This is a genomic window from Glycomyces tritici (genome assembly GCF_030403505.1).
This window is the reverse complement of sequence record NZ_JAUEMJ010000009.1, coordinates 54833-166792: the sequence shown is the minus strand read 5'-3', so window position 1 is coordinate 166792 and position 111960 is coordinate 54833. Positions and strand designations below refer to the sequence as shown.

At 71.1% G+C, this 111960-nt stretch carries 108 protein-coding genes and 1 pseudogene (1 of these 109 running past the window's edge); 48 read left to right on the top strand and 61 right to left on the bottom strand.

The features are described 5' to 3' along the window. Nucleotides 1-49 precede the first annotated feature (49 nt). The 5 genes from QWI33_RS23670 (at nucleotide 50) to QWI33_RS23650 (ending at nucleotide 6152) form a co-directional block, all read left to right on the top strand. Nucleotides 50-1525 carry a glycoside hydrolase family 16 protein gene (locus QWI33_RS23670; RefSeq protein ID WP_289959427.1) on the top strand — a complete coding sequence of 492 codons (1476 nt, stop codon included), beginning with the start codon at nucleotides 50-52 and terminating at the stop codon, nucleotides 1523-1525. A 338-nt stretch (nucleotides 1526-1863) separates the two neighbouring features. Further along, complete coding sequence (locus QWI33_RS23665) at nucleotides 1864-3129, top strand: ABC transporter substrate-binding protein (protein WP_289959426.1); 1266 nt, start codon at nucleotides 1864-1866, stop codon at nucleotides 3127-3129. Nucleotides 3130-3199: 70 nt separating this feature from the next. Continuing rightward, entirely contained in the window at nucleotides 3200-4195 is a 996-nt protein-coding gene (locus QWI33_RS23660) for a carbohydrate ABC transporter permease (protein WP_289959425.1), read from the top strand. Next, nucleotides 4192-5127: a carbohydrate ABC transporter permease gene (locus QWI33_RS23655; protein ID WP_289959424.1), complete on the top strand. Its 936-nt coding sequence runs from the start codon at nucleotides 4192-4194 to the stop codon at nucleotides 5125-5127. Before QWI33_RS23660 ends, QWI33_RS23655 begins: the two co-directional genes overlap by 4 nt. Continuing rightward, nucleotides 5124-6152: a LacI family DNA-binding transcriptional regulator gene (locus tag QWI33_RS23650; protein WP_353895550.1), complete on the top strand. Its 1029-nt coding sequence runs from the start codon at nucleotides 5124-5126 to the stop codon at nucleotides 6150-6152. The genes QWI33_RS23655 and QWI33_RS23650 overlap by 4 nt, the downstream gene beginning before the upstream one ends. A gap of 118 nt (nucleotides 6153-6270) precedes the next feature. Here the strand turns inward: QWI33_RS23650 and QWI33_RS23645 are convergent, their stop codons facing one another. Further along, complete coding sequence (locus QWI33_RS23645; protein ID WP_270118733.1) at nucleotides 6271-6414, bottom strand: GPGG-motif small membrane protein; 144 nt, start codon at nucleotides 6412-6414, stop codon at nucleotides 6271-6273. 279 nt (nucleotides 6415-6693) lie between these two features. On the opposite strand from QWI33_RS23645, the gene QWI33_RS23640 reads away from it, so the two are divergent. The 5 genes from QWI33_RS23640 to QWI33_RS23620 all read left to right on the top strand — a co-directional run bounded on the left by QWI33_RS23640 (nucleotide 6694) and on the right by QWI33_RS23620 (nucleotide 12356). Beyond that, complete coding sequence (locus QWI33_RS23640; protein WP_289959422.1) at nucleotides 6694-8481, top strand: bifunctional 3'-5' exonuclease/DNA polymerase; 1788 nt, start codon at nucleotides 6694-6696, stop codon at nucleotides 8479-8481. 243 nt (nucleotides 8482-8724) lie between these two features. After that, nucleotides 8725-9645: an ABC transporter ATP-binding protein gene (locus tag QWI33_RS23635; protein ID WP_289959421.1), complete on the top strand. Its 921-nt coding sequence runs from the start codon at nucleotides 8725-8727 to the stop codon at nucleotides 9643-9645. Next, nucleotides 9642-10463, top strand: coding sequence for an ABC-2 transporter permease (locus tag QWI33_RS23630; protein ID WP_289959420.1), 822 nt, complete (start codon nucleotides 9642-9644; stop codon nucleotides 10461-10463). Before QWI33_RS23635 ends, QWI33_RS23630 begins: the two co-directional genes overlap by 4 nt. A gap of 10 nt (nucleotides 10464-10473) precedes the next feature. Continuing rightward, entirely contained in the window at nucleotides 10474-11685 is a 1212-nt protein-coding gene (locus QWI33_RS23625; RefSeq protein ID WP_289959419.1) for a sensor histidine kinase, read from the top strand. Further along, nucleotides 11682-12356: a response regulator gene (locus QWI33_RS23620; RefSeq protein ID WP_289959418.1), complete on the top strand. Its 675-nt coding sequence runs from the start codon at nucleotides 11682-11684 to the stop codon at nucleotides 12354-12356. The genes QWI33_RS23625 and QWI33_RS23620 overlap by 4 nt, the downstream gene beginning before the upstream one ends. Before the next feature lie 185 nt (nucleotides 12357-12541). Here the strand turns inward: QWI33_RS23620 and QWI33_RS23615 are convergent, their stop codons facing one another. Further along, complete coding sequence (locus QWI33_RS23615; RefSeq protein WP_289959417.1) at nucleotides 12542-13309, bottom strand: class I SAM-dependent methyltransferase; 768 nt, start codon at nucleotides 13307-13309, stop codon at nucleotides 12542-12544. A gap of 31 nt (nucleotides 13310-13340) precedes the next feature. Continuing rightward, the gene (locus tag QWI33_RS23610) at nucleotides 13341-13874 is read right to left on the bottom strand and encodes a GNAT family N-acetyltransferase (protein ID WP_289959416.1); all 534 of its coding nucleotides are present in this window, start codon (nucleotides 13872-13874) and stop codon (nucleotides 13341-13343) included. Nucleotides 13875-14030: 156 nt separating this feature from the next. Here QWI33_RS23610 and QWI33_RS23605 point away from each other — a divergent pair, with 156 nt between their 5' ends. Further along, nucleotides 14031-14681 (top strand): HAD-IA family hydrolase, encoded by a 651-nt coding sequence (locus tag QWI33_RS23605; protein ID WP_289959415.1) that lies wholly within the window; start codon nucleotides 14031-14033, stop codon nucleotides 14679-14681. 129 nt (nucleotides 14682-14810) lie between these two features. Further along, nucleotides 14811-15674: an RpnC/YadD family protein gene (locus tag QWI33_RS23600; RefSeq protein WP_289959414.1), complete on the top strand. Its 864-nt coding sequence runs from the start codon at nucleotides 14811-14813 to the stop codon at nucleotides 15672-15674. A gap of 64 nt (nucleotides 15675-15738) precedes the next feature. On the opposite strand, the gene QWI33_RS23595 is transcribed toward QWI33_RS23600, so the two are convergent. From QWI33_RS23595 to QWI33_RS23585, 3 genes are all read right to left on the bottom strand, one after another. After that, on the bottom strand, nucleotides 15739-16311 hold the full coding sequence (locus QWI33_RS23595; protein WP_289959413.1) for an SWIM zinc finger family protein: 573 nt from the start codon (nucleotides 16309-16311) through the stop codon (nucleotides 15739-15741). After that, nucleotides 16308-18215, bottom strand: a complete 1908-nt coding sequence (locus tag QWI33_RS23590; protein ID WP_289959412.1) for a DEAD/DEAH box helicase — start codon at nucleotides 18213-18215, stop codon at nucleotides 16308-16310. The genes QWI33_RS23595 and QWI33_RS23590 overlap by 4 nt, the downstream gene beginning before the upstream one ends. 457 nt (nucleotides 18216-18672) lie before the next feature. Continuing rightward, a complete protein-coding gene (locus QWI33_RS23585) occupies nucleotides 18673-19083 on the bottom strand; it encodes a hypothetical protein (protein ID WP_289959411.1) in 411 nt (136 codons plus the stop codon). Nucleotides 19084-19275: 192 nt separating this feature from the next. Here QWI33_RS23585 and QWI33_RS23580 point away from each other — a divergent pair, with 192 nt between their 5' ends. Next, on the top strand, nucleotides 19276-20190 hold the full coding sequence (locus tag QWI33_RS23580; RefSeq protein WP_289959410.1) for a sugar kinase: 915 nt from the start codon (nucleotides 19276-19278) through the stop codon (nucleotides 20188-20190). Beyond that, nucleotides 20187-20786, top strand: coding sequence for a bifunctional 4-hydroxy-2-oxoglutarate aldolase/2-dehydro-3-deoxy-phosphogluconate aldolase (locus tag QWI33_RS23575; protein ID WP_289959409.1), 600 nt, complete (start codon nucleotides 20187-20189; stop codon nucleotides 20784-20786). The genes QWI33_RS23580 and QWI33_RS23575 overlap by 4 nt, the downstream gene beginning before the upstream one ends. A 360-nt stretch (nucleotides 20787-21146) precedes the next feature. On the opposite strand, the gene QWI33_RS23570 is transcribed toward QWI33_RS23575, so the two are convergent. The 12 genes from QWI33_RS23570 to QWI33_RS23515 all read right to left on the bottom strand — a co-directional run bounded on the left by QWI33_RS23570 (nucleotide 21147) and on the right by QWI33_RS23515 (nucleotide 32983). Beyond that, nucleotides 21147-21662, bottom strand: a complete 516-nt coding sequence (locus tag QWI33_RS23570; RefSeq protein ID WP_289959408.1) for an adenine phosphoribosyltransferase — start codon at nucleotides 21660-21662, stop codon at nucleotides 21147-21149. Between the two features lie 141 nt (nucleotides 21663-21803). After that, on the bottom strand, nucleotides 21804-22190 hold the full coding sequence (locus QWI33_RS23565; RefSeq protein WP_289959407.1) for a DUF4234 domain-containing protein: 387 nt from the start codon (nucleotides 22188-22190) through the stop codon (nucleotides 21804-21806). A gap of 153 nt (nucleotides 22191-22343) precedes the next feature. After that, on the bottom strand, nucleotides 22344-23219 hold the full coding sequence (locus QWI33_RS23560; RefSeq protein ID WP_289959406.1) for a carbohydrate ABC transporter permease: 876 nt from the start codon (nucleotides 23217-23219) through the stop codon (nucleotides 22344-22346). 5 nt (nucleotides 23220-23224) lie between these two features. Then, nucleotides 23225-24202 (bottom strand): carbohydrate ABC transporter permease, encoded by a 978-nt coding sequence (locus tag QWI33_RS23555; protein ID WP_289959405.1) that lies wholly within the window; start codon nucleotides 24200-24202, stop codon nucleotides 23225-23227. A gap of 9 nt (nucleotides 24203-24211) precedes the next feature. Continuing rightward, entirely contained in the window at nucleotides 24212-25501 is a 1290-nt protein-coding gene (locus tag QWI33_RS23550) for an ABC transporter substrate-binding protein (protein ID WP_289959404.1), read from the bottom strand. 327 nt (nucleotides 25502-25828) lie between these two features. Next, complete coding sequence (locus QWI33_RS23545) at nucleotides 25829-27034, bottom strand: ROK family transcriptional regulator (protein ID WP_289959403.1); 1206 nt, start codon at nucleotides 27032-27034, stop codon at nucleotides 25829-25831. A gap of 260 nt (nucleotides 27035-27294) precedes the next feature. Beyond that, nucleotides 27295-28938, bottom strand: coding sequence for a phosphoenolpyruvate--protein phosphotransferase (ptsP, locus tag QWI33_RS23540; RefSeq protein ID WP_353895549.1), 1644 nt, complete (start codon nucleotides 28936-28938; stop codon nucleotides 27295-27297). Between the two features lie 24 nt (nucleotides 28939-28962). Further along, nucleotides 28963-29229 carry an HPr family phosphocarrier protein gene (locus QWI33_RS23535; protein ID WP_289959401.1) on the bottom strand — a complete coding sequence of 89 codons (267 nt, stop codon included), beginning with the start codon at nucleotides 29227-29229 and terminating at the stop codon, nucleotides 28963-28965. A gap of 23 nt (nucleotides 29230-29252) precedes the next feature. Then, nucleotides 29253-30725 carry a PTS fructose transporter subunit IIC gene (locus QWI33_RS23530; protein WP_289959400.1) on the bottom strand — a complete coding sequence of 491 codons (1473 nt, stop codon included), beginning with the start codon at nucleotides 30723-30725 and terminating at the stop codon, nucleotides 29253-29255. A 46-nt stretch (nucleotides 30726-30771) separates the two neighbouring features. Next, nucleotides 30772-31221 carry a PTS sugar transporter subunit IIA gene (locus QWI33_RS23525; protein WP_289959399.1) on the bottom strand — a complete coding sequence of 150 codons (450 nt, stop codon included), beginning with the start codon at nucleotides 31219-31221 and terminating at the stop codon, nucleotides 30772-30774. A gap of 17 nt (nucleotides 31222-31238) precedes the next feature. After that, a complete protein-coding gene (locus QWI33_RS23520) occupies nucleotides 31239-32225 on the bottom strand; it encodes a 1-phosphofructokinase family hexose kinase (protein ID WP_289959398.1) in 987 nt (328 codons plus the stop codon). Then, nucleotides 32222-32983 (bottom strand): DeoR/GlpR family DNA-binding transcription regulator, encoded by a 762-nt coding sequence (locus QWI33_RS23515; protein WP_289959397.1) that lies wholly within the window; start codon nucleotides 32981-32983, stop codon nucleotides 32222-32224. The genes QWI33_RS23520 and QWI33_RS23515 overlap by 4 nt, the downstream gene beginning before the upstream one ends. Before the next feature lie 198 nt (nucleotides 32984-33181). Here QWI33_RS23515 and QWI33_RS23510 point away from each other — a divergent pair, with 198 nt between their 5' ends. Further along, nucleotides 33182-33688 (top strand): O-acetyl-ADP-ribose deacetylase, encoded by a 507-nt coding sequence (locus tag QWI33_RS23510; RefSeq protein ID WP_289959396.1) that lies wholly within the window; start codon nucleotides 33182-33184, stop codon nucleotides 33686-33688. Nucleotides 33689-33752: 64 nt separating this feature from the next. Continuing rightward, nucleotides 33753-34628 (top strand): hypothetical protein, encoded by an 876-nt coding sequence (locus QWI33_RS23505; protein WP_289959395.1) that lies wholly within the window; start codon nucleotides 33753-33755, stop codon nucleotides 34626-34628. A gap of 4 nt (nucleotides 34629-34632) precedes the next feature. Here QWI33_RS23505 and QWI33_RS23500 read toward each other — a convergent pair whose 3' ends face one another. The 6 genes from QWI33_RS23500 to QWI33_RS23475 form a co-directional block, all read right to left on the bottom strand. Further along, complete coding sequence (locus tag QWI33_RS23500) at nucleotides 34633-35196, bottom strand: 3'-5' exonuclease (RefSeq protein WP_289959394.1); 564 nt, start codon at nucleotides 35194-35196, stop codon at nucleotides 34633-34635. Between the two features lie 32 nt (nucleotides 35197-35228). After that, nucleotides 35229-36392, bottom strand: a complete 1164-nt coding sequence (locus QWI33_RS23495; protein WP_289959393.1) for a methyltransferase — start codon at nucleotides 36390-36392, stop codon at nucleotides 35229-35231. Nucleotides 36393-36666: 274 nt separating this feature from the next. Then, complete coding sequence (locus tag QWI33_RS23490) at nucleotides 36667-37305, bottom strand: class I SAM-dependent methyltransferase (RefSeq protein WP_289959392.1); 639 nt, start codon at nucleotides 37303-37305, stop codon at nucleotides 36667-36669. A gap of 96 nt (nucleotides 37306-37401) precedes the next feature. Then, nucleotides 37402-37590: a hypothetical protein gene (locus tag QWI33_RS23485; RefSeq protein ID WP_289959391.1), complete on the bottom strand. Its 189-nt coding sequence runs from the start codon at nucleotides 37588-37590 to the stop codon at nucleotides 37402-37404. A gap of 61 nt (nucleotides 37591-37651) precedes the next feature. Further along, nucleotides 37652-39541: a hypothetical protein gene (locus QWI33_RS23480; protein ID WP_289959390.1), complete on the bottom strand. Its 1890-nt coding sequence runs from the start codon at nucleotides 39539-39541 to the stop codon at nucleotides 37652-37654. 158 nt (nucleotides 39542-39699) lie between these two features. Further along, entirely contained in the window at nucleotides 39700-40668 is a 969-nt protein-coding gene (locus QWI33_RS23475) for a sulfite exporter TauE/SafE family protein (RefSeq protein ID WP_289959389.1), read from the bottom strand. 233 nt (nucleotides 40669-40901) lie between these two features. Here QWI33_RS23475 and QWI33_RS23470 point away from each other — a divergent pair, with 233 nt between their 5' ends. From QWI33_RS23470 to QWI33_RS23460, 3 genes are all read left to right on the top strand, one after another. Beyond that, nucleotides 40902-41402, top strand: coding sequence for a DUF1269 domain-containing protein (locus tag QWI33_RS23470; RefSeq protein ID WP_289959388.1), 501 nt, complete (start codon nucleotides 40902-40904; stop codon nucleotides 41400-41402). A 109-nt stretch (nucleotides 41403-41511) separates the two neighbouring features. After that, a complete protein-coding gene (locus QWI33_RS23465; RefSeq protein WP_289959387.1) occupies nucleotides 41512-42684 on the top strand; it encodes a PP2C family protein-serine/threonine phosphatase in 1173 nt (390 codons plus the stop codon). Between the two features lie 48 nt (nucleotides 42685-42732). Beyond that, on the top strand, nucleotides 42733-43680 hold the full coding sequence (locus QWI33_RS23460) for a DUF4232 domain-containing protein (protein ID WP_289959386.1): 948 nt from the start codon (nucleotides 42733-42735) through the stop codon (nucleotides 43678-43680). A gap of 120 nt (nucleotides 43681-43800) precedes the next feature. On the opposite strand, the gene QWI33_RS23455 is transcribed toward QWI33_RS23460, so the two are convergent. Beyond that, the gene (locus tag QWI33_RS23455; RefSeq protein WP_289959385.1) at nucleotides 43801-44475 is read right to left on the bottom strand and encodes a copper chaperone PCu(A)C domain-containing protein; all 675 of its coding nucleotides are present in this window, start codon (nucleotides 44473-44475) and stop codon (nucleotides 43801-43803) included. A gap of 253 nt (nucleotides 44476-44728) precedes the next feature. Next, entirely contained in the window at nucleotides 44729-46318 is a 1590-nt protein-coding gene (locus QWI33_RS23450; RefSeq protein WP_289959384.1) for a cation:proton antiporter, read from the bottom strand. Between the two features lie 111 nt (nucleotides 46319-46429). On the opposite strand from QWI33_RS23450, the gene QWI33_RS23445 reads away from it, so the two are divergent. From QWI33_RS23445 to QWI33_RS23430, 4 genes are all read left to right on the top strand, one after another. After that, nucleotides 46430-48478, top strand: a complete 2049-nt coding sequence (locus QWI33_RS23445; RefSeq protein ID WP_289959383.1) for an MDR family MFS transporter — start codon at nucleotides 46430-46432, stop codon at nucleotides 48476-48478. A gap of 305 nt (nucleotides 48479-48783) precedes the next feature. Next, the gene (locus tag QWI33_RS23440) at nucleotides 48784-49680 is read left to right on the top strand and encodes a dihydrodipicolinate synthase family protein (protein WP_289959382.1); all 897 of its coding nucleotides are present in this window, start codon (nucleotides 48784-48786) and stop codon (nucleotides 49678-49680) included. 11 nt (nucleotides 49681-49691) lie between these two features. Then, the gene (locus tag QWI33_RS23435; RefSeq protein ID WP_289959381.1) at nucleotides 49692-50693 is read left to right on the top strand and encodes a proline racemase family protein; all 1002 of its coding nucleotides are present in this window, start codon (nucleotides 49692-49694) and stop codon (nucleotides 50691-50693) included. Nucleotides 50694-50747: 54 nt separating this feature from the next. Continuing rightward, complete coding sequence (locus QWI33_RS23430; RefSeq protein ID WP_289959380.1) at nucleotides 50748-51440, top strand: GntR family transcriptional regulator; 693 nt, start codon at nucleotides 50748-50750, stop codon at nucleotides 51438-51440. A 66-nt stretch (nucleotides 51441-51506) separates the two neighbouring features. On the opposite strand, the gene QWI33_RS23425 is transcribed toward QWI33_RS23430, so the two are convergent. The 5 genes from QWI33_RS23425 to QWI33_RS23405 form a co-directional block, all read right to left on the bottom strand. Next, nucleotides 51507-51800, bottom strand: a complete 294-nt coding sequence (locus QWI33_RS23425) for a hypothetical protein (RefSeq protein ID WP_289959379.1) — start codon at nucleotides 51798-51800, stop codon at nucleotides 51507-51509. A 126-nt stretch (nucleotides 51801-51926) separates the two neighbouring features. Next, nucleotides 51927-53837, bottom strand: a complete 1911-nt coding sequence (locus QWI33_RS23420) for a glycoside hydrolase family 15 protein (protein ID WP_289959378.1) — start codon at nucleotides 53835-53837, stop codon at nucleotides 51927-51929. Between the two features lie 462 nt (nucleotides 53838-54299). Beyond that, complete coding sequence (locus tag QWI33_RS23415; protein WP_289959376.1) at nucleotides 54300-55394, bottom strand: NADH:flavin oxidoreductase/NADH oxidase; 1095 nt, start codon at nucleotides 55392-55394, stop codon at nucleotides 54300-54302. A gap of 30 nt (nucleotides 55395-55424) precedes the next feature. After that, nucleotides 55425-56117 carry a type 1 glutamine amidotransferase domain-containing protein gene (locus QWI33_RS23410; protein ID WP_289959375.1) on the bottom strand — a complete coding sequence of 231 codons (693 nt, stop codon included), beginning with the start codon at nucleotides 56115-56117 and terminating at the stop codon, nucleotides 55425-55427. 33 nt (nucleotides 56118-56150) lie between these two features. Continuing rightward, nucleotides 56151-57026: an NAD(P)-dependent oxidoreductase gene (locus QWI33_RS23405; protein WP_289959373.1), complete on the bottom strand. Its 876-nt coding sequence runs from the start codon at nucleotides 57024-57026 to the stop codon at nucleotides 56151-56153. Between the two features lie 162 nt (nucleotides 57027-57188). On the opposite strand from QWI33_RS23405, the gene QWI33_RS23400 reads away from it, so the two are divergent. Beyond that, entirely contained in the window at nucleotides 57189-57638 is a 450-nt protein-coding gene (locus tag QWI33_RS23400; RefSeq protein ID WP_289959371.1) for a MarR family winged helix-turn-helix transcriptional regulator, read from the top strand. Between the two features lie 82 nt (nucleotides 57639-57720). Here the strand turns inward: QWI33_RS23400 and QWI33_RS23395 are convergent, their stop codons facing one another. Further along, complete coding sequence (locus QWI33_RS23395) at nucleotides 57721-58023, bottom strand: hypothetical protein (RefSeq protein WP_289959369.1); 303 nt, start codon at nucleotides 58021-58023, stop codon at nucleotides 57721-57723. Nucleotides 58024-58253: 230 nt separating this feature from the next. Between QWI33_RS23395 and QWI33_RS23390 the strand changes: the two genes are divergently transcribed. Further along, nucleotides 58254-58502 (top strand): SCO4848 family membrane protein, encoded by a 249-nt coding sequence (locus tag QWI33_RS23390; RefSeq protein ID WP_289959367.1) that lies wholly within the window; start codon nucleotides 58254-58256, stop codon nucleotides 58500-58502. Between the two features lie 116 nt (nucleotides 58503-58618). Here QWI33_RS23390 and QWI33_RS23385 read toward each other — a convergent pair whose 3' ends face one another. Then, complete coding sequence (locus QWI33_RS23385; protein ID WP_289959365.1) at nucleotides 58619-59545, bottom strand: aminoglycoside phosphotransferase family protein; 927 nt, start codon at nucleotides 59543-59545, stop codon at nucleotides 58619-58621. 72 nt (nucleotides 59546-59617) lie between these two features. After that, a complete protein-coding gene (locus QWI33_RS23380) occupies nucleotides 59618-60298 on the bottom strand; it encodes an SDR family oxidoreductase (RefSeq protein WP_289959363.1) in 681 nt (226 codons plus the stop codon). A 143-nt stretch (nucleotides 60299-60441) separates the two neighbouring features. On the opposite strand from QWI33_RS23380, the gene QWI33_RS23375 reads away from it, so the two are divergent. Beyond that, nucleotides 60442-62907, top strand: coding sequence for an autotransporter-associated beta strand repeat-containing protein (locus QWI33_RS23375; RefSeq protein ID WP_289959362.1), 2466 nt, complete (start codon nucleotides 60442-60444; stop codon nucleotides 62905-62907). A 249-nt stretch (nucleotides 62908-63156) separates the two neighbouring features. Here QWI33_RS23375 and QWI33_RS23370 read toward each other — a convergent pair whose 3' ends face one another. The 5 genes from QWI33_RS23370 to QWI33_RS23350 all read right to left on the bottom strand — a co-directional run bounded on the left by QWI33_RS23370 (nucleotide 63157) and on the right by QWI33_RS23350 (nucleotide 68909). After that, on the bottom strand, nucleotides 63157-63972 hold the full coding sequence (locus QWI33_RS23370) for an HAD family hydrolase (RefSeq protein WP_289959361.1): 816 nt from the start codon (nucleotides 63970-63972) through the stop codon (nucleotides 63157-63159). Between the two features lie 88 nt (nucleotides 63973-64060). Beyond that, nucleotides 64061-64300 (bottom strand): LapA family protein, encoded by a 240-nt coding sequence (locus QWI33_RS23365; protein WP_289959359.1) that lies wholly within the window; start codon nucleotides 64298-64300, stop codon nucleotides 64061-64063. 133 nt (nucleotides 64301-64433) lie between these two features. Beyond that, a complete protein-coding gene (locus QWI33_RS23360; RefSeq protein ID WP_289959357.1) occupies nucleotides 64434-65759 on the bottom strand; it encodes a M14 family zinc carboxypeptidase in 1326 nt (441 codons plus the stop codon). Nucleotides 65760-65915: 156 nt separating this feature from the next. Next, nucleotides 65916-67925: an elongation factor G gene (locus tag QWI33_RS23355; protein WP_289959356.1), complete on the bottom strand. Its 2010-nt coding sequence runs from the start codon at nucleotides 67923-67925 to the stop codon at nucleotides 65916-65918. Between the two features lie 165 nt (nucleotides 67926-68090). Further along, nucleotides 68091-68909 (bottom strand): HAD family hydrolase, encoded by an 819-nt coding sequence (locus QWI33_RS23350; RefSeq protein WP_289959355.1) that lies wholly within the window; start codon nucleotides 68907-68909, stop codon nucleotides 68091-68093. Between the two features lie 160 nt (nucleotides 68910-69069). On the opposite strand from QWI33_RS23350, the gene QWI33_RS23345 reads away from it, so the two are divergent. Further along, nucleotides 69070-69645 (top strand): TetR/AcrR family transcriptional regulator, encoded by a 576-nt coding sequence (locus tag QWI33_RS23345; RefSeq protein WP_289959354.1) that lies wholly within the window; start codon nucleotides 69070-69072, stop codon nucleotides 69643-69645. A 91-nt stretch (nucleotides 69646-69736) separates the two neighbouring features. Beyond that, entirely contained in the window at nucleotides 69737-70525 is a 789-nt protein-coding gene (locus QWI33_RS23340) for an oxidoreductase (protein ID WP_289959353.1), read from the top strand. Nucleotides 70526-70790: 265 nt separating this feature from the next. Here QWI33_RS23340 and QWI33_RS23335 read toward each other — a convergent pair whose 3' ends face one another. The 4 genes from QWI33_RS23335 to QWI33_RS23320 all read right to left on the bottom strand — a co-directional run bounded on the left by QWI33_RS23335 (nucleotide 70791) and on the right by QWI33_RS23320 (nucleotide 73791). Beyond that, complete coding sequence (locus QWI33_RS23335; protein ID WP_289959352.1) at nucleotides 70791-71174, bottom strand: hypothetical protein; 384 nt, start codon at nucleotides 71172-71174, stop codon at nucleotides 70791-70793. Nucleotides 71175-71330: 156 nt separating this feature from the next. After that, on the bottom strand, nucleotides 71331-72500 hold the full coding sequence (locus QWI33_RS23330; RefSeq protein WP_289959351.1) for an NUDIX hydrolase: 1170 nt from the start codon (nucleotides 72498-72500) through the stop codon (nucleotides 71331-71333). Between the two features lie 30 nt (nucleotides 72501-72530). Further along, on the bottom strand, nucleotides 72531-73067 hold the full coding sequence (locus tag QWI33_RS23325; protein ID WP_289959349.1) for a tetratricopeptide repeat protein: 537 nt from the start codon (nucleotides 73065-73067) through the stop codon (nucleotides 72531-72533). 106 nt (nucleotides 73068-73173) lie between these two features. Continuing rightward, on the bottom strand, nucleotides 73174-73791 hold the full coding sequence (locus QWI33_RS23320; RefSeq protein WP_289959348.1) for a class I SAM-dependent methyltransferase: 618 nt from the start codon (nucleotides 73789-73791) through the stop codon (nucleotides 73174-73176). Between the two features lie 93 nt (nucleotides 73792-73884). On the opposite strand from QWI33_RS23320, the gene QWI33_RS23315 reads away from it, so the two are divergent. After that, entirely contained in the window at nucleotides 73885-74325 is a 441-nt protein-coding gene (locus QWI33_RS23315) for a hypothetical protein (protein ID WP_289959347.1), read from the top strand. Here QWI33_RS23315 and def read toward each other — a convergent pair. Continuing rightward, a complete protein-coding gene (gene def, locus QWI33_RS23310; RefSeq protein ID WP_289959346.1) occupies nucleotides 74322-74852 on the bottom strand; it encodes a peptide deformylase in 531 nt (176 codons plus the stop codon). The genes QWI33_RS23315 and def overlap by 4 nt on opposite strands. Before the next feature lie 351 nt (nucleotides 74853-75203). Between def and QWI33_RS23305 the strand changes: the two genes are divergently transcribed. After that, nucleotides 75204-76130: a DUF4349 domain-containing protein gene (locus QWI33_RS23305; protein WP_289959345.1), complete on the top strand. Its 927-nt coding sequence runs from the start codon at nucleotides 75204-75206 to the stop codon at nucleotides 76128-76130. 61 nt (nucleotides 76131-76191) lie between these two features. On the opposite strand, the gene QWI33_RS23300 is transcribed toward QWI33_RS23305, so the two are convergent. Further along, the gene (locus QWI33_RS23300; RefSeq protein ID WP_289959344.1) at nucleotides 76192-78717 is read right to left on the bottom strand and encodes an Hsp70 family protein; all 2526 of its coding nucleotides are present in this window, start codon (nucleotides 78715-78717) and stop codon (nucleotides 76192-76194) included. A 98-nt stretch (nucleotides 78718-78815) separates the two neighbouring features. On the opposite strand from QWI33_RS23300, the gene macS reads away from it, so the two are divergent. The 5 genes from macS (at nucleotide 78816) to QWI33_RS23275 (ending at nucleotide 83904) form a co-directional block, all read left to right on the top strand. Continuing rightward, nucleotides 78816-79955 (top strand): MacS family sensor histidine kinase, encoded by a 1140-nt coding sequence (macS, locus tag QWI33_RS23295; RefSeq protein ID WP_289959343.1) that lies wholly within the window; start codon nucleotides 78816-78818, stop codon nucleotides 79953-79955. Then, nucleotides 79930-80565 carry a response regulator gene (locus tag QWI33_RS23290; protein ID WP_289959341.1) on the top strand — a complete coding sequence of 212 codons (636 nt, stop codon included), beginning with the start codon at nucleotides 79930-79932 and terminating at the stop codon, nucleotides 80563-80565. Before macS ends, QWI33_RS23290 begins: the two co-directional genes overlap by 26 nt. Before the next feature lie 71 nt (nucleotides 80566-80636). Beyond that, a complete protein-coding gene (locus QWI33_RS23285; protein ID WP_289959339.1) occupies nucleotides 80637-82481 on the top strand; it encodes a 3-oxoacyl-[acyl-carrier-protein] synthase III C-terminal domain-containing protein in 1845 nt (614 codons plus the stop codon). Next, complete coding sequence (locus QWI33_RS23280) at nucleotides 82474-83379, top strand: DUF6999 family protein (protein ID WP_289959337.1); 906 nt, start codon at nucleotides 82474-82476, stop codon at nucleotides 83377-83379. Before QWI33_RS23285 ends, QWI33_RS23280 begins: the two co-directional genes overlap by 8 nt. Nucleotides 83380-83439: 60 nt before the next feature. Beyond that, entirely contained in the window at nucleotides 83440-83904 is a 465-nt protein-coding gene (locus QWI33_RS23275) for a hypothetical protein (protein ID WP_289959336.1), read from the top strand. Between the two features lie 155 nt (nucleotides 83905-84059). On the opposite strand, the gene QWI33_RS23270 is transcribed toward QWI33_RS23275, so the two are convergent. The 5 genes from QWI33_RS23270 to QWI33_RS23250 all read right to left on the bottom strand — a co-directional run bounded on the left by QWI33_RS23270 (nucleotide 84060) and on the right by QWI33_RS23250 (nucleotide 89994). After that, nucleotides 84060-85061 (bottom strand): LacI family DNA-binding transcriptional regulator, encoded by a 1002-nt coding sequence (locus QWI33_RS23270; RefSeq protein ID WP_289959335.1) that lies wholly within the window; start codon nucleotides 85059-85061, stop codon nucleotides 84060-84062. A 174-nt stretch (nucleotides 85062-85235) separates the two neighbouring features. Further along, nucleotides 85236-86357: a glycoside hydrolase family 53 protein gene (locus QWI33_RS23265; RefSeq protein WP_289959333.1), complete on the bottom strand. Its 1122-nt coding sequence runs from the start codon at nucleotides 86355-86357 to the stop codon at nucleotides 85236-85238. A gap of 4 nt (nucleotides 86358-86361) precedes the next feature. After that, entirely contained in the window at nucleotides 86362-87258 is an 897-nt protein-coding gene (locus tag QWI33_RS23260) for a sugar ABC transporter permease (RefSeq protein WP_289959332.1), read from the bottom strand. 2 nt (nucleotides 87259-87260) lie between these two features. Continuing rightward, nucleotides 87261-88631 (bottom strand): carbohydrate ABC transporter permease, encoded by a 1371-nt coding sequence (locus tag QWI33_RS23255; RefSeq protein ID WP_289959331.1) that lies wholly within the window; start codon nucleotides 88629-88631, stop codon nucleotides 87261-87263. Nucleotides 88632-88644: 13 nt separating this feature from the next. Beyond that, entirely contained in the window at nucleotides 88645-89994 is a 1350-nt protein-coding gene (locus QWI33_RS23250) for an extracellular solute-binding protein (RefSeq protein WP_289959329.1), read from the bottom strand. Nucleotides 89995-90267: 273 nt separating this feature from the next. On the opposite strand from QWI33_RS23250, the gene QWI33_RS23245 reads away from it, so the two are divergent. From QWI33_RS23245 to QWI33_RS23225, 5 genes are all read left to right on the top strand, one after another. Further along, nucleotides 90268-92232, top strand: coding sequence for a beta-galactosidase (locus QWI33_RS23245; protein WP_289959328.1), 1965 nt, complete (start codon nucleotides 90268-90270; stop codon nucleotides 92230-92232). 59 nt (nucleotides 92233-92291) lie between these two features. Continuing rightward, nucleotides 92292-93407: a glycoside hydrolase family 53 protein gene (locus QWI33_RS23240; RefSeq protein WP_289959327.1), complete on the top strand. Its 1116-nt coding sequence runs from the start codon at nucleotides 92292-92294 to the stop codon at nucleotides 93405-93407. A 61-nt stretch (nucleotides 93408-93468) separates the two neighbouring features. After that, nucleotides 93469-94599: a glycoside hydrolase family 53 protein gene (locus QWI33_RS23235; RefSeq protein ID WP_289959325.1), complete on the top strand. Its 1131-nt coding sequence runs from the start codon at nucleotides 93469-93471 to the stop codon at nucleotides 94597-94599. A gap of 176 nt (nucleotides 94600-94775) precedes the next feature. Further along, nucleotides 94776-95387, top strand: coding sequence for a cysteine hydrolase family protein (locus QWI33_RS23230; RefSeq protein ID WP_289959324.1), 612 nt, complete (start codon nucleotides 94776-94778; stop codon nucleotides 95385-95387). A 16-nt stretch (nucleotides 95388-95403) separates the two neighbouring features. Further along, nucleotides 95404-96333, top strand: coding sequence for a GlxA family transcriptional regulator (locus tag QWI33_RS23225; protein WP_289959323.1), 930 nt, complete (start codon nucleotides 95404-95406; stop codon nucleotides 96331-96333). Between the two features lie 19 nt (nucleotides 96334-96352). On the opposite strand, the gene QWI33_RS23220 is transcribed toward QWI33_RS23225, so the two are convergent. Beyond that, nucleotides 96353-96724, bottom strand: a complete 372-nt coding sequence (locus QWI33_RS23220; protein ID WP_289959322.1) for a DoxX family protein — start codon at nucleotides 96722-96724, stop codon at nucleotides 96353-96355. A gap of 128 nt (nucleotides 96725-96852) precedes the next feature. Here QWI33_RS23220 and QWI33_RS23215 point away from each other — a divergent pair, with 128 nt between their 5' ends. Both QWI33_RS23215 and leuE read left to right on the top strand, forming a co-directional pair. Continuing rightward, nucleotides 96853-97527 (top strand): TetR/AcrR family transcriptional regulator, encoded by a 675-nt coding sequence (locus QWI33_RS23215; protein WP_289959320.1) that lies wholly within the window; start codon nucleotides 96853-96855, stop codon nucleotides 97525-97527. Between the two features lie 351 nt (nucleotides 97528-97878). Then, nucleotides 97879-98529 (top strand): leucine efflux protein LeuE, encoded by a 651-nt coding sequence (leuE, locus tag QWI33_RS23210; RefSeq protein ID WP_289959319.1) that lies wholly within the window; start codon nucleotides 97879-97881, stop codon nucleotides 98527-98529. A gap of 292 nt (nucleotides 98530-98821) precedes the next feature. Here leuE and QWI33_RS23205 read toward each other — a convergent pair whose 3' ends face one another. From QWI33_RS23205 to QWI33_RS23195, 3 genes are all read right to left on the bottom strand, one after another. Next, on the bottom strand, nucleotides 98822-99265 hold the full coding sequence (locus QWI33_RS23205) for a group II truncated hemoglobin (RefSeq protein ID WP_289959318.1): 444 nt from the start codon (nucleotides 99263-99265) through the stop codon (nucleotides 98822-98824). Between the two features lie 287 nt (nucleotides 99266-99552). Beyond that, on the bottom strand, nucleotides 99553-100611 hold the full coding sequence (locus tag QWI33_RS23200; protein ID WP_289959317.1) for an AI-2E family transporter: 1059 nt from the start codon (nucleotides 100609-100611) through the stop codon (nucleotides 99553-99555). 128 nt (nucleotides 100612-100739) lie between these two features. Further along, nucleotides 100740-101186, bottom strand: coding sequence for a DoxX family protein (locus QWI33_RS23195; protein ID WP_289959315.1), 447 nt, complete (start codon nucleotides 101184-101186; stop codon nucleotides 100740-100742). Nucleotides 101187-101324: 138 nt separating this feature from the next. Between QWI33_RS23195 and QWI33_RS23190 the strand changes: the two genes are divergently transcribed. Then, complete coding sequence (locus QWI33_RS23190; RefSeq protein WP_289959314.1) at nucleotides 101325-102446, top strand: DNA glycosylase AlkZ-like family protein; 1122 nt, start codon at nucleotides 101325-101327, stop codon at nucleotides 102444-102446. A gap of 4 nt (nucleotides 102447-102450) precedes the next feature. Here the strand turns inward: QWI33_RS23190 and QWI33_RS23185 are convergent, their stop codons facing one another. Next, nucleotides 102451-103671 (bottom strand): sulfotransferase family protein, encoded by a 1221-nt coding sequence (locus QWI33_RS23185; RefSeq protein ID WP_289959313.1) that lies wholly within the window; start codon nucleotides 103669-103671, stop codon nucleotides 102451-102453. Nucleotides 103672-103830: 159 nt separating this feature from the next. Beyond that, nucleotides 103831-104370: a DinB family protein gene (locus QWI33_RS23180; protein ID WP_289959312.1), complete on the bottom strand. Its 540-nt coding sequence runs from the start codon at nucleotides 104368-104370 to the stop codon at nucleotides 103831-103833. A 314-nt stretch (nucleotides 104371-104684) separates the two neighbouring features. Here QWI33_RS23180 and QWI33_RS23175 point away from each other — a divergent pair. Further along, nucleotides 104685-105638: pseudogene (locus QWI33_RS23175) on the top strand (glycoside hydrolase family 62 protein); the annotation flags it as partial. After that, entirely contained in the window at nucleotides 105615-105995 is a 381-nt protein-coding gene (locus QWI33_RS29470; protein WP_353895548.1) for a cellulose binding domain-containing protein, read from the top strand. The pseudogene QWI33_RS23175 and the gene QWI33_RS29470, both read left to right, overlap by 24 nt. A gap of 158 nt (nucleotides 105996-106153) precedes the next feature. Here the strand turns inward: QWI33_RS29470 and QWI33_RS23170 are convergent, their stop codons facing one another. From QWI33_RS23170 to QWI33_RS23160, 3 genes are read right to left on the bottom strand one after another with little or no spacing between them, the layout of a single operon-like run. Continuing rightward, the gene (locus QWI33_RS23170; protein WP_289959310.1) at nucleotides 106154-106402 is read right to left on the bottom strand and encodes a hypothetical protein; all 249 of its coding nucleotides are present in this window, start codon (nucleotides 106400-106402) and stop codon (nucleotides 106154-106156) included. A gap of 16 nt (nucleotides 106403-106418) precedes the next feature. After that, nucleotides 106419-107147 (bottom strand): ABC transporter permease, encoded by a 729-nt coding sequence (locus tag QWI33_RS23165; protein ID WP_289959308.1) that lies wholly within the window; start codon nucleotides 107145-107147, stop codon nucleotides 106419-106421. Between the two features lie 23 nt (nucleotides 107148-107170). Next, complete coding sequence (locus QWI33_RS23160) at nucleotides 107171-108088, bottom strand: ABC transporter ATP-binding protein (RefSeq protein ID WP_289959306.1); 918 nt, start codon at nucleotides 108086-108088, stop codon at nucleotides 107171-107173. Between the two features lie 122 nt (nucleotides 108089-108210). On the opposite strand from QWI33_RS23160, the gene QWI33_RS23155 reads away from it, so the two are divergent. Both QWI33_RS23155 and QWI33_RS23150 read left to right on the top strand, forming a co-directional pair. Continuing rightward, entirely contained in the window at nucleotides 108211-109443 is a 1233-nt protein-coding gene (locus QWI33_RS23155) for a sensor histidine kinase (protein ID WP_289959305.1), read from the top strand. Next, a complete protein-coding gene (locus QWI33_RS23150; protein ID WP_289959304.1) occupies nucleotides 109440-110045 on the top strand; it encodes a response regulator transcription factor in 606 nt (201 codons plus the stop codon). The genes QWI33_RS23155 and QWI33_RS23150 overlap by 4 nt, the downstream gene beginning before the upstream one ends. A 7-nt stretch (nucleotides 110046-110052) precedes the next feature. Here the strand turns inward: QWI33_RS23150 and QWI33_RS23145 are convergent, their stop codons facing one another. After that, nucleotides 110053-110886 (bottom strand): MBL fold metallo-hydrolase, encoded by an 834-nt coding sequence (locus QWI33_RS23145; protein WP_289959303.1) that lies wholly within the window; start codon nucleotides 110884-110886, stop codon nucleotides 110053-110055. Next, nucleotides 110876-111838 (bottom strand): MBL fold metallo-hydrolase, encoded by a 963-nt coding sequence (locus QWI33_RS23140; RefSeq protein ID WP_289959302.1) that lies wholly within the window; start codon nucleotides 111836-111838, stop codon nucleotides 110876-110878. The genes QWI33_RS23145 and QWI33_RS23140 overlap by 11 nt, the downstream gene beginning before the upstream one ends. A gap of 92 nt (nucleotides 111839-111930) precedes the next feature. Between QWI33_RS23140 and QWI33_RS23135 the strand changes: the two genes are divergently transcribed. Continuing rightward, a protein-coding gene (locus QWI33_RS23135; protein ID WP_289959505.1) for a LysR family transcriptional regulator crosses the window boundary here: on the top strand, nucleotides 111931-111960 show its 5' end (the start). The gene runs 270 nt beyond the window's last position; 30 of the gene's 300 nt are visible here — the first part of the coding sequence; it begins with the start codon at nucleotides 111931-111933; its stop codon lies beyond the right edge, outside the window.

The window sequence follows — 111960 nt, the reverse complement described above, 5'->3', positions numbered from 1 at the left end:
GATCAGCCCTGAGAGAGCGGTCTCTCGAACCCTCGGCAAAGGAGCCGTCATGGCACGAGTGCAGACCTCCGAACGACAGCATCCATCCCAGCGCCCCGCTTCGCGGCACCGGCTTTCAAGGCGCGGCCTCGCCCGGGTCGTCGCCGCCCTCACCGCGGGCGCCGCGGTGATCGCCGCGGCGGGCCTCACCGTCGTGAACGCCGGCGCCCAAGAGGCCCCCGCGGCCGCCCAGGCCTGGGACATGGTCTGGTCCGACGAGTTCAACGGCGCGAACGGATCGCAGCCTTCGACCGCCGACTGGATCTACGACATCGGGCACGGCTACCCCGGCGGGCCCGGGAACTGGGGCACCGGCGAGATCGCCGCCCACACGAACAATCCCGCGAACGTCTCCATGGACGGCAACGGGAACCTCGAGATCACCGCCCTGCGCGACTCGGCCGGGCAGTGGACCTCGGCGCGGATCGAGACCGTCCGGGCCGACTTCAAGCCGCCGTCGGGCGGGACGCTCAAGGTCGAGGGCCGTCTCCAGCTGCCGCAGGTCACCGGCGAGGCGGCGCTCGGGTACTGGCCCGCGTTCTGGTCCATGGGGGCGCCGTTCCGCGGCAACCACTGGAACTGGCCGGGCATCGGCGAGATCGACTTCATGGAGAACGTGAACGGTCTGGACTGGACGTTCGGGACGCTCCACTGCGGCGTGGCCCCCGGCGGGCCGTGCAACGAGTTCAACGGCCTCGCCGGGCAGACCTACTGCGGCGGTTCGTGCCACACCGGCTTCCACACCTACGGGATGGAGTGGGACGAGTCGGGCCCGGCCGGCCAGCTGCGCTGGTACGTGGACGGGACGCTGTTCCACACCATCGACGAGGGCGACCTGCCCGCGGACACGTGGGCGCAGATGACCGACCACGCCGGGTACTTCCTGCTGCTGAACCTGGCGATCGGCGGGGCCTTCCCCGACGGCGTGTCCGGGCGGACCACGCCCACCGCGGCGACGGTGCCGGGGCACTCGATGCTCGTCGACTACGTGCGGGTGTACACCAGCGGCGGCGGCACGGGCAATCCGACCGACCCGCCCACCACCGACGACCCGACCGACCCGCCCGGTGACGGCATCGACGCCTACAGCCCGATCCAGGCCGAGGCGTTCGTCGATCAGAGCGGCACCGGCACGGAGGGCACCGCCGACAGCGGCGGCGGCCAGAACGTGGCCTGGGTCGGGAACGGCGACTGGCTGCGCTTCGACGACGTCGACTTCGGCGCACAGCAGCCGCTCGACTTCGTGGCCCGGGTGGCCTCCGGGGCCGGCGGCGGCGTCAGCGGCCTGGTGGAGGTGCGCATCGACAGCCGCACGTCCACGCCGATCGGGTCGTTCGCGATCGCGAACACCGGAGGCTGGCAGCAGTGGCGGACGGTCCCCGCGAACGTCACCGCGGTCACCGGCGTCCACGACGTCTACCTGACCTTCACCAGCGGGCAGCCGAACGACTTCGTCAACGTCAACTGGTTCCACTTCCGGCATTGATCCGGGGGCGCGGCCGGGCCCTCCTTCCGCTCGGCCGCGCTCTTCCGCCACCGCCCTCGAGCAGTGGCATATGACATGTCACGCGTGACGCACCGGCGCACGCGCGACCCAACGACTTCGCAAGGCCCCGTAGCGCCAAGCGCTGCCGGGGCCTGCGATCCGGGGCAGAGAGCGCTCTCTCAGTGGCGATTCGCCAATGGCGCCTGCTCGCAAGTGCTCTCAGCCCCGGTGCAAGCCCGGTCGGTCGCCCCGATGGCGGCCGGGCCGCCGCCCGCACCCGCGACCGACGCGGGCCGCGGACCCCTCACCCATCCAGCGAACACAGTGGAGAACCACCGATGAACACCAGACCGATCCGGGCCGCCATGGCGGGGGCCGCCGCGGCGGCGCTCGCGCTGACCGCCGCATGCTCCGGCGGCGGGGACGACGACGGCACGATCACCCTCAGCGTCGGCCTCTTCGGCGACTTCGGATTCGGGCCCCTCTACGAGGAGTACTCGAAGATGCACCCCGAGATCCGGTTCGAGGAGCGCATCGCCGAGTTCGCCGACCACCACACCAACCTGACCACCCACCTCGCCACCGGCTCCGGCACCGCCGACATCGAAGCCGTCGAGGTCGGCTACATCTCCCAGTACACCGCCCAGCCCGATCGCTTCCACAACCTCCTCGACCTCGGCGCGGCCGATCTCGAGGGCCAATGGCTGGACTGGAAGTGGCAGCAGGCGCTCGCCAAGGACGGCGAGTCCCTCATCGGGCTCGGCACCGACGTCGGCGGCATGGCCATGTGCTACCGCCGCGACCTCTTCGAGCAGGCCGGCCTCCCGGTCGAACGCGACGAGGTCTCGGCGCTGTGGGCCGAGTCCTGGGAGGACTACGTGAACGTGGGCCGCCAGTACTCGGAGGCCACCGGCGGCGACTACTTCTTCGAGTCCTCGGGGAACATGTTCCGCGCCATGGTCGAGCAGGCCGACGAGGGCGTGTACGACCGCGAGGACAACCTCGTCGTCGAGTCCAACCCCGCCATCGGCGACGCGTGGGACCTCACCGTCGAGGCCATCGAGGCGGGCATGTCGAACCGCCTGCAGGCGTGGACGCCCGAATGGAACGCCGGGTTCAACGAGGGCACCTTCGCGACCATCATCTGCCCCGCGTGGATGACCTCCTACATCGAGACGAACGCGCCCGACTCGGTCGGCCTGTGGGACATCGCCACGGTGCCGGGCGGCGCCGGGAACATGGGCGGCTCGCACCTCGTGCTGCCCGCGCAGGGCGAGCACCCCGAGGAGGCCTACGCGTTCATCGAGTGGCTCACCGCCCCCGAGCAGCAGCTCAAGGTCTTCGAGTCGACGGGCAACTTCCCGTCCACACCGGACCTGTACGAGGACGAGGCGCTGACCGGCATGACGAAGGCGTACTTCAACGACGCGCCGGTCGGCCAGATCTTCACCGCCGCCGCCCAGGCCGTCGAACCGCAGTACCAGGGCCCGCTCCAGGGCGACGTGCTCGCGACGATCGGCCAGGGCCTCGGCCGCATCGAGGACGGCAGCCAGACCCCTGAAGAGGCCTGGAGCCAGGTCCTCAGCGACCTCGAATCGTTCTAGCCCCCGAAGGAAGCGGGGCCGCAGGCACGGCAGTGCCCGGCCCCGCTCCCTGCGACCCGAAAGCGACCCGATGACCATCGCCGCCAAGCCCGCCGCCGACCCGACCGGCCGCTCCTCCCCCGCCGCAGGCCGCCCGAGTCCGGAGCGGCGGCGCTTCACGCACCTGCGCTACCGCCTCGACCTCAAGGCCTCGCCGTACCTGTACATCGCCCCGTTCTTCGCGCTGTTCGCCGTGTTCGGGCTCTTCCCGCTCGGCTACACCGCCTGGGTGTCCGCACACGACTGGAGCCTCCTGTCGGACGAGCACACCTTCCTGGGGCTCGGCAACTACCAGGCCCTCCTGAGCGACCCGTACTTCTGGAACGCCCTGGGCAACACCTTGTCCATCCTGCTGCTCGCCACCGTCCCGCAGCTGCTGGCGGCGCTGCTCCTGGCGCACCTGCTGACGCTGCGGCTGCGCGGGCAGACGTTCTGGCGCATGGGGATGCTGCTGCCGAACGTCGCCTCCGTGGTGGCCGTGGCCGTGATCTTCAGCCAGCTGTTCGGCCGCGACTTCGGGCTGGTCAACTGGGTCCTCGAGTCGCTCGGTGCCGGGCGCGTCGACTGGCAGGCCGGCAGTGCCACGTCGCATGTCGCCATCGCGGTGATGGTGGCGTGGAAGTGGACCGGCTACAACGCGCTCATCTACCTCGCCGCGATGCAGGCCGTCCCGCGCGAGGTCTACGAGGCCGCGCACCTGGACGGCGCGTCGCGGATGCAGCAGCTGTTCCACGTCACGGTGCCGATGATCCGGCCCACCATCGTGTTCACGGTGATCGTCTCGACCATCTACGGGCTGCAGATCTTCGCCGAACCGCAGCTGTTCGGCGGCGGCGGGCCCAACGGGGTCACCGGCGGCGCCTCCCGCCAGTTCCAGACCCTCACGCTCTACCTGTACGAGCACGGCTTCAACCGCGGCTTCGAGTTCGGCTACGCCTCCGCGGTCGCGTGGACGATGTTCCTCGTCATCATCCTCATCGCCCTCCTCAACTACCTGTTCATCCGCCGCATCAGGAGCGCTTCATGACCCGCCCCGACCTCGCCGACGCGCCCGCGCCGGACACCGACTCCCGATGGGCCGGCCGCACAGCCTTGCCGGGCCGGCCGACCCATCGGGCCCGGGCCCGCATGCGCGCCCTGCGCGAGCAGCCGGGCCGCCTCACCTACCTCACCCTGGTGGCGGTGCTGTTCTTCTCGGGTTTTCCGCTGTACTACAGCTTCGTCGTCGCCTCCCGCGACAACTCGGCGCTCGCGCAGGTCCCGCCGCCGGTGCTGCCGGGGTCGAACCTCGTGTCGAACGTCGAGCGGGTCTTCGCGACGGTGCCGTTCGGCACGGCGCTGTGGAACTCGGCGGTCGTGAGCGTCTCGGTGACCGCGTCCGTGGTGTTCTTCTCCACGCTCGCGGGGTTCGCGTTCGCGAAGCTCGAGTTCAAGGGCGCCAAGGTACTGCTCCTGGCGGTGGTCGCGACGATGATGGTGCCGGTGCAGCTGGGCGTGATCCCGCTGTTCATGCTCATGATCGAACTGGAGTGGACGGACACGCTGTGGGCGGTCATCGCGCCGGGCCTGGTGAGCGCGTTCGGGGTCTTCTTCATGACCCAGTACCTGCGCGGCGCCCTGCCGGGGTCGCTCATCGAGTCGGCCAGGATGGACGGCGCCTCGACGTTCCGGATCTTCTGGCAGATCGTCATGCCCGCCGCGCGGCCCGCGGCGGTGGTGCTCGGCGTGCTCACGTTCCTGACCTCCTGGAACGACTACTTCTGGCCGCTCATCGTGCTCTCCAGCCCCGAGCAGCAGACGGTGCAGGTGGCGCTGTCGACCCTCAGCGGCGGGTACGTGACCGACCAGGCGTTGGTGCTGACCGGGACCATGCTGGCTACGCTTCCTCTGCTGGCGGTGTTCGCGCTCTTGGGCAAGTACATGATCAGCGGGATCATGCAGGGTGCGGTCAAGGGCTGAGACGGAGGCGGAGGCATGCGGCGAGCGGAGGCGGTGGCCGGCCCACGTTGGAGGAGGTCGCCGAGCGGGCGGGGGTGTCGCGTGCGACGGTCTCGCGGGTCGTCAACGGGCAGACCACGGTCGCCGAGGACCTGCGGCAGGCCGTGGAGGCCGCGGCGGCCGAGCTCGGGTACGTGCCGCACGCCGCGGCGCGGTCGCTGGTGACCCACCGGACCGATTCGGTGGCGCTCATCCTGCCGGAGTCGCCGAACCGGGTCTTCTCGGACGACCAGTTCTTCCCCAGCGTCATCCGGGGCGTCGCCGGGGAGCTCGACGCGGCCGGGAAACTGCTGGTGCTGTTGACGACCGGTTCGGCGGAGGCGCGGTCGCGAGCGGAGCGGTACGCGGTGGGCGGGCACGTCGACGGGGTCATGTTCGCCTCGCTGCACGACGCCGACCTGCTGCCCGAGCTGATGCTGCGGCGCGGGGTGCCGGTGGTGTGCAACGGGCTGCCGCATCTGGCCGCGCCGTGCATCGACGTCGACCACCTCGGGGGCGTGAAGGCCGCGGTGGAGTTCCTGCTCGCCAAGGGCCGGCGGCGGATCGCGACGGTGGCGGGGCCGCAGGACATGGTGGCCGGAAGGGCGCGCCTGGACGGCTACCGGCAGGCGCTGGCGGCCGCGGACCGGCGCGCGATCGTCGCGGTCGGGGACTTCACGGCCGAGTCGGGGCACGCGGCGATGCGGCAGCTCCTCGCTGACGAACCGGACCTGGACGCGGTGTTCGTGGCCTCGGACCTCATGGCGCACGGGGCGCTCCAGGCGCTGCGGGAGGCGGGCCGGAGCGTGCCCGGGGACGTGGCGGTGATCGGGTTCGACGACATCGCGCTGGCGACGTACTGCGACCCGCCGTTGACGACGGTGCGGCAGCCGATCGCGGAAATAGGCCGCAGCATGGCCCGGACCATGCTGCGGCTCTTGGAAGGTCGTGAAGTCGAATCGCTTCAGATCCTTCCGACGGAACTGGTGGTGCGCGACTCCGCTTAGCGGTGGTGCTTGCGCATCATCGCTCAGCGGCGTCGGGCTCGGTCGGATTGTTCGGGCGATGCCGAGCGGCGGCCGCCGCATGCCGGGTGCGGCCGCCGAGCTCGGCGCGGCAGCGCGGCTAAGTGAAGAGGCTCACGCCGCCGGGGCCGACCAGAAGGCCGACGATGATGACCACGATCCCCAGGAGCACCTGGCCCCGGAAGATCATGAAGATGCCGTAAATCACGAGAAGGACCGCGAGGATCCAAAGAATCAATGCCATGAGGACCGGTTACCCGGAACGACGCGAAAGTATGTCTACAGTCTTCTCCCGCATTGCATGAGCCTTCTACCTGCGATGCCATGTGACATGTCACGTACCACCCGCCCGATGGGCCCCCGGTAATACCCTGACATGCGGGTACGACGGTATTCGCCGCCCTTGTGGCATGAGTCGGATTCGCCCCGATTGCGACCAGCGGCAGCTGTCGAGCCGGTACGGCCGGCGCGGAGCGGGCTCGGGATCGGGCGGAATGTCGGTGGCGCATGGTCCACTTGGACCATGGAGGTCGCACTCGTGCACGGTCGCGGCGGGGAGGGGTGGACGATGCCCCTGCCCGGCGGCGCGGTCGCGTACCACCCCGACCTGGCGGCCGCGGTGACGGCGATCGAGGCGGATGCGCGGCAGTCGTCGAACCCGAGCGGTGGTGCACGGGAAGTCGGCGAGCGGGCCGGGACCGCGAGCGGTGCTGACGGAGCCGGTGCCGGTGTCGCCGAGAAGGAACGCGTCGAAGATCGCCACGCCGATCCCGACCCGGGCGGGCCAGGCCGCCCTGACTTCGGGCACGGGCACCCGGATTCGCCGCGGTGGGTCCTGGCCGACGCCGCGCACGACTACCCGCCGCTCCTGCAGGCCGGCGCCCGCCTCGACCGCTGCCGCGACCTGCGGCTCGCCGAGCGCATCCTCTCCCGCGTCGAGGGCCGCGAGCCGCCGGCCGTCACCGCCGAGTCCGACCCGGACGCCGGGACGCTCTTCGAGCGCGAGCCCGAACCGGTCGACGGCCCCGCGATCCTCGTCCGGCTCCAGGCCACCTGGCTCGACCAGCGCCGCCGCACCGCCGCGGCCGACCTCCCGGGCCTGGGCACGCTGCTGGCGGCCGAGTCCGCCGGTGCGCTGGTGGCCGCCGAGATGAGCCGCACGGGCGTGCCCTTCGACCGGGGCGTGCACGACCGCCTCCTGCGCGACCTGCTCGGGCCGCGCCCCACCAAGGGCATGCGTCCCAGGAAGCTCCAGGCGCTGGCGGACAAGGTGATCGACGCGTTCGGGCACCAGCTCAACCCCGATTCGACGAAGCAGGTCCTCGCGGCATTCCACGCGGCCGGGCTCGATGTCAAGAACACGCACTCCTGGGAGCTCGCCTCGGTCGACCATCCGGCGGTCGAGGCGCTCAAGGTGTACCGCGAGCACGCGCGGGTGTGGTCGGCGTTCGGCTGGAACTGGGCGGACGCGTGGGTCTCGGAGACGGGAGCGCCCGGGGCCGGTGCCGACCCGGCGCCCGCGGACCGGGGCCGGTTCCGGCCCGTGTACATGGTGGGCGGGGCCGACACCGGCAGGTGGGGCACCGACGGCGGCGGAGCGCTGCAGCTCCCCCACGCGGTCCGGGAGGCGATCCGGGCCGAGCCGGGCTGGAAGCTCGTCGCCGCCGACGCCGCGCAGCTGGAGCCGCGGCTCCTCGCGGCCATCAGCGGCGACCGGGCGATGATCGCGGCCACGGCCGCCGACGACCTGTACACCGAGTTGGCGCCGCGTTTGGGCGGCGAGCGGTCGAAGGCGAAGATCGCGCTCATCTCGGCGATGTACGGCGGGACCGCCGGGGACGCGGCGCAGCTGGTGCAGCTCATGAAGGACCGCTTCCCCGCCGCGTTCCACCGGGTCGAGTCGGCCGCGCGCACCGGCGAGAAGGGCGGGCTGGTCCGCACCTGGCTGGGGCGGACCGTGCCGGCCCCGGGCGAGCGCTGGTGGCAGACCCTGAACTCGGAGGACGGCATTCGGGCCGCGACCGGCCGCGGCCGCTTCACCCGGAACTTCATCGTGCAGGGCACCGCCGCCGAGTGGGCCCTGGTCCTGCTGGCGCTGCTGCGGCGCGAGCTGCACGAGCGCGGTCTCGGGGAGCTCGTGTTCTTCCTGCACGACGAGGTCGTGGTCCACTGCCCGGCCACGCACGCCGACACGGTCGGCGCGGTCATCGAACAGGCCGCCGAGGCCGCCACGAGAACGCTCTTCGGTGACATGCCGGTGCGCATCCCGCTGCGACCCAAGGTGGTCGACAGCTACTCCGAAGCGAAGTGAACGACCGGCCCGACCGGCCGAGCCCGGATTCGGCGCGCCGTCACCGTCGTACCCGTGTGTCAGGGTATTTCCGGGGGTGCTCCCTACGGGTAATATGTGACATGTGACGCGCCATTCGCCTGTTTCATGTGCGTTCGGCGCAGCCGCCGACTCGAAGTCGTAGTACTTGGGTACCACTCGCGCCCCTGAAGTTCGCTCTGGAAACGGATGAACCGCCGCGCGGCGGACCGTAGCGTTCTGGGCATGATCGAGATCGAGCACTTGACGAAGCGCTACGGCAAGAAGACGGCCGTGGACGACTTGACGTTCGCCGTCAAACCCGGCGTCGTCACCGGCTTCCTCGGCCCCAACGGCGCCGGGAAGTCCACCACGATGCGCGCCATCGTGGGCCTGGACGCCCCGACCAGCGGCCTCGCCCGGGTCAACGGGAAGCACTACTCCGAGTTCCGCTCGCCGCTCACCGAGGTCGGCGCGCTGCTCGAGGCCAAGTCCGTCCACGCCGGGCGCAGCGCCTACAAGCACATGCTCGCCCTCGCCCGCACCCATGGCATCCCCAAGCGCCGCGTCAACGAGGTCATCGACCTCGTCGGCCTCCACGAGGTCGCCGGCAAGCGCGTGGGCGGCTTCAGCCTCGGCATGGGCCAGCGCCTGGGCATCGCCGTGGCGCTCCTGGGCGATCCGGCGGTCTTGATCCTGGACGAGCCGGTGAACGGCCTCGACCCGGACGGTGTGAAGTGGATCCGGTTGCTGCTCAAGGGCCTCGCGGCCGAGGGCCGGACCGTGTTCCTGTCCTCGCACCTGATGAGCGAGCTGGCCCAGACCGCCGAGCATCTGATCGTGATCGGGCAGGGCAGGCTCCTGGCGGACACGACGGTGGACGCGTTCGTGTCCGGCAACGGGAAGTCGCGCGTGCGGGTGGTCTCGCCCGATGCGGCGCGGCTGGCCGAGCACCTGGCAGGGCCCGGGATCACCGTGTCGAGCCCGGAGCGCGGCGTGCTGGAGGTGACCGGGACCGAGGCGTCCGTGGTCGGCCAGACCGCGGCCGCGCACAGCCTGGTGCTGCACGAGCTGCGCACCGACCGCGGGTCCCTTGAGGACGCGTTCATGCAGTTGACCGCCGACGCGGTCGAGTACCGCCAGACCACTGAAGGGGCGAACCGATGACCGCCGCTGTGATGACCGACCGCCCCGCGGCCTACACGCCGCCGGCGAACTACAAGCTCTCCGCGGCGGGACTGCTGCGTTCGGAGTGGACGAAGCTGTGGTCGCTGCGCTCGACCTGGATCGTGCTGCTGTGCGCGGCCGTGTTCAGCGCCGGCCTGGGTGCTTTGATCGCGGCGAGCATTCCGACGGAAGAGGCGGTCGGCGGGGCGGAGACGGCGATCGGCGTTTCCATGTCCGGTGTCGCGCTCGCCTCGGTGTTCGTGGCGGTGCTCGGCATCCTCACGGTGACCGGCGAGTACTCGACCGGCTCGATCCGCTCCACGATGTCGGCCGCGCCGAAGCGCCTGTCGGTGCTGTGGGCGAAGGCCGCTGTGTTCGGTGCCGTGGTCGCGGTCATGTTCACCGTCATGGTGTTCCTGACGTTCTTCCTGACGCAGGCGCTGTTCGGCGACTCCGAGTTGGGCGGGGTGTCGCTTTCGGACGACGGGGTGCTCCGGGCGCTGTTCGGGTATGCGGCGATGATCGTGTACCTGTCGCTGCTGGCGCTCGGGATCGGTTCGATCCTGCGCAACTCGGCCGGTTCGATCGGGTTCTACATCGGCGTGATCATGATCCTGCCGCAGCTGGCGACCCTGCTGCCGTGGAACTGGGTCAGTGACGTGACGCCGTACGCGCCGGGCAACGTGGCCAACACGATCACGATGGTGGACCCGGCCGGGGCGGACCTGTCGCTGGGCGAGTCCTGGCTGTGGATGGGCATCTGGCTGGTCGTCACTTACGGGCTGGCGGGCGTGCTGCTCAAGCGTCGCGACGTGTGAGCATGTGCTCGTGGCCGAGGCCGTGACCGTTCCCCGCAAGCGCGGGATGTGGCAGCGGATGCTGGAGTTCGACTCCCGGCATCCGCTGCTTTGGAATCTGTTCCCGATCTTCCTGTTCTCGTTCCCCGCCGGCCTGGCGCTGCTGCTGGTGCTGGTGGGCGAGATCGACGCGGTGGACCCGCTGGTGCAGATGCTGCTGGTGGCGATGTTCCTGGTGCCGACGATCTGGCGGCGCCGGTACCCGTTCGCGGTGCTGCTGAGCCAGTGCGTGCCGCTGGCGATCACGATCCCGATGGGGTACACGAGCGACGACAGTGCGGGGTTCGTGAACTCCGCTGCGGCGCTGGCGTTCACGTTCGTGCTCTACAACCTGGTGGTGCGGCGCCCGCTGAAGCTGCTGTGGTGGGCGGGGATGGTCTCGCTGGTGCCGTCGCTGATCGACTGGCTGGTGAACCAGGACCTGTCGGTGCTCGGCTTCCTCGGGTTCTTCGCGCCGACGGCGATCTACTTCGGGTTCGTCGTGGCGATCGGCATGCTGATGCGTACGCGCCGGGAGTTCCAGCATGCGGAGCGGGACCAGGCGGCGCATCAGGCGGTGACGGAGGAGCGCAACCGAATCGCGCGGGAGATGCACGACATCATCGGGCACAACCTGGCGGTGATCAATGCGCTGGCGGACGGCGGCGCGTACGCCGCGACCGCGGCGCCGGAGAAGGCGAAGGAGGCGCTGGAGGCGATCGGCCGGACGAGCCGGGAGGCGCTGTCGGAGCTGCGGCGGGTGCTGTCGGTGCTCAAGGCCGAGGAGGGCGAGGACCTGGAGTTGGCGCCGCAGCCGGGCCTGGGCGAGTTGGACGCGCTCATCGAGCGGGTCCGTGAGGCGGGTCTGCCGGTGACGGTGTCGGTGTCGGGCGATCCTCTGGTGTTGTCGGAGAACCAGCAGTTGGCGGTGTACCGGACGGTGCAGGAGTCGCTGACGAACGTGTTCAAGCATGCGAAGGGCGTGCGGCGGGCCGAGGTGGCGATGGAGTACCGGGATTCGGGGTTGTCGGTCACGGTGCGCAACACGGGGAACCGGGTGGAAGAGGCCGGTACGGCGCGTGGTCTGGCAGGCTTGTCGGAGCGGGCGGCGGCGTTCGGCGGCACGATGGTGGCCGGGCCCGAGGCGCTCGGCGGTTGGCGGGTCGCGTTGTGGCTTCCCCAGGACGGAGAGGAGCGTCGGTGACGACGTTGCTGATCGTGGATGATCATCCTTTGCAGCGCATGGGGTTTCGGATGCTGGTGGAGAGCCAGCCGGATCTGGTGGTGCTCGGGGAGGCCGACAACGGGGCCGATGCGGTGCGTCGGGCGACGGAGTTGGGGCCGGACGTGGTGCTCATGGACGTGCGCATGCCGGGTGTGGACGGGATCGAGGCGACGCGGCGGATCATCGCGGCGGGTGGTCGCAGCCGGGTGCTGGTGCTGACCACGTTCGATCTCGACGAGTACGCGTATGCGGCGCTGCGGGCGGGGGCGAGCGGGTTCCTGGTCAAGGACGCGCAGCCGGAGGAGCTGCTCGCGGGCATCCGGGTGGTGGCCGCGGGCGACGCGGTGGTCGCGCCGAAGCTGACGCGGCGGCTGCTCGACCGGTTCGCCGACCAGTTCCCGGTCGAGGGCGAGGAGGACACGTCGGCGGCGGCCGAGCGGCTCGGGGTCCTGACCGAGCGGGAGAAGGAGGTGCTGACGGCGATCGGGCGGGGCTGGAACAACTCCGAGATCGCCGAGCGGTTCCATCTGGCCGAGTCGACGGTGAAGACCCATGTGGGCCGGATCCTCGCCAAGATCGGCGCCCGGGACCGGGTGCAGGCGGTCATCTTCGCCTACAACACCGGTCTCGTCAGCCCCGACGGCAACTAGGCACCGCCCGGGCCCGCACCTGTTTCCGCAGGTAGCGGGCCTTTGTCGTACCCGTGTGGGAGGGTGTCCTTTTCATTGGTAGTGGTGAAGGTGGGATCGGGCGGGTACCCGGGGCCTCCCGTGCCGGCGGCATCCCGCCGAACCGGTGCCATGCCATGCGCCGTTGCAGGAGCCGCTCTGCCCGTTCACTGTCGCGTGAACGCGAGCAGGTCGCATTCGGATTCGACCGGGCGCGGCGCGGTCTCGGCGAGTGCGTCGGCTTCGAGCGCGGCGAGGCCCTCCCGGTACTCGTAGTCGTGGAGGTGCTCGTAGACCGAGAGCGCCCGCATGCGCTGCCGCCCGGCGTACTCGGCGAGGCTGTCGGCCGAGCGGTGGTGGACCTCGGTGAGGGCCGCGTGCGCGAACCCGGCGTCGGCGAACACGCGCACGGTCTCCTCCAGCGTCGGGAACACCTCGGCGTCGATCTCGCGCGTCCGCGGGAAGTACCGGTACAGCAGCAGGTCCTTGAGGCGGTCCGCGAGCGTGGTCGCCATGAGCAGCCGCGCGCCGGGCGCGAGGACCCGCGCCAGCTCCTGTGCGGCCGCGGGCCGGTCGGGCACGTGGTGCCAGACGAGGAACATCAGCGCCAGGTCGGCGCTCGCGTCCTCGAGCGGCAGGTCCGCGGCGTGGCCCGGCACGTACGACACGAGCGGATGCGAGGACTCGACATGGGCGACCTCCCGCATCCGCGTCGAGGGCTCGACGCCGATCACGTCGGCCCCGAACTCGTCGGCCAGCGCGGGGGTGAACCGCCCGGTGCCGGAGCCGACGTCGAGGACGGTGCCGATGCGGCGGTTCCCGGCGTGTTCGCGGAAGGCCCGGAGCCAGGTGCGGCGGCTCGCGGGTAGGAGCCTGCGTCCCTTCGCGTATCCGGCGTGCTGTGTGCGGTCGTAGTCGACGCGTTTGAGTGCCACCTTGTCCCCCAACCTGTGTGCGCTTGCGTTGCTATGGCGCGGTGGGCACCCGGAACCGGAGTTTGCCGCCGCGTTCGTCTTCGAGTACCCCGCCGTTGGCTTCGATGACCTTGCGGGAGGCGGTGTTCTCGGCGTCGCAGGTGATGAGTGCCTTGTCGATGCCGAGTGCGGCGGCGTGGGGCAGGACCGCGGCGAGCATGGCGGTGGCGTGGCCTTGCCGGCGGGCGGTGGGGCGGACGTCGTAGCCGATGTGGCCGCCGATTTCGCGGAGCTGCTCGTTGAGGTGGGCGCGGAGGTTGATGCGGCCGAGGTAGGTGTCGTCCTCGGTCCACCAGTAGGTGGTGGAGGGGACGAAGTGGGCGGGCGGGTGGGTGGTGAGGCGGCGTTCGAAGTCGAGGGCGCGTTCGAGCCATGCGGGGGTGTCGTCGGGGTGTCCGGCTTCGCGGATGAGGTTGCCGAAGAGGGAGCGGTCGTCGGGTCCGCCGCGGCCTTCGGCGAGGAATTCGCGGACGCCTGCGAGGTAGGAGTGTCCGACGCGTGCGGTGGGGAGGATCAGTGCTGGCACGGTGTCGACGCTAGGTGGTGGTCGGGGTTCGCGCAACCGTTATCCGGTGTTGCGGAGGGCTCACGGTGGGTGGGTGCGAATCCTTCGTGAGAGTTAGCGTGGTCGTCATGTTCCGTTGGTACCGTCCAGGTCCCGGTGATTCGAGGAGGGGTTTGTATGGGTGATTCGGTGCTGACGGCTTCGGTGCTGCTGTTCGACATGGACGGGACGCTGGTGGATTCGACGGCGTCGGTGGAGCGGGCGTGGGGGCGGTTCGCGGGCCGGCATGGTCTGGAGGCTTCGGCGATTCTGGCGGTGGCGCACGGGCGGCCGACGATCGAGGTGGTGGCGGAGTTCGCGCCGCATGGTGTGGACGTGGTGGCGGAGACCGACCGGATCGAGGCGGAGGAGATCGATCGGACGGACGGGATCAGTGAGATTCCAGGTTCGGCGGCGCTGCTGAGCGGCCTGGATCGGGAGCGATGGGCGGTGGTGACGTCGGCGACGCGGGCGTTGACGTTGCGTCGGCTTGCGGCCGTGGGGATCCCGCTGCCGAAGATCTTGGTGGCCGCTGACGATGTGACGCGGGGGAAGCCGCATCCGCAGCCGTACATGCTGGCGGCGAAGGCGCTCGGGTTCGATGCGTCGGAGGCGGTGGTGTTCGAGGATGCGCCTGCGGGTCTGGCTTCGGCGAGGGCGGCGGGTGCGTCCGCGGTGGTGGTGGGTGATTACAAGGGTGAGGCGTCGGAGGGTCTGCCGCGGGTGCCGGACATGTTGTCGGTGTCCGTGTCCGTCAATGGGTCCGGGATGTCGGTGACGCTGGCCTGAGGCGGGGCCCGGGTGCGGCGGGTCGCAGTCTCCTTGCCGCGCATGCTGTCGGCTTTGCGACAGTGCCGTGTCCGTCCGGTTCGTTCCTCGTTCTTTCGGGTGCATGCCCCGATTTGGAAAGAGGAGTCAATGCCAGGAGAGTTCCACGAGATCCTCGTGAAGCTGATCCGGGACGAGCCGGCGTCGGTGCCGTGGATGCTGGCGCTGGCCGGCGGGCCGCGCGGCGCGAAGTGGGTCAGAGCGGAGGCCGGCTCGGGTGCGGCGGGCTCGTCGGGTCCTGCCGGGTGCGGGGCGGACGGCGTGGTCCGGCTCGGTTTCGCGGACGGTGCGGAGCTGGTCGTCGTCTGCGTGGTCCAGCACGAGTGGAGTGAGGACCGGTACCACCGGTTGCCCGGCTACCTGTCCCGCGCTTTCGAGGACTGCCGCGTTCCGGTGGTGCTGCTGATGCTGTGTCGCACCGATGCGCTCGCGCGGCGGTTCCGCCGCGGGATCACCGTGGGCCCGGGCAGCACGGTGGCGGTGGCGACGGTGGGCCCGCGGGAGATGCCGGACCTGGGTTCGGACGACGCCCCTCCGAATGCGGCCGCGGCCGTCGCGGCGGCGGTCATGCGCCGGCAGCCGAAGACCATTCCGGTCGAACTGTTCGTCTCGACGCTCGACCGCTGGCTCGGTGCCGTCGAGCCGCGCCGAGGGGCCGTGTACGCGAGATTCCTGCTCACCACGTTGGCCAAGGAGCCTGCGACCCTGCTGGAGGCACTGATGAAGACCGGAGCCCGTCTCTACCACTCGGAGTACACCGAGGCGCTGCTCTCGAGGGGCCGCGAGCAGGGCCTTGAGGAAGGCGCCGTCCGCCATGCCAGGGCGATGCTGCTGCGTTTGCTCGAAGCGGAGGGCGGGGTGAGCGCCGAGCGGCGCGCGGCAATCGAGTCCTCCACCGATCTCGCTCAGCTCGACGCCTGGATCGCCGAGCGCCTCCCGCCCGCCGAGGGGTGATCCGGGCTTGCACGAAAGCCGGGCCGCGAAACGCGGCCCGGCTTCGGCGTTTTCGGGGAGGTCCTCAGGCGGGTTGGGCGGCGTCCATGCTCGCGACCCGGGCCGCGCGCAGGCGTCCGGCGAGGTCGCGGGTGGGGCCGCCGCGCAGGAGCAGGACCAGCCACGGGTCGTCGTCCATCTTCGCGGCGCTGACCAGGGCGAGCGCCATGATGTGGGCGCAGACCTCGCGGCTGTCGGCGCAGGGGCAGGTCGCGGTGATGCGGTTGTGGTCCTCGGTGACGAATTTCTTGGGCAGCAGGCGCATCCCGGTTTCGGCGAGGACGTCGTCGATGCGTTTGGGCAGGCGTCCGGCGAGCAGCCCGGCCACGCACGAGGGCGAGAGGGAGAGCGCGGTCATCCCGGCGGCCCAGGCGGAGGCGTTGTAGACGGGGATGCGGATCTCGGTCTCGTAGGTGCGGCCGTTGTCGGTGACGCTGCCCGAGACCGTGCCGGGGTCGATGGACATGCCGGTGACGGCGCCGTGCCCGGCGAGGGCGCGGCCTTTGACAATGCGCTGGTCGGGGTAGTTGAGGCCGATGGTCTCCAGGGCCCGCCACCATTTGCGGCCCCACCAGGTCCGTCCGTAGGGGTCGCTCACAGGTGGCCTCCGGCGTCGTCGAGTTCGATGAGTTTGCGCAGCTGGGAGTCGTCGAGGTCGCCCAGCCAGTCTTCGCCGTTGCCGACCACGGCGTCGGCGATGGCCCGCTTGCGTGCGAGGAGTTCGTCGACGCGCTCTTCGAGCGAGCCGGCGGTGACGAGCTTGTGGACGTGCACGGTGCGGGTCTGGCCGATGCGGTGCGCCCGGTCGGTGGCCTGGTCCTCGACGGCCGGGTTCCACCAGCGGTCGTAGTGGACGACGTGCGAGGCGCCGGTGAGGTTGAGGCCGGTGCCGCCCGCGCGCAGGGAGACGAGGAGGATCGCGGGGCCTTCGCCGGTCTGGAACTCGTCGACGAGCCGGTCGCGGGCGGGCTGGTCGAGCCCGCCGTGCAGGAACGGCGCGGCGACGCCGAGTTCGGCGTGGAGGTGGCGCGAGAGCAGCTCCCCCATCTGCCGGTACTGGGTGAAGATGAGGGTCTTGTCGCCTTCCTCGACGACTTCGGTGAGCATCTCGGTGACGCGGTCGAGCTTCCCGGAGCGTTCGGCGAGGCCGGCGCTGTCGCCGACTCCTACGTACTGGGCGGGGTGGTTGCAGATCTGCTTGAGGCGCGTCAGGAGTTTGAGGACGCGGCCGCGGCGGGTGATGCCGTCGCCCAGGCCCTCGTCGAAGGCCTCGCGGATGGCCTCCTTGTACAGGCCCGCCTGCTCGTCGGTCATGGTGCAGGCGACGACCGCCTCGATCTTCGGCGGCAGGTCGGCGGCGACGTCCTCTTTCATGCGGCGCAGCACGACCGGGTCGATGCGGGCCCGGAGGGTGGCGGCCGAGACGGGGTCGCGGCCGATCTCGATCGGGTCGGCGAAGCGGCGCTTGAAGTCGGTCTGGCCGCCGAGGAGGCCGGGGTTGACGAACTCGGAGATCGACCACAGCTCGGAGAGGTGGTTCTCCACGGGCGTGCCGGTGAGGGCGACCCGGACGCGGCCGGTGAGGTCGCGGACGGCGCCGGCGGTGCGCGAGCGGTGGTTCTTGATGGCCTGGGCCTCGTCGATGACGATCGTGTCGAACGCGATCTGCCGCAGCAACTTGATGTCGCGCAGCGCGATCGAGTACGAGGTGACGACCACGTCCGCCTCGGTCAGAGGCCGGCGCTCCTTGGTGCGGGCCGGGCCGTGGTGCAGGTGCACGGAAAGCTGGGAGGCGAAGCGGGCGATCTCCCGCTGCCAGTTGCCGACCAGCGAGGTCGGGCAGACCACGAGGTGCGGGGCGTTCCCGGCGCGGCGCACGAGCAGCCCGATCGACTGGAGGGTCTTGCCCAGGCCCATGTCGTCGGCGAGGATGACGCCCGCGCCGCCGTCGGCCGCGGCCTCCAGCCAGGCGATGCCGTGGGCCTGGTATTTGCGCAGGTCGGCGTTGACGCGGACCTCGCCGGGGTCGGAGTGCTGGGCGGTGATGAGCCGCAGATTGAGCCCGGAGTCGGAGCGCAGCAGCTCCGTGAAGGACTCGACGAACGCGCCCACGAGGGCCTTCGCGGTCCACACGTGGCCTTCGGAGTGGGGCACGCAGTGCCCTTCGGCGGGCAGTTCGCCCGCGATGCGGTCGAGGTCGTCGAACTTGTCGTCGTCCACGGCGTTCGCGATGCGCGCCCAGATCGCGACCGACTCGGTGATGTCCGGGCGCGAGGCGATCCTGGTGAGCGCGGGCAGGACCGGGCGCACCGGCATGGCCACGCCTTCGACCTCGACGAGTTCGCCCTCCAGGTACAGCTCGGCGTCCACCGGGTCCCCAGGGGGGAGCCCGAGCTCGGCCACTGCGGCCCAGGGGTGCGCGCCGCCGAAGAAGAGCAGCCGCCCGTCGGCCGGGGAGGCGTGGTCGGGCAGGAAGGTGGCGTGCAATTCGCTGGGTGGCAACGAGGCTCCTACGGGTCAACGGCAGACGTGCCATTTTGCCACAAGCGCGGCCCCGAACCCAAACGCGCGGTCCGCGCGCGACGCCTGGGAACGTGTGAAACCGCAGCTCGTCGCACATCTGTCAACTCGCGGGTGTGCGCATGCAGACGAACGCTTGCACTGGCGCGGACCGGCCTATCGGGCCGCGCCCCGGAAGGTAGGGCGCCGACGGGAACGGGGCGGGACCGCCCGTCGCCGCACGGACCCGCGATCACGCGGCCCGGGCGCCTTCGGGCGGTCCCGCCCCGTCAACCCCAGAGCAAAGTCCGCGCGGAGGCGCAGGGCGCTCGCGCGCCGTGCCGCGTTCCTCCGCATTGAGGTGCACTGAAAACCCTTCGCGCAGAAGGGTGTTCGAACGTGTCGAAGTTAGCGATAATTTCGAACACTGTCAATACCTGTGTCCAGGTTTCGGACCGGTTCACCGCAGCGGGCAGCGCATCGCCAGATCCAGCGAGGCCTCGTCCCGGAACGCCGCCTGGGCCTCCTCGAGCGCCTCCGCGTCCCCTTCGGGCACGTTCGCGACCATGTCCTGGACCTGCAGCGCGTAGTCCGCCGTGAGCGCCTTGAGGTTCGGGTCGGCGATGCCGGTGCCGATGGCGTCGAGCTGGTCGAGCACGCCGTCGAGGTTGCCGCTGTCGGCATCGGCGGCCAGGTCGAAGGCCTGCCAGGCGTGCTCGCAGTCGGCGACGATCTGCTCGGTGTCGCGCTCGAGGTCCTGGTATCCGGGGTCGGTCTCGTCCGCGCCGCCGAGGCACTCGGCGAGCATCCACAGCAGGATGAGCACCCCGATCGTCCACGCGAAGAGCTTCACCAGACGCAGGTCGGTCATGTCCGGCTCCAAGGTGAGAGGCCTGTGTCACAGAGTCTACGCGGAAGCGGACCTCGAGCTGGGAACCCGGCACGGGATGGCGGGCGGGCGGCGTCCGCTCCTGCGCCCGCCCCTGTGTGTATGCGTTTTCCAGTCGGTAGGCTGAAGCCACCGCTTGCCAACCCCTGCACGCGCGGACACGAACGGAGCCACATGGACGTCCTGTGCCTGGGCGAGTCGATGATCGTCCTCGCCCCCGCCGCCGCCGAGCCCCTGCGCGGCGCCGTCGACCTCCACATGGGCGTCGCCGGCGCCGAATCCAACGTCGCCGTCGCCCTCGCACGCCTGGGCGCCCGCGCCGCATGGTGCGGCAAGACCGGCGACGACCCCCTCGGCCGGCGCATCCGCGACGTCCTCGACGACGCCGGCGTCGACTGCGCGCTCGTCCAGACCGACCCCGACCGGCCCACCGGCGTCTACTTCAAAGACCCCGGGCCCGGCGGCACCCGCGTCCACTACTACCGGCGCGGCTCGGCCGCCTCCACCATGCGGCCCGGCCACCTCGCCGGCATCGACGCGCCGCGCCTCCTCCACCTCTCGGGCATCACCCCGGTCCTCTCCGACACGTGCGCCGCGCTCGTCGACGAACTCCTCATCGACCGGGCCCTGGACCCGGCGCTGGTGAGCTTCGACGTCAACTACCGGCCCGCGCTGTGGCCGGTGAGCGAGGCCGGACCGGCCCTGCGGCGGCTCGCCGACGCGGCCGACATCGCGTTCGTCGGGCTCGACGAGGCCCAGGTCCTCTGGGGCACCGCGACCGCCGAGGACGTCCGCGAGCTCCTGCCCGGGGCCGGCGTGCTCGTCGTCAAGGACGGCGGCAACGGCGTCACCGCGTTCGAAGGCGGCAAGGCCGTCTTCGCCCCCGCCGAGCCGGTCGACGTGGTCGAACCGGTCGGCGCCGGCGACGCGTTCGCCGCCGGATTCCTGTACGGCCGCTTGCGAGAAGCCTCGCTCGAGGCGTCGATGCGGCTGGGCCACCGGCTCGCCGCGGGCGCCCTGCAGACCGTCGGGGACCTCGCTCCCCCGCCGCCACCCGAGACCGTCCGAGCCATCCTGGAGGACCAGTGACCATTGACCAAGGCGCATTCTTCGACCGCCTCTTCGCCGGCCAGCGCGTCATGGCGATCTGGCGGGGCCTGCCCGCCGAAGAGACCGTCGAGCTGTCCGAGCGCGTGTGGGACGCCGGGTTCGACCTGGTCGAGGTCCCGATCGGCAAGCCCGGCCAGGAGGCGGCGCTGGCCGCCGCGGTGAAGGCCGCCGAGCCGGGCGGGCGCTCGGTGGGCGCGGGCACCGTGGTGTCCGCCGGGCACGTCGAGCGCGCCGCCGCGGCGGGCGCGGCCTACACGATCGCGCCGGGTCTGAACCCGGCGGTGCTGGAGGCCTCGCATGCGGCCGGGCTGCCGCACCTGCCGGGTGTGGCGACGGCCAGCGAGGTCGGGCTCGCGCGGGACCTGGGGTGCACCTGGGTGAAGGTCTTCCCGGCCTCGACGCTCGGGCCGGAATGGTTCAAGGCGATGCACGGGCCGTTCCCGGAGATGAAGTTCGTGGCCACGGGCGGTGTCGGCCCGGACGAGATCGACACCTACATCAAGGCGGGGGCCTCGGTCATCGGCATGGGTTCGGCCCTGGCCGATCCGGCGAACCTGGCGAAGCTCGTCGGCTGAGCGGCGCTTCTGCAAAGGCGATGGCGCGTGACATGTCACCGGTCACGCGCCATATGCTTGTCTTGGTGCCGCCGGGGCCGGCGCGGTCGAGGCGAGCCGGAGTACTGCTCCGGCGAGCGCGACGAGGCGGTCGGCGCGGCCGGGCTCGCGACGGCCGAGGCGTGCGAGCGGGCCGGGTGCCGCTGAAGTTCGCCCGCTCCTAGGTCAAGCGCGGCGGCGAGGGGTCGGTGCGGTCACTCCGGTCGGTCGCGGCATGTGACATGTCACGTACTACCGGTATTGCGGGCCCCCCGGTACCACCCTGGCAGGTGGGTGCGACAGCCCTTGCTCGTGAAGGCGACTCGGGTTCGCTCGGCGGACTCAGAGCTTGCCGAGGAGGGAGACCACCGGGTAGCCGTCGAGGCGGTCGCGGCCTGAGAGGGCGGCGATCTCCAGGAGTGCGGCGCAGGCGGCGACGGTGCCGCCGAGGCTCTCGACCAGGCGCACTCCGGCGGCCATGGACTCGCCGGTGGCGATGACGTCGTCGACCAGGAGCACCCGGTCGCCCTTGCGGACGGCGTCCTTGTGCATCTCGACGCGCACTTCGGCGTACTCGCCGCGGTAGGTCTCGACCGCGGCCTCGCGCGGGAGCTTCCCGGCCTTGCGGATCGGGATGAGCGGGGTGCCGGTGCGGTCGGCGAGCGGGGCGGCCCAGAGGAAGCCGCGGGCGTCGAACGCGGCGATCGCGTCGTACGGGTGGGCCTCGCAGGCCTCGAGGAGCCGGTCGACCGAGGCGCGGAAGGCGTCAGGGGCGGCGAGCAGCGGCGTAATGTCGCGGAAGCCGACCCCCGGCTCGGGGAAGTCGGGGACGACGGGCACGTATTCGGTCAGATCCACAGCGGCAAGGTTAACCGGTCGCGCGCCGCCCGGGCACCGCTGCGGCGGTCCAGTGGCATATCACGCGTCACGTACCGCGAAGCCCCCGGCCGATGCATCGGCCGGGGGCTTCGCCTCCGCGTGGGCTATGGCAGGGGGGTCCTAGACGTGGACGGGCTGGCGGGCCTGCACGGCGTTGACGACCAGGTTCTGCTGGGCCTGGATGTAGCAGAGGTTCGTGCCGGCGAGGAAGCACAGCAGGGTGGCCACGCCGGTGTTGAACGTCGGGGTCAGGCCGGCGGCCTCCTGCTCGGCCTTGATGGAGGCGCACAGCTTGAACCAGTTGATGATCGGCACGATGAACAGGGTGATGAAGCCGAACAGGATCCACACCACGAGGCTGGAGCCGCTGACGTTCTTCGGGTTGTCCGGGTTGACGGCCTTGATCTGGGTCGCGGTCTTGGCGTACCAGAACAGGCCGTAGATGCCGAAGCTGACGAGGGTGAGGCCCCACACGCCGAAGGGGGACCGGATCTTCAGTTCTTCCATTGGGGATGGCTCCTTGCAAAAGGGATTTTCGGGCGAGGTCAAAGCGCACGGCCGCGGGTGGGGACCCGCGGCCGGTTGGGCACACTGTGACCTAAGTGGCGCTCACATTATCATTCTCGTTCGTCGCCTATGGAGCGAGGCGACTCGTCGGCGTCACCCCTTGAGGCCGGTCTGCGCCACGCCCTGCACCAGGAAGCGCTGCAGGAACAGGAACACGAACACCAGCGGGAGGATCGCCACGGCGGCGGCCATGAACAGCTGCGGCAGGTTCACCGTCTGCGAGGTCAGGAACGTCGAGAGTGCGACCTGCACGGTCCACGAATCGGACGAGCGGCCGATGACCAGCGGCCACAGGAACGAGTTCCAGGACGTCACGAACGTGATCACCGCGATCGCGGCGAGGAAGCCCTTCGAGTTGGGGATGACGATGCGCCAGAACGAGCCCCAGTACCCCAGCCCGTCCACCCGCGCGGCCTCCTCGAGCTCCTTGGGGAAGCTCAGGAAGTACTGCCGGCACAGGAACGCGACGAACCCGTTGAACAGCGTCGGGATGATCAGGCCCCTGAGGTCCGAGACCCAGCCGAGGCTGGAGACCATCACGAAGCTCGGCAGGAACGTGATCGCGCTGGGCACCATGAGCGTCGCCAGGATCGCGTAGAACACCTTGTCGGCGTGCCGGTACGGGATGCGGGCGAGGCCGTAGCCGGCCGTCGTGCACAGGAACAGCGTGCCGGCCGTGGTGAGCACGGAGACCATGGCGGAGTTGAGGAGGCTCCGCGCCATCGGCACCTTCTCATCCTTGAACAGCTCGGTGAAGTTGCCCCACTGGACGTCCGTGGGGAACCACATCCACCCCGGCGCGGTGATGTCCTCTGTGGTGGACAGGGCGTTGCGCACGATCAGGTAGAACGGGATCAGGAAGAGCACTGCGATCAGGCACAGCCCGATGAAGTTGAGGGCGCGCGAGGCCCGCGAGCCGACGCCGGGCCTGTATCCGACCGGTTTGCGCCGGTTCTCTGTGGACACCATGCCGGTCACCGTCCTTCCGGTTTGCCGAAGCCGAGGAGCTTGCCCTGGAAGAGGGTCACGATCGCGATCAGGAGCGCCAGGATGAGCGCTCCCGCCGAGCCGCGGCCGAGGTCCTGGCTCGTCCCCAGCGAAGTGTGGAACAGGTAGATCAGCGGGGTCCGGGCGTACGGGACGTTCCCGGAGTTGGGCAGCAGGTTCCAGAACTCGTCGAAGGCCTGGTAGGCCGCGATGAGCACGAGCATCAGCACCGCCACCGAGGAGGCCCGCAGGTGCGGCAGCGTGATGTGCCAGAAGGTCTGCCAGCCGGCCTTCGCACCGTCCATGTAGGCGGCCTCGTAGAGGTGCTCGGGGATCTGCTGCAGCGCCGCGATGAACAGGATCATGTAGAAGCCGCACTGGATCCACAGGCGGAGCGAGGCGATGACCAGCCAGAACCACGGCGGGTCGTTCCCGAACAGCCAGGGGATGTTCTCGACCCCGAACCCGCCGAGCACGACGTTGGCCATGCCGTAGCGCACCCCGGCGAAGATCGACATCTTCCACACCAGCGACGCGACCACGTACGAGCACGCGAAGGGCAGGAAGAACACCGAGCGGAAGAACGCCCGCATGATGCGGACCTTGTTGACCGACAGAGCGAGTCCGAGCGACGAGGCGAACGTGATCGGCACGATGATCGCCGCGAAGACGGAGAAGGTGATGAGGCTCCGCCGGAAGTCGGCGTTGGTGAGCATGGCGACGTAGTTGTCGAACCCGACGAAGTCCTCGGACGCGGGGGTGACGGTGTTGCGCGCGTCGAAGAGCGACAGGTACGCGGACCAGCCGACGGGAATGTACGTGAAGATGATCAGGCCGAGCAGGAACGGCCCGACGAAGTACCAGAAGGCGAGGTTGCGGCCGCCGAACGTCCGGCGGCGGCGGGGGCGTCGTGACGTCCCCGCTGCCGCCGGAGCCGGATCGGCCGTCGTGTCGGTGACGGCCATATCGGTCCCCTACCCGAAGATGCCGTCGAGCTCGGTGTTGACCGTCTCGATGGCCTTCGCCAGCTCGGCCTCCGGGTCGTTGCCCTCGATGGCGATGTTGCTGAGCATGTCGTTGACGGCGGTGTTCATCGCCGGCGTCCAGTCGGGGTTCTCGGCCCAGCCGTACTCCTCCGAGATGGCGACGGCCTCGGCGGCCGGTCCGGTGCTCAACTGGTCGGCCTCCGCCCGCAGCGAGAGCCGCGAGGGAATGTGGAAGCCGTAGCTCAGGCACCAGTCCAGGATGGCCTCCTTGTTGTCGACCCACAGCCACTTGGTGAAGGCCTTGGCCGCGTCGACGTTCTTGCCGTTGGCGTTGACGAACGTGGCCCAGCCGCCGTTGAAGACGGTCGGCGTGCCGCCGACGAAGCCGGGGCACGGGAAGATGCCGATGTCGTCGCCGAGGTTCTCGATGAGCGCGGGCATGGTCCACAGCCCGGTCCAGGACATGGCGCAGAGCCCCTGGATCATCGACGAGGGGTCCCACCAGTCGGTGGGCGCGCCGAGCAGGAGCGAGCCGGAGTCGTTGAGCTGCTTGACCTGGAGGGCGCCTTCGGCCATCCGCGGGTCGTTGAATCCGGCCTGCATGTCGGCGCCGATGAACGACAGGCCGAGGCTGTTGATCATGTGCTGCCCCAGCCGGTCGGTGCCGCCGGCCGCGCCGAAGTCGATGCCCTTGACGTCGCCGGTGGTCAGCTCCGCGGCGATCGCGATCAGCTCTTCGAAGGTGGTCGGCGGCGCGGTGATGCCCACGGCCTCGAACATGCTGGGGCGGTACACGATGTACTGCGGGTCGTCGATCATGTTGATGCCGTAGACGGTGCCGTCGATCGTGTTCCGCAGGAGGTCGCCCTCGGGAATGTCGTCGATGACGTCCGCGATGATGTCGTCGAGCGGCACGACCTGGCCGGCCTCGACCATGCCGCGGTTGAGGTGGCTCTCGAAGACGTCGGGTGCGTCGTCGGTCAAGAGTCCCGAGGCGAGCGCGGCGTCGTAATCGCCGGGAATCCACTCGACGGTCACGTTGGCGTCGGCGTAGTCAGCGGCGTAGCCCTTGGCCGCTTCCTGGGTGCCGTCCTCGCCGTACTCGTGGTACCACTGCAGCAGGGAGACACCGTCGCCCTGCTCCTCGCGGCCGGTGTTGCTCCCGCAGGCGGCCAAGGCGCCGGCGCCGGCGGTCATGCCGCCGAGCGCGAGCATGCGCCGGCGGTTCATCATGAACTTGGCGAACGCTTTCTTCGAAGGGTGGCTGTCAGCGACCATCTCTTAGCTCCTCGCTACGTTGAGAGGTGAAGGGCTCCCGAGCGGCCCCGGTTCGACACCGCATCGGGGAATCAACGTGCATCGATTCGCCTCCCAGTGTTACGAGCGCCACTCACTTTGTCAATGGGTTGAAGTAAGTGTTCGGATAACGATTTGCGCTCGGTCGCGCCCCTCGCGAAGGGCCCGAAACTTCCAGGAACACTGCCTTGAGCAGCACGAACAGCGCCCACCGGCATGGCGGAACCGGAGGCGCCGGACTCAGAAAGACGGCTCAGCGAGCGTTCGCCGCCGCGAAAAGCACGCGCTTGCGCGCTCGCGGCGGCGTCTTCAGCGGCGGCTGCGGGAGCCGACCGTGTTCAGGCGGTTCAGGTGGCCCTCCAGCGCCAGCGCGGCGGCGCCGAGCGCGACCATGTTGCGCTCCTGGCCGTTGCGCTTGAGGCGGGCGGCCTTGAGCGGGGCCTCCATGGCGTGGTCGGCGAGGCGGCGCTCGAACTCGGGGACGAGGGCGTCGCCGAGGACGCTGGTGACCCAGCCGTCGAAGACCACCAGGTCGGGGTTGAAGAGGTTGAGGAGGTTCGCGACGCCGGCGGCGAGGTATTCGGCGACGGTCTCGACGGTGCGGACCGCGGTGGCCTCGCCGGCCTCCCAGGCGGCGGCGAGCGCGGCCATGGCCTCGGTCTGCGAGCCGACGGCCGCGCGGCCGTCGAGTTGGCCCCAGTGCCAGAGGATCGCGGGGGCGCCGACGTAGGCCTCGATGCATCCTTTTGCGCCGCAGCGGCATTGGGGGCCGGCGGGGTTGATGGTGGTGTGGCCCCACTCCCCCGCGGAGTTGGTGGCGCCCCGGTAGAGCTGGCCGCCGAAGGCGAGGCCGGCGCCGACGCCGGTGCCGAGGATGAGCACGGCGAGGCGGTCGACGCCGCGGCCGTCGCCGAACCAAAGTTCGCCGACGGTGATGGTCTTGAGCGGGTTGTCGAGGTAGATGGGGACGCCGAGCTGGAGGCGGTCGTCGAGGAGCTTGCGGAAGGGGACGTCGTGCCAGTTCCAGTTGGGGGCGAAGCCGGAGACGCCCCAGGTGACGTCGACCTGGCCGGGGAGGCTGACGCCGAGGCCGAGGATGGCGCGGTCGCCGAGGCGTTCGCGGATCTGGTCCATGGCCGAGGCGATGTGGCCGATGACCTGGTCGGGGGCGTTCTCGCTGGGTTCCATGCGCTCTTCGACGCGGTCGACGACGGTGAGGGTGAGGTCGTAGACCTCGAGGTAGACGTAGGTCTCGGCGACGTCGACGCCGATCATGACGCCGCCGCCGGCGTTGGGTGCGAGCAGGGCGCGGGGCCTGCCGCCGCCGGAGTCCTCGCGGCCCACCTCTACGACGACGCCGAGTTCGATCAGGTCGGTCACCAGGTTGGAGACCGTCGCGACGCTGAGGTCGGTCTCGCGGGCGAGGATCTGGCGGGAGGTCGGTGCGTCCGCGATCAGGTGCCGGAGCACTGCGAAGCAGTTGCGGAGGCGGATGTCGCGCGAGGTGGACTTCATGGATGCATGGTACGGCCCGAACGCCGCCTTTGTAAATGGGTTAGATGAAGGGTCCGTCATCGGCCGGGCCGGTGATGCCGCAGGCAGTGCGCTTGCCAAACTACCATTGGTAATACGTCACATGTCATGTATCACCGCGAACCGGGGTATGTCGGGTCACCGGGCGGTGGGAGGCGGCATGTCACGCGGCACCGGTGAAGCACCCGAAAATCGGTTCGGCGGGCACCCGTGACGAAGCCGGCGGCCCGGCGCCCCGGCGGTCAGTAGGCGGCGACCGCGAGGCGGGCTTCGGACCCTTCGTTGGCGTGCAGGGCTTCGGCGGCCATGCCGGCGCAGTCCGCGAGGGTGCGCGTGGAGAGCTCCGCGCGGACGGCCGCGACCGCGCTGGGTGCCATGGAGAGGCTCGTGACGCCGAGTCCGACGAGGACGCACGCCAGCAGCGGGTCGCTCGCGGCCTCGCCGCACACGCCGACCGGTTTCTCGGCCTCGCGCCCGGCCTCGGCGGCGAGGCTCACCAGGTCGAGCAGTGCGGGCTGCCACGGGTCGAGCAGTTCGGCGAGCGCGCCGTTCATGCGGTCGGCGGCGAGCGTGTACTGGCCGAGGTCGTTGGTGCCCAGGCTCGCGAAGTCGCAGCCGTCGAGGACGCGGGAGGCGCGGAGCGCCGCGGCCGGGACCTCGATCATGGTGCCCGCCGTGGCGAGTCCGTGGGCGCGGCACTGGTCCGCGAACGCGGCGGCCTCGCCGGGGGTGGCGACCATCGGGGCCATGACCCAGACGTCGGCGGTGTGCTTCGCCGCCGCGGCGCTGATGGCGGTGAGCTGGTCATCCAGGAGGGCCGCTCCGGCTTCGGTGCGGGCCAGGCGGATGCCGCGCACGCCGAGCGCCGGGTTGGGCTCATCGCCGTGGTCGACGAACGGGAGCGGCTTGTCGGCGCCGGCGTCGAGGGTGCGGACGACGACCTTGCGGCCGGAGAACGCGGCGAACACCTGCCCGTAGGCCTCGATCTGCTCGTCCACAGTGGGCGCGGTCTCGCGGTCGAGGAACAGGAACTCGGTGCGGAACAGGCCCACGCCCTCGCTGTCGACCGCGGCGGCGGCCGCGAGGTCGGCCTGCGAGCCGAGGTTGACCAGGAGCTGGACGGCGTGGCCGTCCGCGGTGCGTCCGGGCCCGCGGCTGGCCGCGAGGGCCGCGGCGCGGCGGGCCTCGGCGTCGAGGACGCGGCGGACCCGGCCCGGCTCGGGGTCGGGCACGACGAGCCCCGTGCCCCCGTCGACCAGGACCTCGGTGCCGTCCGCCAGCGCGGCGGCGGCCGGGCAGGCGACGACGGCGGGCAGGCCCATCGATTTGGCGAGGATCGCGGTGTGGCTGGTCGGTCCGCCCTGCTCGGTGATGATCGCGGCGACTTTGGCCGGGTCGAGGGCGGCGGTGTCGGCGGGGGCGAGGTCGCGGGCGACGAGGACGAAGCGGTGCCCGGGGTCGGGCAGGCCGGGCATGGGCAGTCCGAGGAGGACTGCGATGGTGCGGTCGCGCAGGTCGTCGAGGTCGGCGGCCCGTTCGGCGAGGTAGCCTCCGGCGGCTTCGAGGGCCGAGCGGAAGAACGCGAAGGCCTCGGCGATCGCGTGCGGTGTGGAGCGGCCGTCGCCGAGTGCCGCGGCGATCTTGTCGGCGAGGGCCGAGTCGCGGGGCATCATGGCCTGTGCGGAGAGGATCGCGGCGGTGGGGCCGTCGGCGCGGGCGGCGCGGGCGTCGAGGTCGGCGGCGACCGCTTCGAGTGCGTTGCGGGCCTTGGTGAGCGCGGCGTCGGTGTCGGGCTCGGGTCCGGTGTCGGCGGGCACCGCGGGGGGCGGTGCCAGCCGGGCGACGGGTGCGGCGGCCGTGCCCGGGCTGACGCCGATGCCTGTCATCTCTGTTGCGGTCACCGTCGGCTCCTACGCGTCGTGGTCGATCTTCAGGAAGGCTTCGAGGGCGTCGAGGGAGGCTTCGGCCCCGTCGCCTTCGGCTCGGAGGACGACTTCCTGGCCGCCTTCGGCGCCGAGGGTCATGATGTGGAGGATCGAGCCGGCGTCGACCGGGTCTTGGCCGGGTTTGCCGATGGTGACCTTGGCGGGCTGCTCGCGGGCGAGTTCGGTGAACATGGCCGCGGGTCGGGAGTGGAGTCCGACTTTGGAGGCGATGACGACGGTGCGTTCGGGCATGGCTGTTTTCCTTCCTCGTTGGGCTAGATGGTGACCAGCGACTGGTCGTCGGCCGCTTCGGCGGCCTTGGACTTCCAGGCGGTCTTGAGGGCGATGGCGCACAGGCAGGTCGCGGCGGTGCCGGCGAGGAGGGCGACGATGAAGCCGAGCGGGTCGCCGATGAGCGGGATGACCCAGATGCCGCCGTGGGGAGCCTGCAGTGTGGCGCCGAAGGCCATGGAGACCGCTCCGGCGACGGCGCCGCCGACCATGGTGGACGGGATGACGCGGAGCGGGTCGGCGGCGGCGAACGGGATGGCGCCTTCGGTGATGAAGAAGGCGCCCAGGAGCCAGGCGGCCTTGCCGGACTGGCGTTCGGCCTGGGTGAAGAGGCTGCCGCGGACGACGGTGGCGAGTGCGAGGCCGAGGGGCGGGACCATGCCGGCGGCCATGACGGCAGCCATGACGGTGAGGTCGCCGCTGGCGAGGGCGCCGACGCCGAAGAGGTAGGCGACCTTGTTGACGGGGCCGCCGAGGTCGAAGCCCATCATCGCGCCGAGGATCAGGCCGAGGAGGACGGCGTTGACGCCGGAGAGGCCGGCGAGCCAGTCGGTGAGCCAGGTCTGGGCTTCGGCGATGGGCTTGCCGACGACCACGAGCATGATGAAGCCGGTGGCGAAGACGCTGAGCAGGGGGATCACGACGATCCGCATGATCCCTGCGAACGCCTGGTTGGCTTTGATGAGTTTGAGCGCCATGACGATCGCGCCGGCGAGGAGGCCGGCGGCGAGGCCGCCGAGGAAGCCCGCGCCGACGGCCACGGCGATGAGGCCGCCGACGACGCCGGGTGCGATGCCCATGCGGTCGGCCATGCCGAAGGCGATGAACCCGGCGAGGATCGGGACGAGCATCGAGAACGCGAGCCCGCCGATGTAGAACATGAGGCCGGCGATGCCGGTCTGGTCGAGGATCGCCGTCGGGTCGGTGATGGCCTCGTAGGCGACGCCTTCGAACTCACCGCCGTTGACCTTGTTGGCGATCTCGGCGCCCCCGATGATGAACGCGAGCGCGATGAGGATGCCGCCTGCGGCGACGAACGGGAGCATGTAGGACACGCCGGTCATGAGCCAGAGGCGGAGTTTCGCGCCGGGGCCGAGCTTCGGTCCGGCCGGGGCCGCGGGCGCGGGTGCCGGGGTGTCGCCTGCGGGTGCGGCCTTGGCCTTCTCGACGGCCTCGTCGACCATCTCGGCGGCGTGGTTGATGCCGCGTTTGACGCCGGCGGAGACGATCGGCTTCCCGGCGAACCGCTCCTTGTCGCGGACGTCGACGTCGGCGGCGAAGATGACCGCGTCGGCGGCGGCGATCACGGCCGGGTCGAGGGCTTCGGCGCCGGCCGCGCCCTGGGTCTCGACGTGGATCTCGTGCCCGGCGGCGACGGCGGCCTGCTCGATCGCTTCGGCGGCCATGTACGTGTGGGCGATGCCGGTGGGGCAGGAGGTTACGGCTACGAGCTTCATTGTTCGTGCACCTTCTTCATTGGGCGGGCTGGTAATCGGGCAGTGTCTAGCCGGGCAGGGTCTGCTTGATGAGGGCGGCGACCGCTTCGGCGTCGGGGGCTTCGCGCAGGGCGGTCTTGAAATCGGCGTGGACGAGTTTGCGCGCCAGGGACGCGAGGATGGTCATGTGCTCCGAGCCGCCGCCTTCCGGTGCGGCGATGAGGAACACGAGGTCGGCGGGGCCGTCTTCGGAGCCGAAGTCGATGCCGCCGGCCGCGCGGCCGAAGGCGAGGCTGGGGGTGGTGACGTGGGCGCTGCGGGCGTGCGGGATGCCGATGCCGCCTTCGATGCCGGTGGGCATCTGCTCGTCTCGGGCGCGCACGTCGGCGAGGAACCCGTCGGTGTCGCTGACGCGTCCGGCGGCGGCGAGGAGGCGCGCGAGCTTGGCGGTGGCCTCGTGGCGGTCGGCCCCGGTGAGGTCGAGGTCGATCAGATCGGCGGTGATGAGGTCGGTCATGGCGGTGCTCCTTCGGTTCAGCTGTGCGCGTTCAGGACGAGGCCGGCGTCCGGGGTGCGGGTGACCGTGACGGCGTCGAGGTCGATGTCCTGCGGGCCGGGCATGATGCTGCCGGGCAGGGTGACCGCGGCGGTGCCCCAGGCGACGGCGGCGGCGAGCGCTTCGGGGCCGCGGCCCCCGGCGGCGAGGAAGCCCGCGAGCGCGGCGTCGCCGGCGCCCACCGTGCTGGCGAGGGGCCCGGCGAGCGGGGCCTTCGCGTGCCAGACGCCGTCGGCTTCGACGAGGATCGCGCCGTCGGCACCGAGCGAGGCGAGGACGGCTCCGGCTCCGGCGGCGCGGAGCGCCTCGGCGGCCGCGACGGCGTCCCCCATCGTCGTAATGGGGGTGCGGGCGGCTTCGGCGAGCTCTTCGAGGTTGGGTTTGACGAGGTCGGGCCGGGAGGCGAGGCACGCTTCCAGCGCCGCACCGGAGGAGTCGATGACCGTGACCGCCCCGGCCTCGCGGGCGCGTTCGACCAGTTCGGCGTAGAAGTCGGCGCCGACGCCGGGCGGGAGGCTCCCGCAGCCGGCGATCCAGGCGGTCGGCCGGTCGATGCTGCTCGAGGGCGTCTGCAGGGCGTAGTTCGGCGGCGCCGAGATGGCGGCGTCGAGCAGCTCTTCGATCTCCTCGGCCCGCAGGACCGGGCCGGACTCGTTGAGCTTGGTGACGGTGCCGTCGGATTCGGCGAGGGTGAGGTTGGAGCGGACCCCTTGGGAGACGGGCACTTCGATGATCGGGACGCCCGCCTCGGCGAGGAGGTCAAGCAGTTCGGTGCCGGCGTGACCGCCGCTGATGAGGACGGCCCGCGTGGCGTGGCCGTTGGCGACGAGCGCGCGGGAGACGTTGACACCCTTGCCGCCGGGGTCGACCCGGTCGCCTATGGCGCGCTGCACTTCGCCGCGGCGGAGCCGGTCGACCTCGATCGTGCGGTCCAGGCTCGGGTTGGCGGTGACGGTGACGATCATGCGCGCACCACTTTCAGCTCGGCGGCCTCGAAGTCGGCGGCGAGGCCGTCGTCGAGGCCGGTGTCGGTGACGAGCACGTCGACCTGGTCGATGGTGCCGAAGCGGGCGAGGCAGTCGTTGCCGGCCTTGGTGTGGTCGGCGACGACGACGGTCTTGCGGGCGGCGTTGATCATGGCGCGCTTGACGGCGGCCTCCCCGGTGTCCGGTGTGGTGAGTCCGCGTTCGACGCTGATGCCGTTGGCGCCCATGAAGGCGACGTCCACGTAGGTCTCGGCGAGGGCACGCAGCGCCCAGTCGTCGACCGCGGCCATGGTGCGGCGGCGCACCTTGCCGCCGACGATGAGGACGGTGAGGCGGGGCTTCGCGGCGAGGAGTGAGGCGATGAGGACGTCGTTGGTGACGACGGTGAGGTCGCGGTCGTGAGGGAGGGCCTGGGCGATACGCGCGGTGGTGGTGCCGGCGTCGAGGAGGATCGCGCCTTCATCGGGGACCTCGGCGAGGGCGGCGGCGGCGATGCGCTCCTTGGCGGCGGTCTGCACGGTGTCCCGCGCGGCCACGGTGGGCTCGAAGCCCATGCGCTCCAGAGGGATCGCGCCGCCGTGGACCTTCTTGACGACGCCCTGGCGCTCGAGGGCGGTGAGGTCGCGCCGAATGGTCTCGGTGGTGACCTCGTACTCGGCGGCCAGCACGGCGACGTCCACGCGGCCCTCGGTGCGCGCACGTTCGGCGATCCGCTGCTGACGCTCTTCCGCGAACATGTGGTTTCACCCCCGTTTCATTTGGATTTAATTGGTTATACCTGGTTGCTTGTGGCATTGTCAACGCGCTGCGGCGGCCTGAGCACATCACGAATCCATAACAAGCCTGTGACCTCGAACGTTACTGCCGCGCCTGCCGTCGGGCGCCGAAACGGCGGGCCCGGCGCCGAACCCGGCCGCGGCGTGTTTGCATGGGGCATGGGCATCCGGATCCTCAGCGGCGACATCACGAAGCAGCACGTGGACGCGATCGTCAACGCCGCGAACTCCTCGCTCCTCGGCGGCGGCGGCGTGGACGGCGCGATCCACCGCGCCGGAGGCCCCGCGATCCTCCAGGAGTGCCAGGAGCTGCGTCGCGGGCACTACGGCAAAGGACTGGCGACCGGCCAGGCCGTCGCGACCACCGCAGGGCGGCTCGACGCCCGCTGGGTCATCCACACCGTGGGCCCCGTCTACTCCCCCGCCGAGGACCGCAGCGCCCTCCTCGCCTCCTGCTACCGCGAATCCCTCGCCCTCGCCGACCGGCTCGGGGCCGACTCGATCGCGTTTCCCGCGGTCTCGGCGGGGGTATACGGCTGGCCCGCCGAGTCGGCCGCCGAGATCGCCGTCGCCGCCGCGCGCGAAGCCGCCGCAGGCGTCGCGGACATCAGATTCGTCCTGTTCACGGAGGAGCTGCTCACGGCATTCCGGAACGCACTGGACTGAACCGGACTGTCGCACCCGACCGGTACGGTCGGGCGCGCCACACTCGCCAGAAGGGGCCCGCCACATGAAGACGCTCAGCAAGGACGCGTTCGCCGCCGCAGAGCGGTACCTGATCCTCAACGCCCGCCTCATCGACCGGGCCCGCTTCGCCAACCGATTCCACGGCGGCCCGGCCGGAGCGGTCGTCCACGCCGTGCGCGCCTACCAGAACCCCGACGGCGGCTTCGGCCACGCCATCGAACCGGACCTGCGCGGCGCCGGCAGCCAGCCGCAAGGCGCCGAAGTCGCCCTCTGGGCGCTCGACGAGGTCGGCGCCTTCGAGGAGACCATCGTGCTCGCCGCCTGCGCCTGGCTCGAAGCGAACGCCACCGCCGAGGGCGGCGTGCCGTGGGTGCTGCCGAGCGTCCTCGGCGACGAGCGCGGCCCCTGGTGGCAACCGCAGGGCGAGCAGCCACCGGCGGCAATCAACCCGACCGCGCCGATCGTGGGCCTCCTGCACGCCCACAACGTCAAGCACCCCTGGCTGGAGACCGCCACCGCGTTCTGCTGGCGGGCGATCGCCGACCTGGACGAGGTCGGCGCCTACGACGCGATGTGCGTGCTCGCCTTCCTCGAACGCGCCCCCGACCGCGAACGGGCCCGGACCGAGTTCGACCGCCTCGGCCCCTCCCTGCGCGCCAGCGCGGCACTGGACCCGGACGAGCCCGGGCACACCCATTCCCCGCTCGACCTGGCCCCGACACCCGACTCACTGGCCCGCGGCCTGTTCAGCGACGAGGAGATCGGCCGCCACCTCGACCACCTCGTGGAGGAGCAGGGGGCCGAAGGCGGTTGGGCGCCGAACTTCGCGATGTGGACCCCGGTGGTCGCCCACGAGTGGGGCGGCTTCCTGACACGGTCCACACTGGCGACGCTGGACGCGTACGGCCGCATCGCGTAACCGCTCAGGCCCCGGGCCACTCGCCCTTGCCGGCGAGGTCGAGAACGACCGCGGCGATGTTCCAGGCGTCGTCGGCGCCGCTGTGGTGGCGGCCCTCCAACGGTAGGCCCGCGATCTGGAGCGCCTGGGCCATCCCGGGCCTGCGGCGCAGCCCCCTGGCCTCGGTGAAGCGCAGTTTCGCGTTCACATGCCGCCGCCCGAACGGGTAGCGGGTGCCGGTCGCCTGGCATTGGCGCTCGAACTGCTTGCGGTCGTAGTCGCCCCAGCTCGCCCACGGCCGCGAGTCCGCGCGGTGCTCGGCGGTGAGGAGGCGGCAGGCTTCGGCGAACGCGACGCCGGTGTCGACCTCCTCCTGGGTGAGGCCGGTGAGTGCAGTGCAGAACGCGCTGACGCGGGACCGCTGTGGCCGCACCAGGATGCGGTGCTTGGCGAGGCGCGCTCGCGCGTCGAGGTCGACGACGGTGAGGCCGATCTCGATGATCTCGTTGACCGCGCCGGGCGGCGGCGGGCCCTCCCAGCAGGTCGCTTCGACGTCGACCACATTGAGCAGGTTCCCTGTTGCTTCCATGCGGTGCAGCGTATGCGGGTGCCGCAAGGGGCTCAATCGGTTTCGGGCCGCAGGCGCCAGAGCGAGGTCACCTCCCTGCGGCGGGCGTCGGCGAGGAGGTCGGGGCTGCGCTCGGTCCCGGGGTGGGTCGGGAGGGTCTCCAGCCGCCCGGTGACGACGAGCCCGGCGCCCGCGATGGCGTCGAGGAGGTCGGCGCGGGTGCGCAAGCCGAGGTGCTCGGCGAGGTCGGAGAGGACGAGCCAGCCTTCACCGCCGGGGCGCAGGTGGTCGGCGAGGCCGGTGAGGAAACCGTTGAGCATGGCGGCGTCGGGGTCGTAGACGCCGCCTTCGACGGCGGAGACGGGTCGGCCGGGCAGCCAGGGCGGGTTGCAGACGACCAGGTCGGCGCGGCCGTCCGGGTAAAGGGCGGTGCCGGTCGCTTCGATGCGGTCGGCGAGGCCGAGGCGTTCGGCGTTGTCGCGGGCGCAGGCGAGCGCGCGGGGGTTGACGTCAGTGGCCGCGACGCGGTCGAAGCCGCGGCGGGCCAGGACCGCGGCGAGCACGCCGGTGCCGGTGCCGAGGTCGAAAGCAGTACGGGCGAAAGCAGTGCGGGCGGAGGCGGTGCGGCTGTGGGTGGTGTCGGTCCGCTCGGGCAGTGGCGCGCGGGCCACGAGGTCGATGTACTCGCCGCGGATCGGTGAGAACACGCCGTAGTGGGGGTGGATGCGAGCGTCGAGCGCGGGGACGTGGACGCCCTTCTCGCGCCACTGGTGCGCGCTGAGCACGCCTTGGAGTTCGGTGACGGCGACGGCGACCGGGCGGGTCGATGGGCCGTACGCCTCGGTGCAGGCCTGCCGCACGTCGGGCGCGCGGTGCAGGTCCAGGTCGTAGCCGTCGCCGAGTACGACGATGAGCCGCCCCAGGAGCCGGGCGCGGTGGCCGCGGTACTGGCGGTGGCGGTGGAAGGTCTCGGCGGCGGTCCCCTGCGACCCGCGCGGTTCGCGGATGCGGCGGTCCATGGCGCGCAGCAGCTGCCGGGCGTTGTGGAAGTCGCCGCGCCACAGCAGGGCCGTGCCCTTCGCGGCGAGCCGGTACGCGGTGTCGGCCTTCATGCGGTCGTCGGCGACGACGATCTCGGCCGGCGGCGGCGTGGCGTTCTCGGAGTGCCACGCGGCGGTGCGGCGTTCGCCGGCTTCGGTCCAGCTGATGGCGGACATGGGTCTCCCGGTGATCGAAGGTGCGCGGGCGGCGGCATGGCGATCGAGGGCGGTGCCGCGGCCTCCTGGGCCGGGTGCCGCTCCCGCATCGACATGCGGAGGCCTCGGTCGACCGGTGCCTGGGGCACCGTCGCCACCGCTTTCACCGAATGCCAGAGTCTTCCACAGGGCCCGGTACGCCGGGTTTGCGGCCGGTAGCGAGCGGGTGCGGGCTCACCGGGGACGGTCCGGACGGGATCACCGGTCCGGAGCACTCAGCTGGATCCCCGCCCGGTTACGCGGGCTTGCGGGCCGTGCCGACGATGTGCGGGCTCTTCGAGACCGGGAACGGCAGGAACGCGAACCGCTCCTCGCTCATGCCGGCGGTGTCGAACCCGGCCGCGCGGATCGCGCCGAGGGTGTCTCGGGAGAGGTGGCAGCCGCCGTTGAGGTGCGTCCAGAGCACGGCGTCCAGGACCTTCTCGGTCGCATGCCGGGCGCGACCGGCCGAGCCGACGTGCTCGAAGCCGACCAGCGTCCCGCCCGGTTTGAGGACCCGCGCGATCTCGGCCAGCGCGTCGGCCTGGCTGTCGACCGAGCAGAGGACGGCGGTGGCGACGACGGCGTCGAACGAGCCGGTCTCCACAGGGAGGGCTTCGGCGGTGCCTTCGACGATCGCGGCCTTGAGGCCGAGTTCGTCGGCGCGGTCGCGGGCGAGGTCGCGGAAGTGCTCCTCGGGTTCGACGGCGACCAGTTCGGTCACGGCCTCGGGATAGTGGGGGAAGTTGGCGCCGAAGCCGCAGCCGATCTCGAGGACGCGGCCTTCGAGCGGGGCGAGGAGGCGGGCGCGCTCGGCGGCGAGTCCCCGCTCCTCGAGGCGGGCGGCGGCGTCGGGGTACCAGCGGGCGAACAGGGGGCGCTTGCGGCGTGCCATGGGGTGTCCTCTCATCCGGGAGCGTGCCGGCGAGGGGCGCTCCCGGTTCTGAGACTAGTCAAGGGGTGCTCAGTGGTGGGGCCGAACGGTCGCGGCTCAGTCCTCGTCGCTGGAGGAGCGGGCCATGACGGCGAAGCCGATGACGATGGCGGCCAGCAGGATCACGGCGACGAGCAGGGTGTCGACCGCGAACAGGGTGTTGAACAGCTGGGCGAGGACGGGGGCGAGCATGGCGAGCAGGGCCGCCAGTGCGATCCATCTCGCGTTGCGGCGCATGAAGTCCATCGAGGCTCCTCCCGGGGGTTGCACCGAGCCTACGGGAGGGGCCGGGCCGAGTCCGGGCGCGTCAGTTCGTCCGCGTGTTGGGCAGGTGGTCGCCGAGGTAGCCGATCCAGACCTTGCCGGTGGCGCCGCCGGCGTCGTCGAGGAAGTGCATGCGGGGCGCGGGCGAGCCGACCTGCTGGAGTTTGATGTGGGCGGGCATGTAGACGCGGCCTGACGGGTCGATCTCGGTGGGCACGCGGAAGACCCTGGCGCGGTGGTACTTCGGGTTGCCGGAGACCGAGTCGGACTCCTTCATGGAGACCATCGTCGGCGTGATGGCGGGTGCTCCTGGGAGCGGGCGGGCGCACCAGTCGTAGAAGCCGCCGGTGAAGCGGGCGTCGGCGCGGGCGGCGGCGTAGGCGTCGAGGGCGCGCAGGGCGTCCCAGGTGCGGCCGGTCCAGCGGCGGCGCTGGCGCGGGTACATGACGTCGAGTTTGGACACTTCGGTGTCGAGGGCGTCGGGGAGGTCGAGGTGGCGCAGCTGCTTGCGGGCGCGCTGGACGACCTCCATGAGGCTCTCGGCCTCCCAGCAGTCGTCCTGGTCGGCTTCGGTCTGGACGCCGTAGACGGGGTCGGCGTGCTCGGCCAGGCGGCTCTCGAGCCAGCGGATGCGGTCCTGGGCTTTGCGTTCGCACTCCTGGAGTTCGGTGTAGTCGAGTTCGAGCTGGTCGTACTGGCGGCGGAGGCGCTCGAGCTCCTGGCTGGGGGCGCGGACGGCGAGGAGCCCGGCGGACTCGACGGCGCGGGTGAGGGCGTCGAGGTGGGCGGCCATGGTCTTGATGAGGACGGTGGTCTCGGTGTCGCCGCCGCGGGCGAGGTCGACGAGGGCGTCGAGGACGCTCTCGTCGAGGCGGTCGGCGAGCTTCGCGGCGATGTCGTCGGCGAGGCCGTCCGCGGGTTCGGGTTCCGGTTCGGGCGGGGTAGTCATTTCGGGCTGCGGTGCCGGTTCCGGCTGCGGTTCGGGCGGCTCCTCCGGGGTGCTGAGCGACTTCGGTTCGGAGGGCGCGGCGGGTCTGGGGATGCGGGGGCCGCGCGGGACGGCTATCGCGGCGGGACTGGGCGGGGCGGCGTGGAGTTCGCCCGGCGGGAGCGTCCCGGCGAGCACGCGGGCGATCCGCGGTTCGGTCTGGCGTATGTCGGTGGGCAGCGGCCGGTGGACGGAGAGCTCGACGACGCCTTTGACCACCACTTCGAGTGAGCGCACGCCTTGGTCGCGTATCGCGCCGCCGCCGCGGGGCTGGTGGCGCATCGCGTAGGTCTCCTCCCCCGGGCGCACGCCGGGCAGGTAGGTGCGCAGGCCGCCGCCGAAGACGCTGAGGTCGCCGCCGAGCCAGGCGTTGAGGTCGTCCTGGGTGCGGGCGTCGTAGAGGCGGGCGACGAGGGCGACGCCCGCGAGGGACTCGGCGAGGTGGTCGGCGCAGGCGGCGACGAGGTTCGGGTCGCTGCGGTCGACGGTGAGGACGATGACGGGGACGCCCCGGTCGGGGCGGGCGAGCCAGCCGGTGAGCTCCTTGACCTCTTCGGGGCCGATGAGGTGCGGGCCGGCCTCGACGGGGACGACCCCGTCGGTGGCGCGGCCGGTGGCCAGGAACGCGGGCATGAAGCCGGGGGCGGTCACCGCCGCCTGGTCGAGGTCGCCTTCGACGGTGACGCGGACCCAGCCGGGCGCGCCCTTGCGTCCGGCGGCCCAGGTGGCGGTGGTGCGGAGCCGGCCGTCGCCGGTGGGGCCGTCGTGGGTGTAGCGGCCGCACAGGTCGTTGTCGGCGAGCGCGGTGCGGGTGCGGCCCTTGGCGTGCTCGAGGACCGGGCCGCCGTCGTCCTGGACGCCGGCCCAGGCGGCGAAGCACCGCCGCAGCCGGGGCCCCAGCCGGGGCCCTCCGTCTCGGAGCACAGCTTGGTAGAACTGCGTCATTGCGCCTCCAACGGTCCAGGTCACGGCCACGTTGAGGCAACATGCTACTTGAAGTTCATCTTCGCGTCGTCCCCCAAATCCAATAGGGACGGTTGCGTTCGCACAGTGGGAACGCGAGCGGCCCGCACCCGGAAGGGCGCGGGCCGGAGGCGATCGGTTCAGGCGGTCTCGGCGGCGGGGGCTTCCGTGCGGGCGGGCGCCTCGGCACCGGGGGCCTCGGCCTCGGGATTGTTGGCCTTGTCCAGGACCGGCCCGCCGACGTCGCGCTCGGCGAGGTGCCGGCGCACCGAGTACCAGACGGCCGCGATCCAGACGACGGCGATGGCGATGTAGACGGCGAGTGCGACCCCGGCCGGGGCGTCGATCCAGTCGCTGCGCAGCAGCGTCCGGGAGTTGGTCAGGACGATGACGCCGCCGACGGCCGAACCGAGCACGCGCGGCGGGATGTGGCGGACCAGCCAGGCCGCGATCGGCGCGGCGATGAGGCCGCCGGCCAGCAGCACGCCGACCCACGCGAAGTCGATGCCCGCGCTGCCGATGCCGACGATGAAGCCGGCCGAGGCGGCCAGCGCGACCAGGAACTCGGAGGTGTCGATGGAGCCGATGACCTTGCGGGGCTCGATGCGGCCGCTGGCGAGCAGGGCGGGCGTGCCGACCGGGCCCCAGCCGCCGCCGCCGGTGGCGTCGAGGAAGCCGCCGACGAGGCCGAGCGGGGTCAGGAACCGCTTGCGCAGCGGCTTGCCGAGGTTCTTGCGGTCGAGGCCGCGCACCGTGAAGCGGATGAGCAGGTAGAGGCCGAGGGAGAGCAGGATGATCGACATGACCGGGGCGGCGACCTCGGTGGAGAGCCGCGACAGGACGGTGGCGCCCGCGAAGGCGCCGATGGCGCCGGGGATGCCGATCTTGAGGACGACCTTCCAGTCGACGTTGCCGAAGCGCCAGTGCGCGGCGCCGGAGGCGAGGGTCGTGCCGATCTCGGCGAGGTGGACGGTGGCCGAGGCGCTGGCCGGGTTGGCGCCGATGGCGAGGAGCAGCGTGGTCGAGGTGACGCCGTAGGCCATGCCGAGGCTGCCGTCCACGAGCTGGGCGGCGAGGCCTACGAGGCCGAGCAAGACGAGGGAGCGCACTGGGGAGCCTTCCGAGTGATGACCGGAACGATTTCTCTACCAAATCTATGGGAAATATAGATTGAACGTCGGGTGAGCGTCAACCGCCGGTCCCGCCAGGCGGGAACGCCATGTCAGGACGCCCCCCGCGTCGCCCCGGACCAGGGTTTGCGGGCATTTCCCGGCGGAGGCGCACGAACGCGGACAGAATCGGGCGAGACGCCGCCGACGGCGGCCCGCAGAGAGGAAGACGCATGAGCAAACTCATCGCCGTGGCCTACCCGGACGTGTCCACCGCGCAGACGGTCCTCGGCAAGATCGCCGACATGCAGAAGCGCGAGATCATCAAGCTCGACGACGCGGTCGTGGTCGAGCGGCGCGAGGACGGGAAGGTCAAACTCCACCAGTCGACCTCGCTGGTCGGCGTCAGCGCCACCGGCGGTGCGCTGTGGGGCGGGCTCATCGGCCTGCTGTTCCTCGCACCGCTGCTCGGCATGGCCGTGGGCGCGGCCGCGGGGGCCGCGGGCGGGGCCATGTCCGACATCGGCGTGGACGACAGGTTCATGAAGGACCTCGGCACGGAGCTCAGCCCGGGCTCCGCCGCGCTCGTGCTCCTCGTCCGCTCCATGACCGAGGACAAGGTCGTCGAGGAGCTCCACGGCCAGTACCAGGGCAAGCTCCTCCAGACGAACCTCTCGACCGAGGAGGAGGACCGCCTGCGCGACCTCATCGAGGCCGCCAAGTCGCGCACCTGATCGGCGGGCACGGAGCGGACGGGAGCGGCCCCCGTCCGCTTTCGCCGTCTCCAGACCCGTTTTCGCTGTTCAGGAGGCGGGTCCACGATGGGCCGCTTACGCTCTCCCCGTGAGCAGGACCAGCCGCGGCGGCGCCGAGATGCAGGGCTACTTCAGGTCCTATGTGCCGTCCAAGAACCCCTGGAGCCGCCTGGCCGACGGGCAGCCCGGCTCCGTACTGGTCCTGCGCCTCATGCCGTACCTCCTCGTCGCCGTGACCTTCCCGATCGCGCTCCTCGACGACACCGCCGCCGAGTACGCCGACTTCACCGTGGTCCTCCTGCCCGCCTTCACCGCCCTGGTCAACGGGCCCGTCGCGACCTTCGGGTCCACGCTCCTGGTCGTCGCCGTCATCAGCGTCGGCGAGGACGCCCTGGGCCTGCTCCCCTACCCCGAGTCGAGCTGGTCGGACGTGCCGCCGGTCGCCGTCATCGGCATCGTCTGCACCGCACTGGCATGGGTCCGGAACCGCATGGTCATGCGCCTGCTCGACATGACGCTCGTGGCCGAGGCCGTCCAGACCGCGATCCTGCCCGAACTGCCCTCGCACGTGGGCGGCGCGCGCGTCGCCGTCGCCTACCGGACCCACCAGGGCAGCCCCGGGCTCGTCGGCGGCGACTTCTACGAGGTGCAGGAGACCGACCTCGGCATCCGCGCCGTCGTGGGCGACGTCCAGGGCCACGGCCTGACCACCGTCCACCTCACCGAGGCGCTGCTCGGCACCTTCCGGGAGCGTTCGCTCGACGACCCCGACCTCCACACCCTCGCCGCGCGCATGGAGCGCCGCGTCCGCATGCACAACCGCGGCCGGGGCGAATGGGAGCAGTCCTTCGCCACCGCCGTGCTCGTGGAGATCACGCCCCGCTTCGACACCATCCGGGTCGTCCTGTGCGGACACCCCGCCCCGCTGCTGGTCCGCGGCTCGGCCCAGCCGCTGTCCGCGCGGCCCATGCCGCCCCTCGGCCTGGCCGACTTCGCCCTCCAGCGCACCCAGATCCGCGAGGCCACGCTCATGCCCGGCGACCTGGTCGTGATGTTCTCCGACGGGTTCATCGAAGGCCGCAACGCCGCCGGGGAGACCTTCCCGGTGATCGAGCGGATCAACGCGCACGTCGCCTCCGGCATCCGCGACCCCGACCGCCTCCACCGCAAGCTCAAGGCCGACTTCCAGAGCGGCGGCTACGAACGCACCGACGACCTCACGGTCCTCATCATCCAGGCCCCCGGTGCAACCTCGCGATAGGTCCTTCGCGTTAGGCAGGAGGAACCCCGAACCACCGAAGGACACCGCATGCCACGCATCTCCCGGCCCCTCGCGCTCATCGCCGCCGTCCTCGCCCTGGCGGCATCCGGGTGCGGCGTCGGCGACAGCGGCAGCGAGGCCGCCGCGGCGACCTCCACCGAGTGCGACGAGCACGGCGTCCAGATGTCGCTCACCCCGACCGGCGCGGTCGGCGACCGCACGTTCATGGCGATCGGCCTGGTCAACTGCGGCGAGGCCCCGCTGGTGCTCGACAGCATGCCGCAGGTCGGCGTCTTCGGCGGGAACGTCGTCGCGCCCCGCGACCACAACGCCCCCGAGTCGGTCACCGTGGACCCGGGGCAGGGCGCGATCGCGCCGCTCTCATGGGAGGCCGCGACGCACACCGGCGACCTGCTCGAGGTGGACCGCTTCCTCATCAACGCCCTCCCGGTCTACGCCGCGTACGAACTGGACCTCGCCGAACCGATCGAGCTCAACGCCGACCACGTGCTCGACCTCGGCGCCTGGCAGCTCACCGGCGTCCCGGCGGCCACGCCTGAGGAACCGGTGGAGCCGGCCACCGACCGGCCCGAGGAGCCGCAGTGCCCCGAGGGCTTCCACGTCACCGTCACGCAAGGCAGCGCGGCGATGGGCCTGCGCACCAGCGGGATCGAGCTCGTCAACTGCGGCACTGAGGACATCGCGATCAACGGCTACCCGGTCGTCGAGATCCCCGGCTTCGACGTCGCCGTCCGGCACGGCTCGGACACGCTCCAGGACCCCGGACCCACGCCGATCACCCTCGCGCCCGGGGAGTCGGTGAGCGCGGGCATGCTGTGGCGCAACCTGGTCGAGGCCGGCGACGTCGTGAACGCGACCGAGATCAACGTCGGCTACGCCGAGGGCTCGCCGCTGGAGACCGTCACCCCCGAGGCCTCGATCGACCTGGGGACCACGCGCGAAATCGAGGTCACCGCCTGGCGCCTGTCGGAGTAGCGGCCCGCCGACGGATGCGATCGGCGGTTCGGAGCCGCCCGGCACCCTCAGCCTCGGTTCGCCTGCACGGCAATGGCGGCGGCGCTCAAGCGCCGCCGCCATTCGTGTTCAGAAGTGGCGCTATTCGGCGCCTTCCGCATGGCCCGGTTCGAAGTACGAGCGGGACGGGGCCACTTCCGGCGTGCCGACCGGCAGGTCCACGGTGACCGCCTCGCCGTTCGAAAACACGAACGTGACCTCCACGGTCTGGCCCATGGTCAGCTTCTCCTTCAGCCCGTCCAGGAGGAGGAAGGAGCCTCGGGTCGGCGCCAGGCGCACGAACGAGTCCGGTGCGATCTCGATCGTGAAGTCGCGCTCGCCCTCCAGCGTCGGCGAAGCCGGTTCGCCCTCGGGTGACGCGGACGCCGAAGTACCGGCGGTCGGCGAGGTGTCGGCGGTCGGTGAGGACGCATCGCCTTCAGGGGTCTCCGAGGCCGCGGCCGAAGGCGTCTCGGACGCATCGGCATCGGGCGTCGCCGACTCGTCCGGGGCAGGGCTCGACTCGTCCGGCGCCGGTGTCGACTCGCCTTCCCCGGGCGTCTCGCCGGCGACCTCGGTCGCGAGGACGACGGCCTCGGCGTCCGGACTCGTCACCGCTTCCAGCGTCACCGGCTCGTCGCCCTGGTTGTCGATCCAGATCCGCAGCGGGGCCTGCCCGCCCGCGAGGTAGAAGCCCCGCTCGCCGAAGTCCACCTGCATGTCGCGCAGGGCCAGCGTCCCCGCGTCCACGTCGATTCCCGAAATCGCCGGCGCCATCTCACTGGTCTGGGCGGACCGACTCGCCCCGCAACCGGCCACGGCCAGTGCCACTACCGCCAGGGCCGCGGCCCACCGGACCCCGGCCGCCCCCGCGCTCGCTTCTCGTCTCTCCACAAGCGCCACCTTAAGGGCGGGAAGGCGCCGCGCCCGGCCGCGACATACCGGGCACCCCGCTCTCGCTTCCCAAAGCACTCCGGGTGCCACGTGACATATCACATGCCACATGGCATCCCCGGAACGATCACGACGGTCAGGCCGAGCGGCGGCGGGTCACCGCCCGGTGGTCGAGGGCCGCGAGGACGCGGTCGACCAGGACCGGGTCGTGCCCGGGCGAGGACCGCAGCTGCAGCACCCGCGCCGTGGCGGCCGAGAGCATCTCGCCCTCGATGCGCTGCAACGTGTCGAAGCGCTCGGCGAGGCGCTCGGTCTCGGGGTCCTCGCGATCCTCGACCATCGCGGTGATCTGCGCGGCCCGGTGGTCGAAGCGCCGCTCCATCGCCGCCGCCACCTCGTCGTCCACATCGTTGTGCTCGCGGCGCAGCTCCCGCAGCCGCGCCGATGCCGCCTTCCCGGCCTCCTGCATGAGCGACCGCAGCGCGGCGGTCTCCTTCTCCGCGTCCGCACGCACCCCGAGGAACGCGATCAGCCCCGGCAGGGTCAGGCCCTGCGCGACGAGCGTGGCGAGCACGACCACCACGGACAGGAACTGGATCTGCTCGCGCCCTGGGAACGGCGAGCCGTCCGCAGTGAACTCCGGGATCGCCAGCGCGGTCACCACCGTGACGACACCGCGCATCCCGGCCCAGGCGGTGACCACCGCCAGGCGCGGCTGGTTCCCCAGACTCGTCCAACCGATGCCCCTGCGCCCCAGCACGATCGCGATGGCGAGCCAGAGCGCGCGGACGGCGATCACGGCGCCCGCTACCGCCAGGGCCTTCCACAGCAGTTCGCTCACGCCGGAGCCCACGCGATCGATGATGTCGATCAGCTCCATGCCGACCAGACCGAAGGTGAGCGCGATGAGGCCGGTCTCCAGCACGTCCCACACCGAGCCCTGGACGAGCCGGCCTTCGAAGTCGTCCGGGTCGTTGGACCGGGCGACCAGGTAGAACGCGGCGCAGATGACGGCCAGCACGCCGGAGGCCTTCACCGCGTCGGCGAGCAGGTAGGCGATGTAGGGGGCGGTGAGGCCGAGGGCGGTGCGGACCCGGCTGTCGGCCACGGCGGAGCCGAGCTTGACGAGGCACCAGCCGACGCCCAGGCCGATCACCGCGGCGGCGACCGCCGAGTACGCGAACAGGCCCGCCGTCCACAGTGCGGAGACCGAGCCGGTGACGACGCCGATGACGGCGACGTTGTACAGGGTGAGGGCGGTGACGTCGTTGAACAGGCCTTCGCCTTCGAGGATGGTCACGAGGCGGCGGGGCAGGCCGAGTCGGTCGGCGACGGCGGTGACGGCCGCGGCGTCGGGCGGAGCGCAGATCGCGCCGAGGACGACGGCCGCGCCGACCGGCAGGACCGGGCTGATCGTGGCGGCCAGGGCCGCGACCGCCGCGGTCGTGACGAAGACGAGGAGGACCGCGAGGAAGAGGATGGGCCGCCAGTTCGCGGCGAAGTGGCGCCAGGAGGACTTGCGGGCGGCGGCCCACAGGATGGGCGGGAGCAGGATCGGCAGCAGGTGCTCGGGGTCGAGGTCGAGCGCGGGTATGCCGGGGACGAGGCCGAGGGTGAGCCCGTAGAGGCAGATGAGGACCGGGGCGGGGATGCGCATCCATTCGGCGGCGGCCGTCAGGAGGAGCCCGCCGACCGCGAGCGCGAACAGGATCGCGACCAGTTCCATGCCACCTCCGACGCAGGGGACGCTCGATGCTCGGGCACACCCTACGCCCGCCAGGTCAGGATCGGGCGCAGTCAGCCATGGCGGCGTCGATTTGCGGCTATCGTGCCCGTTATGGCCACTGTCGACACTCCTGAGCTCGCGGATGCCGCCGAACCGGCGCCGCCCGTGCTGAGCAAGTACCGGCGCAACCTCGTGTTCGCCACGATCATGCTCGGCATGCTCATGGCGGCGCTGGACCAGACGATCGTCTCCACGGCCCTGCCGACGATCGTGGCCGACCTCGGCAGCCCCGGGCACATGGCCTGGGTGGTGACGTCCTACCTGCTCGCCGAGGCGATCGCCGCGGCCGTGGTCGGCAAGTTCGGCGACATGTTCGGGCGCAAGGCGATCTTCCAGATCAGCGCGGTCGTGTTCGTGGGCGGCTCGGCGCTGGCGGGGTTCAGCAACGACATGATCTTCCTGATCGTGTCGCGCGCGGTCCAGGGACTGGGCGCCGGCGGCCTGATGGTGACGGCGATGGCGCTCATCGCCGACGTCATCCCGCTGCGCGACCGCGGCAAGTACCAGGGCGCCATGGGCGCGGTGTTCGGTGTGACCACTGTGCTCGGACCGACGCTCGGCGGCCTGTTCACCGACCACCTGTCGTGGCGGTGGTGCTTCTATGTGAACCTGCCGATCGCGGTGGTGATGATCGCGATGGCGGCCGCCACGATCCCGCGGGTGCGGTCGGTCGTGAAGCCCGTGATCGACTACCTGGGGCTGATCCTCGTCGCGGCCGGCACGACGCTGCTGATCCTGGCGCTGGAGTGGGGCGGCGACGACTACGCGTGGGACTCGGGGGTGATCCTCGGGATGTTCGCCGGTGCGGGCGTGGCGATCGTGCTGTTCGTGGTGGTCGAGCGCCGCGCGGCCGAGCCGATCCTTCCCATGGCGCTCTTCGCGAACCCGGTGTTCACCGTCAGCTCGATCCTGAGCTTCATCGTGGGCTTCGCGATGCTCGGGGCGATGACGTTCCTGCCGACGTACCTGCAGTACGTGGACGGGACCTCGGCCACCGTCTCCGGGTACCGGACGCTGCCGATGGTCGCGGGCATGATGGCCATGTCGATCCTCTCGGGTTCGGTGGTCAGCAAGACCGGCCGGTACAAGATGTTCCCGATCCTCGGCACCTTCATCATGGGCGTCGGGCTCTACCTCATGTCGACCATGGGCACGGACACGAACATGTGGCTGGAGTCGCTGTACATGCTCGTGTTCGGCAGCGGCCTCGGCCTGGCGATGCAGGTGCTGACGATCGCGGTGCAGAACACGGTCCCGTACGCGCAGATGGGCGCGGCGACCTCGGGCGTGACGTTCTTCCGCACCTTGGGTTCGACGTTCGGCACCGCGATCTTCGGCACCCTCTTCACCAACCACAGCACGCCGCTGCTGGCGGCGGCGTACGCGGAGTCGGGAGTGGACCCGGCCGTCGCGGCGAGCCCCGCTGCGCTGCACGAGCTGCCGGACGCGGTGATCGCACCGATCATCCAGGCCTACGCCGACTCGATCGACTTCGTGTTCTTCTGGACGGTGCCGGTGGCGGCGGTCGGGTTCGTCGTCGCCTGGTTCCTCGTCGAGCGGCCCCTCCACGATGCGACGCGCGGACGCGCGGCGGACATGGGCGAGGGCTTCGGCGCCCCGGACCCGGCGCCGTCGGAGGAGCGGCTGGCGCGGATGATCGCCGACGTCATGCAGCGCGAGCGCGAAACGGTGTTCACCGAGGTGTACAAGGCGACCGGCAGCCTGCTCGACCGGGCGGACGCATGGGCGATGCGCCAGGTCTACGTGCTCGATCGCGCCGGGGAGGACGCCACCGTCCGCAAGATCGCCGCCGCCCACCGGGTGCCGCCCGAAGTGCTCATGCCGGTGTTCACGCAGGCGGTCCGCACCGGGCTCCTCTTCGTCGACACGGGACGGCTGCACCTGACCCCGAGGGGCCGGTCCGAGTTCGAGCGCTTCATCGCCGTGTGGCGGCGCTGGCTCGACGCGCACCTCGACGACTGGGACCTCGCCGACCCCGAGGACCGCAAGGTGTTCGACAAGGCCGTCACCCGCATCGCCCGCGCGATCACCACGGAGGAGTCGCAGGATTGGAAGGAGCACGCGGCCGTCTGGTCCTGAACGCGCGGCAGACGGTGACGGCACCGTTGCGAGGCCGCTTGCAGGCGGCGCCTGCGTGCGCGGCTCGGTATCCGAAGTCCCGCAGGCGATGCCCTTGGTCGGGTCCCGAACGGGGCTCCGGGTGTTCGCTCGCCGGCCCGCGGTCGGTCACTCCCCGTTGCCGGCAAACCCCGCCGCCCATTTATAGTATGTGACATATTACTGATGTTGCAGGGTGCGCGGCCGCTACCGCCGCCAGCCGCTGCCGGGCCGCCCAAAGCGGTTCCGGCAGTACCATGTCACACGTCATCGAGATTGGAAGCCCCATGTCGGCACCCGAATCGCGCCCCTGGCGCGGCGTCTTCGTCGCCACCGCCCTGCCTTTCAACGACGACGGGTCGGTCGACTTCGCGGCCTTCGACGAGCACTGCGCCTGGCTGGTGGCGAACGGGTGCGACGGCGTCACCCCCAACGGCTCCCTCGGGGAGTACCAGACCCTCACCGAGGCCGAGCGCGCCGAGGTCGTCGCCACCGCCGTCGCGGCGGTCGGCGGCGAGCGCGTCATGCCCGGCGTCGCCGCCTACGGCGCCGCCGAAGCCCGCCGCTGGGCCGAGCAGGCCCGCGACGCCGGGTGCGGGGCCGTCATGCTCCTGCCGCCCAACGCCTACCGGGCCGACGAGCGGTCGGTGATCGCCCACTACGAGGAGGTCGCCAAGGCCGGCGTGCCGATCGTGGCCTACAACAACCCGATCGACACCAAGGTCGACCTCACCCCCGAGCTGCTGGCGAAGCTCCACGCCGAGGGCCTCATCCAGGCCGTCAAGGAGTTCTCCGGCGACGTCCGCCGCGCCTACCGCATCGCCGAGCTCGCCCCCGGCCTCGACCTGCTCGTGGGCGCCGACGACGTGCTGCTCGAGCTCGCCGTCGCGGGCGCCGTCGGCTGGGTCTCGGGGTACCCCAACGCCCTCCCGAAGTCCACCGTCGAGCTGTACCGGGCGGCCGTTGCAGGCGACCTCGCGACCGCCCTGCCGCTGTACCGACAGCTGCACCCGCTGCTGCGCTGGGACTCCAAGGTCGAGTTCGTGCAGGCCATCAAGCTCTCGATGGACCTCGTCGGACGCAAGGGCGGCCGGTGCCGCCTCCCCCGCGTGCCGCTCCAGCCCGAGCAGGCCGCCGAGATCCGCACCGCCACCGAGCAGGCCCTCGCGGTCGGGCTCGCCTAAGAGGAGGACCCATGCGCAGCAGGCTCGTGCTCCAGACCGTCGAATCGCACACCGAGGGCATGCCCACGCGGGTCGTGACCGGCGGCGTCGGCGCCGTCCCCGGCGCGACGATGATGGAGCGGCGCAACCACTTCCGCGACCGCTCCGACCACATCCGCCAGTTCCTGATGAACGAGCCGCGCGGCCACGCCGCCATGAGCGGGGCGATCCTCCAGCCGCCGACCCGGCCGGACGCCGACTGGGGCGTGCTGTTCATCGAGGTCTCCGGCTACCTGCCGATGTGCGGGCACGGCACGATCGGGGTGGCGACGGTCCTGGTCGAGACGGGCATGGTGCCGGTGACGGAACCGTGGACCACCGTCCGGCTCGACACCCCGGCGGGCCTGGTCACCGTGGACGTGCAAGTCGAAGATGGTGCGGCGAAGGCCGTCACGCTAGTCAACGTGCCGGCGTACTCGGTCGGGCTCGACCGCACCGTCCACCTCGAAGACGGCCGCGAGATCCGCTACGACCTGGCGTTCGGCGGCAACTTCTACGCGTTCGTCGACCTCGACGACCTCGGACTGCCCTTCGACCGGGCCGCCAAGAACGAGCTCGTCGCCGCCGGGCTCGACATCATGGCGGCCGTGAACGCGGAAGCGGAGCCGGTGCACCCGCTGGAGCCGTCCATCCGGGGCCTCCACCACGTGTACCTGACCGCGCCCGGCTCGGACGCGAAGCACTCGCGGCACGCCATGGCGATCCACCCCGGCTGGTTCGACCGCTCCCCTTGCGGGACGGGCACTTCCGCGCGCATGGCCCAGCTCCACGCCCGCGGCCTGCTCGACCTCGATCAGGAGTTCGTCAACGAGTCGTTCATCGGATCGCGCTTCACCGGCCGCCTGCTCGGCGAGACGGAGGTCGCCGGCATCCCCGCTGTCGTCCCGTCCGTCACGGGCCGGGCGTGGATAACCGGTACCGCTCAGTACACGCTCGACCCCGACGACCCCTTCCCCAGCGGTTTCATCCTCTGAGTCCTCCCGCATACTGTGACGCGCCACGTGTGACATACCACTGAGGAGGTCCTGATGCCAGCTCGAGCCGGAGCCGCGCCAGTCGTCGCGATGTCCCTGCCCGAGATGGGCGGGCGCCGCACCAGTTACCGGGAGCGCATAGGCGAGGCCCTCCGGGCCGCCGTCATCACCGGGGATCTCGCGCCGGGCAGGGTCTACTCGGTGCCGGTCCTCGCCGAGCAGTTCGGCGTCTCCGCCACCCCGGTGCGCGAGGCGATGCTGGACCTCGTCAAGGAGGAGCTGGTCGAACCGGTGCCCAACAAGGGCTTCCGGGTCAAGGTCGTCTCCGAGGCACAGCTCGACGAGTACACGAAGCTGCGCGAGCTCATCGAGATCCCGACGACCGCGGCGCTCGCGACGACCGCGGACCCCGCCGACATCGAGGCGCTGCGCCCGCTCGCCCAGGCCATCATCGACGCCGCCGCCGAAGAGGACCTCATCGCCTACGTCGAGGCCGACATGCGTTTCCATCTGGAAATGCTCGCGCTCTCGGGCAATGCGACCCTCGTCGAGACCGTCCGCAACCTGCGCCAGCGCTCGCGGCTGTACGGCCTGACCGCGCTCATGGAACTGGGCGAGCTCGAGGAGTCGGCCGGGGAGCACATGGAGATCCTGCACGGGCTCCTCACCCGCGACACCGAGTACGTGCGGCAGGTGATGGAGCTGCACCTCAGCCACGTCCGCGGCTCCTGGGCCCAGCCTTCCTGACCGAGCAGCGAAGAAGCGGCCGCGGGCATCGCGCCCGCGGCCGCTTCGCATGTACTTGCGGCTGCGTCAGTGGTCGTCCCAGTGCCCGGCATGAGCGGCGTGGCGGTGGCCGTCGTGGGCGTAGTCGGTGTGGTCGCCGTGGGCGACCGCGAGGTGCCCGCAGTCCTTGCCGTGCTCGTGGGTGTGCCCGTCGTGGACGTGGTGGCCCTGCGGCTCGCATTCGTCGACGTGTCCGTCGTGGACCTTGTGCATGTGCCCGTCGTGGGCATAGTCGGTGTGGTCGCCGTGCGGCACCGCGGTATGCCCGCAGTCCTTGCCGTGCTCGTGCGTGTGCGCGGCGTGTTCCTTGTGCGCGGCCATGTCGCCGCCCTCCTCAGTGTCTCCCCGTTGCGAGCCTGCGCGAAGGCGCGGCTCAGTGTCACCGTAGCGTCCCCGCGCGCCCCGTTTGAGGGCTTTTCACTATCCGGTGGTTCGGGCGGTACCGGGTCAGCGCTCGGCGTCGCGGATCGCGACGGCGGCGTTGATGAGGCCGATGTGGCTGAAGGCCTGCGGGAAGTTGCCGAGCATCGCCCCGGAGGCGGTGTCGACCTCTTCGGACATGAGGCCGAGGTCGTTCGCGCAGGCCGCGGCCACGGCGAAGGCGTCGCGGGCGCGGTCGGGCCGGCCGGTGAGGGCCAGCGCCTGGGCGAGCCAGAACGTGCACATCACGAACGAGCCTTCGGGGCCTTCGAGGCCGTCCGAGCCGGATTCGTAGCGGCGCACCAGGCCCCGCGGGTCGCGCAGCCGCGCCGCGATGGCGTCCACTGTCGACACCAGGCGCGGGTCGTCGCCGGGCAGGAAGCCGACTGCCGCCATGCTGAGGACGGCCGCGTCCAGGTCGTCGCGGTTCTCGGAGGCGCTGTCGAGGGCCGCGCAGAACGCTCCTGCCTCGGGGTTCCAGCCGCGCGTCTCGATGGCTTCGCGTATGCGGTCGCGTTCGGCCTCCCAGCGCGGTGCGGCGTCGCCTTCGATGTCGAGCAGGCGGGCGTATTCGACGGCCCGGTCGAGCGCGACCCAGCACATGAGCTTGGAGTACGTGTAGTGCCGGGGCAGGCCGCGCGACTCCCAGATGCCCTGGTCGGGCTGCTCCCACTGGTCGGCGGCGGCGTCGGCGACGTCCGCGAGGAAGTGGCGCGCGGTGTCGTCGAGGCGGCGCAGGTGGCCGCGCAGGTGCCAGGCGGCGTCGAGCAGCTCGCCGTAGACGTCGAGCTGCGGCTGGAGCCAGGCGGCGTTGCCGACTCTGACGGGGCGTGAAGCGCGCCAGCCGGAGAGGTGGCCGAGCTCGCGTTCGGACAGGTCGTGCTCGCCGCCGATGCCGAACATGATCTGCAGCGGCGTCTCGGGTTTGTAGCGTGCGGCGGCGTGCGTCATGAACTCGAAGAACTCGACGGCCTCGCCGTGGCGTCCGGCCGCGGCGAGCGCCTGCACGGTGAAGCTGGCGTCGCGCACCCACGCGTACCGGTAGTCCCAGTTGCGGCCTGCGCCGGCGGATTCGGGCAGTGAGGTGGTGGGTGCGGCGACGATGGCGCCGGTGGGCTGGTAGCGGAGGGCTTCGAGGACGAGGATCGAGCGGCGGAAGAGGTGTGGCAAGGGGCCGTCCCAGGGCGGGTGGGCGTCGGACCAGTCCTGCCAGCCCCGCGCGGTCTCGGTGAGGGCCGCGTCGATCGCCTCGGGCGTCCAGGTGGGGGGCGGGGTGTCGGCGAGTCCGGTGGTCTGGGCGGCGAAGCGCAGGCGGTCGCCTGCGCGCAGGCGGAGTCGGGCGGTGGCGCCGTGGTGGCCGAAGGCGAGGTCGACGGGGCTGGTGAGGACGGTGCGGACGGGCCCGCCGGTGGCGAGCACCCCGCCGGGGACTGCGGTGAGGATGGGGGTGACCAGCCCGTATTCGGGTCTGGGCCGGAAGACGAAGTCGAGGTCCATGTCGCCTGCGGTGCATTCGAGGACGCGGAGGGTCGCGATCGGTGCGTGGGCGGCGAGCAGGAGTCGCTCGTCGGTGTCGTCGTCGGTGGTGTTCGTTTCGGCGCCGTCGCCGGCGGTGTCGGTGGGGCCGAGGGCGAGTGCGTCGGTGAGGTGGACGGTGCCGGTGTCGGTGGTGAAGACGGTGCGCAGGACGAACGTGTCGCCCGCATAGGAGCGTTCGGTGTGGAACGCGGCGGCGGGCCGGATCGACCAGTGCCCGGCCTCGGGGTCGAGGAGGCGGCCGAAGACGGCGGGGCTGTCGAAGCGGGGGCGGCACAGCCAGTCGATGGAGCCGTCGGTCGAGACCAGGGCGGCGCCGTGGCGGTCGGAGAGGAGCGCGTAGTCCTCGATGGGGCGGCTGGGTTCGGTCGCGCCCGTTGCGGCGGTGTCCCGGTGTTCCATGGTGCGGCTCCTCGCCTTCGGCGCTGGCGGCATTCTATGGCGCGCAGCGGGAGCCGCGTCGGCTTTCCGGTGGCATATGCCATGCGACATGTGACATACCACTGGTTGGGCAATGGCGAATCGGGGCCGGCGCGATGGCCCAGAGAGTCGTCAGGCCGCACAAGGGAGTTCGAGTCGGAGCTGCCGGCGTGTTGGCAGTAGGGACGCCGAGCCGCTTCCGGTGCGACGGCGGGCAGCACGTTGCGGCCAAGGCCGGGGTGGCAGTCCAGGCCGGGAGAGATCGACGCTCGGTGCCGCCGCCGAGCGCGCGACGTCGAATCCGCTCGCGCGCGGCCGATCGCTCTCGGCGCCTCGCAGCAGCGACCGGGTGGCAGCGTCTTCGCAAGCCGCTACCTCTGGGTGGCTGCTGGCGGGCCTGCACACGGGTGGCGGTCTCGTCGTGAGCCGCCACCCCGGTGGGCTTCAGGCGGGTCGGCGCTCGGCGCGGCGGTACTGGCGCGGGAGCGGGTGCGGGTCGCCGAGTTCGTGCGCGGCCTGGCGGGGCCAGTACGGGTTGCGCAGGAGCTCGCGGCCGAGCAGGACGACGTCGGCACCGCCGTCCGCAAGGATCTTCTCGGCCTGCTGCACCTCCGTGATGATGCCGACGGCCCCAGTGGGCATCCCGGTCTCGTGGCGGATCCGCTCGGCGAAGGGCACTTGGTAGCCGGGGCCGGACGGGATGCGGGCGTCCGGGACGTTGCCGCCGGTCGAGACGTCGATCAGGTCGACGCCGTGCTCGCGCAGGAGCGCGGCGAGGCGCACGGTCTGGTCGGCGGTCCAGCCTTCGGGTTCGATCCAGTCGGTCGCCGAGAGCCGGAACAGCACCGGCACCTGCTCCCCCACCGTCGCCCGCACCGCGTCGGCGATCTCGAGCGGGAGGCGGGCGCGGTTCTCGAAGTCCCCGCCGTACGCGTCCTCGCGCCGGTTCGAGACCGGGGAGAGGAACTCGTGGAGCAGGTAGCCGTGCGCGGCGTGCACCTCGATGACCTCGTACCCCGCGTCGAGCGAGCGCCGGGCCGCGTCGGCGAAGGCGGTGACGACCCCGCGGACCTCATCGGCACTCAGCTCGTGCGGTACGGCGTGGCCGCCGCTGAACGCGATCGCGCTGGGCGCCACCGGCTCCCAACCGCCCCGGTCCGGGTCGAGCGAGCCGCCGCCGTGGGCTTCGCTGTCGGTGCTGGCCTTGCGGCCGGCGTGGGCGATCTGGATGCCGGGGACGACGCCCTGGTCGCGCATGAACGCGGTGAGCCGTCGGTGCCCTTCGACCTGGGCGTCGTTCCAGATGCCGAGGTCGTAGGGGCTGATGCGGCCTTCGGGGGCGACGGCGGTGGCCTCGACCAGGATCAGGCCGGGGCCGCCGGTGGCGCGGGCGCCGTAGTGCTGCACGTGCCAGTCGTTCGGCACGCCGGTCGCGGGCCCGGTGGCCTCGGCGCTGTACTGGCACATCGGCGCCATCCAGATCCGGTTCGGCACGGTGGTCCCGCGAAGCGCTATCGAGGTGAACAGGTTGCTGGTCACGTTGACTTCCTTAAGGTTTCGGGCCGGGCGCTAGCCGATGAGGGCGTTGAGCGCTTCGGCGGCGGCAGTTGACGACTGCGGGTTCTGGGCGGTGACGAGATTGCGGTCGACCTGGACGTGCGAGGTGAACGGGTCGGCGGGCACGAAGTCGATCCCGGCGGCCTCGAGCCGGTCCTGGAGCAGCCACGGCGCCTTGTCGGCGAGGCCCGCGAGGCGTTCTTCGGCGTTGGTGAACCCGGTGGCGCGGTAGCCCGCGAAGGCGTTCACGCCGGACTCGTCGGCGGCCAGGAGCGCCGCGAGGCCGTGGCAGACCAAGCCAACCGGCTTGCCCGCGCGGAGGGCCTCGGCGAGCAGGCGCCCCGCATCGGCGTCGCCGGCCAGGTCCTCCATGGGGCCGTGGCCGCCGGGCACGTACACCGCGTCGTAGTCGGCGAGGTCCACGCCCGCGAGGTCGACGGGTTCGGCGAACTCCTCGGCCGAGGCCACCACGCTGCGCACGTGCGCCGCGGTCTCGGCGCCGCCGTTGGCCTCATCGGTGAGGCTCGCCGCGTCGACCGGCGGCACGACGCCACCGGGGGTGGCCACGGCGACCTGGTGCCCCGCGCGCTTGAACGCCTCGAGCGGCACCACGGCCTCCTCGGCCCAGTAGCCGGTGGGGTGCTCGGTGCCGTCGTTCAGGGTCCATTCGTCGGCCCCGGTCATGATGAACAGGATCTTCGCCACGATCGCTTCCTCTCGTTGTCGTTGCGGTGCTTGCTATTCGTTGAAGCTCGCGAAGTAGGACGCGGCCATGTCCTCGCCGCCGTGCCCCTGCGCGGAGGCGCGGCGGAAGCGCTCGGCCCCGGCCTCGGCGAGGTCGAGCCGGACGCCGTTCGCGCGGGCGGCCTCCACGATGAGCCTCGCGTCCTTCTCGGCCGTGTCGAGACCGAAGCTGGTGTTCGCCGTGTCGCCGCCGAGGATCAGGCCGCCCTTGGCGTGGGCGTACCCGGTGTCGAGCGGGCCGCCTTCGATGAGCTCGAAGAACCGCTGCGGATCGACACCGAGGCCTTTCGCCAGGGCGAGGACCTCGCCGATGCCGTGGGTGAGCACGAGGACCCAGCTGTTGGCGACGAGCTTGAGCCGGGAGGCGGAGCCGTCCGCGCCGTTCGCGCCGATCCACACGGTCTTGGCGCCGACGGCTTCGAACACGGCGTTCGCGGCGGCGTCGTCGTTCGGTCCGGCGGCGAGCACGGTGAGCTTGCCGGCCTCGGCGGGTTCACGGGTGCCCAGGACGGGGGCGTCGAAGAAAATGATGTCGTGCTCACCAGCGAAGGCGGCGAGTTCGGCGATGCCGTCGACACCGGCGGTGGTCGACTGGATCCACCGCACGCCGGGGCGCAGGGCGGGGGCGGCCTGGCGCATGACGTCGAGTGCGGCGGGGCCGTCGTGGAGCATGGTCACGATCGCGTCGGCGTCCGCGACGGCCTCGGCGGGAGTGCCGGCAACGCGGATGCCGTCCGCAGCGAGCGGTGCGGCCTTGTCCGTGCTGCGGTTCCAGACCGTGACCTCGTGCCCGGCGCGGGCGAGGTTGCGGGCCATCGCGGCCCCCATGATGCCGGTGCCCAGCACGCTCACGGTCGGCTTGTCGCTCATCGGTTCTCCTGTCCGCAGGCCCTCGCGGGCGCGCTCGGTGTCGGAACTGCCGCGACCCACGATACTTGCAGACGCCGACTAATGCAAGAGACGATTATCTCCGAAGGACTTATGTCGCGGTACGCTAGTATCGACACGAACGGACCGAGCCGGAGGAGCATCGTGAGTACAGCAGCGAACCCCAGTACCGCGCTGGCCCAGCACTGGTGCGCCCTCTCCGCACTGCACGACGGCATCGCCGACCACATCGAACGCCGGCTCGAAGCCGCACACGGGCTCTCCGTACGCGAGTTCTCGCTGCTCACCGTCCTGGACCGACAAGCCCCGGACCGGCACCTGCAGATGCGGCAGGTCGCCGAAGCGGTCGTGCTGAGCCAGAGCGCGACCACGCGCCTGGTGACCCGCATGGAGGACCGGGGCCTGCTGCAGCGCACCATCTGCGCCGACGACCGGCGCGGGATCTACACCGACGTCACCGAGGCCGGACGCAAGCTCCTCACCGACGCGACGCCGACCCACGACCGGGCACTGGCGGAGGCGCTCGAAGAGGCGCGGAAGAACCCCGAGTTCACGCCGCTCGTCGAGGTGCTGGAGCGCATCGGCACTGAGTGAGCGCCGGCTCGACAAGCCCTGTACCACAAGGAATGCACCCCGAAGGTCCGCTGGACGCGGAGCAAGGGTTGGGGTTCGGAGGTCAGCTCTTCCAGAACTTGGCGCCGGTACGGGCCAGGACATCGCGCTGGGCGCGGCTGAAGTGCGCCTCGTAGCGGTAGTTGAGTTTGAGGACCGGCGGTTCGGACTCGACGCGGAAGACGTTGCCGAGCCAGCGGACAGGGTGTCCGTCGACCAGTTCCCACAATTGCACGATCCGGTCGCCCGGAGTGATCGTCATTCTCATGTGGAGGCCGGCGAACTCGAGCTCCTCGGTTCGCGCCCAGCCCACGACCTCGGGGTCGGGGTAACCGTCTGGCAATGAGACTTCGTCGTGTTCGCTCATGTCCGGGCCAGCCATTTCATGCATTGATGACATTCCGGTCTCCATCATCGCAGACCACGGTATGCACGCAAGTGCCGCACAGAGTGACACCGGGTCTGCAAAGACCAGGATAGTAGGCGCATCAGGCGGATCGGAAGAGGCAACCGGTGCGACGCCTTCCCGAACGTGACCGGCGACCGGCGCCCCGCTCCCGAAATGCCCGCCCGCAGGTTCGGCCGGATACTGGTGCGATGAAGCTCAGCCGCCCCGTCTCGGTGTTCCTGCTCGCCTTCGGCGTGTGGTCCCTGGCGATTTGGACAACCTTTCTCAAAAATCTGTTCGAGGACGTCAGCGGCCTGGCGTTCGACGCATCGGGCGATCCGACCGCCTTTTTCTGGGTCCACTGCGGCCTCGCCGTCACCTCGCTCGGGCTCGGCATCGCCGTCGGCGCGATCGGTCTGCGGGGCCTCCTGGCGCACCGCCGCGCGCCGCGTGAATGACTCCTGAAAGGAGCGTTCGACCACTGGACGACTCGGCACTGAGTCGGAAATCCGACCCGGTTCTTTTCACCCGAACGGGCCCGGTCGCCGCTGATCCCGTACAGCCCCCGAAGCGGTTACGCCCGTTCGAGCGCGTCGACTGTCGCCCCGGCGGCCGCGATGTCGCGCTCGCCCTCGGCTTCGGCCAGATTGTCGACGGCGCGCAGGAGCGCCCAGGCGCGCAGTCGCTCGGCGTCCACCCCGAGTCCCTCCGCGACCGTTCGGAGCAGTTCGGCGCCGCCGTGCGGACCGTGGTGCTGCAGCATGAACAGCAGGTACCCGCCGTCGAAGGCCCGCTCGGCGAGGTACGGCTTGGGGTCGATGACCAGCCACGGTTCGCGTTCGGCCGAAACGATGTTGCCCAAGTGGGTGTCGCGGTTGCCGATGCCCAGTTCGGGCGGGTTCCCGAGCCGGTCGCACAGATCGAGCGCGAGGTCGAGACGGGCCGCGGCCGGGCCCCGCCGCGCGTCGCCTTGCGGGTCACCGTATTCGGCCCGCCACTGGTCGAGCATCTCGGTGGCCGCCGGCAGCTCGGGGAATCCGTCCACGGCGGCCACGGGCCGCCACAGCCGCCGGTAGAGGCCGCAGGCGATCCCGATCCGCCGCCACGCCGCCTCCGGGGTGCGGTGCCCGAAGAAGCGCGTCGACTTGAGGCGGTTCCCGGGGACCGCCCGCTCCAGGAGCATCGCTCCCGTCTCGCGGTCGTACTCGTGCAGCCGCACCGCCCCATCGCCCCCGTACTGCTGCAGCGCAGTCGGTTCGGCGGCGTTCTCCTCATCGCGGAAGATCACCTTGAGCACCGCCTGCTCACCGGACTCGCGCCGGACCGGGATCACATAGGAGTGGCTGCCGCCGCCGTAGGGCGGACCGTCCGTCCGCAGCGACCACAGCCGCTGCAGACGCCAGACCGTCTTGGGGAGGCCGTCGAGCCAGACCTGGCCGGCACTGCCGTGCCAGGCGAGGACGTCGCGGCGCACGGAGGAGGGAACCACACCGAATCGCATCCGTACAGTATCGAGCAACGCCTTTTGCCGCCGCAATCCGCATACGCATGGGAGGCAAGCAGACCGGCGTGATCAGTCCTTCGCGGCGAGCGCGTCCACCGCTTCGGTGACCGCGGTGTCACCGCCCCGCACCTCCAGGACCAGGCGCGACACCTCCGGACGGCGCAAGAGCTCGGCCACCACGGCGGCCACATCGGAGCGGGTGACCTCACCGCGACCCACCGGCGGCTCGGCGAGGTGCACCAGGCCGGTCGGCTCGTCGTTCGTGAGCGAACCGGGCCGCAGGATGATCCAGTCCAGGTCCCTGGCTCGCAGATCCGCCTCCGCGGCGGCCTTGGCCTCGATGTACGCCGCCCACACCTCGTCGCGGCTCGGATCGGGCTCCGAATCGGCGCCCATGCTGGAGATCTGCAGGAACCGGCGCACGCCCGCCCGCTCCGCCGCGTCCGCCAGCAGCACCGCCGCCGCCCGGTCCACCGTGTCCTTGCGGGCCGCCCCGCTGCCGGGCCCCGCGCCCGCCGCGAACACCACGGCGTCGACGTCCCCGTACATCTCGGAGGCGAGGAGCCCGCCGAGGTGCTCGGCGTCGGCCTGCTCGAGGTCGAGGACGATGGGACGCCCGCCGATCGCGGTGAGGTCCTCGGCGTGGTCGGGATTGCGGATGAGCCCGGTGACGGAATGCCCTTCGGCGGCCAGGGTCTCGGTGAGGCGCAGCGCGATCTGGCCGTGCCCTCCGGCGATGACGACATGCATACGGCCCAGCCTAACCCCGCTCGCGGCGGCGCGGGCCGCTCTGCGCCGCACCGCGCCCGCACTGGCGAACGGGGTCGCTCGCACCGCCGGGCCGCCGACACCCACCGAAAACCATTGAAAATCACCGGGTAGCTTGTTGCAACGTGAAGGATTCACGCACGATGGGGCCGCACGGCGCCAATGCCAGGCCGCCCGCAGGCTTCGGGACGGCGCCGCGCGGGACCGCCTGGACGCGCCTCCTGCTCGCCGCGGCGCTGGCGTTCCTGACCGTTCCGTTCACCGCCGCCCCGGCACAGGCGGCCGACGACATCACCGGTCGGCTTCGAGCGGGAGAGGACGTCGTGCTCGAAGGCGACGCGGTCGTCAGCCTCGGCAGCGGCGAGGAGATCGTCTACGGCGGCCGCATCAGCGGGCTCGGCACCCTCACGATCAAGGGCGCGGGCAAGCTCGTCCTCACCGCCGACTCCGACTTCAGCATCCCCGAGGACCGCCGCCGCCAGCGCGTCGAGGCGCGCGGCGAACCCTGGTGGTGGAACACCATCGAGGACCCCGACCCGCCCGCCGTGACCGTCGAGTCGGGCGCGACGCTCCAGTACGGCGACGGCACGGGCACGACCGGCACCCTCGGCCACTACCCGTACGACCTGCCCAACTTCGAGTGGAACGCGCTGAACCACCATGTCGACGGCACGCTGATCGTGGCGGTGCACGGCCGCCGCTACCACCCGGGCAACCTCAGCGGATCCGGGTTCATCGTGCAGCCGCGCCATACGTGGGACGGCCTCACGCTGGCGGGAAACCACACGTTCTCCGGGGTGCTGTACAACGGCACCGTCGTCCACTACAGCCAGCGCGAGTTCCTCTCCACGATGCCCGAAGTGGACACGGTGTTGAACCAGGGCTCGTTCATCATCGACACCCAGGACGGCAACGACACGGTTCTCGACGTGGACTTCTATTCGCGGGAGTGGGGCAACGACATCAACTTCCACTCGCAGATCTTCGGAAGCAAAGTGGTGGTATCCGGTGTCTACTCGTGGGCCGACTCCGGACCGGACACCGATCCGTCGCTGTCGGACCCGAGTCTGAACTACGAGGTCGTGGCCCACAACCACAACAAGCGCGGCATCAACATCGAGGGCGCGCTGGTGCAGTGGGGGGACGGTACGGACGATGAGTTCTTCCTGCCGGGCAACCGCGACACCGTCTACATCAACATGCACGCCCGGCGTATGCGCAGCCACCTGATCCTGGACTACAACGGCCCGGTGCGGCTCGACGCGCCGATCTCGGGCGGGATCTTTCACGACACGATGGACGCCGTCGGTGCGGGCGATGTGACCGTTGCGGGGACGGACGGCAACGAGGTCACGTTCGCCGACCAGCAGAACTACGACGGTGCGACGACGATCGAGGCCGGCGCGGTGCTGCGTCTCGGGGCGGGCGAGGACGGCGGTGACGGCTGGCTGCTCATCGGCGGCGAGCACACGGCGATCGTCGACGAGGGCGAACTGGTGGTCGACAACGTCGAGCATGAGACCTCGCTTGAGGACATCAGCGGCGCGGGCAGTCTGGAGCAGGCGGGGTCGGCGACGCTGACGCTCACCGGCGGCATCGCGTACACCGGTCCGACCACGGTCTCGGGCGGCACGCTAGCCCTCACCGGCGGGGACCTGGCCGCCTCTGAGCACGTCGCGCTCTCAGGGACGTCTGCGGTGCTCGACCTCTCGCAGGTCGAGGGCCAGGCGGTGAACGACCTCAGCGGGGTCGCCGGTGCGAGCGTGGTGCTCGGCGCCGACGCGCTCACGGTCGCCAGCGCGAGCGACACCGCGTACGCGGGCGGGGTGGAAGGCGAAGGCGGCCTTGTCAAGTCGGGTGCGGACACATGGACGTACTCGGGAGCGAGCAGCGCCGCGGGTGCCTGGAGCGTCAACGAGGGCGTCCTGGCGCTCGGTACCGCTGCTCAGGACGGCATCGCGCAGGACACCGGCGAGGACGGTGCCGGTCAAGGCAGCGCCGATCCCGACGGGGCCGGTGCCGGCGATGCGAGCCAGGACGGCGGCAGCGTCGCGCAGTCCGGCGCGGAGCTCGCCGGGGACCTGATCGTCGAGCAGGGCCTCACGGTCAACGCCGCGAGCGGCGTCGGCGGCGATCTGTCGCTCGGCGGCGCGTCGACCCTGACCGTGGGCTCGAACGGGGGGCTCACGGTCGGGGGCGGGGCCGCTCTCGACGGGACGCTGGCGGTCACCTACGAGGAGGGCGGTGCGCTTCCCGAGGAGATCACCGTCGTCACCGCCGCGGGCGGTGTGTCCGGTACGTTCGCCAATCTCGCGCAGGATGCCGAACTCTCGGTCGGCGGCGCGAGCTACCGGATCGCCTACGAGGACGACCGGGTCGTCCTGCGGACCGACGAGCCGCAGGCGGCCGCCGAAGCGGCGGAAGGCGGCACCGACGCGGCCGGGTTGCCCGGGTGGGCTTACGTGATCGGTGCGTGCATAGTCCTCCTGCTCCTCGGTTTCGGCCTGCTGGCCTGGTTCCGGTGGCGCCGCCGGGGTGCGGTGGCCGACGATGCCACGATGGAGCTTCCAATAGTGAAGGCCCGAAGCTGAACCGGAGCTGAAGCCGCCTGAAGGCGACTTCAGGAAGGGCGTGCCCGGGAGCGTCACGGAGTGTCTATAGCAATCGGACGCAGCGGCTGCACGAGGCACGAGGCACGAGGCACGAGGCACGAGGCACGAGGCACGAGGCACGAGGCACGAGGCACGAGGCACGAGGCACGAGGCACGAGGCACGAGGCACGAGGCACGAGGCACGAGGCACGAGGCACGAGGCACGGCGATGATGCGGTCGTGCTTGGGTCAGCCGACCCGGAGGTCGAGTATCGCTTCGATCGTCTTCGCCACACCGTCTTCGGCGGCGGGTTCGGCGCGGTCGGTGGCGGCCGCTACCGCCTCGGCGTGCGCACCCGCCATCGCGAAGGAGCGGCCCGCCCAGGCGAGCATCGAGACGTCGTTCGGCATGTCGCCGAAGGCGATCACGTCCTCCGGGCCGATGCCGCGATCGGCGCACCAGGAGGCCAGCGCGTTGCCCTTGGTCGCTTCGGCTGCGGTGCATTCGATCTCGGGGAAGCTCCCCCAGTGCCACAGGCTCACGCCGGGCAGGTCGATGTGGCGGGTGGCCTCGTGCATGGCGGTACCGGTCGAGCCGGGCACGCGCACGACGAGTTCGGCGACGGTGTCGGCGTGGGCGAACAGGTCCTCGCCGGGTTCGATGACGGTCCAAGGGTCGCCGTAGTGGATGCCCGCCTGCATGTGGGTCGAGTGGGCGACCTGGCGGTCGCCGGTCTCGACGCCGAAGAGCGCGCCGGGGAGGGCGTCGCGGAGCCGGTCGTGGAGGTCGCGGGCGGTGGGGAGCGGGATGGGGTGGCGCAGGTCGGCGGTGCGGGTCTCGGTGTCGTACCAGATCGCGCCGGTGCAGCAGAGCGCGCCGTCGAGGACGCCGGCGAGTTCGGGGACGCGGTAGACGGCGCGGGGCGGCCGGGCGGTCACGGCGAGGGTGAGGATGCCGTGCTCGCGGGCGGCTTGGAGGGCCTTCTGGTTGCGTTCGGAGAGTCGTCCCTGCGGGTCGAGCAGGGTGCCGTCGAGGTCGGAGGCGATGAGCTTCGGTAGGGCCACCGCATGAGTATCGGGGGTGCGGGGCGGGGCGGGGCAACCCGTATCGCGTTGCGGGCCGGAGCGTCACACGCTGCGGCCCGCGTCGCGGTCAGCCGCGTTTCCTCGCGGATCGGCGTCGGAGCAGTGCGCCGACGGCCCAGCCGGCGAGGAACACGACGGTGATCATGATCCACATGGGCGTCTCGACGCTGACGAGCCAGAGTCTGACGCCCACAGCTTCGGTGTTGGCGAGGATGAACCAGACGGCGAGCGCGATGATGACGCCCGCGATGATGAGTCGGCGGATCGTGTTCCCGCCCTTGGCCCCGGCCGTGTCGTCGGTCGCCATCGCCCGCTCCTCTCCCTTGCAACCGCAATGTCTCGGGATGGTCCGGACAGTATGGACGGCCGGCTCGGGCGGAGCGGGTGAACGGGATTCTCCGGGTCCCGGCGGCGTCACCCCGCCCCCGGGACCCGGGCCGCTAGCCGGCGTAAGGTGCAGCGGCGGCTTGGGCGGCGGTCATGAGCGCGCCCTCGTTCTCAGGCCAGAGGGTGTCGTCCACACAGGTGAAGGCGGGGAAGAATCCGCCGCAGTCCCCGGTGTCGGGGCCGATCTCGTAGGTGAACGCGGCGACGCCGAGTTCGCCGTAGGCCATGTCGTCGGTGGTGCCGCTGGTGCTGTACCCGACGGTGTCGTCGTTGGTGCCGACGAAGTAGCCGTTGGACTTGGCCATGGCCGCGCCGAGGGCGCGCAGTCCGGCGTCGTTCGGGGCGGCGTCGCTCGAGTAGCCCCACGGGACGATGATGTACTCGCCGTAGGAGTGCAGGGTGATGAACACGTCGCGGGCGTCGGCGGGTGCGGCGTCCTGCGGGTCCTCGCCGCGCTGGTCGGGGTGGAGGGCGCGGAGCCAGTCCTCGACGGCCTGCGTCTCGGGCTCGGATCCTGCCGAGGGGCCCTGGTAGGTCTCGGAGCACGGGTTGGTGGAGTCGTCGCCCCACGCGAAGGTGGAGTTGCGGTTGAGGTCGACGCCGAGGCGGTCGCCGCAGTTCCCGTTGCCGTCGTTGGCGTTCTTGCGCTGGAGGATCGGGTCGTCGCCGCCTGAGGCGACGATGTCGACGCCGTCGGGGTTGGCGATCGGGACCACCCAGATCTCGGTGGTGTCCATGAGTTCGGTGACCTCGGGGTCGGTGCCGTAGCCGTCGACGAGCTTCTCGATCCAGCGCCAGGCGACCTCCCCGGTGGCGATCTCGCGGGCGTGCATCTGGGCGACGAGGGAGAAGCGGGGCTTGGTGGAGTCCGGGTCGCTCTCGCAGTCGCCGGCGGCGATCTTGGTGAGGCAGATGGCGTAGACGTCGTGCCCGGCCGGGTCGCCCTGGGTCTTGAGCCAGGAGTCGCCGATGTCGTGGAGGCTGGCGAGTTCGGGGTTGGCCTCGGCGATGGCCTGGAGGTCGGCCTCGTAGGCGTCGACGGTGCGGTAGCCGCCGTAGTAGGTGCCCTCCTGCTCGGCGGTGACGGGGAGTTCCTTGTAGACGGTGTCGAGGAATTCGGGGTCGTAGCCCAGTTCGCGCGCTTCGGCGGCGAGGGCTTCGTCGCCGATGATGTGGGTTTCGTCGCCGTGGTCGTGGGCGAGGGTGAAGCCGATCCGTTCGAGTTCGGCCGCTTCGTCGGCGGTGAGCCTCGGGACGGTCCAGGTGGCGAGCGGGTCGCCTGCGGGTTCGACCGGATCGGCTTGGGCGGTGAGGGTGGCGCTGGTGGCGGCCACGACGACCCCCAGCGCGACGCTCGCGGTGACGAGCCTTCGCTTCATGTGCTTGTGTCCGTTCTCTACTCGTCCCGCCGAGGGTGCCGACGGGACAAAGGGGCGGTCAAGGGATCTTAATCATACATTTGCTCATCAATTCCTCAAATAGCGAACATATTGGGACACAATGGATTCCATTTCGGATCATGGCGCGGACCGGGCTCAGTCGCCGGTCACGCGGCGCGCCACCGCGAGGAGGTACGCCTCCCGGTCGAGCGGGTTCGCGCCGGTCCGGGGGCGGGACGGGACGGGGCCGCTCACCGGCTCGTGCCGTTCGAAGACGCTCTCCAGGACGCCTTCGCCGCTGGTCAGGCCCGGGAGGCGCTGACCGAGCCCGTGGACGGCCCCGGCCGGGAGGGTGCCTTCGAGGGTGCAGCGCCCATGGTCGAGCTCCGGCGGCTCGGGGACGGCGCGGAGCTTCGCGAGCGCCGCGAGGACCCCGCCGAGGTCGGCGGCGGGCAGCTCGATCCGGAAGCGGTGCAGCGGTTCGCACACGACCGTGCCCGCTTCGCGCAGGGCCGCCATGAGGACGAGCGGCACGAGGTTGCGGAAGTCGCCGGCGGTGCTCGACATGCTCTTGTCGAAGCCGCCGTGGGCGCTGGACTGGCGGGCCCAGTAGCCCGAGCGGGTCATGGTGACGACCGCGCCCTCGACCTGCCAGCCGTGGAGGCCCTCGCGGAGGGCGTCGTGGACGGTCTCCTCGACGGCTTTGAAGAACGCGAGCGGCATGGACCCGAGTTCCACGCCGAGCCGGAAGTCGACGGCGGGCCCCGGGGCCGGTTCGATGCGCAGGCCCACGGTGGCCAGGAACGGGTTGGGGGCCTTGGCGATGACCTCGGCGGCCGCGCCGGTGCCGACGACGCGTTCGACGCAGATGACGGTGGACTCGCGGAACTCGACCTCCAGGCCGTGCTCCTCGGCGAGGGTCGCGCCGATGACCTCCTTCTGCACTTCGCCGTACAGCGAGACGGACAGCTCCCGGCGCGTCTCGTCGTGGCGCAGGCCGATGAGCGGATCCTGTTCGGCCAGCTGGGTGAGCGCGGTGTGCAGGGCGGGCCGGTCGTGCTCGTTCGCGGGGAGGACCACGGTCTCCAGGGCGGGCCGTAGGAAGTGCTCGGTGCGCAGCTTCGGCGGCCGCCCGATCGCGTCGCCGATGGGCACCTCCCCCAGGCCGCGGAGCTTCGCGATCCGGCCCGCTTCGGCACGCGGCCGCGGGCGGTCGACGCCGTCCTCGAAGACGCTGATCCCGGTCACCTTGGCCTGGCGGCCGTCGCCGACGGCGATCCGGTCGCGCACCGCGACGGCGCCGGAGAACAGGCGGGCGTAGGCGATCCGCTCCCCCGCCGGGCCGCGCTCGACCTTGAACACGGTGCCGGAGAGCGGGCCGTCCGCATCACCGTCCGAGCCGGGCAGGAACCTGCGGATGCCCTCGACGAGGCTCACGATGCCGGCGCCGGTGATCGCCGAACCGAAGTGGACCGGGTGCGCCCGGGCCTGGGCCACGCGTGCCGTGAACGCCGAGGCCAGTGCCGCGTCATGCGCGACATGTGACATACCACTGGCAGTCGGGGAGGCATCCGCGTTCGCGAGGTGCGCCTCCAGCAGCTCGTCGTCCAGGAGCGCGTCGAGGAGGTCCTCGTCGAAGGCGGTGTCGCGTTCGCGCGGCCGGCTCTCAGCCGCGGCGGTGCCCGGAGCGGTGACGGCGTCCATCGCGACCATGGCCGGGTCGAGCTTCGCGGCGAGGTCGCGCACGAGCGAGTGCGTGCGCGCGCCGGCGCGGTCGATCTTGTTGACGAACACCAGGGTCGGGACGCCGAGGCGGCGCAGGGCCCGGTACAGGACGCGGGTCTGGGCCTGGACGCCCTCGACCGCCGAGACGACGAGCACCGCGCCGTCGAGCAGGTTGAGGACCCGCTCGACCTCGGCGATGAAGTCGGGGTGGCCGGGCGTGTCGATGAGGTTGACGGCGGTGCCGCCGAGCGCGAAGGACACCACCGCGGACTTGATGGTGATGCCGCGGCGGCGTTCGAGGTCGAGCGTGTCGGTGCGGGTGCTGCCCGCGTCGACGCTGCCGACCTCGTCGATGATCCCGGCGGCGTGCAGGAGCCGCTCGGTCAGGCTGGTCTTACCGGCGTCGACATGGGCGAGGATTCCGAGGTTGAGCGTGCGCAACTGCAGTCATGTCCTTGAGTTCGAAGTGACCCTTCTCGAATGACATGAACTGTTGGCGCATTCCAGTCTCCTCTGTGCAGCGTGCAGCGGCCGACGGCCGCGATCCGCCCAGTCCAGCAGACCGGGCGGAGCGCCGCAAGGAGTTATTCGGGGGACGGAGCCCGGTCAGGCGGCGGCCGCGGTGTCGCTGTCGAGGAGCCCTTCGATGACCTGGGCGACGCCGTCCTCGGCGTTGGTGGCGGCGCGGGCGGTCGCGGCGGCGACGGCCTCGGGGTGGGCGTCGCCCATCGCGTACGAGCGGCCCGCCCACGCGAGCATCGGCACGTCGTTCGGCATGTCGCCGAAGGCGACCACCGCGTCGGGCCCGACGCGGCGCTCCTTGCACCAGGTCGCCAGGCCGAACGCCTTGTCGGCGCCGCGGGCGTTGAGGTCGAGCATGCCGAAGTCGCCCCAGTGGCACATCGCGAGCCCGCCGAGGTCGGCGCCCTCGACCGCGGCGGCCATCTCCTCGCCGGTGCGCTCGCCGCAGTAGACCTTGATCTTGACGGCCCGCTTGGCGCGCTTGAAGACCCCGTCGACAGTGTTCGCGAACTCCCAGTTCGAGGAGCCGACCAGGGCCCGGTAGGGCTCCTCGCCGACGATGCCGGTGCCGGTCTCCACGGCGAACACCGCGTCCGGCAGGCGCTTGGCGATCGCCGCGACCACCTTGCGGCCCTGCGAGATCCGGATCGAGCGGAGGATGCGGATGCGGCCGCTCACGGGGTCGTAGACGATCGCGCCGTTCGCGCAGACCGCGCCGTCCAGGTACGGCAGGAGGTCGGGCAGCATGTCCACGCCGTACGGAGTGCGGGCGGTGACGGCGACGACGGCGACCCCGTCGGCGCGGGCGGCCGCGAGGGCGTCGCGGGTCCGCTCGGACAGGGCGCCGTTCGGGGCGAGGAGGGTGCCGTCCAGATCGGAGGCGATGACGAGGGGTTTGAGCACGGTTCAAGTATCGCCCGGCCCTGCAAGTGCGGCAACCGTACGAAACGGCACGATCACCGCGACCTTCGGACCGGTTGCCCACCAGGGCGTTCGCCGCACAGCGTCCGAACCCGCACCCCGTTATTGACCCCTGGGTCAAGAATGATGTAGGGTTTCGGGCATGGGCCGACCGAAGAACTTCGATCCGGACGTGGCCGTCGCGCAGGCGATGGAGACGTTCTGGACCAAGGGCTACGCGGGGACCTCCCCCGCGGACCTCGCCGAAGCCACCGGCGTGGGCAAGGGCAGCCTGTACCACGCGTTCGGCTCCAAGCGCGAGCTCTTCGGCAAGGCGCTGGACCTGTACGGACAGAACGGCTCGGCGATGACCGAGGCCTTCCTGAACGAACCGGGCACCGCCAAGGAGCGCATCCGCGCCTATCTGATGCTCCTCATCGAGGTCGACCTGAGCCTCCCCGCGCCGCGCGGCTGCCTCGCGGCCAACACCGCGCTCGAACTGGGCGCCAAGGACCCCGAGGCGATGCGGGCGGTGCAGCGGATGACCGATGAGACCATCCGGCTGTTCGACGAGCGGATCCGCAAGGGCCAGCGCGACGGCGACGTCGCGAAGGACGTCGATGCGCAGGCGCAGGCGCACTTCCTGATGAACACTATCGTCGGACTGCGCGTCATGACCCAGACCCATGACGGCCCGGTACTGCACCGGATCATCGACACTGCCGTGGCGGGCCTCTGACCGCGCCGGAGCACGATGCGCCCTCGTTCGAGGGCGTTTTTTCGGGCCCTATTTTTGACCTCAAGTTCAAGAACAATTGAAAGGCTCTCTCATGGAACTCGGACTCAACGGCAAGACCGCCCTCGTCACCGGCGCCAGCCGCGGCATCGGCCTCGCGATCGCCGAGACCCTCGCCGCCGAAGGCGTCCGCGTCGTCGGCGCCGCCCGCACCGTCACCCCCGAGCTGGAGAAGGTCGCCGCCGCCGCGGTGAGCGCCGACCTGTCCACCAGGGAGGGCGCCGAACGCATCGTCACCGAGGCGATCAGCGCGGTCGGCGGCATCGACCTGCTGGTCAACAATGTGGGCGGCGGCGACGCCGACCGGATGGCGCTCGGCGGCTTCCTCGACATCCCCGTCGAGCAGTGGGAGTCGGTCTTCAACCTCAACCTGTTCAGCGCGGTTTGGACCACGCGGGCCGCACTCCCGGGCATCATCGAGCGCGGCGGCGCGATCGTGAACGTCTCGTCAGTCAACAAGTACCTGCCGGCGGTCGGCCCGATCGGCTACAGCGAGGCCAAGGCCGGGCTGACGGCCTTCTCCAAGCGGCTCAGCGAAGAGCTGGCGCCGCAGGGCGTGCGGGTCAACACGGTCTCCCCCGGTGTCATCGGCTCGTCGCTGTGGCGGGATGAGACGCGGTTCGGCGGCAAGGTCGCGGAGGCGTACGGCGTGGCGCACAGCGACCTGCTCGAGGCGATCCCCGGCCAGTTCGGCATCGCCTCGGGACGCATCGGGGAGCCCGAGGAGGTCGCCGACCTGGTGGCGTTCCTGCTCTCCGACCGGGCGGCGAACATCCACGGCGCCGACCACGTGATCGACGGCGGCACGCTCAAGGCGGTCTAGCGGAACGGGCGGGCGCGGCATCACCGCGCCCGCCCGTGTCACTCGCGACCCAGCCGTTGCAGGTCCGTGATGTCAAGTTTGGGTAACGACGGGGACCGGTCCCGGTTTCCTGTCGTCACACTGGTAGTGCCGTCGATTCGCACGGCCGCTCTACCCTGGACTGCGACCCTCCGTTGAAGGAGCCCATCATGGCCTACAACCCGCCTCCGCATTACAACCTCGGCGGTCCGAGCGATCCCCAGCAACCGCAGAGCGTGCCGCCCGCCTATTCGCCCTTGCAACCGCAGCCGTACGACTCCGGGTACGCGCCGCAGGCGCCGATCCCGGCGCAGACGGCCCCACCGCCGCAGCCCCTCCCGTCGCAGCCCGGGTACGGGACGCAGACGTTCCTGCAACCGCCGCCGGCCGCACCGCGCAAGTCCCCGGCGGTGCTGCTCCTCGCCATCGGCATGGTCGTCGGGTTGGCCGCCGCCGCCGTCTCGATCGCGTTGTGGCTGAAGTCCAGCGGCGACCTGGAGGACGCGGAGGCGCGGCTCTCCGACCGCGACGACCGGATCACCCAGTTGGAGGAGGACCTCGAGGCGGCCGAGGCGCGGGTCGCCGAGTTGGAGGGGCCTGCGGCTGAGGTGGAGGCGATGCAGGCGTGCATCGACGACCTCAACGACTTCTACAGCTCCACGGAAGGCTCGGAGGAGGAGACGGCGGCGCTCGACGCCATCGACGTCTCGGGCGCGGGTTACACGGTCTCGGCGCGCGGCGGGGGGGGGGGCCCGGAAGCCGATCGGCTTCCGGGCCCCGCCCGCGTCTACTGTTCGGTCTTGTCGTGTGCGAAGGCGACGGGGATGCGGAGCTCGTGGCCCTTGAACAGGTCCGCTTCGGCCGCTTCGGCCTCGGTCATCCAGCGGTGGTCGGACGCTTCGAGCGGGGCGAGCCGGATCGCCTGGCCTGGCCGGGTCCGGGCGGCGGTGAAGCTCATGATCATCGGCATGCGGCTGTCGCCGAGGTTCGTGTCCCGCTTGTCGAACGCCCAGGACAGGCCGGTCAGCGCGACTTCGAGTCCGGTCTCCTCAAATGCTTCGCGGATCGCGGCCAGGGCGACCGGTTCGCCGACCTCGGCGCCGCCGCCGGGCACGGCCCACTGCCCGGTGTCGGTGCGCTTGATGACGAGGAGGCGGCCCTCGTCGTCGAAGACCGCCGCGTCCGCCCCGGTCGAGACCATGAAGGCGGCGAGGTCGCCGCAGTCGATGCGGGGGTAGGTCAGGTCCGCTTCGACGGTGCGCGCGCAGTGCGCGGCGACGCGGTGGTGGCGTTCGACCGAGTACGGGCTGGTCGCGGTGGCGAGGGAGGCCATCGCGATGTCGGCGATCTCGGCGAGGATCGCTTTGGCGGCCGGGGAGACGCGCAGCGGGCCGCGTTCGCGCACCACCGCGCTTTCGGCCGGGGCGAAGGTCGGCAGGTCGCCGTCGAGGTCCGGGTCGGCCGGCTCCAGGAGCTTCTCGGCCGCGTCCGCGTCGAGGCCGGTCGTGAACTCGTAGACGAGCAGGTACGTGTGCGGGCACGGGAGGTCCCCGAGGTCGGTGTCGGCGATGGCGACCGGTTCGGCGGGGACGTCGGCGCCGAGGGCGGCGGCGGTCGTCTCAAGGCGCTGCGCGAGGGTGTCGGAGCGGAATCGCCGGCGGTGGACGAGGCGTGTGCCGTCGCCGCAGTCGATGCGGAACTCGGTGCCCGGGATGGGGGTCCGCAGCTTGCCGTCGGCTGCGAAGATCTCCCGGATCTCCTCGTACGGGCGGTGGTCGACCTCGGCGAGGAGCGCCGCGGCGTGGTCGCGCAGTGCCCGGAGCCGGACCTCCTCCTCGGGTTCGCAGCCCCAGTACAGGCCGTTCGCGGCTTCGGCGCGGATCATGTCGGCGATGCGGGCGAGGCCGATCGCCTCGCTGCGTTCGGGCTCGGAGTCGGCGGTCGGGTTCGTCGTCATGGCGCTCCTATGCTCGGCTTCACGGGAGTGTCAGATCGTACGCTGGCCGACTGCCGCGCGGGCGGCGCTCAGCGCCTCCAGTGTCGAGGTGACCAGGGCCGGATCGCCGATCTGCCGGCGCATGGCGAGCACCTCGGTGAGCACCTCCACGGCGAGGTGCGGGCGGCGCGCGTCGATGAGGTGCTTGCCGTAGTGCTGCAACGCGAAGTGGAGCGTGTGGGGGCTCTCGGCGCGCGCGATCTCGATGGCCTGCTCGTAGAGCGGCTCGGCGGCGGCGAGGTCGCCGGGGTAGCGGTGAGCGTCGCCGAGGTTGACCAGGGCCGCGACCCGCTGGCGCGGGGTGGCGGCGCGTTCCACGGCCGCGGCGAGGACCCGCTGCGCGTCCGCGTACTCCCCCAGCGCGATGAGCCCGACGCCGGCCTGCCGCAGCTCCGGCTGAGAGAGGCGCTCCTCGCGGGCGAGTTCGTACCGCACGAGGCGGCGCAGCCGGTCCGGTTCGGTGGCGTACATGCGTCCGTCGTTGCCGGTCGCGATGAGTTCGGCGATCTGTTGCTGCTCAGCAGACAATGGCGTGTCCCCCGTTCCGCGCGCGCATGGCGGCCTGAGGCGAGGATAGAGCGGGGCAGGGCGTTTGCCCAGCCCCAACGCCCTGCATCAAACGTATCTCGCGGTCTCAGGGCTTGCGAAGGATCAGCCCCTGGTACTGGTCGATGTTCGATTCCAGCGCGACATGGTGCGCCTCGACCAGGTCGAAGTGCTCGGCCGCAACGGCTTCGATGCGGTCGGCGGTGAAGAAGGAGAAGAACCGCTTCGGCTCGTAGGAGTCGGTCTCCCAGACGCCCTCGTAGTCCTGCCCGCCGTACTGCCCCCAGTAGAACCAGCCGCCGGGGGCCAGGACGCGGCGCACTTCGGCGAGCACCCCGGGCAGTTCGGTCTTCGGCACGTGGAGGAGGCAGTTCATGCCGAACACGGCGTCGAAGGAGGCGTCCTCGAACGCCAGGTCGGCGAAGTCCATCACCGCCGCGTCCAGGCCCTTGTCCCTGCAGCGCGCGACGAGTTCGGGAGAGAGGTCGACGCAGGTGACCGCGAAGCCATCGTCGGCGAAGAACCTGCCGCTGATCCCGTGGCCCGCGCCGATCTCCAGCAGGCGCGACGCCCCCGCCTCCCGGAGGCGGGCGGCGAACCGGCTGCGCTCCTGCGCCTTCCAAGGGCGGTCGTCCATGCCCTCGCGGGCATCGGCTTCGGCGTCGTACGCCTGGCGCAGTTCCTGTTTCAGCTCTCGGTAGTCCATCGCGCCGATGATGCCAGAGCGGTCCGACGATCGGGCCCGTGGCGCGTCCGCCTTATCGTGGGCCGGTCCGCCGCCCCGTGCCGAGGAAGACCCGTGACCGAGACCCCCGCAGTCAAACCTGAGGCCGTGACCGCCGCGCAGACGCTCCTCTGGGTGCTGTTCGCAGCCGGACTCGGCTCATTCGCGCCTTACCTCTACCTCTCGGTGGTCCCGCCGGCGGGCACCGCGTTCGCACTCGACCTGCTCGCCGGCGCCGCGGTGTGCAACCTGCTGGCCGCCGCCCTGCCGGTCCTGGCGGTCCACGTCGGCCGGCGGCGCTGGGCCGCCCGCTGGGCGGTGCTGGCGGTCTGCACGGCGAGCGTTCTGGTCTTCGGCGGCTACCTGCTGCTGGCCGCCGCCGACCCGTTCTTCAGGGAGAACGGGGACATGAGCATGGCCGGGGCCTGGGCGCTGGCCTTCGTGGCGCTACCGACCGCGATCGTCGCGTGCCTTCTCACGCCCGCCGCGGTCCGCTGGTTCCGGCCCGGGGCCTAGCGGAGGCCGGCTTCGGCGAGGGCCCGGTTGCGGGCCTTCTTCGGGAGCCGGTCGACGTAGACGGTGCCTTCGAGGTGGTCGTACTCGTGCTGGAGGCAGCGGGCGAGCGTCCCGGTGCCCTCGATGCGCACGGGCTCGCCTTCGGCGTCGAAGCCCTCGACGACGGCGGTGGTGGACCGGGGCGTGTCCTCGAACGCGCCGGGCACCGAGAGGCAGCCCTCGTCGTCGACCATGAGCTCGCGCGGCGCGGGCGGCAGGTGCAGCACCGGGTTGACCACCGCGGCCACGTGGCGCCGGCCGTCGGCGTCCTCGCAGTCGAGCACGAAGACCCTCGCGTCGACGCCGATCTGGTTGGCCGCCAGGCCGACCCCGTTGGCCGCGTACATGCTCGCGAACATGTCCTCGATCAGCTGCGCCAGCGCATCGTCGAAGGCCTCGACCGGTTTGCAGGCGCGGTGCAGCACGGCCTCGCCGTACCGCGTGATCGGGTGCGTCTTGCCGCGGTCGCCTGGTCGGTGGTCGGTCACCGGTCGCTCCTTGCCTGCCAATCGGTCTCCCTCTTGGGCTCGGTCCCTGCCAGCGGTGGTGGCATATCACATGTCACACACTGGCGCCTCTATTGCAAGTATATTGCAGCAGACCGCATCGCCCGTCCCGGTTCGGGGCCGCGGCTTCGCGCTCGGGAGGGACGCATCAGGCTTCGGCCCTCGAACGGGTGGGAACGCCTCGGCCTTTTCAGGCGTCGAACATGTGCCTATGGCGACGCTCCTCTATCGAGAGACTCCTGTAGTCGATTCGTGACGCGGAGGGACCACCATTGGACACACCGGCGGTCCTTGGCCGCCCCGCCCCTTTCGACACCCCTTGCGAGGCAGATGATGCGACCCCTCAGATCCGCCGCCGTGCTCGCCGCGGCCTCACTGCTCCTGTTCGGCTGCTCCAATGCGAGCGAAGGAGGCGGCTCCGAGGCCGCCCAAGGGGAGGCCGCCGACATCGTCGAGGACGAGGCGGCTCCCGAAGCCTCCGCGAACCCCCAAGTCGACACCGGCGACCGCGCCGTCATCTACGAGGCGGTGCTGGAAGTCGAGGACGCCGACGCCGACGGTGTCGCCGAGCAGGCCTGGGACCTCGCCGAGTCCTTCGGCGGATACGTCACCGACGACGAGCGGGACCGCGCGACCGGCGAAGAGGCGGCCTACAGCAGCGCCCACCTGGTGCTGCGCGTGCCGTCCGAGCAGTTCACGGAGGCCATGGACGGGCTCGCCGCGCTCGCCGAGAGCGAGCGGTACCGGTCGGTGACCACCGAGGACGTCACCGAGGCCACCGTCGACCTCGCCGCGCACATCGCCACCAAGAGCGCCAGCGTCGAACGCGTCCGCGGTCTCCTGGCCGAGGCGGCCTCGGTGACGGCGATCCTCGAGCTCGAGGCCGAACTGGCCCAGCGCGAAGGCGAGCTGGCGTCCCTGGAGTCGCAGCTGGAGGACCTGCAGGACCGGGTCGCGATGTCCACCATCGACTTCACGGTGATCACCCCGGCCGAGGCGGAAGAGGCCGAGGGCTACGCGGGACCGGACTCGTTCTGGGACGGGGTCGTCGTGGGGTTCAAGGGGGCGGTGAACCTGCTCGTCGGCGTCTCCGTGGTGATCGGCGTGCTGCTGCCGTTCCTGCCCGTCGCGGCGCTCGTGGCCGCCGCGGTCATCGTGCCGATCCGTCTGGCGCGCAAGCGCCGCAACGCGAAAGCGCCGACCGCGGGCCCGCTGCTCCCGGCCGCGCCGCCGATGCCCGCCACGCCCCCGCGGCAGTAGTCGCCGGCCGCGGCGAACAGCGGTTGAGCGGCGCGGGCCCTGCGGGCCCGCGCCGCTTCGGCTACAGGGCCCAGACCTCGACCTGGCCCATGGCGGTGCCGGTGACGACGACCTGGCGGCCGTCCACCTCGGTCACCGCGGCGCCCGTGAGCGCCTCCTCCCCGGTGTGGGAGGCGAAGCCCTCCCCGATCGCCGTACCGGTCTCCAGGTCGAACAGGCTCAGGCCTTTGTCGCCAGAGGCGAGGACCGCCGCCTTCCCGTCGATCTCGATCAGGCCCAGGCCGGTCACGGTCTGGTACAGCTCCTGCGCGGGCGCGCCGAACGGCTCGGCCGCGGCGAGGTCCCAGGCCTGGATGACGCCCTCACCGGTGACGGTGACCCCGAGGCTCTTCCCGGCGGCCTGGCCGACGGCCAGCGCCATGATGTCGTACTGGAGCTGGTCGAACGTGCCGACGACCGGATCGCCGGTGGTGAGGTCGGTGACGATGACGCGGTTCTCGTAGTGGCAGACCGCGCGCAGTGTGCCGCCCACTTCGGTGAACGCGAGCCCGTCGCCGTAGTAGGTGTCGATGTCGGTGATCGTGTTGCCGGTGAACAACTGCTTGACCTGGTAGTCCGTGGCGTAGGCGGGGGTGCCGTCCCACAGCCCGTACCAGTAGATGGTGTCGTACATGGATTCGCGGTCGGCGACGGACGTGGCGGGGTCGTCGAGGTACCACGTGTCGTCGGTGTTGCCGTCGCTGGAGAAGACCGCGACGCGCCCGCTGGTCTCGGTGACGACGCCGAGGCTCTGGATGACGCCGTTGTGGCCGCGGTACTCGTCGATCAGGCTGCCGTCCGCGGGGTTCCAGATGCGGACCATGCCGTCCTCGCCGCCGGTGAGGACGACGTTCGCGCCGTCGAGCTGGGCGGTTTCGATCTGCGTGATCGCCCCGACGTGCTGGGATTCCATACGCGCGGTGAGGTCGCCTTGGACCGCGTCGGCGAGCGGCACGAGGCCGTCGTCGTCGCCGGTGGAGGCCGAGCCGTCGGTGTCGTCCTCGGTGGCCTCGGTGTCGGCGGCTTCGCCGGCCTCCTCGCTCTGCTGCTGCGAGTCGCTCGCGCTGGTCGGGTCGTCCTCTTTGTCCTTCGTGAGGTACGGCATCGCCGCGAGCGCGCCGATCACGAGGAGGATGGCGGCGGCCGCCGAGACGAGCACGGCGATGCCCTGCTTCGACTTGATCCACGGGCCCTGCTGGGGCGCAACGGGACCGGTGGGGTACTGGCCGGTGGGCGGGCCTGCGGGCGGGCCCGTGGGCGCGGCCATGTGCGGCTGGGTGAGCTGCAGGGGCGGCATTCCCGGCACGGCCTGCGGGGTCGGCTGCGAGGTCATCGGCGGGGCCGAGGGGTGCGGTAGCCGCATCGTCTGGCCGGTCGGGGCGCTCACCGGGCTCGGCGCCGGGGCCGGGGGAACCGGGACGGCGGTCTGCGGCGGCAGGGCCGGGCTGGGGACGGAGATGGGGGTGTTGACGGTGTGCTGGGCGAGGAGCCCGCCTTCGGAGACGGCGAGTTCGGGCTGCTCGATCGCGGACGGTGCGATGCCCAGTTCGCGGTGCAGCAGGGTGGCCACGAGCGGCATCCGGCTCGCGGCGCCGACGAGGAAGAGCGCGGCGACCTGCTCCTTGGCGAGCCCCGATTCGCGGATCACGCCCTGGGTGACGCGGATCGTGCGCTCGACCAGCGGCGCGCAGACCTGCTCCAGTTCTTCCCGGGTCAGGTGGGCGTCCACGTCGAGCAGCGGGATCGTCAGCTCGGTCGAAGCGCTGCGGGAGAGCCGCTCCTTGGCCTGGCGCACTTCGTCTATGAACGCGGTGCGGTGGCGCAGGTCGGCCGGCTCGGTCGGGTTCGTCAAGCGCTGCCAGCGCTCGTCGTCCGGCTGCACGGTCTTGGCGACGTGCTCGGCCAGGGCCTGGTCGAAGTCGAGGCCGCCGAGGTCGTCGGCGCCGTCGACGGCGAGCACGTCGAAGCCGGTGGTGGCGCGGCGCAGGACCGTGGCGTCGAACGTGCCGCCGCCCAGGTCGTAGACGACGACGCCGCTGCCGGGGGGCACGTTCGCGCCGATGGTCTCGACGAAGTAGGAGGCGGCGGCGACGGGTTCGGCCACGAGGTCCACCGCGCCGAGTCCGGCGGCGGTGGCGGCGTCGGCGACGACGTGGCGGCGGGTCGGGCCCCACGCGGCCGGGACGGTGACGGTGACCGGCCCCAGCGAGCCGAGGGTCTGCTCGCATTCGCGGGCGACCCGCGAGAGCACCGCGGCGATGACACTGGTCACCGGGATCTCGGTCTCACCGAGGAGGATCTGGGCGTCATCGATGCGCCGCTTGGGGTTCGGTTCGTACCGTTCGGGCTTGCGGCGTCCCGAGTGGACGGCGTCGGCGCCGACGACCGGTCCGCCCTCGTCGTTCATGAACACCGCGGAGGGCAGTTGCGGGGACCCGTCGAAGAGCTGCTGGTGGACGCGGCCGTCGGCGCGCCGGATCGTGGCGACGGTGTGCGAGGTGCCGAAGTCGACGCTGATCGAGGCGGGTCGGGGGCTGGAGAAGGACATGCCGCAACTCTAGTGACCGCGGTCCACCGACCGATGTGTAGGGAACTCCCGTCGCACTGGGACCCGTGTGCTTCACGGGCGCCTGGGAGAATGCGCGGGTGGGTTTGCAGACGCAGTTGCGGCGGGCGATCGCGGTGTTCCGGTTCGCCGCTCTGGGCTATCCGGTGCTGCTGGGCGCCTTCGCGTTCGAAGCGTTGGTGCGGCCGGTGGCAGCCGCACTGCTGGTGGTCGTGCTCGCCGGGTGGACCGCGGTCGTGAGCTACCGGTACACCCGCAAGGGGTACGAGGAGCTGGTGGTCTACGCCGACCTCGCGGTGACGGCGCTGGCGGTCGCGGTGTCGGCCTGGGCGCTGTCCGTATCGGACGGACCGGTGCCGATCTCGTTGGGGCCGTGGCTGGCCGGTGTGGTGCTCGCGTGGGGCGCCGCGTGGGGTCGGCGCAGCGGGGCCGTGGCGGGCGGGGTGATCGCGGTCTTCGGGATGGTGTTCCGGGGCGGGATCGGCGAGAACACGGTGAACGAGGCCGCGCTGCTGGTGCTGACGGGGTTCACCGTGGGGCACCTGGTGCGGCTCGGGGTGGAGGCCGAGGAGCGGACGCGGCGGGCGACCGAGCGGACCGCGGCGGCGAAGGAGCGGGAGCGGCTGGCCCGGGACATCCACGACTCGGTGCTGCAGGTGCTGGCGCTGGTGCAGCGGCGCGGCAACGAGATCGGGGGCGAGGCGGCCGAGCTGGGGCGCCTGGCGGGGCGCCAGGAGGAGGCGCTGCGGGCGCTCATCTCCTCTGCGGCGTACCAGCATCCGCTCGACGGGCGGCGGGATCTGCGCGAGCTGGTGGGGCGGCACGCGGGCGAGTCGGTGACCGTGGCGGCCCCGGCGACGCCGGTGCGGCTGCCCGCGGCGACCGCGCGGGAGGTCGCGGCGGCCGTGGCGAGCGCGGTCGACAACGTCCGGGAGCACTGCCCGGACGGGACGCGGGTGTGGCTGCTGGTCGAGGACGACGGCGAGGCGGTCACGGTGAGCGTCCGCGACGACGGCCCCGGGATCGCGCCGGGCCGGCTGGCCGAGGCCGCCGCCGAAGGGCGCCTCGGTGTGGCGCAGTCGATCGAGGGCCGCGTCCGGGAACTGGGCGGGACCGTGACCGTGGTGTCCGGGCCCGGCGCGGGGACGGAGGTCGAGATGCGGGTGCCGCGTCCGCGAACGGAAGGGGACGCCGATGGCGACGCTCATCGTGGTCGATGACCACCCGATCTGGCGGGAGGCGATCGCCCGCGACCTGACCGGGGCCGGGCACCGCGTGCTCGCCGTCTGCGGCGAGGGCAGGGCGGCGCTCACCGCGATCCGGGAGCTGCGGCCGGACGTGGCGATCCTCGACCTGCAGCTGCCGGACCTCACCGGGGTGGCGGTGCTGCAGAGCCTCGGGGAGGACTGCCCCACGGCGGTGCTCATCCTCTCGGCGAGCGGCGAGTCGTCCGACGTGCTCGAGGCGATGAAGGCCGGGGCGCGCGGGTACCTCGTCAAGTCGGCGTCGGCGGCCGAGCTCGCCGACGCGGTCGAACGGGTCGCGGCCGGGGACGCGGTGTTCACGCCGGGCCTGGCGGGCCTCGTCCTCGGCGAGTACCGGCGGCTGGCGAACGCGAACGAGGAGGAGCGGCCGAAGCTCTCCGAGCGCGAGACCGAGGTGCTGCGGCTCGTCGCGAAGGGCCTGAACTACCGCGAGATCGCCGAGCGGCTGGTGCTCTCGCAGCGGACCGTGCAGAACCACGTGCAGCACATCCTCACGAAACTCCAGCTGCACAACCGGGCGCAGCTCGTGCGGTACGCGATCGAGCAGGGCATCGACGGCGACTGAGTACTTTCGTCACCGAAAATTGAGTAGAAGGGCCGATGCGGGCGGGGCCTCCGGCCCTGTCCAATGGAGGGATGAACGCGTACATCACCGCCGCGGGCGCGTACCTCCCCGGTCCCCCGGTCGGCAACGACGAGATCGCGGCACGCCTCGGCGGGGTCGACGAACGCGGCGACCGCCTGCGCCGCCGCATCCTGGCCGCCAACGGGATCGCCAAGCGCCACTACGCGCTCGACGCGCAGGGCCGCACGACCGAGCTGAACGAGGAGCTCGCCGCCAACGCGTTGCACGCCGCCCTGGACGAGCGGGGGCTGGGCGCCGCCGACCTCGACATGCTCGCCACCGCGACCACCCAGGGCGACCTGCTGGTGCCCGGCTTCGCGTCGATGGTGCACGGCCGCTTGGGCGGCGGGCCGATGCAGGTGCTCTCCGCCTCCGGGGTGTGCGCCTCCAGCCTCGCCGCGCTCGACGCGGCGGTGGCGAAGGTGCGCCTGGGCGACCGGCGGCGCGCGGCCGTGGTCGGCAGTGAACTGTCGAGCCGGTGGCTGCGCGGATCCAGGTTCAACGGCGGCGGGGACGCCGACGCGCACTTCCTGCGGTGGATGCTCTCCGACGGCGCCGGCGCGGTCCTGGTGGAGGCGCAGCCGCGCCCCGACCGGCCCTCCCTGCGCGTCGACTGGGTCCGCACCGTCTCGCTCGCGCACGCCAACCAGGTGTGCATGCGGGCCGGGATGGGCGAGGGCCCCTCCCCCACTGCGGGCCGCACCTGGCAGGACATGGGCAGCGCCGCCGCGGCCGAGCAGGCCGGGATGATGCTGCTGCGCCAGGACACCAGTGCCCTCGGGGCCCTGGCGGAGGCCGGGCTGCGCGAGTTCCAGTCGCTCACCCGCGAAGGCCTCATCGACCTCGGCAAGCTCGACCACGTGCTGTGCCACTACTCGACGAACGCGTTCCGCGACATCGTCTTCGACCAGCTCGCCTCCGCCGGCGCGCAGATCGACACGGACCGGTGGTTCTCCAACCTGGAGACCCGCGGGAACACCGGCGCGGCCTCGATCTTCATCGCCTTGGAGGAGTGCTGGCGGACCGGGCGGTTCGAGCCCGGCCAGACCGTGCTGCTCGCCGTGCCCGAATCGGGCCGGTTCACGTTCGGGTTCGCCCACCTGACCTGTGTGGACGGTGAAGCGGAGACGACCGCCGCGCCGGCCTCGCGGCCCGCCGTGCACGCGGCCCCGCCTGCGGTGCAGCGCGTCGCGCCGGAGTCCGGGAGCGTCCAGGACCGCCTGGCGGCCGTCTGGCAGGAGTTCGAGCAGCGGCTCGACCAGGTCCCGGTCATGCACCGCCTCGCCGAGGGCACCGCCACCATCGAGGACTACCGGCGGCTCCTGTTCAACCTGCGCCAGCAGGTCGCCGACGGCGCCCGCTGGATCTCCCGCGCCGCCTCCAACTTCTCAGTCGACCTGTTCGACCTCCGCAGCGCCGCCATCGGGCACGCCGCCGAGGAGCACCGCGACTTCATGATGATCGAGCGCGACTACGCCGCCTGCGGCGGGTCCATCGAGGACATCCGCGGCGGCGAGAAGAACATCGGCTCCGAGGCCCTGTCGGCGTACATGTTCCACACCGCGAGCCAACCCGACCCGATCGGCCTCCTCGGCGCCATGTTCATCATCGAAGGGCTCGGCACCGGCAAGGCCTCAGGCTGGGCCGCCCGCTTCAAGGAGACCCTCGGACTGCGCGACGACCAGGTGAGCTTCCTCGCCTACCACGGCGAAGCCGACGACGACCACTTCGCGAAGCTCCAGGCCATCCTCGCCTCGCCGCGCGTCGACGCCGCGGCCGCCGACGCCATCGTCAAGACCGCCAAGATCGTCGCCCGGCTCTACGCGCTCCAGCTGGAGGAACTCGACCATGTCTGAAGGTGCGCCGTCCGGCGGGCCGCTCTCCGACCCTCCACTGTGGGATGCCATGGTCGCCGACCCCGCGATGCCCCTCGAGCCCGCCGTCGCCCGCATGGTCACCGACGACCAGCAGCAGTGGACCCGCACCTGGATCTACCCGGTGCTGCGGCCCGTCTCGCGGGTGCTCGCGCTCGTCATCGTCGCCCTCAAGCGGCTCACGCCGGTGCGCTGGACCGCGCACCGGCTCATGGACCGGCTCTGCCTGTGGTTCCTGCGCCGGTTCGTCTCCCCGCTCGCCGTCGAACTCCTCATCCGCCACTTCGTGATCGAGACGAACCTCCTCAACTTCATCGTCCGCAACACCGACTCCGGCATCGAACCGGTCGCACTCCGGCCGGTGAACCTCGCCGGACTCGGCGACCGCGCCGTCATCGAGCACGACATCAACGTCTACGAAGTGCTCATCGCCCTCGACGGCAACCCGGTCGGGCGGCCGCAGACGATCGACTTCAGCGGCCTCGACATGCCCGAACTCGACCCCGAGCCGTACCGGTTCCGCCTCATGCGCCTGGACATCCAGACCGCCCTGTGCCTCATGAACCTGCCGTTCGCCGCCTGCCTCACCCCCGACGAGTACCGCCGGGCCGTGCACTCCATGCGCTTCGATGACTCGATCCTCGCCATCCTGGCCGACATCACCGGCGACCCCACGTTCCTGCGCTGGTGCAGCGGCGACCTCGCCATCCGCGCCGACTCCAACACCGACGTGCCGCACGCCGTCTACCGTCACGCGGTCGTCTGCGAATACGCGCACGCCCACCTGGTCAAGCTCGCCGCACGGGGAGGACCGCTGACGGTCTGTCCGGTTCCCGACAGTTCTGTCCCTTTGACGTCAAGAACCCGTCAAGAACGTTGACGATGCCCTCCCCGCGGTGGTGCCCTTGAGTCATCAGCGGTTCTCTACCGGAGGTGGAAGATGGAGCGCACTCCCTCGACCCCGTACTCCCGCATCGGCGGCCTGGCCGCCCTCGGCGGCTCGGTGCTCATGGTCGGCTCGATGTTCATGCCCTGGGTCGACACCGCCGGAGGCGGTTCCCTCGACTACTGGCACCTCTCCGGCATCGAAGGCGTCCAGCCCGACACCCGGACCTACGTCATGTCCCTCGGACTCATGCTGCTCCTCGTCGTCTGGAGCGCCCTCTACTTCACGCTCCACACCCACGAGACCCGCACCGTCTGGGCCTTCGGCGGCCTCGCGGGCGCCATGCTCATGTACGGCAGCGACCTGCGCATCAGCGAGGACCTCCCGGCCGGCTCGCTCGCCGCGGGCGAGGCCGCGGCCGCCGCGGGCCTGCTCCTGCTCCTGGCCGGGTCCGTGATGGCGCTGGCCGCGAACATCCCCGAGCCCGCGCCGGTCCGCCACGGGAAGGTGACGCTCTGAGCGCTGGGCGGGTAGTACATCACCCGCCACACATCACGCAACATGCGTCGCCCTGCGCACACGGGCGGTAATACATCACACGCCACATGTCACGTACCGCGAAAAGGCGGGGCGCCCGGATCACCGGGCGCCCCGCCTTCGCGCATGCGCTTCGATCAGGCGCTGTCGCGGACGATCAGCTTCGTCGGCAGGATGACCGACTCGACCTCCTCGTCCTCCAGCAGCTCGAGGAGCAGCCGGACGGTCTCCTCCGCGACCTTCGCCAGCGGCTGCCGGACCGTGGTCAGGGCCGGTCGGGTCGCCGACGCGATCGCCGAGTCGTCGAAGCCGCCCACGGCCACGTCCTCGGGGACCCTGCGCCCGGCCGCGTGCAGCGCCTGCAGCGCCCCGGCGGCCATGAGGTCGGAGGCGACGAACACCGCGTCGAGGTCCGGCACGTTCTGCAGCAGCCGGTGCATCGCGGCCTCGCCGCCGGCCTGCGTGTAGTCGCTGTGCACGACCATCTGCTTCCCGGCCTTGCGGCCCAGCACGCTGGTAAACCCCTCCAGGCGGAGCGAACCGCCCGGGGTGTCGAGCGGGCCGGTGATCATGCCGATCTTCCGGCGGCCCTGCTCGACCAGGTACTCGGCCATGGCACGCGCCCCGCCGCGCTCGTCGGCGGCCGCGTACGGGATCACCGACTCGCGGCCCAGCACCGCGCCGAGGGCGACCGCGGGCACGCCCGCGCGCTCGATCTCGTCGAGCAGCGGGTCGCCCGCGTGGGTGGAGATGAGCAGCGCACCGTCGGCGTGGCCGCCGCGCAGGTAGCGGGCCACCCGGTCGCGGCCGCCGTCGTCGCCGGCGATCATGAGGACCAGGGACATGTCCCGGTCGGCCAGCTGGTTCGTGGCCACGCGCATGAGCACCGAGAAGTTCGGGTCCTCGAACAAGCGCTCCTGCGGTTCCGAGAGCACCATGACGATCGAACCGGTGCGGCTCGTCTTCAGGCTCCGCGCCGCCCGGTTCACGACGTACCCGGTCTCGGCGACCGCGCGGCGCACCGCCGCCTCGGCCGACAGCGAGACGTTCGCCTTGCCGTTGAGGACGCGGGAGACCGTGCCGCGCGAGACGCCCGAGGCCGCCGCCACGTCGTGGATCGTCGGTCGTTTCCGTGTCAAGATGCTCAGCTCTCCCTTGTGTCTCACTCGATTATCACTCGCCCCGGCCATCGGGACGGGCCGAGGCCCGCTCCGCCTCACCGGTCGAGCGGTGCGCGGGGAGGCCGCCCAAGGGGACGGCGGCCTCGCCGCCGATGCCGCAAGGCATGTGCGAACGGCTGCGCCCCAACGGCGTCACCCGCCGCCCAGCGCCCGCAGCGACGGCAGCGCGTTCCCGTCGAAGTCGAACAGCGCCTGGTTGGCCCAGGAGCTGCCGGACTCGTCGACCACGTCGTCGCCGTACTCCATCCCGGCCCGCGAGGCCCAGGTGGTGCCGTCGACCGGAAGCCACGCCGGCTCCCAGTAGACGACGCCGAGGCCGCGACCGCCGGGCACGGCCTCCACAATGGCGTACAGGTCGCGCAGGTACGCGGCCTGCCCCTCGGGTGAGGCCGGGTAGCCGCCGGCCTCGGCGAGTTCGGGCTTGAACACCTGGTGGTGCCCCGCAGGGGAGGCGCCGGTCCAGGCGTACGCGGTCTCGACGACCACGAGGTCCTTCCCGTAGCGGGCAGCCAGGTCGTTCAGGTTGGCGCCCAGGTCCTCCAGGGTCCCGTGCCAGTACGGGTAGTAGGACAGGCCGATGACGTCGAAGTCGAGGCCGCGCGCGGTCGCCTGCTCGAACCAGCCGCGGTAGAGCTCGTTCGCGCCGCCGAAGTCGAGGTGGATCATCACTCGTGCGTCGCCGGCCTCGCGGACGGCGGCGGTGCCGGCGGCCAGGAGCCTGGCCAGCCGGTCGAACGCAGCCGGGTCCTCGCGCTCGAAGCGGCGTTCCGCGTCGATGAACCGGGGCGTCCGGCCTTCGGGCCAGAGCATCCCGTTGGTGATCTCGTTGCCGACCTGGACCATGTCGGGCGAGGCCCCGGCCGCCTCGAGTGCGGCGAGGACGTCGGAGGTCCAGTCGTGCACGCGCGATTCGAGGTCCGCGCCAGTGAGACCGCGCCAGGCCTTCGGCGTGGACTGCTTCTTCGGGTCCGTCCAGAAGTCCGAGTAGTGCAGGTCGAGCAGGACCGCGTGACCCGCCGCCTTGGCACGGCGGGCCAGCGCGATCGTCGTCGCCAGGTCGTTCGTGCCGCCCATGTAGGGCTCGCCGGACTCGTCGCGCGGGTCCACCCACAGGCGCAGGCGGATCCAGTTGACGCCTTGCGCGGCAAGGAGCTCGAAGAGATCGTGCGCGGTGCCGTCGGCGCGGAAGACCGCGCCGCGCTGCTCGATCTCGGCGGTCATGGAGACGTCGGCGCCTCTGATGGGAAGGGTCATGCGCCTATCCCTTCTCGGCGCCGGCGCTGGCGCCGGTGACCAGGTAGCGCTGGAGGACGATGTAGAGGATCGTGATGGGAAGGGCGAGCACGACGGCGCCGGCGGCGAACGTGGTGTACGAGTTGGCGTACTCGGAGCTGATCATGTTGAACAGGCCGAGGGCGACGGTCTGCTTGTCCGCGCTTTGCAGGACGAGCCGGGGCAGGATGAAGTCCATCCACGGCAGCGTGAACTGCGTGATCGCCACGAAGGTGAGCATGGGCCGCATGAGCGGCAGGATGATCTTCGCGAAGATCGTGAGGCGTCCGGCCCCGTCGATCGCGGCGGCCTCATCGAGGCTCGCGGGCAGGTTGTCGGTGTAGCCCTTCATGAGCCAGATGTTGTACGGGAGCGCGCCGGCGATGCTCACGAGGGCGAGGCCGGTGAGGGAGTCGAGCAGGCCGAAGTTCAGGAAGAGCATGTACACGGCGATGGCGGCCAGGAAGGCCGGGAACATCTGCAGGATGAGGATGCTCAGGAGCCCGGCTTTGCGGCCCTTGAACTTGACGCGGGAGAACACGTACCCGCAGACGGCGGCGAGCACGACCGAGCCGGCCATGTTGAGGACGGCGACGTAGAGCGAGTTGAGGTACCAGCGGCCGTAGTCGGTCTCGGTGAAGAGGTTCAGGTAGTGGGCGATGGTCGCCTCGGAGGGGAACGGCGAGACCTCGCCGAGTCCGTCGCCGGGGCTGAGGGAGGCGCCGACGACCCACAGGAGCGGGAAGATGACCACGGCGGCGACGAGGACGAGTTCGAGGTGGATGAGGACCGTGGAGAGGCCCTCCCCGCGGGGGCGCCTGCGGCGGCGCGGCGGTGTGGCGGTCCCGCTGGGCGCGGGGCGTTCGGCAATCTTGGCGGTCATGGTCAGAGCTCCCGAATCGCCTTGGAGCGGTTGAGGTTCCACACGGAGATCGTGCCGACGATGAGGAAGATGAAGAGGCTCATCACGGCGCCGATGTTGTAGAGCTGGGTCTCGAAGGTGAGCTTGAACAGCCAGGTGACGAGGAGGTCGGTGCTGCCGGCGAACCGGTAGTCGGCGTTCTCGGGGCCGCCTTCGGTGAGGAAGTACACCACGCCGAAGTTGTTGAAGCTGGACACGAACGAGAGGATGAGCAGGGGCGCGACGGTCTTGTGGACCACCGGCAGGGTGATGTGGCGCAGCTGCTGGAAGGAGCTGGCGCCGTCCATGCGGGCGGCCTCGTAGTAGCTGGCGTCGATGTTGGTGAGCACGCCGCCGACGAGGGCCATGAAGAACGGGAAGGTGAGCCACAGGTTGATGAGGAGCACCACAGCGCGGGCGAGGTTGGGGTTCGAGGCGTCGGTGAACCAGTAGATGCGGTCGTCGGTGAGGCCGACGTCCATGAGCCACTGGCTGATGGGCCCGAACTGGCCGTTGAACATGGAGCGGAACACCAGGGCGGAGACGATCGCGGGGACCGCCCATGGCAGCAGGAAGATCGACCGCCACACGCGCGGGGCCTTGACCTTCTTGTTCGCCAGGAGCACGGCCTGGAAGAAGCCGAGCGCGTAGGAGGCGACGGTCGTGACGAGCGCGAACACGAAGGTCCAGGCCAGGACGCCGAGGAACGTGTCGGTCCAGGCCGAGCCCGAGAGGATCGCGCCGAAGTTCTCGAAGCCGACCCATTCGACGAGGTTCTTGGGGGGCAGGTGGTCGCGGTTGTAGTTCGTGAAGGCGACGAGGATGACGAACAGGACCGGCAGGACGGACATGAACACGACGAGCACGAGGCCCGGCGAGAGCATGATGTACGCGAACGCGCTGTCCCACAGGCGCCGGTAGTAGGCCGCGGAGGATTCGCGGGCGCCGCCGGTGTTGAGCGCGGTGCGGTAGGCGGCGGCGTCGCGGATGCCCCAGATCCAGATGACGGCCAGGAGGGCGAGGACGAGCAGCGCGATGAGGCCGCTGGCCAGGAGGGTGATGGAGTTGTCGCCGTCGGAGAGCCCGGTGAGGGTCATCTGCCGGGACTGGGTGCCGAGGGTGAACAGGCCCCAGAGGCCCTTGACGAAGAACCCGCCGTTGCCGCGGGCCGTGAAGTCCATTCCGGCGTAGTAGTTGCCGGAGGCGATCTCCCAGCCGACCAGGCCTGCGAAGAACGCGAAGTAGAAGGCGGCTTTGCCCGCCTGGCGGTTGAGGAGCTGGCCGGCCCCCCACACCAGTGCCGAGGCGAGGCCTGGCACCAGTGCGGGGAGCCTGCTGCACGGAGCGTTGCTCATCGGTGGCTTGGCCCTACAGTCCGTGCAGCTCGTCGTAAGTGTCGACGGCCTTGGTCTGGGCGTCGGCGGCGGAGCTCAGGGAGTCCCAGACGTCGACGGCGAGGGTGTTGCCGACCTCCCAGAAGTACTCGGGGACCTGCGGGATGAGGTCGGCCTGGGCGGACTGCTCGACGATGCCGGCGACGTGCGGGTCGTCGGCGAGGCCTTCGATGCCGGCGAGGAGGTCGGCGTTGAGGGCCGGGATCTGGCCGGTGGCGGCGTAGAGGGCGGCGGCGCCGGCGTCCGAGGCCAGGAAGGCGGCGAAGACGCGGGCGGCGGCCGGGTACTTGGTGTAGCCGGAGACGACGGCGGTGTGCATGCCGGCGAAGGAGCTGGCGGGCTGGCCGCCGGCGACGCTCGGGAGCACGGTGACGCCGTACTCGAAGCCGTTGGCCTCGGCGCCGGTGTCGGAGTCGGCGAAGGCCCAGGGGCCGTTGATCGCGTACGGGGTCTTGCCGGCGGCGAACTCCTGGCGGATGTTCTCCTCGGTGGCGTCGGCGGCGGGGACGTCGAAGACCTCGCGCAGGCCCGCGTAGTAGTCGAGGGCCGCGATGAGCGCCGGGTCGTCGAAGTTCGGCTTCGCGGGGTCGAGGTCGGGGTAGAGCTGCCAGCCGACGGCCGAGAGGATCGAGTAGGCGTGGTAGATCTCGCCGGGGGTGAACTGGACGGTCCACTGGTTCTTGGAGGGGTCGTTGTACTCGGCGGCGAGTGCCTTGATGTCCTCCCAGGTGGCGGCCGGGGCGTCGGAGCCGGTGAGCTCCTTGAGGAGGGTCTTGTTGTAGAACAGCGCGATCGACTCGGTGGTGACGGGGACGGCGTGCATGGTGCCGTCGTCGCCGCCGGAGACGACGCCGGTGAAGGTCTCGCTCATGCGGCCCTTGAGCACGGTCTCGTACTCGCCGAGGGGGGCGGCCACGCCCTGGTCGATGGCGCGGGCGAGCTGGTCGTAGAAGGACATGTAGACGTCGGCGCCCTGCCCGGCCTCGCCGGCGGTGGTCATCTTCTCGACGGCGTCGTTCTGGGGCACGAGCTCGTACTCGACCTTGACGCCCTTGAACTGCTCGGTGAAGGCGGCGATGATCGCCTCGGCCACGTAGTCCTGCTCGAACCAGACCTTGAGGGCGGCCTTGCCGGAGGCGATGTCCTCCTCCATCACGTACTGCTGGGCGTCGGCGTCCCACTCGAGGCCGCCGCTCTGGGCGTTCTCGTCTTCCTCGGGCCCGCCGCAGGCGGCGAGGGTCCCGGCCGCGGCGACGCCGCCGCCGAGTGCGAGGAGGTTGCGGCGGTTGAGGGAGGGTCCCGCGTGAGCACCTTTGCTGCGCATGTCAAGTCCTTGTCTCGGTGAGTGGTGGCCTGGTCGGCGCTGGGCGTATGAATCGCGCCACCGGGCTGTGAACGTTTACACGAATCTAGCGACTCGGATCGCAGTTAGCAACCAAGTTTTGCGCCTAATGTCGGTTTTTAGAACAAAGATTCTTCATGAAACGATCACAATTTTGAAACGGCGCACGACAGATCCTCAGGTTGCGTGATCACCGGGCGTCGAGTACTGTGCACGTTCACAGGCATTGATGCAAGGAACCTCACAGGAGACACGGTGCAGACCATTCGCTACGGAGGCGACTACAACCCCGAACAGTGGCCCGAGGAGGTCTGGCACGAGGACGTCCGCCTCATGCGCGAAGCGGGGGTGAACCTCGTCAGCCTCGGGATCTTCAACTGGGGGATCATCGAGCCCGCCCCCGGCGAGTACGACTGGACCGGCCTCGACAAGGTCATCGGGCTGCTGCACGACGGCGGCATCGGCGTCGACCTCGGCACCCCCACGTCCAACCCGCCCTCGTGGCTGCGCCGCGCCCACCCCGAGATCCGCCTGGTCGACTTCGAGGGCCGCACCATGGCCTCCGGCTCGCGCCACGGCGTATGCCCCTCCCACCCGGTCTACACCGACGCGTGCGAGTCCATCGTGGAACAGCTCGCCGCCCGCTACGGCGAGCACCCCGCCGTCCAGATGTGGCACCTGCACAACGAGTACGGCTGGGCCAACGTCCAGTGCTACTGCGACGAGTCCGCCGCGCACTTCCGCCGCTGGCTCGCCGCCGAGTACGGCGACACGGACGCGCTCAACGAGGCCTGGGGCACCGCCTTCTGGGGCCTGACCTACCGCGACTTCGACCAGGTCGAGGCCCCCGCGATCGCCCCGCCCGGCGTCAACCCCGCCCTGCAACTGGACTGGATGCGCTTCTCGAACGACGCGCACCTGGCCAACTACCGGCTCCAGCGCGACGTCATCGCCCGCCACTCCCAGGCCCCCGCGACCACGAACTTCATGGTGCCCAACTGCAAGGACATGGACTACTTCCGCTGGGCCGAGCACGTGGACGTCGTCTCCAACAACCACTACCTCATCGCCGAGCGCGAAGAGCACGAGATCGAGCTCGCCATGAGCGCCGACCTCACCCGCGCCGTCGCCGGCGGACCGTGGATGGTCATGGAGCACTCGACCTCGGCCGTGAACTGGCAGCCGCGCAACATCGCCAAGACCCCCGGCGAGATGCGCCGCAACTCCCTCGCGCACGTCGCGCGCGGCGCCGACGGCCTCATGTACTTCCAGTGGCGGGCCTCCCGCGCCGGCTCCGAGAAGTTCCACTCCGCGATGCTCCCCCACGGCGGCACCGACACCCAGGTGTGGCGCGACGTCGTCGCCCTCGGCGACGACCTGAAGAGACTCTCCGCTGTGGTCGGCTCCGAGGTGCACGCCGAGGTCGCGGTCCTGTGGGACTGGGAGTCCTGGTGGGCCCTCGAACTCGAATGGCGCCCCTCGGTGGACCTGGAGTACCGCGAGCGCATCGAGGCGTACTACGGGTCGCTGTGGAAGCAGCACGTCACCGTCGACTTCGCGCACCCCGAAAGCGACCTCGGCCGCTACAAGGCCGTGATCGCCCCGTCCTCCTACCTGCTCACCGACGCCGCCGCCAAGAACCTGCGCGGCTACGTCGAGGACGGCGGCCACCTGCTCGTCTCCTACTTCTCCGGGGTCGTCGACGAGCACGACACCGTGCACCCCGGCGCGCACGCCTCCGTGCTGCGCGAGACGCTCGGCCTCTGGGTCGAGGAGTACCACCCGCTGCACGAGGGCACCCGGCTCGCCCTCACCTCGGGCGCGAGCGGGCGCATCTGGTCCGAGCACGTGCGCCTCGACGGCGCCGAAGCGGTGGCGGCGTTCGAGGAAGGCCCCGACACGGGCCGGCCCGCCGTGACGCGGCACCGCGTCGGCTCCGGCACCGCCTGGTACGCCGCGACTGCGCTCGACGACGCCACCGGCCTGCGCGACCTCCTCGCCCGAGTGCTCGACGGCGCGGGTGTCGCACGGCCGCAAGGCCTCCCGGACGGGCTCGAAGCGGTCCGCCGCGGCCCCCTCAGTTTCCTGATCAACCACACCGGTCAGGACCAGCACGTCCCGGACCTCCGGGGCACCGACGCCCTCACCGGCGCCGGCTACGCAGACGGCGTCCCGGTCCCCGCCGGGGCGGTCGTCGTCCTCGCGCACGCGGGGAGCTGAACCCTCGCGGCCCCAGACTGCACCACCTCTTGAAGCGCAACCCGTAAGGACGGTTCGCAATGAAGCGAAGAACCGCACTCACCACCGCGGCCGCGGCACTCGCCGCGCCCGCCCTGGCGCTCGGCACCGCCGAGTCCGCAGGCGCCCAGACCGCGTTCGCGCGCGGCGCCGACATCTCCAGCCTCGCCAAGTCCGAAGCCAAAGGCGGCGTGTACATGTGGGCCGACGGCTGGAAGGAGGACGCGATCTGGATCCTCCAGAAGAGCGGCGTCAACTGGATCCGCCTGAAGGTCTGGGTCAACCCCGCCGACGGCTACAACAACAAGACCCACGTCGTCAACGTCGCCAAGCGCGCCCGCGCGGCCGGCATGAACGTCCTCGTCGACTTCCACTACACCGACACCTGGGCCGACCCGGGCGCGCAGACCAAACCCGCGGCCTGGGCGAACTACAGTGTGGCGCAGCTGAAGACCGCGATCTACAACCACACCGCCGACGTCCTCGGGGCCATGAGCGCCGCAGGCGCGGCCCCGCAGATGGTCCAGGTCGGCAACGAGCTCAACGCCGGGATGCTGTGGCCCACCGGCCGCTACGACCAGCTCGACAACCTCGCGCAGTTCCTCATCTCGGGCGCCGGCGCCGTCCGCGCCACGGTCCCCGCCGCGAAGGTCATGCTGCACCTCGCCGAAGGCGGCAACAACTCGGTGTTCCGCTGGTTCTTCGACGCCATGAAGGCCCGCGGCGTCACCTGGGACGCCATCGGCGCCTCGTACTACCCCTACTGGCACGGCTCGCTCTCGGGCCTCCAGTCGAACCTCAACGACATGGCCTCGCGCTACGGCAAACCCGTGTACGTGGTCGAGACCGCGTACCCGTTCAACCCCGGCGACCGCGACGGCTTCGGCAACATCATCAGCGCCGCGACCCCCGTCTCCGGATACCCGGCCAGCTACACGGGCCAGTCCGACATGCTGAGGGCGATCGCGAACGTCGTCAAGGCCGTGCCGAACGGCCGCGGCGCGGGCGTGTTCTGGTGGGAGGCCACCTGGACCGCCGTCACCGGCAACGGCTGGGACCCGTACGACCCGAACAGCAAGAACGGCTGGGAGAACCAGGCGCTGTTCGACTTCGCGTGGAAGGCCACCCCGGCGCTCAAGACGCTCGGCACCCTCTAGACCCCGGGCCGGTCTCCGTGCGAGAGGACCGGCCCGCCCCCTACTCCTCGATAGGAAAGCCATGAAACGCAGAACCGCGCTCACCGCCGCCGGTGCGGCCGCCGTCGGCGTCGCCGCCGCCGGTGCGACCACCGCCGCGGCAGCCCAGACCGAGCGTCCCGGCAAGCCCCGCTTCGTGCGCGGCGCCGACATCTCGGGCCTGATCAAGAACGAGGACTACGGCGCGGTCTACCGCCGCGCCGACGGCCGCCGCGGCGACGCCGTCAAGATCCTCGCCGAGAACGGCGTCAACTGCATCCGCGCCAAGGTGTGGGTCGACCCCGCCGACGGCTACAACACCAAGACCCAGGTCGTCGAACTCGGCCGGCGCGCCAAGCGGGCCGGGATGGACCTCCTGGTCGACTTCCACTACTCGGACACGTGGGCCGACCCGGGCAAGCAGTACAAACCCGCGGCCTGGGGCGATCTCGGCTTCACCGAGCTGAAGACCGCGGTGTACGAGCACACCGCGGACGTGCTCGGCGCGCTCAAGCGGGCCGGCGTCGAACCCGGACTCGTGCAGATCGGCAACGAGACCAACGGCGGGCTCATCTGGCCCGACGGCCGCTGGGACCGGCTCGAACAGATGGCCGGGCTCCTGACGGCCGGCTGCGACGCGGTCGCCGACGTCCTCCCCAAGGCGCGGACGATCCTGCACCTGGCCGAGGGCGGCAACAGCGGCGCGTTCCAGTGGTTCTTCGACAACGCCGTCGCGAACGGCGTACCGTTCCACGCGATCGGCGCGTCGTTCTACCCGTACTGGCACGGCGAGCTCTCCGGGCTGGCCGCGAACCTGAACGACCTCGCGGGCCGGTACGGCAAGCCGCTGTACCTGGTCGAGACGGCGTACCCGTTCACCACGGGCGACTCGGACGGGTTCGCGAACATCATGACCGACCCCGAGCCGGTGCCGGGCTTCCCCTCCAGCCCCGAGAACCAGTCGTACTGGATCGAGGCGATCGCCGACGTGGTCAAGGCCGTGCCGAACGGACTCGGCAAGGGCCTGTTCTGGTGGGAGGCCACCTGGACGGGCGTCGCCGGCGCCGGGTGGGACCCGGCCGACCCGGCCAGCGGGAACGGCTGGGAGAACCAGGCCCTGTTCGACTTCGACGGCCGGGCGCTGCCGGGGTTGCGGACGTTGGGCACTCTGTAAGGACCCCCCGAAGACGCCGTGCCGTCTGATCCTCCGCGGCCCGTCCGGGTCAAGACCGGGCCGCGGAGGGTCGGGCGGCACGGTCGCTTCCAGGCCTTCGGAGTTGACCGGATCGGTCCGCTGTGCGGCGCGATCGTGCCTGGCCGCAAGGCTTCCGGGAAACGACGATTGACCGCATGAGAACCGCACTCTTCGTCATCGACGTCCAGGAATCCTTCCGCCAGCGCCCCGTCTGGGCCGCGATCTCGAACCCCGGCATCGTCGACAAGATCAATCCGCTCGTCGAGACTGCCCGCGACAACGGCGACCTGGTGGTGTGGATCCGTCATGTCGAACCGGGCACCGGCAACGTGTTCGACCCCGCGAGAGGGTTCGTCGAATATCTGCCCGGGATCAAACCCCTTGCGGGCGAACCGGAACTGTTCAAGACCTCGCACAACGCCTTCACCACCACGAACGCGCAGCAGATCCTCACCCAGCACGGCGTCGGCGAGGTCGTGGTGACCGGCATCCGCACCGAGCAGTGCTGCGAGACGAACGCGCGGGTCGCCTCCGACCTCGGCTACGAGACCGTGTTCGTCACCGACGCGACCGCGACCAACCCGATCCCGCACCGGGACGCCCCGCAGGACCAGAGCCTGGAGGAGCTCCTCGCCGACCCGCGCACGCTGGGGACCGACGCGATCATCGAGCGGACCGAGTACGCGCTGTCGGGGCGGTTCGCGACGGTGACGGGAGTGGACGCGCTGGTGCGCGAGTGGCAGGATCGTGCTTCCGGTCGCGACTGAACGCTGAGGGGGCGCGGTGTCCGAGGTGGTCTTCCTGCTGGTGCCGAAACTGCACCTGCTCGATCTGGCGGGCGCGGCGCAGGTCTTCTCGACCGCCGCCGACGTGCTGCCCTCGTCGCGCGGCTCGGCCTGCTACCGGCTGCGGTACGTCGCCGACGACCCCGAAGTGCCAACGGCTCAGGGGCTCGCGGTGAAGGCCGAGACCGCATGGCCGAAGCTCGGGGCCGACGATCTGGTCATGGTGCCGGGCTGGCGATCCCCCGGGACCGCCGGCGGCCCGCGGCTCTCGGCCTCGCAGGCCCGGAACCTGTACGACCACCACCGCCTCGGCGGCACGGTCGCGAGCGTCTGCTCGGGCGCGTTCGCGCTCGGGCAGTCGGGCCTGCTCGACGGGCGGCGGTGCACGACGCACCACGACCTGCAGGAGGAGCTGGCGCGGCGTTTCCCTGAAGCGTCAGTAATACGTGACGTCCTATATACCGAGGACGACCGCGTGATCACCTCGGCGGGCATCGCGAGCGGCATCGACCTCGCATTGCATCTCGTGGCGGTGCGCCACGGCCCTGCGGTCGCCGCGCGGGTGGCGCGGGAGATGGTGGTCTTCGCACGCCGCAACGGGGACGAACCGCAGGCGAGCGCGATGCTGCGCCACCGCTCGCACCTCTCGGACGCGGTGCACCGCGTCCAGGACCGCATCGACGCCCACTTCACGAAGGCATTGCCGCTGCCCGAACTGGCGTCTGCGACGGGGGTCTCGCAGCGGACGCTCACGCGGCAGTTCACGGAGGCGACGGGCCTGACGCCGCTGCGGTACCAGTCGCTGCTGCGGCTCGAGCGGGCGGAGCACCTGATCGGTCAGGGCGCCACGGTCGACGCGGCGGCCCGGGCGGTCGGCTTCGCGGACGCGAGGATGCTGCGGCGCCTGCGGGCGGGCGCCGCAGCGTGAGCGCGTCAGATCGGGCCCGCTAGAAGGCGTACGGCCCGAACCGGCCCCAGGCGACGATCCCGGCGAGGACCAGGATGACGACGTTGACCGGGATGCTGGAGTACTCGCGTTTGCGCAGGTGGTAGATCGCGGCGAGGACCATGATCAGGCCCAGGCCGACCGCGGCGAGCGGGGTGAGGATCACCGCGATGCCGGTGAGTGCGGGCAGGACGAGGCCGAGCGCGGCGGCGAGCTGGGTGATGCCGACGAGCTTGACCGTTCCGGTGGAGAAGTCGTTCACCCAGGCCATCTTCGGGGCGAGCTTGTCTTTCGGCTGGGTCGCCTTCATGGTGCCGGCGAGGAGGAATGCGGCGGCGAGCATGATTTGGAGGATCCAGAGGAGCACGTTCATGGGGGCGATCTCCTTGAGCGATGAGTGGGTTCGAGCACCGTCCCATAAGTGGAGCGGCCTATCCGTTAAGCGGCGCCCAGTCTAGCAGTATAAGCGGATAGGGCATTCCACTTGGTTAGGATGTGCTCATGGAACCGAGCTCTGAGAGCGGGATGTGCAAGCGCGCCCGGCGGCTTCGCAGTGACGCCGAGCAGAACCGCGACCGGATCGTCGAGGCGGCTCGGAAGGTGTACCGGCGCGAGGGGCTCGGCGCGTCGATGGCGGGCATCGCCCGCGCGGCCGGCGTGGGCATCGCGACGCTCTTCCGCCGGTTCCCCACCCGCATGGACCTGATCACCGCGGTCTTCGAGGACGCCATGCAGCGCAACCGGGACGCGGCGGTCGCCGCCCGCGACGCGGAGTGCGCCTGGGACGGGTTCCGGGAGTACGTCCAGGCGGTGTGCGCGCTGCAGGCGGCCAACCGCGGGTTCGCGGAGGTCCTGACCATGAACTACGGCACGGCGAAGGCGCTCGAACGCCAGCGCCAGGAGGCGTTCGAGGCGTTCACCCAGCTGATCGGCAGGGCGAAGCAGGAGGGGCGCCTGCGTGAGGACTTCTCCCCCGAGGATCTGCCGATCCTGTTGATGGCCAACGCGGGCGTGCTGGGGACGGCCGGCGACGCGGGTGCGGCGGCGTCGAAGCGGCTGGTGGGCCAGATGCTGCGGGCGTTCTCGGAGAGCGGGTCGGAGCCGCTGCCGCCCGCGCCGAGCCCGAAGGAGCTGTTCCGCGGCATGGTGCGCCAGCGCCGAACCGGCGGCGCTTGAACCCGAGGCGGTGCCATGTGACCGGTGATATGTCACATGCCGCAGACCGGACCAGCGGTGCTCAGGCCCGGAGCGGTGCCTTGCGTCCGATGGAATGGCATGGCCGCACGAGGGACCGCGGCGCTTGAACCCGAGGCAGTGCCATGTGACCGGTGATATGTCACATGCCGCACGGGGGAAGATCGGTGTCCAAGCGGGGCGACCGCCGCGTCCCGCGCGGGTCAGCGCCGGCGCCGGAGATCACGGTTGCCGCCGTGGTTGCGGCGGCCATAGACTGGCCAGGTTTCGCAGCGCACGCTGCGGCGCGCCTCCCTTCCCGCTCGACTGCTCGGCCTCTGAGAGGAACCGCCCGTGTTCGGCACCGTCGACCTGTGGACCTATGTCGTCGCCACTGTGCTCATCATCTTGCTGCCGGGCCCGAACTCGCTGTACGTGCTCTCGGTGGCCTCGCGGAAGGGGCGGCGGGCCGGTTTCCAGGCCGCGGCGGGCGTGTTCCTCGGCGACTCGGTGCTGATGGTGGCCTCGGCGGCGGGTCTCGCCTCGATGTTCGCGGCTTCGCCGGTGCTGTACAACCTGGTCCGCTGGGCGGGCGTCGCGTACTTGGCGTTCCTGGCGTTCGGCCTCCTGCGCGGCGGTTGGAAGACTTGGCGTGCGGCGCGGCGGGGCGACCCGCTGGAGGCGAAGACCCTGGACGCCGGTGCGGTGAACGAGCGGCCGTTCGTGCGGGCGCTGATCGCGAGCCTCTTGAACCCGAAGGCGATCCTCTTCTTCGTCGCGTTCTTCGTGCAGTTCGTCGACCCGGCCTATGCGTACCCGGTGCTCAGCTACGGCGTGCTCTTCGTGATCCTCCAGGTCTGCTCGATGGTCTACCTCTCGACCCTCATAGTCGCCGGCGACGGCCTCGCCCAGACCTTCCGCCGCCGCAGGCGCCTCGCCGCAGCCGGCAACGGCCTCGTCGGCGCGGTGATGATCGCCTTCGCCGCCAAACTCGCCACCGGCTGACCGCATATTCTGCGCGCTGACCTGCGGAAACAATCAGGTGTCGGACCCGTGTGAGAGTGTGGTCCTTTTCGGTTGGTCGGAGGCGGATGCGGGTGGGAAGGGGCATGCCCTACGCGCCCGAGGCCCCGCCGCACGTGGTACCCCGTCAACGCCCTCAACGCCCTCCGAAGGCTCCGATCCCTCCGCTATGGAGAGCAACGTCCGGCGCATCGGGCCGTGCCACGATGCTTGGCAGGTCGGGCAGTGCTGCGCAGCCGGTGCAGCAGGCGGTCCTCGCAGCGCGGCCCATCCGTTACGGCCAGTGCGGCACTTCCTGGCACGGGTGCAGGTCGTCCTCGCCTTTGGCGTGGGAGTTCACTTGGGCCACTTCGGTGCCGAACACGATGTAGTCGTGGAGCGAGCTCCGGAGCGCGTCGTCGACCGGACCGTGCTCGGTGACCGCGCGGTCGAAGAGCTCGATGAAGCGGGCGCGCTGCTCGTCGGTGATGGCGAGTCCGCGGTGGGCCGTGAGGAGCGTGTCGAAGCCGCCGAGCTCATCGGTGTACCGCGCCGGGCCGCCGAAGACTTCCGCGAGGAATGCCGTGAGGTGATCGACGTGGTGCGCAGCGCCGGCGCCGAACAGCGGCTGCAGGACCGGGTCTTGGAGCACTGAGCCGTAGAACGCGTCAACGGTCCCGCGAAGGGTGCCGTCGCCGCCGATCCGCTCGTAGATGGTGGTGGTGTCGCCGTCTCCCATCGGGGTGTCCTTCCGTCGAGGTGGAGTCCTTGTCCCCCAAGGGCTCTCGCGTCGACTGTAGCCCCACCGGGTCCGAGTCCCCAAGCGGATGAGCCCTGCCTGCAGAGCAAGGCGCTTCAGCGTCGCCACCGCCAGGGCCGCCTCCGCGACTTGATCTCGCCAGCCGGCGCTCAGCGTTCGCGGAGGTCAACCCGCCGGAGTTGCAGGGGCGACCTATCCTGGACGCGAAGACGAGGCCGGGGGCGCGTGCGGGTATGCGCCCCCGGCCTCGTCGCGTTCGGTTCAGGTCAGGATTTGTCGAGGCGCGGGAGCACGAGCTCCTTGCCGATCAAGCGGATCGCGGCGTAGATCGGGACCGAGAGCACGATGCCGACGACGCCGAAGAGGGTGCCGCCGACGAGCACGGCGACGATCGCCGCGAGGTTCGACACCTTCACCGCGCTGCGCATGACCGTCGGGTAGATGACCCAGTTCTCGAGCTGCTGGTAGGCGAGGAAGAAGATCGCGGAGGCGACGGCCGTCATGGGCGAGACGGTGAGCGCGACGAGGGTGACGACGACGGCGCCGATGGTCGCGCCGATCTGCGGGATGAGGTCGAGCAGTGCGACCAGGAGGGCCAGCAGCGCGCCGTAGGGAATGTCCACGATGGCCATGAAGATCCAGGACGAGATGCCCGCGAGCGCCCCGATGGCGAGCGCGCCGATGAGGTAGGCGCCGATCTGGCGGAGGATGCCCTCGACGATGCGATCGGTCTGCTCGCGCTGGGAGGCGGCGACGAGTCGGATCATGCCTTTGCGAAGCTGCACGTAGGCGGAGAGGATGAAGATGGTCAGCAGGATCGTGGTGACCGTCCACACCAGACCGCCGAAGAAGGAGGCGACGCCGCCCGCGACGCCGCCGAGGGCTTTGGTCATGTTCGCGGGGGTGAGTGCGCCTTCGGCGCGTTGGAGCAGGCCGTCCTTGCCGCCGAAGCTGTCGACGAGCCGGCTGTTCATGAGGGTCTCGTAGTAGCCGGGGGCCCTGTCGACGAACTCGGCGGATTCGCGGACGATCGCGGGGATGATCGCGGCGATGCCGCCGCAGAAGACGATGGCCAAGCCGAGGAAGAGAATGGTCATCGCGAGCCAGCGGGGCATGCCGCGCTTGGTCATGCCGCTGATGATGCGTTCGAGGCCGACCGCGAGGAACGCGGCGACGATGAGGGCGGTGATGACGGTGCCGAGTTCCTGGACGGCCCAGACGGCGGCGGTGGCGACCGCCAGACCGATGCCGAAGAGGATGCCGGCGGCGAGCGGCGGGGTGTTCGCAAGACTTCTGCGCAGGGGCAATCCGGTTTTCTCAGCCATGTGAGGTTTCTAGCAGACACCGCATCGGGCCGGGGTCCGGCACGCACTCAGTGCCCGTTCGGACTCACTTGCGACCGTTTCGCAGCGCGAGGGCCGGCGGGCGTGCCGCCGGCCCGTGCTGCGCGGGTTCACCGCACGGACTTGAAGCCGTGCTTGAAGAACCGCTGCGTCTGCTGGCGCCGGACCCACGCGACGCCCGCGAACAGGACGAGCAGGATCAGCGGGGTGATGACGGGGTAGTCGAGGATCGCTGCGTTGAAGATCGCCGCGCCGATCATGAGCAGGCCCAGGCCGATCGCGGCCAGGCCGGCGACGCGCGGGATGAGCAGGCCGATGCCGCCGGCGATCTCCAAGGCGCCGACCAGGTACATGAACCAGTCGCCCCAGCCGATGAGGTCGAAGCCCTCGGCGGCGGCCTCGACGCCGAACAGCTTCGGCGTGCCCGAGGCGACGATCATGAACGCGCCCAGAAGGATCTGGAGCACCCAGGTGGTGATGTCGAGGGCTTTGCCGGGGCCTTCGTCGGCGGTGGTGGCGAGAACGGTTTCGTCTGCGGTGCGGTCGTACGTCGACATGACGGGCCTCTTTCAGGGGGAGTATCGGGCTCTTGCACGTGTAGACGAGACCGGCCGCGCGGATTCATCGCGGCATCCGGAGTGTTTCGCGGCACCGATCGGACCCCGCGTGTCGGTCCCCGGGGATAGCGTGGAGGCATGATCGAACGCCAGCAGGTGCAGCGCTACCGCGTCCAGGCACAGCAGCTCGACCGCGAGAGCGGGACCGTGGCCGACACGGCCGCCCTCGACCTCGGTGTGCAGGACACCGGAGCCGACGGCGCGCTCTGGGCCCTTGAACTGCGCGGCGTCAAGACCGCCGGGCTCGGCGCCGCCGCCGAGCACCACGACGACCTCGTATGGCTGTGGACCCTGCGCGGCGCACCGCACTGCTACCGGCGCGCCGACGCCCCGCAGGTCGCCGCCGCCGTCGCCCCCTGGTCGGAGGCCGACGCCGCGAAGCGGATCTTCGACGCCTCCAAGCCCCTCAAGGACGCCGGCATCCCCGTCCTCGACGCGCTCGATGCCGTCGCCGGGCAGATGCGCACGATCGTGAAGGAGCCCATGGTCAAAGGCGAGATGTCGACCCGCCTGCACGAGGCGATGCCCGAGCCCTACCAGCGGTACTGCCGCTCCTGCGACGCCGTGCACCTCTACGAGATGCCCTTCCGCCTCTCCGCGGTCCGCGCCGGGCTCGAACTCGTCCCCGACACCTCCCCGCCGGTGCTGCAGCCCATGCCGGGCTTCGCGGTGGCCGGCGCCTACGAGGACCGCTTCGACCCCGTCCGCGCCTACCTGCACCTCCTCGGGCCCGCCACTCACAAGCAGGTCGCCGAGTACGTGGACGCGCCCGTCCGCGAGGTCAAGGCCCACTGGCCCGCCGACGCCGTCGAAGTCACGGTCGACGACGGCGCCGCAGGCGAGACCCGGTGGATGCTCGAAGCCGACCTCGACGCGCTCCGAGGAGCCGACGCCTCAGGGACGACCCGGCTGCTCGGCCCCTACGACCTCTACCTCCAGGCCCGCGACCGGTCCACGCTCGTCGCCGACCCCGCCAAGGTCAAGGCCCTGTGGCCCGTCCTCGGCAGGCCCGGCGCCGTCCTCGTCGACGGCGGGATCGCCGGCGTGTGGCGCCCCCGCAAGTCCGGCAAGAAGTTCACCGTCACCGTCGAGCCCTGGCGCGACCTCGAGGCGACCGAGCGCAAGGCGATCGAAGGCGAGGCCGAGAAGCTCGCCGCGTTCCGCGGGGTCGCCCTCACCGGCCTCGACTACACCGGCTGACCGGTCAGCGGATGCTCGCCGTCAGGTTGTCCACGAACAGCCCGTAGTCCCCGAACGCGTCGTCCACCATCGCCGGGTCGAGCCCGTAGTGCACCATCGAGTACTCGTGGCCGCGCTGGTCCCGCGGGCGGTTCAGCGCGTCCTCCAGGTTCTGCGCGTCAGTGTCCGTCCACTTCAGGTCGAGCTTGTCGAACAGCTCCGGCACGTACTTGAACGGGTCCGCCATCATCGCGTGGTAGGCGACGTCCACGGTGGACTCGCGCGGCATCTGGATGCGCTCGCGCCGCGCCCGCTCCACCATCTCCGGGAGGATCTGCAGCCACACCTCCCCGATCCGCTTCGGGTCCACCGCCTTCGGGTGGTTGTGCAGGTACCCCAGGGATTCCGCCATCGAGCACATCGAGCCCATGACCGTGTGCGGGTCCCGGTGCGTCCACACGAACTTCGCGTCCGGGAACACGTGGTGGATCGCCGCGGTCTCCCCCAGGCAGTCCGGGTGCTTCAGCATCCACCGCGGCGTCGCGCGCCGGAACTGGAGGATCTGCAGCACATCGCGCACGAACCGGTAGTCCGGCCGCGCGTCGTAGGAGCGCAGGAAGTCGACGTACGCCGGCATGGGCGCCATCGTGTTGTGCAGCCGGCTCTGGTTGAGCAGGAAGTAGATCTCCTCCACCCAGTCCGCGCGCACCGGGTGGATCCGCGACCACGACGGGCTCAGCATGAGGATCTGGTCGAGCCGCTTCTGCGTCTGCCGGCGCAGCTTCGCGACCTCCTCCTCCGGCCGCGCCAGTCCGATGTTGTCCATCTCCCACATGTACGGCCCGCGCCCGCCCGGCGCGTTCGCCAGGATCTTGTGGGTCAGCGTGGTCGCCGTGCGGGGCAGGCCGATCACGAACACCGGCGCCTCGATCCGCTCCTCGCGCACCTCCGGATGCTCGGCCTGCAGGCGCCGCACCAGGAAGCGGTTGCGGATGCGGGTCTTCACCATGTCCTGCACCGAGAGCCAGCCGACGCCGCTCAAGGACGGGACGTCCGCGATGAACCCGAGGAAGCGGCGCAGCAGCTGCAGCTCCGACTCGTCCTCCTCGGACAGGGCCACGCCCGCGTTCGCGGAGCGCTGGGAGTCCAGGAGGCGGTCGAAGAACCGGTACGGATCGTGGCGCGCCCGCGCTGCGGGAGCGGTGAGGGCGTTGACAAGACGCAATCGTGCGGTGGTCCGGCGCATGGAAGGTCCTCTCTGCGTTGGCGATGCACGCCAAGGGGTGACGCTCCCGCAGCGTAGCGCAACCGGGTCGCCGTTTGAAGTCCCTGCGCGGCAGGCGTTCAGCGCGCATGAGCGGCAGGGCCTTCTACCTCCATTGCAGACCGTTCCAGTGGGATTGGCCTATTCGCCGGTCTCGCCGTCGATCGCCTCGCGGATGAGGTCGGCGTGGCCGTTGTGGCGGGCGTACTCCTCGATCATGTGGCAGAGGATCCACCGCAGCGACGGGCTCCGCCCGTCCGGCCAGGTCCGGTGCGCGAGCCGGCCCAGGCCGCCGTCCGCCAGCGCCTCGGCGGTGAGGGCCCGGGCGCGCTCGATGCTGGACTGCCAGAGGGCGTGCAGGTCCTCGGGGGTGTCGGCGGTGGCGGAGTGCCAGTCCCAGTCGCGGTCGGCATTCCAGTCGACGGAGTCCCAGGGTTCGCCCATGGGGCGTCCGAAGAGGGAGCGGGAGAACCAGGCGGTCTCCACGTAGGCCATGTGCTTGAGGAGGCTGCCGAGGGTCAAGGTGGAGGCGGCGACGGTGGTGTCGAGTGCGGCGGCGTCGAGGCCGGCGGTCTTCCAGGCGAGGGTGGCGCGCTGGAAGTCGAGGAAGCCGATGAGGGTGGCGGCCTCGTCGCCGTCGGCGGGAGGTTCGGGTCGGCCTTGGGCGTCGATGACGGTCATGGGTGGACTGTAGCGCGGTGGTGTGACGCTCTGGAACTTTCGGAATGGCGCCGGAGGCCTGAAGGCATTTACAGGCATCGATGTTTATCGGTAACCTGTTCGTGCGGTCACGATATTTCCGGAACCTCCCGAAACTTTCGGATCCGGGCGTGGACGCCTTGCATCCCAAGGAGAACGACATGAGCATCTCGATCCGGACCCGGTTGCGGGCGGTGCGCTTCGCACTGCTCGCCGCCGCGCTGGCCGCGACCATGGCGGCGGGGCTCACCGCCCACGCCCAGAACGCGGAGGAGGACGCGGCCGCCCCGGTGCAGGCCGAGGCCCTCCCCGCGAGCTTCACCTGGAGCTCCACCGGCGTCCTCGCCGGCCCCAAGCCCGACTCGGCGCACCCGAACATCGCCGGGCTGAAGGACCCCTCGGTGGTCTTCCACAACGGCAAGTGGCACGTGTTCGCGTCCATCGCGAGCTCGGCCGGGTACAACATGGTGTACTTCAACTTCAGCGACTGGAACCAGGCCGCCGGCGCCACCCACCACTACCTCGACCGCTCCGCGATCGGCACCGGCTACCGGGCCGCGCCCGAGGTGTTCTACTACGAGCCGCAGGGCCTGTGGTACCTGGTGTACCAGGACGGCAACGCCGCCTACTCCACGAACGCGGACATCGCCAATCCGAACGGGTGGTCGGCCCCGAAGCACTTCTACTCCGGCATGCCGCAGATCATCAAGGACAACATCGGCTCGGGCTACTGGGTCGACATGTGGGTCACCTGCGACGACGTCAACTGCCACCTGTTCTCCTCCGACGACAACGGGCACCTCTACCGGTCCCAGACCTCGGTCGCGAACTTCCCGAACGGCATGAGCCAGCCGGTGATCGCCATGCAGGACAGCAACAAGTACGCGCTGTGGGAGGCCAGCACCGTCTACAAGGTCAAGGGCACGAACCAGTACCTCCTGATCGTGGAGGCCATCGGGTCGGGCCGGTACTTCCGTTCCTGGACCTCCACGAGCATCGCCGGACCCTGGACGGCGCTGGCCGACACCCCCGCCAACCCGTTCGCGGCCGCGTCCAATGTGACCTTCCCGGGCGGGGCGTGGACGAACGACATCAGCCACGGCGAGATGATCAGGGCCGGGGTGAACCAGAAGATGGAGATCAACCCCTGCAACATGCAGTACCTGTACCAGGGCATGGATCCGAACGCGTCGGGCGAGTACAACAACCTGCCGTGGCGGCTGGGGCTGCTCACGCAGACCAACTCGAGTCCGGACTGCGGCGGGACCGGCGAGACGACGCCGCCGCCGACGACCACGCCGCCGCCTGCGAGCGGCTGCACGGCGACGCTCACGGTGGTCGGCGACTGGGGTTCGGGCTGGCAGGGCCGGGTCGACGTGACCGCCGGCAACGCGGCGCTGAGCGGCTGGAGCCTCAAGTGGACCTGGCCCGGAGCGCAGCAGATCACGTCGTCATGGAATGTGGACCGGTCGCAGGCGGGGGCGGTGGTGACCGCCGATGACGTGGGCTGGAACGGCGCCGTCGCGGCGGGGCAGTCGCGCGAGGCCTTCGGGTTCGTCGCGACCGGGCCGAGCACGGCGCCGAAGGTGACCTGCACCCCGGCCTAGGAACGAGGCCGGCGCCCGCTCCCCCGGATCTGGGGAGCGGGCACCGGAGTGCACGGGGGACGGGGGGTCCTATCGCGTTCGCCGCGATGCTTTCAAGCTATGGCCCCGTGGGGCCGGGCGGCAAGGCATGGCCGGCAACGGTTTGGTAAATCAGCTGTTCAGTCGATGCGCCCTGGACCCATCGGCGGGCCTTGGCGCCGGGCCCGAACCGCGACGACCGCGATCCGGGACCCGGACCAGACGGCCGCGGCCGCGCCGAGGACCAGGACGGTCCGGTCGCCGGGGTCCAGGAGCAGGACTGCGGCGGCGATGACCGCGAACGTCGTCGCCGCGACCGCGGCCTCGACCGCCCAGTGCGTCGGGAGTCTGGCGTAGAGCAGGGAGTTCTTGAACTCTTCGAGGAACACGGGATGCCTTCCGTCCCTAGGCCCGGGGCTGCCAGCGGAAGAGCTTGGCGGCGACGAGCGAGGCGGCGACGGCGACGACGGCCGAGAGCACCAGCGGTTCGACCGCGGCCGCGTAGCCGTTGGGCGAGCCGTCCCAGGCGAGGCGGGTCAGCTCGGCCACGCTCGCGCCGGGGACCGCCGCGGCGAGGACCGATCGCACCCCCTCGATCGGGGCCAGGCCGAGGAACAGGCCGACCATGAACACCAGCGTCGCGGGGATCACCGTGATCTGGGCGGCCTCGGGGCTCTTGGTGAACGACGCGGTGAGGAAACCCAGGGCGACCGAGGTGACGGCGCCGCTGGCGAAGGCGAGCGCGAGCAGTTCGGGGTGCTCGGGTCCGTTCCCGGTGAGCCGGGTCATGACCGCGAAGACGATGACGGCCTGGACGGCGACGATGAGGACCAGGGGCCCGGACAGTCCGGCCACGATGGACGCGGTGGAGGCCGGCGAGGACCGCAGGCGTTTCAGGTAGCGCTGCTGGCGGCGGGCGGCGAGGGTCATGGTGATGGGCATGAGCACGCCGAACAGGAGCAGCATGCCCAGTTGCACGGCGGCGAGCGAGCCGCCGGACCCGGACACGGCGGTGACATTCGAGCGGCCCACGGCGATCGCCATCGCGATGGGGAGGATCGCGGCGGTCACCAGGACGGTGCGGTTGCGCAGGATCAGGCGCGTCTCGGCGACGGCGAGGGTCAGAGCGGTCATGGCAGGACTCCGTTCAGGGCAGGTCAGGAAGCGGGGGCGGTCTCGAGCTCGGCGAAGATCTCGTCCAACGTGGCCGGTCCGGCGCGCAGGTCGCCGAGGTCGACACCGGTGCGGGCGGCCCAGTCGAGCAGGCGGTGCAGGTCCGCCTGGAGTTCGGTCGTGCGGACCGTGAGCCGCCCGTCGGCCACGGCGGTCCGGCCCGCGAGCACCGGCAGATCGAGCGGGTCGAACGGCTTGGGGCCCACCGTGATCCGCGCCTCGTGAGACGAGGTGATCTCCTCCACGGTGCCGAAGCGGGCGATCCGGCCCCGGTCCATGATGGCCACATGGTCGGCGAGCTCCGCGGCCTCGTCCAGGTAGTGGGTGGTCAGCAGCACCGCCGTCCCGCGCTCGGTGAGCTCGCGCAGCAGCGCCCAGGTGCGCCGCCGCGACGCCGGGTCCAGGCCCGTGGTCGGCTCGTCCGCGAACAGCACCGCCGGGTCCGTCGAGAGCGCCAGCGCGAGGTCGAGGCGGCGGCGCTCGCCCCCTGAGAGCGCGGCGACGCGCACGCCGGCGCGGTGGGCGAGGTCCACGCGCTCGATCAGCTCCTCGCGGGCGGGCAGGCGGTGCAGGTCGGTCCACAGGCGCAGCGTCTCGCGCACCGTGAGGTCGTCGGCGAAGCCGGTCTCCTGGCCGATGACGGCGACGCGACCGGCGAGTTCGCGGCGGTGCCGCCAGGGGTCGCGGCCCTGCACGTGGACCGTGCCCGCGGCGGGGCGGCGCAGCCCGACCGCGGTCTCCACTGTGGTGGTCTTCCCGGCGCCGTTGGTGCCGAGGAGCGCGAAGAGCTCACCGGAGGCGATGGTGAAGGAGATGCCGTCGACGGCGGTGAAGGAGCCGTAGCGGCAGGCGAGGTCGCGGACCTCGACGGCGGGGCGGTCTTCGTGGGTGATCGCGTTCATGGCTTCAATCCTGGCGGTCCGCGAGGGCCGCAGGTAGTGCCGGAACCGCATCGGTCCAGGTGACGGACGTGTGGGGGCGGTCTGACAAATGTCATTCGGGACCGGGGTGGTTGAATCTCGGCATGCCCCCTGAACCTGAGCCCTCCGCGCTGAATCTGCGCCGACTGCGCACGTACACGTTCTTCACCGTGATCGGCACCGGTCCGGCGGTGCTGTTCATGGCCGTGCTGTTCCTCGCCGGCTCCGATCTTCGCGGCACGGACCTGGCGCTGGTGGGCGGGGCCGTGACGATCTCGGTGGTGCTGTGCACGGCGGCGCTGGCGCTCCACTGGCACGGGCAGGGCCCGGTGCGACGCAAGGTGTTCTGGGCTCTCTCGCTGGTGATGATGGTGATCGGCGCCGCCGCCGAGGCGCGCTCGGGCGCGATCGAGGGCGTGTGGGCGGCGCCCGCAGGGATGCTCGCGGCGGAGTTCGCCTTGTGGTTCAAGCCGGGCAAGCGGGCGCGGGCGCTGCTCTGGGCGTGCGCCGCCGCGCTCGGTTCGGTGGTGGTCTTCGCGCAGCTGGGGTGGTTCTCCGCCGGCGCGGTCGTCGTGTCGGTGCTGATGGTGCCCACGGTGAGTACGGCCATCGTGTGCCAGCTGTGGCACTACCAGGTGGCGCGGGAACTGGAGCAGGCGCGCGGGCTGGCCGCGGACCTGGCGGTCGCGGAGGAGCGGCTGCGGTTCGCGGGCGAGCTGCACGACATCCAGGGAGGGAACCTGCAGGCGATCACGTTGAAGGCGCAGGTCGCGCGGCGGCTCGTCACGGTCGACCCCGAACGCGCCGAGGCCGAGATGCGGGCCGTCGAAGAGCTGGCGCGGGCGGCGCTCAAGGACGCGCGCGAGGTCGTCGGCGGGTACCGGAAGGTCGCGCTGGCCGACGAGATCGACTCGGCCGCAAGGATCCTCGAATCCGCCGGAGTGCAGGCGACGGTGCCGGACGCCGCGCCGTCCCTGGACGAGGACACCGAGAAGCTGCTGGGCCTGCTCGTGCGGGAGGCGACGACGAACCTCATCCGGCACGCCGAGCCGACCGCCGCCGACGTGTCCATCGTGGAGGTTGACGCGCAGGTCACCGTGACGGTGACGAACAACGGCGCGCCCTCCCCCGTCGGCCGCGGCAACGGCCTGACGATGCTCAGGGACCGGTTCACCGAAGCGGGCGGCACCGTCGAGCACGCCCACGACGGCGACCGGTTCACCCTCAAGGGCACGGTGCCGAAAGCGGCGCCGCCGCAGGTGCCCGCGCCCAGGGCGGCGAGGCCGCGGCGTGCGGTGCCGGTGCGGCGGATCGCGCCGAAGCGGGCCCGCCGGTGATCCGCCTCCTGGTCGCCGACGACGAGACGCTGGTGCGCGAAGCGCTGGCCGTGCTCCTCGGGCTCGAACCCGACATCACCGTGATCGCCCAGGCCGACAACGGTGCCGACGCCGTCGCACTCGCCCAGTCGCGGCTCCCCGACATCGCCGTGCTCGATCTGGAGATGCCGCCGCAGGACGGTCTCTGGGCCGCCGTGCGCATCCGCGAGTCGAACCCCGGTGTCAAGGTCATGCTCGTGACCCGGCACGCGCGCCCCGGCGTGCTGCGCCGCGCCCTCGCCGCAGGCGTCTCCGGGTTCGTCCCCAAGACCACCCCGGCCGAGCGGCTCGCGCAGATCATCCGCGACATCGGCCAGGGCCGCCGCTACATCGACCCGGAGATCGCCGCCACGGCCCTCACCGAGGACCGCTCGCCCCTGACCGAACGGGAGCTCGACCTGCTCCGCGCGGCCAGGGGCGGCGGCACCATCGAGGAGATCGCCGCCCAGCTCCACCTCGCCCCCGGGACGGTGCGCAACTACCTGTCGACCGCGATGCGCAAGCTGGACAAGAAGACCCGCCACGCCGCGGCCCAGCACGCCTGGGAGCAGGGCTGGATCTAGCCGGTCCCTAGCCCTCGATCGTGAACGACTCGAGGTGGTCCAGCAGTACGAACTGCGAGTCGGGGCTGTACCGGGCCACCGTCTCCCCCAGGGCCGCGCCGCCGAAGAGGTCCACGGCCGGTTCGGTCAAGGGCTCCTCGTAGTCGTCCCAGTGGGTCGGGATCACGTACGGCGGGCTGCCGACCGCCGCGAACAGCCGCTCCTCGTAGTCCGGGTAGTTCGGGTTGGGGCCCTGCATGAACAGCACCGTCGGCCGGATGCCCTCGACCTCGCGCTCATGGAACGACGGCACCGCGTTGAAGTACAGCGAGACGCCGCCGAAGTCCACCAGGTAGGCGAGGCTGCCGCCCTCCACGAGGTCCTTGATCGTCTCGGGCTTGCGCGGGGCCTCGCCCGGGCGGGTGCCCGGGAACAGCAGGTTCTTGTGCTTGCCCGTGACGCCGTGCGAGGACCGGAAGACCTCCACGGTGTACCCCTCGAACTGGTACCACTCGCCGCCGCCCACCAGCGACAGCTGCTCGGCAGGGGTGTCCATGGCGCGCAGCAGGTTCAGGTGCGTCTCGGTGCCCAGCACCGTCGCCCCGGTCTTCGCGGCCACGTACGGGACGTCCGCGATGTGGTCGAAGTGGGCGTGCGTGATGAGGATCGAGTCGGCGGCGCCGATGTGCTCGTCGATCGCGGCCTCGTCGATCGCGATCGGCGTCTCGGGGTCGAATTGGCCCGGCTTCGTCGCGCCCGTGAAGGTGCGCGAGACGTACGGGTCGACGAGCACGGTGGCGCCGTTGCCCTGGACCTCCCAGGCGTTGGTGCCCAGCCAGCGGACGGTGACCTCAGAAGTCATGGCTCTCCAGGTGGTCGATGACGAGGAACTCGGAATCGGGGCTCGCGGCGGCCACGCGCTCGCGCAGCAAGTCCACATTGGCCGGATTGCCGCCGGGGACGGCCGGCTCGGTCAGGGGCTGGTCGAAGTCGTCCCAGTGCGTCGCGATCACGTACGGCGGGAAGCCCGTGGCCTCCAGGAGCCGCTCCACGTAGTCGGGCGTGTGCTTGCCTCCGGGCTGTACGAACACGGCCGTGGGGCGCAGGTGCGCGATCTCGTGCTCGTGGAAGTTCGCCGAGCCCGCGTTGAAGAACGAGACGCCGCCGAAGTCGAGCAGGTAGGTGAGGCTGCCGCCTTCGATGAGGTCCTTGATCTTCTTGGGACGCTTCGGGACCGCTCCGGGGCGGGTGCCGCCGAACTGGATCTGCTTGTGCTCGCCGCTCGCCGAGTGCGAGGACCGGAAGACCTCCACGGTGTAGCCCTCGAACTGGTACAGCTCGCCGCCGAGGACCTGCGAGAGCTGGGCCTCCGGGGCGCCCATGGCCCGGAGCAGGTTCAGGTGCGTCTCGGTGCCGAGCACGGTCGCGCCGGTGCGCGACGCCAGGTACGGGACGTCGGCGATGTGGTCCCAGTGCCCGTGCGTGACGAGGATGGTGTCCGCTCGCGGCAGGTGCTCGTCGACGGCGTCCTCGTGGACCTCGATCTTCGTCTCCGGGTCGGCCCCCTCGGGCGTGTACGCGCCGGTCGGGAAGCGGCTCACCCACGGGTCGACGAGCACCGTCGCCTCCCCGGCGGTGAACTCCCAGGCGTTCGTGCCGAGCCAGCGCAGCCGCACCGCGGGAGCGGCGGCGTCGTCGGTCTGGGCGGCGGCGATGCCGCCCGCGGTGGCGGTGGCCGCCAGCGCCGCCGCGCCGGTGCCCATGAGCAGGCCGCGGCGGCGGATCGGCGGGGTGTGGTCCTTGGCTGTGGTCATGGGTGGTATTCAAGCCGCCGTGTTTCGTTCCGTCCAATATCAACGCGCCTATGGGCCGATACGCGCGTTGATATCGTTGCCGCGTGGACATCATGCGGCACTTGGAGTGTTTCCTGGCAGTA

Bases quoted from the DNA above. Each gene is read 5' to 3' on its own strand.
- QWI33_RS23275 (WP_289959336.1), top strand. From the start codon at position 83,440: ATGGAGCGCACTCCCTCGACCCCGTACTCCCGCATCGGCGGCCTGGCC.
- QWI33_RS23550 (WP_289959404.1), bottom strand. From the start codon at position 25,501: ATGGTCGCTGACAGCCACCCTTCGAAGAAAGCGTTCGCCAAGTTCATG.
- QWI33_RS23490 (WP_289959392.1), bottom strand. From the start codon at position 37,305: ATGGCACGCCGCAAGCGCCCCCTGTTCGCCCGCTGGTACCCCGACGCC.
- QWI33_RS23640 (WP_289959422.1), top strand. From the start codon at position 6,694: ATGGAGGTCGCACTCGTGCACGGTCGCGGCGGGGAGGGGTGGACGATG.
- QWI33_RS23455 (WP_289959385.1), bottom strand. From the start codon at position 44,475: ATGGCGCCGGCGATTTCGGGAATCGACGTGGACGCGGGGACGCTGGCC.
- QWI33_RS23300 (WP_289959344.1), bottom strand. From the start codon at position 78,717: ATGTCCTTCTCCAGCCCCCGACCCGCCTCGATCAGCGTCGACTTCGGC.
- QWI33_RS23585 (WP_289959411.1), bottom strand. From the start codon at position 19,083: ATGACCGACCTGCGTCTGGTGAAGCTCTTCGCGTGGACGATCGGGGTG.
- QWI33_RS23230 (WP_289959324.1), top strand. From the start codon at position 94,776: ATGAGAACCGCACTCTTCGTCATCGACGTCCAGGAATCCTTCCGCCAG.
- QWI33_RS23545 (WP_289959403.1), bottom strand. From the start codon at position 27,034: ATGAAGTCCACCTCGCGCGACATCCGCCTCCGCAACTGCTTCGCAGTG.
- QWI33_RS23565 (WP_289959407.1), bottom strand. From the start codon at position 22,190: ATGGAAGAACTGAAGATCCGGTCCCCCTTCGGCGTGTGGGGCCTCACC.
- QWI33_RS23500 (WP_289959394.1), bottom strand. From the start codon at position 35,196: ATGGAAGCAACAGGGAACCTGCTCAATGTGGTCGACGTCGAAGCGACC.
- QWI33_RS23425 (WP_289959379.1), bottom strand. From the start codon at position 51,800: ATGGCCGCGCACAAGGAACACGCCGCGCACACGCACGAGCACGGCAAG.
- QWI33_RS23670 (WP_289959427.1), top strand. From the start codon at position 50: ATGGCACGAGTGCAGACCTCCGAACGACAGCATCCATCCCAGCGCCCC.
- QWI33_RS23200 (WP_289959317.1), bottom strand. From the start codon at position 100,611: ATGGCTGAGAAAACCGGATTGCCCCTGCGCAGAAGTCTTGCGAACACC.
- QWI33_RS23265 (WP_289959333.1), bottom strand. From the start codon at position 86,357: ATGACCCTTCCCATCAGAGGCGCCGACGTCTCCATGACCGCCGAGATC.
- QWI33_RS23140 (WP_289959302.1), bottom strand. From the start codon at position 111,838: ATGACCACAGCCAAGGACCACACCCCGCCGATCCGCCGCCGCGGCCTG.
- QWI33_RS23555 (WP_289959405.1), bottom strand. From the start codon at position 24,202: ATGGCCGTCACCGACACGACGGCCGATCCGGCTCCGGCGGCAGCGGGG.
- QWI33_RS23535 (WP_289959401.1), bottom strand. From the start codon at position 29,229: ATGCCCGAACGCACCGTCGTCATCGCCTCCAAAGTCGGACTCCACTCC.
- QWI33_RS23660 (WP_289959425.1), top strand. From the start codon at position 3,200: ATGACCATCGCCGCCAAGCCCGCCGCCGACCCGACCGGCCGCTCCTCC.
- QWI33_RS23180 (WP_289959312.1), bottom strand. From the start codon at position 104,370: ATGACCGTCATCGACGCCCAAGGCCGACCCGAACCTCCCGCCGACGGC.
- QWI33_RS23285 (WP_289959339.1), top strand. From the start codon at position 80,637: ATGAACGCGTACATCACCGCCGCGGGCGCGTACCTCCCCGGTCCCCCG.
- QWI33_RS23235 (WP_289959325.1), top strand. From the start codon at position 93,469: ATGAAACGCAGAACCGCGCTCACCGCCGCCGGTGCGGCCGCCGTCGGC.
- QWI33_RS23290 (WP_289959341.1), top strand. From the start codon at position 79,930: ATGGCGACGCTCATCGTGGTCGATGACCACCCGATCTGGCGGGAGGCG.
- QWI33_RS23255 (WP_289959331.1), bottom strand. From the start codon at position 88,631: ATGAGCAACGCTCCGTGCAGCAGGCTCCCCGCACTGGTGCCAGGCCTC.
- QWI33_RS23520 (WP_289959398.1), bottom strand. From the start codon at position 32,225: ATGATCGTCACCGTCACCGCCAACCCGAGCCTGGACCGCACGATCGAG.
- QWI33_RS23445 (WP_289959383.1), top strand. From the start codon at position 46,430: ATGGCCACTGTCGACACTCCTGAGCTCGCGGATGCCGCCGAACCGGCG.
- QWI33_RS23165 (WP_289959308.1), bottom strand. From the start codon at position 107,147: ATGACCGCTCTGACCCTCGCCGTCGCCGAGACGCGCCTGATCCTGCGC.
- QWI33_RS23395 (WP_289959369.1), bottom strand. From the start codon at position 58,023: ATGAGCGAACACGACGAAGTCTCATTGCCAGACGGTTACCCCGACCCC.
- ptsP (WP_353895549.1), bottom strand. From the start codon at position 28,938: ATGACAGGCATCGGCGTCAGCCCGGGCACGGCCGCCGCACCCGTCGCC.
- QWI33_RS23470 (WP_289959388.1), top strand. From the start codon at position 40,902: ATGAGCAAACTCATCGCCGTGGCCTACCCGGACGTGTCCACCGCGCAG.
- QWI33_RS23485 (WP_289959391.1), bottom strand. From the start codon at position 37,590: ATGGACTTCATGCGCCGCAACGCGAGATGGATCGCACTGGCGGCCCTG.
- QWI33_RS23330 (WP_289959351.1), bottom strand. From the start codon at position 72,500: ATGACGACGAACCCGACCGCCGACTCCGAGCCCGAACGCAGCGAGGCG.
- QWI33_RS23405 (WP_289959373.1), bottom strand. From the start codon at position 57,026: ATGAGCGACAAGCCGACCGTGAGCGTGCTGGGCACCGGCATCATGGGG.
- QWI33_RS23440 (WP_289959382.1), top strand. From the start codon at position 48,784: ATGTCGGCACCCGAATCGCGCCCCTGGCGCGGCGTCTTCGTCGCCACC.
- QWI33_RS23515 (WP_289959397.1), bottom strand. From the start codon at position 32,983: ATGTTCGCGGAAGAGCGTCAGCAGCGGATCGCCGAACGTGCGCGCACC.
- QWI33_RS23635 (WP_289959421.1), top strand. From the start codon at position 8,725: ATGATCGAGATCGAGCACTTGACGAAGCGCTACGGCAAGAAGACGGCC.
- QWI33_RS23605 (WP_289959415.1), top strand. From the start codon at position 14,031: ATGGGTGATTCGGTGCTGACGGCTTCGGTGCTGCTGTTCGACATGGAC.
- QWI33_RS23320 (WP_289959348.1), bottom strand. From the start codon at position 73,791: ATGGACTACCGAGAGCTGAAACAGGAACTGCGCCAGGCGTACGACGCC.
- QWI33_RS23250 (WP_289959329.1), bottom strand. From the start codon at position 89,994: ATGCGCAGCAAAGGTGCTCACGCGGGACCCTCCCTCAACCGCCGCAAC.
- QWI33_RS23195 (WP_289959315.1), bottom strand. From the start codon at position 101,186: ATGTCGACGTACGACCGCACCGCAGACGAAACCGTTCTCGCCACCACC.
- QWI33_RS23390 (WP_289959367.1), top strand. From the start codon at position 58,254: ATGAAGCTCAGCCGCCCCGTCTCGGTGTTCCTGCTCGCCTTCGGCGTG.
- QWI33_RS23655 (WP_289959424.1), top strand. From the start codon at position 4,192: ATGACCCGCCCCGACCTCGCCGACGCGCCCGCGCCGGACACCGACTCC.
- QWI33_RS23380 (WP_289959363.1), bottom strand. From the start codon at position 60,298: ATGCATGTCGTCATCGCCGGAGGGCACGGCCAGATCGCGCTGCGCCTC.
- QWI33_RS23215 (WP_289959320.1), top strand. From the start codon at position 96,853: ATGGAACCGAGCTCTGAGAGCGGGATGTGCAAGCGCGCCCGGCGGCTT.
- QWI33_RS23190 (WP_289959314.1), top strand. From the start codon at position 101,325: ATGATCGAACGCCAGCAGGTGCAGCGCTACCGCGTCCAGGCACAGCAG.
- QWI33_RS23240 (WP_289959327.1), top strand. From the start codon at position 92,292: ATGAAGCGAAGAACCGCACTCACCACCGCGGCCGCGGCACTCGCCGCG.
- QWI33_RS23220 (WP_289959322.1), bottom strand. From the start codon at position 96,724: ATGAACGTGCTCCTCTGGATCCTCCAAATCATGCTCGCCGCCGCATTC.
- QWI33_RS23430 (WP_289959380.1), top strand. From the start codon at position 50,748: ATGCCAGCTCGAGCCGGAGCCGCGCCAGTCGTCGCGATGTCCCTGCCC.
- QWI33_RS23280 (WP_289959337.1), top strand. From the start codon at position 82,474: ATGTCTGAAGGTGCGCCGTCCGGCGGGCCGCTCTCCGACCCTCCACTG.
- QWI33_RS23560 (WP_289959406.1), bottom strand. From the start codon at position 23,219: ATGGTGTCCACAGAGAACCGGCGCAAACCGGTCGGATACAGGCCCGGC.
- QWI33_RS23340 (WP_289959353.1), top strand. From the start codon at position 69,737: ATGGAACTCGGACTCAACGGCAAGACCGCCCTCGTCACCGGCGCCAGC.
- QWI33_RS23665 (WP_289959426.1), top strand. From the start codon at position 1,864: ATGAACACCAGACCGATCCGGGCCGCCATGGCGGGGGCCGCCGCGGCG.
- QWI33_RS23205 (WP_289959318.1), bottom strand. From the start codon at position 99,265: ATGGGAGACGGCGACACCACCACCATCTACGAGCGGATCGGCGGCGAC.
- QWI33_RS23530 (WP_289959400.1), bottom strand. From the start codon at position 30,725: ATGAAGCTCGTAGCCGTAACCTCCTGCCCCACCGGCATCGCCCACACG.
- QWI33_RS23495 (WP_289959393.1), bottom strand. From the start codon at position 36,392: ATGTCCGCCATCAGCTGGACCGAAGCCGGCGAACGCCGCACCGCCGCG.
- QWI33_RS23185 (WP_289959313.1), bottom strand. From the start codon at position 103,671: ATGCGCCGGACCACCGCACGATTGCGTCTTGTCAACGCCCTCACCGCT.
- QWI33_RS23365 (WP_289959359.1), bottom strand. From the start codon at position 64,300: ATGGCGACCGACGACACGGCCGGGGCCAAGGGCGGGAACACGATCCGC.
- QWI33_RS23510 (WP_289959396.1), top strand. From the start codon at position 33,182: ATGGGCATCCGGATCCTCAGCGGCGACATCACGAAGCAGCACGTGGAC.
- QWI33_RS23525 (WP_289959399.1), bottom strand. From the start codon at position 31,221: ATGACCGACCTCATCACCGCCGATCTGATCGACCTCGACCTCACCGGG.
- QWI33_RS23335 (WP_289959352.1), bottom strand. From the start codon at position 71,174: ATGCACGCCTGCATCGCCTCCACCTCAGCCGCAGGCCCCTCCAACTCG.
- QWI33_RS23345 (WP_289959354.1), top strand. From the start codon at position 69,070: ATGGGCCGACCGAAGAACTTCGATCCGGACGTGGCCGTCGCGCAGGCG.
- QWI33_RS23145 (WP_289959303.1), bottom strand. From the start codon at position 110,886: ATGACTTCTGAGGTCACCGTCCGCTGGCTGGGCACCAACGCCTGGGAG.
- QWI33_RS23360 (WP_289959357.1), bottom strand. From the start codon at position 65,759: ATGAAGCGAAGGCTCGTCACCGCGAGCGTCGCGCTGGGGGTCGTCGTG.
- QWI33_RS23160 (WP_289959306.1), bottom strand. From the start codon at position 108,088: ATGAACGCGATCACCCACGAAGACCGCCCCGCCGTCGAGGTCCGCGAC.
- QWI33_RS23155 (WP_289959305.1), top strand. From the start codon at position 108,211: ATGCCCCCTGAACCTGAGCCCTCCGCGCTGAATCTGCGCCGACTGCGC.
- QWI33_RS23580 (WP_289959410.1), top strand. From the start codon at position 19,276: ATGGACGTCCTGTGCCTGGGCGAGTCGATGATCGTCCTCGCCCCCGCC.
- QWI33_RS23645 (WP_270118733.1), bottom strand. From the start codon at position 6,414: ATGGCATTGATTCTTTGGATCCTCGCGGTCCTTCTCGTGATTTACGGC.
- QWI33_RS23505 (WP_289959395.1), top strand. From the start codon at position 33,753: ATGAAGACGCTCAGCAAGGACGCGTTCGCCGCCGCAGAGCGGTACCTG.
- QWI33_RS23480 (WP_289959390.1), bottom strand. From the start codon at position 39,541: ATGACGCAGTTCTACCAAGCTGTGCTCCGAGACGGAGGGCCCCGGCTG.
- QWI33_RS23260 (WP_289959332.1), bottom strand. From the start codon at position 87,258: ATGACCGCCAAGATTGCCGAACGCCCCGCGCCCAGCGGGACCGCCACA.
- QWI33_RS23460 (WP_289959386.1), top strand. From the start codon at position 42,733: ATGCCACGCATCTCCCGGCCCCTCGCGCTCATCGCCGCCGTCCTCGCC.
- QWI33_RS23450 (WP_289959384.1), bottom strand. From the start codon at position 46,318: ATGGAACTGGTCGCGATCCTGTTCGCGCTCGCGGTCGGCGGGCTCCTC.
- QWI33_RS23420 (WP_289959378.1), bottom strand. From the start codon at position 53,837: ATGGAACACCGGGACACCGCCGCAACGGGCGCGACCGAACCCAGCCGC.
- QWI33_RS23385 (WP_289959365.1), bottom strand. From the start codon at position 59,545: ATGCGATTCGGTGTGGTTCCCTCCTCCGTGCGCCGCGACGTCCTCGCC.
- QWI33_RS23600 (WP_289959414.1), top strand. From the start codon at position 14,811: ATGCCAGGAGAGTTCCACGAGATCCTCGTGAAGCTGATCCGGGACGAG.
- QWI33_RS23305 (WP_289959345.1), top strand. From the start codon at position 75,204: ATGCGACCCCTCAGATCCGCCGCCGTGCTCGCCGCGGCCTCACTGCTC.
- QWI33_RS23435 (WP_289959381.1), top strand. From the start codon at position 49,692: ATGCGCAGCAGGCTCGTGCTCCAGACCGTCGAATCGCACACCGAGGGC.
- QWI33_RS23630 (WP_289959420.1), top strand. From the start codon at position 9,642: ATGACCGCCGCTGTGATGACCGACCGCCCCGCGGCCTACACGCCGCCG.